This window comes from Paenibacillus sp. V4I9 (assembly GCF_030817295.1).
Taxonomy (GTDB): Bacteria; Bacillota; Bacilli; order Paenibacillales; family NBRC-103111; genus Paenibacillus_E.
This window is the reverse complement of record NZ_JAUSZE010000001.1, coordinates 4,323,164-4,438,506: the sequence shown is the minus strand read 5'-3', so window position 1 is coordinate 4,438,506 and position 115,343 is coordinate 4,323,164. Positions and strand designations below refer to the sequence as shown.

103 protein-coding genes (3 of these 103 only partly in view) are annotated in these 115,343 nt (G+C 45.1%); 80 read left to right on the top strand and 23 right to left on the bottom strand.

Annotated features, from left to right (window positions below; genetic code table 11):
• Positions 1-8 carry the final stretch of an anthranilate phosphoribosyltransferase gene (trpD, locus tag QFZ81_RS20840; RefSeq protein ID WP_307441785.1) on the top strand. It extends 1,033 nt beyond the left edge of the window, so 8 of the gene's 1,041 nt are visible here — the last part of the coding sequence; the start codon falls outside the window, past its left edge; it ends in the stop codon at positions 6-8.
• A protein-coding gene (trpC, locus tag QFZ81_RS20835; protein WP_307441786.1) for an indole-3-glycerol phosphate synthase TrpC crosses the window boundary here: on the top strand, positions 1-795 show its 3' portion. It extends 3 nt beyond the left edge of the window; 795 of the gene's 798 nt are visible here — the last part of the coding sequence; the start codon falls outside the window, past its left edge; its stop codon occupies positions 793-795. The genes trpD and trpC overlap by 11 nt, the downstream gene beginning before the upstream one ends.
• Positions 796-819: 24 nt before the next feature.
• On the top strand, positions 820-1,518 hold the full coding sequence (locus tag QFZ81_RS20830) for a phosphoribosylanthranilate isomerase (protein ID WP_307441787.1): 699 nt from the start codon (positions 820-822) through the stop codon (positions 1,516-1,518).
• Complete coding sequence (trpB, locus tag QFZ81_RS20825; RefSeq protein WP_307441788.1) at positions 1,515-2,711, top strand: tryptophan synthase subunit beta; 1,197 nt, start codon at positions 1,515-1,517, stop codon at positions 2,709-2,711. Before QFZ81_RS20830 ends, trpB begins: the two co-directional genes overlap by 4 nt.
• Before the next feature lie 3 nt (positions 2,712-2,714).
• Positions 2,715-3,530 carry a tryptophan synthase subunit alpha gene (gene trpA / locus QFZ81_RS20820; RefSeq protein WP_307604562.1) on the top strand — a complete coding sequence of 272 codons (816 nt, stop codon included), beginning with the start codon at positions 2,715-2,717 and terminating at the stop codon, positions 3,528-3,530.
• 17 nt (positions 3,531-3,547) lie between these two features.
• Positions 3,548-4,648, top strand: coding sequence for a histidinol-phosphate transaminase (gene hisC, locus QFZ81_RS20815; protein WP_307604560.1), 1,101 nt, complete (start codon positions 3,548-3,550; stop codon positions 4,646-4,648).
• Positions 4,649-4,671: 23 nt separating this feature from the next.
• Positions 4,672-5,760: a prephenate dehydrogenase gene (locus QFZ81_RS20810; protein ID WP_307441793.1), complete on the top strand. Its 1,089-nt coding sequence runs from the start codon at positions 4,672-4,674 to the stop codon at positions 5,758-5,760.
• 174 nt (positions 5,761-5,934) lie between these two features.
• Positions 5,935-6,804 (top strand): polysaccharide deacetylase family protein, encoded by an 870-nt coding sequence (locus tag QFZ81_RS20805; protein WP_307441795.1) that lies wholly within the window; start codon positions 5,935-5,937, stop codon positions 6,802-6,804.
• Positions 6,805-7,223: 419 nt separating this feature from the next.
• On the top strand, positions 7,224-7,805 hold the full coding sequence (locus QFZ81_RS20800; RefSeq protein ID WP_047674226.1) for an RNA polymerase sigma factor: 582 nt from the start codon (positions 7,224-7,226) through the stop codon (positions 7,803-7,805).
• 6 nt (positions 7,806-7,811) lie between these two features.
• A complete protein-coding gene (locus QFZ81_RS20795; RefSeq protein ID WP_307604558.1) occupies positions 7,812-8,441 on the top strand; it encodes an anti-sigma factor family protein in 630 nt (209 codons plus the stop codon).
• Positions 8,442-8,493: 52 nt separating this feature from the next.
• Positions 8,494-9,075 carry a histidine phosphatase family protein gene (locus QFZ81_RS20790; RefSeq protein WP_307441801.1) on the top strand — a complete coding sequence of 194 codons (582 nt, stop codon included), beginning with the start codon at positions 8,494-8,496 and terminating at the stop codon, positions 9,073-9,075.
• Positions 9,076-9,216: 141 nt separating this feature from the next.
• Positions 9,217-10,371: a hypothetical protein gene (locus QFZ81_RS20785; RefSeq protein WP_307606977.1), complete on the top strand. Its 1,155-nt coding sequence runs from the start codon at positions 9,217-9,219 to the stop codon at positions 10,369-10,371.
• A 178-nt stretch (positions 10,372-10,549) separates the two neighbouring features.
• Positions 10,550-10,738, top strand: coding sequence for an IDEAL domain-containing protein (locus QFZ81_RS20780; protein ID WP_047674234.1), 189 nt, complete (start codon positions 10,550-10,552; stop codon positions 10,736-10,738).
• 143 nt (positions 10,739-10,881) lie between these two features.
• Positions 10,882-11,913, top strand: coding sequence for an LCP family protein (locus QFZ81_RS20775; protein WP_307604556.1), 1,032 nt, complete (start codon positions 10,882-10,884; stop codon positions 11,911-11,913).
• 70 nt (positions 11,914-11,983) lie between these two features.
• Positions 11,984-12,415 (top strand): DUF2487 family protein, encoded by a 432-nt coding sequence (locus QFZ81_RS20770; protein ID WP_307604553.1) that lies wholly within the window; start codon positions 11,984-11,986, stop codon positions 12,413-12,415.
• Between the two features lie 283 nt (positions 12,416-12,698).
• Positions 12,699-13,244, top strand: coding sequence for a QcrA and Rieske domain-containing protein (locus QFZ81_RS20765; protein WP_307441805.1), 546 nt, complete (start codon positions 12,699-12,701; stop codon positions 13,242-13,244).
• 17 nt (positions 13,245-13,261) lie between these two features.
• Complete coding sequence (qcrB, locus tag QFZ81_RS20760; RefSeq protein ID WP_029193037.1) at positions 13,262-13,933, top strand: menaquinol-cytochrome c reductase cytochrome b subunit; 672 nt, start codon at positions 13,262-13,264, stop codon at positions 13,931-13,933.
• A 20-nt stretch (positions 13,934-13,953) separates the two neighbouring features.
• On the top strand, positions 13,954-14,841 hold the full coding sequence (locus QFZ81_RS20755) for a menaquinol-cytochrome c reductase cytochrome b/c subunit (RefSeq protein WP_307441807.1): 888 nt from the start codon (positions 13,954-13,956) through the stop codon (positions 14,839-14,841).
• Positions 14,842-14,909: 68 nt separating this feature from the next.
• The gene (locus QFZ81_RS20750) at positions 14,910-15,569 is read left to right on the top strand and encodes a DUF1405 domain-containing protein (protein WP_307441809.1); all 660 of its coding nucleotides are present in this window, start codon (positions 14,910-14,912) and stop codon (positions 15,567-15,569) included.
• A gap of 66 nt (positions 15,570-15,635) precedes the next feature.
• Positions 15,636-16,514 (top strand): sporulation protein YpjB, encoded by an 879-nt coding sequence (locus tag QFZ81_RS20745; RefSeq protein WP_307604551.1) that lies wholly within the window; start codon positions 15,636-15,638, stop codon positions 16,512-16,514.
• Positions 16,515-16,567: 53 nt separating this feature from the next.
• On the opposite strand, the gene QFZ81_RS20740 is transcribed toward QFZ81_RS20745, so the two are convergent.
• Complete coding sequence (locus tag QFZ81_RS20740; RefSeq protein WP_307441812.1) at positions 16,568-17,440, bottom strand: YitT family protein; 873 nt, start codon at positions 17,438-17,440, stop codon at positions 16,568-16,570.
• A gap of 111 nt (positions 17,441-17,551) precedes the next feature.
• Between QFZ81_RS20740 and QFZ81_RS20735 the strand changes: the two genes are divergently transcribed.
• The 14 genes from QFZ81_RS20735 (at position 17,552) to QFZ81_RS20670 (ending at position 30,788) form a co-directional block, all read left to right on the top strand.
• A complete protein-coding gene (locus tag QFZ81_RS20735; RefSeq protein ID WP_079420731.1) occupies positions 17,552-17,890 on the top strand; it encodes a nucleotide pyrophosphohydrolase in 339 nt (112 codons plus the stop codon).
• Positions 17,891-17,954: 64 nt separating this feature from the next.
• On the top strand, positions 17,955-18,458 hold the full coding sequence (locus QFZ81_RS20730) for a tetratricopeptide repeat protein (RefSeq protein ID WP_307441815.1): 504 nt from the start codon (positions 17,955-17,957) through the stop codon (positions 18,456-18,458).
• Positions 18,459-18,491: 33 nt separating this feature from the next.
• Positions 18,492-19,295 (top strand): 4-hydroxy-tetrahydrodipicolinate reductase, encoded by an 804-nt coding sequence (gene dapB, locus QFZ81_RS20725; protein WP_307604549.1) that lies wholly within the window; start codon positions 18,492-18,494, stop codon positions 19,293-19,295.
• Positions 19,296-19,321: 26 nt separating this feature from the next.
• Complete coding sequence (locus QFZ81_RS20720; protein ID WP_057301781.1) at positions 19,322-19,741, top strand: methylglyoxal synthase; 420 nt, start codon at positions 19,322-19,324, stop codon at positions 19,739-19,741.
• 1 nt (position 19,742) lies between these two features.
• Complete coding sequence (gene bshB1, locus QFZ81_RS20715) at positions 19,743-20,435, top strand: bacillithiol biosynthesis deacetylase BshB1 (RefSeq protein ID WP_307604547.1); 693 nt, start codon at positions 19,743-19,745, stop codon at positions 20,433-20,435.
• Between the two features lie 18 nt (positions 20,436-20,453).
• Positions 20,454-21,626: an N-acetyl-alpha-D-glucosaminyl L-malate synthase BshA gene (bshA, locus tag QFZ81_RS20710; protein WP_307449643.1), complete on the top strand. Its 1,173-nt coding sequence runs from the start codon at positions 20,454-20,456 to the stop codon at positions 21,624-21,626.
• 26 nt (positions 21,627-21,652) lie between these two features.
• Positions 21,653-22,972: a CCA tRNA nucleotidyltransferase gene (locus tag QFZ81_RS20705; RefSeq protein WP_307604545.1), complete on the top strand. Its 1,320-nt coding sequence runs from the start codon at positions 21,653-21,655 to the stop codon at positions 22,970-22,972.
• A gap of 227 nt (positions 22,973-23,199) precedes the next feature.
• Positions 23,200-24,168 carry a biotin--[acetyl-CoA-carboxylase] ligase gene (locus tag QFZ81_RS20700; protein WP_307441822.1) on the top strand — a complete coding sequence of 323 codons (969 nt, stop codon included), beginning with the start codon at positions 23,200-23,202 and terminating at the stop codon, positions 24,166-24,168.
• Between the two features lie 243 nt (positions 24,169-24,411).
• Positions 24,412-25,269 carry a 3-methyl-2-oxobutanoate hydroxymethyltransferase gene (panB, locus tag QFZ81_RS20695; RefSeq protein WP_307604543.1) on the top strand — a complete coding sequence of 286 codons (858 nt, stop codon included), beginning with the start codon at positions 24,412-24,414 and terminating at the stop codon, positions 25,267-25,269.
• 23 nt (positions 25,270-25,292) lie between these two features.
• Positions 25,293-26,156 (top strand): pantoate--beta-alanine ligase, encoded by an 864-nt coding sequence (gene panC, locus QFZ81_RS20690; RefSeq protein ID WP_307606975.1) that lies wholly within the window; start codon positions 25,293-25,295, stop codon positions 26,154-26,156.
• Between the two features lie 5 nt (positions 26,157-26,161).
• On the top strand, positions 26,162-26,545 hold the full coding sequence (gene panD, locus QFZ81_RS20685) for an aspartate 1-decarboxylase (protein ID WP_307604541.1): 384 nt from the start codon (positions 26,162-26,164) through the stop codon (positions 26,543-26,545).
• An 80-nt stretch (positions 26,546-26,625) separates the two neighbouring features.
• On the top strand, positions 26,626-27,219 hold the full coding sequence (locus tag QFZ81_RS20680; protein ID WP_307441827.1) for a tetratricopeptide repeat protein: 594 nt from the start codon (positions 26,626-26,628) through the stop codon (positions 27,217-27,219).
• Positions 27,220-27,309: 90 nt separating this feature from the next.
• Positions 27,310-30,165 carry an ATP-dependent DNA helicase DinG gene (dinG, locus tag QFZ81_RS20675; RefSeq protein ID WP_307604539.1) on the top strand — a complete coding sequence of 952 codons (2,856 nt, stop codon included), beginning with the start codon at positions 27,310-27,312 and terminating at the stop codon, positions 30,163-30,165.
• Between the two features lie 2 nt (positions 30,166-30,167).
• The gene (locus QFZ81_RS20670) at positions 30,168-30,788 is read left to right on the top strand and encodes a redox-sensing transcriptional repressor Rex (RefSeq protein WP_307604537.1); all 621 of its coding nucleotides are present in this window, start codon (positions 30,168-30,170) and stop codon (positions 30,786-30,788) included.
• Between the two features lie 41 nt (positions 30,789-30,829).
• Here QFZ81_RS20670 and QFZ81_RS20665 read toward each other — a convergent pair whose 3' ends face one another.
• Both QFZ81_RS20665 and QFZ81_RS20660 read right to left on the bottom strand, forming a co-directional pair.
• Positions 30,830-31,831 carry an inorganic phosphate transporter gene (locus QFZ81_RS20665; protein ID WP_307441831.1) on the bottom strand — a complete coding sequence of 334 codons (1,002 nt, stop codon included), beginning with the start codon at positions 31,829-31,831 and terminating at the stop codon, positions 30,830-30,832.
• Positions 31,832-31,895: 64 nt separating this feature from the next.
• Positions 31,896-32,522, bottom strand: a complete 627-nt coding sequence (locus QFZ81_RS20660) for a DUF47 domain-containing protein (protein WP_307441834.1) — start codon at positions 32,520-32,522, stop codon at positions 31,896-31,898.
• Positions 32,523-32,767: 245 nt separating this feature from the next.
• On the opposite strand from QFZ81_RS20660, the gene QFZ81_RS20655 reads away from it, so the two are divergent.
• From QFZ81_RS20655 to QFZ81_RS20620, 8 genes are all read left to right on the top strand, one after another.
• Entirely contained in the window at positions 32,768-34,063 is a 1,296-nt protein-coding gene (locus QFZ81_RS20655) for an amidohydrolase (protein ID WP_307604535.1), read from the top strand.
• A 42-nt stretch (positions 34,064-34,105) separates the two neighbouring features.
• Positions 34,106-34,600 carry a cell wall elongation regulator TseB-like domain-containing protein gene (locus tag QFZ81_RS20650; protein WP_307441838.1) on the top strand — a complete coding sequence of 165 codons (495 nt, stop codon included), beginning with the start codon at positions 34,106-34,108 and terminating at the stop codon, positions 34,598-34,600.
• A gap of 114 nt (positions 34,601-34,714) precedes the next feature.
• Entirely contained in the window at positions 34,715-35,245 is a 531-nt protein-coding gene (locus QFZ81_RS20645; protein WP_307441840.1) for a hypothetical protein, read from the top strand.
• The gene (locus tag QFZ81_RS20640; protein ID WP_307604533.1) at positions 35,238-36,740 is read left to right on the top strand and encodes an AAA family ATPase; all 1,503 of its coding nucleotides are present in this window, start codon (positions 35,238-35,240) and stop codon (positions 36,738-36,740) included. The genes QFZ81_RS20645 and QFZ81_RS20640 overlap by 8 nt, the downstream gene beginning before the upstream one ends.
• A gap of 343 nt (positions 36,741-37,083) precedes the next feature.
• Positions 37,084-37,956, top strand: coding sequence for a 3-hydroxyacyl-CoA dehydrogenase family protein (locus tag QFZ81_RS20635; RefSeq protein WP_307441843.1), 873 nt, complete (start codon positions 37,084-37,086; stop codon positions 37,954-37,956).
• A complete protein-coding gene (locus QFZ81_RS20630; RefSeq protein WP_307604531.1) occupies positions 37,953-39,161 on the top strand; it encodes an acetate/propionate family kinase in 1,209 nt (402 codons plus the stop codon). The genes QFZ81_RS20635 and QFZ81_RS20630 overlap by 4 nt, the downstream gene beginning before the upstream one ends.
• 118 nt (positions 39,162-39,279) lie before the next feature.
• A complete protein-coding gene (gene asnS, locus QFZ81_RS20625; protein ID WP_307604529.1) occupies positions 39,280-40,569 on the top strand; it encodes an asparagine--tRNA ligase in 1,290 nt (429 codons plus the stop codon).
• A gap of 42 nt (positions 40,570-40,611) precedes the next feature.
• Positions 40,612-41,286 (top strand): DnaD domain protein, encoded by a 675-nt coding sequence (locus QFZ81_RS20620; protein ID WP_307441847.1) that lies wholly within the window; start codon positions 40,612-40,614, stop codon positions 41,284-41,286.
• A gap of 57 nt (positions 41,287-41,343) precedes the next feature.
• Here the strand turns inward: QFZ81_RS20620 and QFZ81_RS20615 are convergent, their stop codons facing one another.
• The 9 genes from QFZ81_RS20615 to QFZ81_RS20575 all read right to left on the bottom strand — a co-directional run bounded on the left by QFZ81_RS20615 (position 41,344) and on the right by QFZ81_RS20575 (position 51,710).
• Positions 41,344-41,853: a hypothetical protein gene (locus tag QFZ81_RS20615; protein ID WP_307441849.1), complete on the bottom strand. Its 510-nt coding sequence runs from the start codon at positions 41,851-41,853 to the stop codon at positions 41,344-41,346.
• 614 nt (positions 41,854-42,467) lie between these two features.
• Entirely contained in the window at positions 42,468-43,112 is a 645-nt protein-coding gene (gene mtnB, locus QFZ81_RS20610; protein WP_307441851.1) for a methylthioribulose 1-phosphate dehydratase, read from the bottom strand.
• On the bottom strand, positions 43,109-43,771 hold the full coding sequence (locus QFZ81_RS20605) for a 2-hydroxy-3-keto-5-methylthiopentenyl-1-phosphate phosphatase (RefSeq protein WP_307441853.1): 663 nt from the start codon (positions 43,769-43,771) through the stop codon (positions 43,109-43,111). Before QFZ81_RS20605 ends, mtnB begins: the two co-directional genes overlap by 4 nt.
• Positions 43,768-45,036: a 2,3-diketo-5-methylthiopentyl-1-phosphate enolase gene (locus tag QFZ81_RS20600; RefSeq protein WP_307604527.1), complete on the bottom strand. Its 1,269-nt coding sequence runs from the start codon at positions 45,034-45,036 to the stop codon at positions 43,768-43,770. Before QFZ81_RS20600 ends, QFZ81_RS20605 begins: the two co-directional genes overlap by 4 nt.
• Positions 45,037-45,079: 43 nt before the next feature.
• On the bottom strand, positions 45,080-45,949 hold the full coding sequence (proC, locus tag QFZ81_RS20595; protein ID WP_307441855.1) for a pyrroline-5-carboxylate reductase: 870 nt from the start codon (positions 45,947-45,949) through the stop codon (positions 45,080-45,082).
• 28 nt (positions 45,950-45,977) lie between these two features.
• Positions 45,978-47,225: a glutamate-5-semialdehyde dehydrogenase gene (locus QFZ81_RS20590; protein ID WP_307604525.1), complete on the bottom strand. Its 1,248-nt coding sequence runs from the start codon at positions 47,223-47,225 to the stop codon at positions 45,978-45,980.
• Positions 47,218-48,954 (bottom strand): proline--tRNA ligase, encoded by a 1,737-nt coding sequence (locus QFZ81_RS20585; protein WP_307604523.1) that lies wholly within the window; start codon positions 48,952-48,954, stop codon positions 47,218-47,220. The genes QFZ81_RS20590 and QFZ81_RS20585 overlap by 8 nt, the downstream gene beginning before the upstream one ends.
• Positions 48,955-48,979: 25 nt before the next feature.
• Entirely contained in the window at positions 48,980-50,080 is a 1,101-nt protein-coding gene (gene proB, locus QFZ81_RS20580; protein WP_307604521.1) for a glutamate 5-kinase, read from the bottom strand.
• A 427-nt stretch (positions 50,081-50,507) separates the two neighbouring features.
• Positions 50,508-51,710 carry a pyridoxal phosphate-dependent aminotransferase gene (locus tag QFZ81_RS20575; protein ID WP_307604519.1) on the bottom strand — a complete coding sequence of 401 codons (1,203 nt, stop codon included), beginning with the start codon at positions 51,708-51,710 and terminating at the stop codon, positions 50,508-50,510.
• Positions 51,711-51,864: 154 nt separating this feature from the next.
• Between QFZ81_RS20575 and QFZ81_RS20570 the strand changes: the two genes are divergently transcribed.
• From QFZ81_RS20570 to QFZ81_RS20560, 3 genes are all read left to right on the top strand, one after another.
• Positions 51,865-52,392, top strand: a complete 528-nt coding sequence (locus QFZ81_RS20570; RefSeq protein WP_307441863.1) for a DUF1572 family protein — start codon at positions 51,865-51,867, stop codon at positions 52,390-52,392.
• Positions 52,393-52,471: 79 nt separating this feature from the next.
• A complete protein-coding gene (locus QFZ81_RS20565) occupies positions 52,472-53,272 on the top strand; it encodes a carbon-nitrogen family hydrolase (protein WP_307441865.1) in 801 nt (266 codons plus the stop codon).
• Between the two features lie 368 nt (positions 53,273-53,640).
• Positions 53,641-55,023: a glycine--tRNA ligase gene (locus QFZ81_RS20560; RefSeq protein WP_307441867.1), complete on the top strand. Its 1,383-nt coding sequence runs from the start codon at positions 53,641-53,643 to the stop codon at positions 55,021-55,023.
• 51 nt (positions 55,024-55,074) lie between these two features.
• Here the strand turns inward: QFZ81_RS20560 and QFZ81_RS20555 are convergent, their stop codons facing one another.
• Entirely contained in the window at positions 55,075-55,566 is a 492-nt protein-coding gene (locus QFZ81_RS20555; protein ID WP_307441869.1) for a cysteine dioxygenase, read from the bottom strand.
• A gap of 479 nt (positions 55,567-56,045) precedes the next feature.
• Here QFZ81_RS20555 and QFZ81_RS20550 point away from each other — a divergent pair, with 479 nt between their 5' ends.
• Entirely contained in the window at positions 56,046-56,483 is a 438-nt protein-coding gene (locus tag QFZ81_RS20550) for an SgcJ/EcaC family oxidoreductase (protein WP_307441871.1), read from the top strand.
• 15 nt (positions 56,484-56,498) lie between these two features.
• Here the strand turns inward: QFZ81_RS20550 and QFZ81_RS20545 are convergent, their stop codons facing one another.
• The 4 genes from QFZ81_RS20545 to QFZ81_RS20530 all read right to left on the bottom strand — a co-directional run bounded on the left by QFZ81_RS20545 (position 56,499) and on the right by QFZ81_RS20530 (position 60,095).
• Positions 56,499-57,371 (bottom strand): SDR family NAD(P)-dependent oxidoreductase, encoded by an 873-nt coding sequence (locus tag QFZ81_RS20545; protein ID WP_307604517.1) that lies wholly within the window; start codon positions 57,369-57,371, stop codon positions 56,499-56,501.
• A 459-nt stretch (positions 57,372-57,830) separates the two neighbouring features.
• Positions 57,831-58,799 carry a helix-turn-helix transcriptional regulator gene (locus QFZ81_RS20540; protein ID WP_307604516.1) on the bottom strand — a complete coding sequence of 323 codons (969 nt, stop codon included), beginning with the start codon at positions 58,797-58,799 and terminating at the stop codon, positions 57,831-57,833.
• Between the two features lie 21 nt (positions 58,800-58,820).
• Entirely contained in the window at positions 58,821-59,714 is an 894-nt protein-coding gene (locus QFZ81_RS20535; RefSeq protein WP_047674339.1) for a LysR family transcriptional regulator, read from the bottom strand.
• A gap of 234 nt (positions 59,715-59,948) precedes the next feature.
• Positions 59,949-60,095, bottom strand: coding sequence for a lmo0937 family membrane protein (locus tag QFZ81_RS20530; RefSeq protein ID WP_156397095.1), 147 nt, complete (start codon positions 60,093-60,095; stop codon positions 59,949-59,951).
• Positions 60,096-60,296: 201 nt separating this feature from the next.
• Here QFZ81_RS20530 and leuC point away from each other — a divergent pair, with 201 nt between their 5' ends.
• The 10 genes from leuC to QFZ81_RS20480 all read left to right on the top strand — a co-directional run bounded on the left by leuC (position 60,297) and on the right by QFZ81_RS20480 (position 76,407).
• Entirely contained in the window at positions 60,297-61,718 is a 1,422-nt protein-coding gene (gene leuC, locus QFZ81_RS20525; protein ID WP_307604514.1) for a 3-isopropylmalate dehydratase large subunit, read from the top strand.
• Positions 61,719-61,787: 69 nt separating this feature from the next.
• Positions 61,788-62,393, top strand: a complete 606-nt coding sequence (leuD, locus tag QFZ81_RS20520; protein WP_307604512.1) for a 3-isopropylmalate dehydratase small subunit — start codon at positions 61,788-61,790, stop codon at positions 62,391-62,393.
• Positions 62,394-62,684: 291 nt separating this feature from the next.
• Positions 62,685-64,124, top strand: coding sequence for an N-acetylmuramoyl-L-alanine amidase family protein (locus tag QFZ81_RS20515; RefSeq protein ID WP_307604510.1), 1,440 nt, complete (start codon positions 62,685-62,687; stop codon positions 64,122-64,124).
• A 69-nt stretch (positions 64,125-64,193) separates the two neighbouring features.
• Entirely contained in the window at positions 64,194-64,778 is a 585-nt protein-coding gene (locus tag QFZ81_RS20510) for a GerMN domain-containing protein (RefSeq protein ID WP_307604508.1), read from the top strand.
• 29 nt (positions 64,779-64,807) lie between these two features.
• Positions 64,808-67,522 (top strand): S-layer homology domain-containing protein, encoded by a 2,715-nt coding sequence (locus QFZ81_RS20505; RefSeq protein WP_307604506.1) that lies wholly within the window; start codon positions 64,808-64,810, stop codon positions 67,520-67,522.
• A gap of 193 nt (positions 67,523-67,715) precedes the next feature.
• Entirely contained in the window at positions 67,716-68,387 is a 672-nt protein-coding gene (gene nth, locus QFZ81_RS20500) for an endonuclease III (RefSeq protein WP_307604504.1), read from the top strand.
• A 26-nt stretch (positions 68,388-68,413) separates the two neighbouring features.
• Positions 68,414-68,689 carry an NAD/NADP transhydrogenase alpha subunit gene (locus QFZ81_RS20495; RefSeq protein WP_307441886.1) on the top strand — a complete coding sequence of 92 codons (276 nt, stop codon included), beginning with the start codon at positions 68,414-68,416 and terminating at the stop codon, positions 68,687-68,689.
• 78 nt (positions 68,690-68,767) lie between these two features.
• Entirely contained in the window at positions 68,768-72,463 is a 3,696-nt protein-coding gene (locus tag QFZ81_RS20490) for a dynamin family protein (RefSeq protein WP_307604502.1), read from the top strand.
• A 270-nt stretch (positions 72,464-72,733) separates the two neighbouring features.
• Positions 72,734-74,563 carry an ABC transporter ATP-binding protein gene (locus QFZ81_RS20485; protein WP_307441889.1) on the top strand — a complete coding sequence of 610 codons (1,830 nt, stop codon included), beginning with the start codon at positions 72,734-72,736 and terminating at the stop codon, positions 74,561-74,563.
• A complete protein-coding gene (locus QFZ81_RS20480) occupies positions 74,560-76,407 on the top strand; it encodes an ABC transporter ATP-binding protein (RefSeq protein WP_307441892.1) in 1,848 nt (615 codons plus the stop codon). The genes QFZ81_RS20485 and QFZ81_RS20480 overlap by 4 nt, the downstream gene beginning before the upstream one ends.
• 294 nt (positions 76,408-76,701) lie before the next feature.
• Here QFZ81_RS20480 and QFZ81_RS20475 read toward each other — a convergent pair whose 3' ends face one another.
• Positions 76,702-76,923, bottom strand: a complete 222-nt coding sequence (locus QFZ81_RS20475; protein ID WP_307441894.1) for a hypothetical protein — start codon at positions 76,921-76,923, stop codon at positions 76,702-76,704.
• Positions 76,924-76,976: 53 nt separating this feature from the next.
• Here QFZ81_RS20475 and QFZ81_RS20470 point away from each other — a divergent pair, with 53 nt between their 5' ends.
• The 5 genes from QFZ81_RS20470 to gyrA are packed head-to-tail and all read left to right on the top strand — an operon-like array spanning position 76,977 to position 84,239.
• Positions 76,977-77,792 (top strand): GDSL-type esterase/lipase family protein, encoded by an 816-nt coding sequence (locus QFZ81_RS20470; RefSeq protein ID WP_307441896.1) that lies wholly within the window; start codon positions 76,977-76,979, stop codon positions 77,790-77,792.
• Positions 77,793-77,806: 14 nt separating this feature from the next.
• Complete coding sequence (locus QFZ81_RS20465; protein ID WP_307604500.1) at positions 77,807-78,769, top strand: ABC transporter ATP-binding protein; 963 nt, start codon at positions 77,807-77,809, stop codon at positions 78,767-78,769.
• A 15-nt stretch (positions 78,770-78,784) separates the two neighbouring features.
• Positions 78,785-79,777 carry an ABC transporter permease gene (locus QFZ81_RS20460; RefSeq protein ID WP_307441899.1) on the top strand — a complete coding sequence of 331 codons (993 nt, stop codon included), beginning with the start codon at positions 78,785-78,787 and terminating at the stop codon, positions 79,775-79,777.
• 28 nt (positions 79,778-79,805) lie between these two features.
• Positions 79,806-81,773: a DNA topoisomerase IV subunit B gene (parE, locus tag QFZ81_RS20455; RefSeq protein ID WP_307441901.1), complete on the top strand. Its 1,968-nt coding sequence runs from the start codon at positions 79,806-79,808 to the stop codon at positions 81,771-81,773.
• Positions 81,774-81,797: 24 nt separating this feature from the next.
• Complete coding sequence (gyrA, locus tag QFZ81_RS20450) at positions 81,798-84,239, top strand: DNA gyrase subunit A (RefSeq protein WP_307441903.1); 2,442 nt, start codon at positions 81,798-81,800, stop codon at positions 84,237-84,239.
• On the opposite strand, the gene QFZ81_RS20445 is transcribed toward gyrA, so the two are convergent.
• Entirely contained in the window at positions 84,230-84,397 is a 168-nt protein-coding gene (locus QFZ81_RS20445; RefSeq protein WP_200957347.1) for a hypothetical protein, read from the bottom strand. The two genes, gyrA and QFZ81_RS20445, sit on opposite strands and share 10 nt — an antisense overlap.
• Before the next feature lie 333 nt (positions 84,398-84,730).
• On the opposite strand from QFZ81_RS20445, the gene QFZ81_RS20440 reads away from it, so the two are divergent.
• Positions 84,731-85,135, top strand: a complete 405-nt coding sequence (locus QFZ81_RS20440) for a MarR family winged helix-turn-helix transcriptional regulator (RefSeq protein WP_307449649.1) — start codon at positions 84,731-84,733, stop codon at positions 85,133-85,135.
• 26 nt (positions 85,136-85,161) lie between these two features.
• Here the strand turns inward: QFZ81_RS20440 and QFZ81_RS20435 are convergent, their stop codons facing one another.
• The 3 genes from QFZ81_RS20435 to QFZ81_RS20425 are packed head-to-tail and all read right to left on the bottom strand — an operon-like array spanning position 85,162 to position 87,929.
• Positions 85,162-85,875 (bottom strand): RluA family pseudouridine synthase, encoded by a 714-nt coding sequence (locus QFZ81_RS20435; protein ID WP_307604497.1) that lies wholly within the window; start codon positions 85,873-85,875, stop codon positions 85,162-85,164.
• 2 nt (positions 85,876-85,877) lie between these two features.
• The gene (locus tag QFZ81_RS20430) at positions 85,878-86,744 is read right to left on the bottom strand and encodes a class I SAM-dependent methyltransferase (RefSeq protein WP_307441906.1); all 867 of its coding nucleotides are present in this window, start codon (positions 86,742-86,744) and stop codon (positions 85,878-85,880) included.
• Positions 86,745-86,798: 54 nt separating this feature from the next.
• Entirely contained in the window at positions 86,799-87,929 is a 1,131-nt protein-coding gene (locus QFZ81_RS20425; RefSeq protein ID WP_307441908.1) for a peptidylprolyl isomerase, read from the bottom strand.
• A 181-nt stretch (positions 87,930-88,110) separates the two neighbouring features.
• On the opposite strand from QFZ81_RS20425, the gene glgB reads away from it, so the two are divergent.
• The 6 genes from glgB to cls all read left to right on the top strand — a co-directional run bounded on the left by glgB (position 88,111) and on the right by cls (position 95,806).
• Complete coding sequence (gene glgB / locus QFZ81_RS20420) at positions 88,111-90,117, top strand: 1,4-alpha-glucan branching protein GlgB (protein ID WP_307604495.1); 2,007 nt, start codon at positions 88,111-88,113, stop codon at positions 90,115-90,117.
• Positions 90,060-91,208 (top strand): glucose-1-phosphate adenylyltransferase, encoded by a 1,149-nt coding sequence (locus QFZ81_RS20415; RefSeq protein WP_307604493.1) that lies wholly within the window; start codon positions 90,060-90,062, stop codon positions 91,206-91,208. Before glgB ends, QFZ81_RS20415 begins: the two co-directional genes overlap by 58 nt.
• A 6-nt stretch (positions 91,209-91,214) precedes the next feature.
• The gene (gene glgD, locus QFZ81_RS20410) at positions 91,215-92,324 is read left to right on the top strand and encodes a glucose-1-phosphate adenylyltransferase subunit GlgD (protein ID WP_029193102.1); all 1,110 of its coding nucleotides are present in this window, start codon (positions 91,215-91,217) and stop codon (positions 92,322-92,324) included.
• Between the two features lie 158 nt (positions 92,325-92,482).
• The gene (gene glgA, locus QFZ81_RS20405; RefSeq protein WP_307604490.1) at positions 92,483-93,922 is read left to right on the top strand and encodes a glycogen synthase GlgA; all 1,440 of its coding nucleotides are present in this window, start codon (positions 92,483-92,485) and stop codon (positions 93,920-93,922) included.
• 120 nt (positions 93,923-94,042) lie between these two features.
• The gene (locus QFZ81_RS20400) at positions 94,043-94,237 is read left to right on the top strand and encodes a hypothetical protein (RefSeq protein WP_171692658.1); all 195 of its coding nucleotides are present in this window, start codon (positions 94,043-94,045) and stop codon (positions 94,235-94,237) included.
• A 114-nt stretch (positions 94,238-94,351) separates the two neighbouring features.
• On the top strand, positions 94,352-95,806 hold the full coding sequence (gene cls / locus QFZ81_RS20395; protein WP_307441915.1) for a cardiolipin synthase: 1,455 nt from the start codon (positions 94,352-94,354) through the stop codon (positions 95,804-95,806).
• 91 nt (positions 95,807-95,897) lie between these two features.
• Here cls and QFZ81_RS20390 read toward each other — a convergent pair whose 3' ends face one another.
• A complete protein-coding gene (locus QFZ81_RS20390; RefSeq protein WP_307441916.1) occupies positions 95,898-96,326 on the bottom strand; it encodes a VOC family protein in 429 nt (142 codons plus the stop codon).
• Between the two features lie 188 nt (positions 96,327-96,514).
• On the opposite strand from QFZ81_RS20390, the gene QFZ81_RS20385 reads away from it, so the two are divergent.
• The 12 genes from QFZ81_RS20385 to QFZ81_RS20330 form a co-directional block, all read left to right on the top strand.
• Positions 96,515-96,814 (top strand): hypothetical protein, encoded by a 300-nt coding sequence (locus QFZ81_RS20385; protein ID WP_307604488.1) that lies wholly within the window; start codon positions 96,515-96,517, stop codon positions 96,812-96,814.
• Positions 96,815-97,301: 487 nt separating this feature from the next.
• The gene (locus QFZ81_RS20380) at positions 97,302-101,768 is read left to right on the top strand and encodes a carboxypeptidase regulatory-like domain-containing protein (RefSeq protein ID WP_307604485.1); all 4,467 of its coding nucleotides are present in this window, start codon (positions 97,302-97,304) and stop codon (positions 101,766-101,768) included.
• Positions 101,769-101,996: 228 nt separating this feature from the next.
• The gene (locus QFZ81_RS20375) at positions 101,997-102,962 is read left to right on the top strand and encodes an ABC transporter permease (RefSeq protein WP_307606973.1); all 966 of its coding nucleotides are present in this window, start codon (positions 101,997-101,999) and stop codon (positions 102,960-102,962) included.
• A 13-nt stretch (positions 102,963-102,975) separates the two neighbouring features.
• Positions 102,976-103,851 (top strand): carbohydrate ABC transporter permease, encoded by an 876-nt coding sequence (locus QFZ81_RS20370; RefSeq protein WP_307441918.1) that lies wholly within the window; start codon positions 102,976-102,978, stop codon positions 103,849-103,851.
• A gap of 58 nt (positions 103,852-103,909) precedes the next feature.
• Positions 103,910-105,514, top strand: coding sequence for an extracellular solute-binding protein (locus QFZ81_RS20365; protein ID WP_307604483.1), 1,605 nt, complete (start codon positions 103,910-103,912; stop codon positions 105,512-105,514).
• A 70-nt stretch (positions 105,515-105,584) separates the two neighbouring features.
• Complete coding sequence (locus QFZ81_RS20360) at positions 105,585-107,795, top strand: helix-turn-helix domain-containing protein (protein WP_307604481.1); 2,211 nt, start codon at positions 105,585-105,587, stop codon at positions 107,793-107,795.
• A 41-nt stretch (positions 107,796-107,836) separates the two neighbouring features.
• Positions 107,837-109,930, top strand: coding sequence for a glycosyl hydrolase 115 family protein (locus tag QFZ81_RS20355; RefSeq protein ID WP_307604479.1), 2,094 nt, complete (start codon positions 107,837-107,839; stop codon positions 109,928-109,930).
• 237 nt (positions 109,931-110,167) lie between these two features.
• A complete protein-coding gene (locus QFZ81_RS20350; protein WP_307604476.1) occupies positions 110,168-112,003 on the top strand; it encodes a cache domain-containing sensor histidine kinase in 1,836 nt (611 codons plus the stop codon).
• Positions 112,004-112,117: 114 nt separating this feature from the next.
• The gene (locus QFZ81_RS20345; protein WP_307441926.1) at positions 112,118-113,479 is read left to right on the top strand and encodes an ABC transporter substrate-binding protein; all 1,362 of its coding nucleotides are present in this window, start codon (positions 112,118-112,120) and stop codon (positions 113,477-113,479) included.
• 25 nt (positions 113,480-113,504) lie between these two features.
• Positions 113,505-114,374, top strand: coding sequence for a carbohydrate ABC transporter permease (locus tag QFZ81_RS20340; protein ID WP_307604474.1), 870 nt, complete (start codon positions 113,505-113,507; stop codon positions 114,372-114,374).
• Positions 114,371-115,192, top strand: a complete 822-nt coding sequence (locus QFZ81_RS20335; RefSeq protein ID WP_307604472.1) for a carbohydrate ABC transporter permease — start codon at positions 114,371-114,373, stop codon at positions 115,190-115,192. Before QFZ81_RS20340 ends, QFZ81_RS20335 begins: the two co-directional genes overlap by 4 nt.
• 36 nt (positions 115,193-115,228) lie before the next feature.
• Positions 115,229-115,343 carry the start of a response regulator gene (locus tag QFZ81_RS20330; RefSeq protein ID WP_307604470.1) on the top strand. It continues 1,475 nt past the right edge of the window, so 115 of the gene's 1,590 nt are visible here — the first part of the coding sequence; its start codon is at positions 115,229-115,231; its stop codon lies beyond the right edge, outside the window.

Below are 115,343 nucleotides of genomic sequence, written 5' to 3'. Positions count from 1 at the left end.
TTTCTTGATAAAATTGTTGCCACCAAGCGGGCAGAGGTTGAAGCGATGAGCAGCTTTTCAATCAAGGATGCGGAGAAGTTAATCTCGGACCTGCCTCCTTGCTTAGGGTTTGAACAAGCGTTAACTACACGGAAAAACCGCGCGATGGGTCTTATTGCCGAGGTGAAGAAGGCTTCCCCGTCCAAAGGGTTGATTCGCGATGATTTTGAACCGGTTCTTTTAGCTGAAGCGTATGAAAGAGCAGGTGCAGATTGTATCTCCGTTCTGACGGATGTGGACTATTTCCAAGGTAGTAACGAGTACTTGAAAGCTGTTCGTAAGGCGGTGAATGTGCCATTGCTTCGTAAGGATTTCACAATTGATCCGAAGCAAATTTATGAAGCGCGCTTGATTGGCGCCGATGCTATTTTGCTGATTGCTGCCATTTTAACGACAGATCAAATGAAGCAGTATCTCAAGTTAGCAAGTGATCTTGGACTTGATGCACTCGTTGAGGTTCATGATCGTGAGGAGCTGGAACGTGCGCTGGAATTGGATACTCAATTGATTGGCATCAACAATCGGAATTTGAAAACATTTGTTACCGACTTAGGCACGACAGAGGAACTGATTCAATTCATTCCCGCAGGGAAAACTGTCGTCAGTGAAAGTGGCATTGCTACTGTCAAAGATATGGCTTATTTACAGCAAGTTGGTGCTCAAGCTGTTTTAATCGGCGAGCATTTCATGCGACAACCTATTGTTGAGCAGGCTGTTCATGATCTGATGGGGACGAGGGTTCAGACAACGAAGTAGTTGAAGGAGAAAGAGGCGAATTTGATGGCTGTGGGGACGGTTCCAACGGTAAAAATTTGTGGACTTCAAAGCGTTGAAGTGTTAAAATCAATCGTGCATTTGCCGATAGCACATATCGGTTTTGTATTTGCACCGAGCAAGCGGCAAGTTACGGCAGAGAAGGCCGGAGAACTGATTTCCTTTTTGAAAGCAGAAGAGGCTAAAGGGGTATCTGTCCCATTAACTGTAGGGGTATTCGTTAATCCGAGCAAGGAACAGTTAACCGATATTCTAGCGGTGGCTCCACTTGATGTCATACAGTTACATAGTCAGGAAACACCTGATTTTTGCCGATGGGTTCGTGAACATTTTCAGGTAAAAGTGTTCAAATCCGTTTCGATTTCCAAAACAGAAAATAAAATCCCCAATTTGGAGGATGTAGCCGCGCAGCTTGACCCTTATATAGGGACGGTCGATGCCGTTTTGCTGGATACCTTCGACCCTGTATACGGGGGAGGATCAGGCAAAACCTTTGCTTGGGACTGCATTCCTGTTTACCAGGAGTGGGCGCGTTCAGCAGGAGTGGCGCTGCTTGTAGCAGGCGGGCTTCAACCTGATAATGTTGATCAACTAGTAACAGCCTATTACCCCGATGGCGTAGATGTTTCCAGCGGCGTTGAGACCGATGGCGTAAAAGATATAACCAAAATTACAGCATTTGTGGAAAGGGTGACTCGAAAGTGACGCAAGTACCTGACCAGCATGGCAGATTCGGCAAGTTCGGCGGCCGTTATGTTCCTGAGACGTTGATGAATGCTTTGATTGAGCTTGAAGAAGCTTATGAAAAATATAAAGATGATCCTGAATTTATTGCCGAGGTGCGCTACTTACAAAAGCAATATTCCGGCAGGCCAACACCGCTTTATTATGCAGAGCGACTTTCTGAGCTTTTGGGCGGAGCTAAAATTTATTTGAAACGTGAGGATTTGAACCATACGGGTGCTCACAAAATTAATAACACCATTGGACAAGCGGTTCTCGCGAAACGAATGGGGAAGAAGAAGATTATTGCGGAAACTGGAGCTGGACAGCATGGTGTTGCATCAGCAACGGTAGCTGCGTTAATGGGATTTGAGTGTAAAGTATTCATGGGCGAGGAAGACACAAAGCGTCAGCAGTTAAATGTTTTCCGCATGAAATTGCTTGGATCTGATGTCATTCCTGTTACGTCTGGTACACGCACATTGAAAGATGCTTGTAATGAAACGCTTCGTTACTGGGTTAGCAACGTTCAGGATACTTATTATATCCTAGGTTCCGTTACAGGACCGCATCCTTACCCCATGATGGTGCGTGATTTCCAACGTGTCATTGGCGATGAGTCACGTGAGCAAATCCTTGAAACCGAAGGCCGATTACCTGATGCTGTAATTGCTTGCGTAGGCGGAGGCAGTAACGCCATGGGTATTTTCTACCCGTTCGTCCAAGATGAATCCGTGAAGCTCATTGGCGTGGAAGCGGCTGGCCGCGGTATTCATACCGAGGAACATGCAGCTACAATGACCAAGGGAACTCCAGGTGTTTTCCAAGGTTCACTTAGCTATTTGCTGCAGGATGAGTATGGTCAAGTACTGCCGGCCCATTCCATTTCAGCAGGCTTGGATTACCCTGGTATAGGTCCGGAGCATTCCTACCTCAAAGATATTGAACGAGCAACATATTATCCGATCACGGATCAGGAAGCACTAGATGCACTTCAGCTGCTTAGCCGCACGGAAGGAATAATTCCAGCCTTAGAGAGTGCACATGCCATTGCTCAAACGGTTAAAGTAGCTCCTACCATGTCCAAGGATGAAATTATTATCGTAAGTCTTTCTGGACGTGGCGATAAAGATGTTGAATCCATTATGAGCTATCTCGGCTTGGGGAGGGAATAAGCAATGAACCGTATTGATAGTCGATTTGCCGAGCTCAAAGAGCGCGGAGAAACAGCGATGATTCCTTTCTTGACCATAGGAGATCCTTCCCTTGAAGCATCCCTTGAGCTTATCCTGGAAATGGAACGCGCAGGTGCCGACTTGATTGAACTAGGTGTTCCTTATTCCGATCCTTTAGCTGATGGTCCTGTTATTCAACGTTCCTCTGAACGTGCATTACAGCGCAAAATTTCAATCTTTGATGTGATGGATGTAGCTCGTCAGGCTAGAAGCAGAGGTTCTAAGCTGCCATTCATTCTTTTTACGTATTATAATCCAGTTTTACAAATTGGACTGGAGCGCATTTTCAAAGCGATGCAGGAGAATGAAATCAGCGGCATTATTATTCCTGATCTTCCGTTGGAAGAAGATAGTGAGACAAGAGCGGTTGCTGAAGCCAATGGGATTCATCTTATTCCGTTGGTTGCGCCAACATCCAATGAACGCGTAAAGCGAATTGCAGCTGGAGCTCGCGGATTCGTCTACTGTGTATCATCATTAGGTGTAACAGGCGAGCGCGCCGAATTCTTCGGAGGCATTGAGGATTTCCTTGCAACCGTACGGGAAGCTGCAAGTGTTCCGATTGTCGTCGGCTTCGGTATTTCGAATCGCGAGCAAGTTAAGCGCTTTGAGAAGCTTTGTGACGGAGTCGTTGTAGGAAGTGCCATAGTACGAACGATTGAGAACGTACTGCCTCAACTTGAGGCCAATGCTGCACACCCGGAAGGACTCTTGCAAATTCGTAACTTTGTGGGACAATTAAAACGTTCGGACATATAATTGACGAGGTGACTATCATGAAACCGAAACAAACGATTGTACATTTACCTGTCTATCAACCAGGTAAACCTATTGAAGAAGTGAAACGTGAGCTAGGTTTGACAGAAGTTATTAAACTGGCATCTAACGAGAACCCTTTCGGCTCCTCGCCCAAAGTAAAAGCAGCAATTGAAGCGGAATTATCCAACATCAGCTTGTATCCTGATGGGGGAGCTGTGCAATTGACAGAAGCTGTTGCTGAATCCCTTGGTGTGGCAATGAATCAGCTTATTTTTGGCGCAGGATCTGATGAAGTTATTCTGATGCTCGCGCGGGCTTTCCTTGTTCCAGGCGACGAATCCGTCATGGCTTCACACACGTTCCCTCAGTACAAGCATAACTGTGAAATCGAAGGCGCTGTGTCCATTGAAGTTCCTTTGAAAGATGGAACACATGATCTGGATGGCATGCTTGCTGCGATTACGGAACGTACGAAAATCGTTTGGATTTGTAACCCGAACAATCCGACAGGAACGATGAATACCGACGCGGAGATTAAGGCGTTCTTGGCCAAAGTTCCAGATCATGTGTTAGTCGTTCTTGATGAAGCTTACTGCGAGTACAATACAACGGGGGAATTCCCGGATAGCATAGAACTAATTGGTCAATACCGCAATGTCATAGCGTTGCGTACTTTCTCAAAAATTTATGGATTGGCTTCCCTGCGAATTGGTTACGGGATCGGACATCCTGATGTTATTCGATCGATTAATCAAGTGCGGGAACCTTTTAACACAACCAGATTTGCTCAAGCCGCTGCGCTTGCCGCAATTAAAGATCAAGATTTTATCCAAAGCTGCCGAGAAGCGAACACGGCTGGCTTACAATACTTAACAGATGAGTTTGACAAGATGGATCTGCAGGCATTTCCAGCACACGGTAACTTCATCATGGTGAATGTTGGCCGGCCAGCAGCAGATGTATTTAATGGTTTGCTTCGCAGAGGCATCATCATTCGTGGAGGTCATATGTTGGGCTTTCCAACGTCGCTTCGGGTTACAATTGGCTCGCGCGAACAGAATGAGAAATTCATTGCCGCTCTAACACAAGTGCTTGCTGAGGTTGCTGTTAAGGCCTAATTTAAATCATAAAGGTTGATTTCATGACGAAAATTGCGATATTCGGTGTAGGGCTGATCGGTGGATCACTCGCCTTATGCTATAAAGGAAAACCTGGATTTACAGTCGTTGGTCACTCACCGAATCCGAAGTCAGTTGAAAAGCTTCTAAAACGGAATGTTGTCGATGGGGCTACAACTAGCATGGCTGAAGCGGTAGAAGGAGCGGACTACATTTTTCTATGCGTGCCAGTTGGTATGTTAGAGGAGTATGTCCAGCAGCTAGTGCAGCTCCCTCTAAAAGACGGTTGCATCATCACAGATGTCGGTAGTACCAAAGCTTCAATCACGGAAAGTGCAGCATCTTTTGTCAAGGAAAACGTCTATTTTATCGGCGGACATCCAATGGCTGGCTCCGAACGTCATGGGGTGGAGGCAGCTTCCTCGCACCTTTTTGAAAATGCGTTCTATGTCCTGACACCGGCAGAGGGTACACCGCAAGCTGAGGTTGATCGTCTAACGGAGCTGCTCAAGAAAACGAAGGCTCAAATTGTTCAAGTAGGCGCCCGTGAACATGATGACATCGTAGGAGCGATCAGCCATTTACCGCATATTATCGCGGTTGCATTGGTTAATCAAGTAAGAGGCTATAACGAAACGAATCCGCTGTATCAAAATCTGGCGGCTGGCGGCTTCAGGGATATCACACGTATCGCATCCAGTGAACCGATGATTTGGCGCGATATTCTTGTTAACAATAAAGACGTGCTGCTTAAACTGCTCAAGGATTGGAATCTAGAAATGTCGCGCTTTATTAAGTTGCTGGAACAAAGTGACGGCGAAGGGATCGCTGAACAATTCCGTGTTGCTGGTGAGTTCCGCAGTCAATTGCCTGAACGTAGAAAAGGGATGATTACGTCCTTATTCGATATTTATGTTGATATTCCCGATCATCCTGGTATCATTGGCCAAATTACAACCTTACTTGGTAACGCTAGAATAAATTTAAGCAACATTCAAATTATTGAAAGCCGTGAAGATGTTCCCGGTGTACTCCGTCTTTCTTTTCGAAATCAGGAAGACGCCGATCGGGCATCTGAGCTGCTGAGTGGGCCATACGCAGTGCATGTTTAACGCTCAAAATTGTATGTTAAATAAGCTGTTTTCTTTCCTTTTTTGGACAATTCAAAAAGAGGGAAGGGATCAGCTTATTTTATTTTTGTTAACAGATTCTCAAAGAAAAAGCTTCGTGATATAATGACATCTATTCATATATATATTACATATTTTTATTGTGGGGCGAACGTGATGAAGATCCAATTGATAGGGAAAAGTCTGCTTATTGTGTTAATCGCTTTCATGAATTTTTTACCTTCCTTAGTGCGAGCAAATGAGGTTGTATATTCAAATGAAGTTGTTGTACTGGTGTATCACCATATTGATGATCAAGTACAGGGCTCCGTGACGATATCAACGAAACTGTTCGAAAAGCAGTTGGAGGCTATGCAGCGGAAAGGCTATCATTTCATTAGCATGGATGAGTTTAAAAGCTTCAAGTCAGAGGGGACAGCAATACCTGACAATGCTGTTCTTGTAACCTTTGATGATGGCTACGAAAGCTTCTATACGAATGCTTTTCCGATTCTTAAAAAAATGCGAATACCTGCTGTGAATTTCGTTATTACCAAAGATCTGGACAACCCTGTAGGAACACTTCTGCCTTCCTTGACAAGAGAAGAGATTAAGAAAATGAGAAAAGAGTTCGCTGGAGTAGATTTTCAATGTCATTCGGATGGGCTGCATGCGATGAGCAATGGCAAACCGCTGTTGACTAACAAAATAACACAAAATGGCATAACAGAAACAGACGATGAACTCAAACAAAGAGTTCTGACCGATACGCGTACGGGCCTTACTAAACTTAATGAATTGAATGGCTCAAAATCCGTCGATTCTTATGCGTACCCTTTTGGCAGCTATGATGATCATACGATTTCGTATCTTCTGGAAGCTGGAGTTAAGTATGCCTTCACGACTAAATCAGGAATAACTACGAAGGAAACGGATCCCATGCAAATCCCACGGATTAATGCAGGCAGTCCATTCATCCGAGTACATTCTATAAACAATTTGATTAAACAAGCCAAAAGGCATCAAATACAACCTATGCAATCTTAAAAAAACGAGTTAGTAAACGTTTTCAAAATATGTATTGACAGAATGAAACCGTATACATATAATAAAAGTACAGTATGGTTTCTCTCCACTCCTATCCGATAATCGCACCATAAGTGCAACCGCCGATTCGGCGGTTTTTTTTTGTGCTTATGTACCATATTTTTCTGAATTTATTATATAATGGGAAGGGACAGTCTGTTGTTTGCATCAGACACGCTGAGAATTGAACTTTATCGAACAATTTGTCGAATCTAGCAGGAATTTCGTGATGAATCAAGAAGGTTTTATAGGCTCGTATTTTATTCGTACATAAATTCATAATTCTTTTACAAATAACCGCAACTTTTCACTCCTGCCGCAGTACAACATGTATGAGCAGTTGGAGTGGTACCCGGGATCGTTAGGAGGGCCGCCACGTAATGACCGATTCCCAATTGATCAGAGAAATCAAGGATGGAAATGTTCAACTTTATAATGAACTTATGCGTCGTTACGAGCGTAAAATCCTTGCATTTATTTTTCATATGTTAAAGAATACGCAGATGGAAGCCATTGCTGAAGATCTGTGTAACGAAACTTTTTATAAAGCGTATCGCAGTTTGCACTCTTTCCGTGAAATCGAGGCATCCTTTTCAACCTGGTTGTACACCATTGCCCGTAATACGGTTCTGAGTGAGCTGCGCAAAAATAAAAGTGTTCAAGTCTCGCTGGAACAAAGTGGACTGACGCCACATGCATCCTTTGATGCCATGCCAGAGCAAGCTATGCTGCGTAATGAGAAAGTGTCTATGGTTCGTGAAGCAATTAATAGTTTACCAGAGAAACAACGATCGGCCTTGATACTTAGAGAGTACGATCAGATGGATTATCAGGAAATCGCGAACATTTTAGGCCAAACGGTAAGCTCGGTGAAGTCTCTCTTGTTTAGAGCAAGGGCATCCGTTAAATTACAACTGGATCCTTATTTCAGTGAACCGATATTCGAAGAATCGAAGGGATGAAAGAGCATGAAGTGTAGTGAGATCCAGGAATTATTTGGAGTATATTGGGATTTGCCGAATGATGACCTGCGTCGTGCCGCGGTAGATGAGCATATAACAACTTGTGCCGAATGTGTAGAAGAATTTCAAATATGGGAAGAAAGTACGATACTCATTCGTACTGCAGCGATCGAGAGTGAGCTGCCTGATTATGAGCCAATGGTTTCGGGCAAGGTTATGAATCGAATTTACGAAAATGAGTCATGGCGAATTCCAGTTTCTGAACGTATGTATGCAATCTCTTACACGCTTAGACGGAATCTTACCGCTGTTATTGCTTTTTGTTTGGCCTTATTCGTATTCAGCTTCTTATTTGCAATCGTTTACGATGGTACGCCACAATCTTCAATAGCAACTGCGGATAATTCCTTGTTTGATCTACAAGCACCACAAGCCTTGAAGACCAGCGATGCTGAATCGATGAATGGCCATAAGATGGGAGACGCGGTAGCGAGTCTGAATCCTAGTTTCATGGAACCTTTACGCTTCCACGTAGGACCTATTCACTCATACCCACATTACTTACTGGTTGTTTCGATACTAGGACTAATTGCCACAATCATTATTATGAATTGGTTGTCACGAACAAAAGCATAATGCTCCTGTTGGAGCATTTTTTATTTTATAGAGATGGTGGAGGGGCAAGAAAATGACAACAATCGGATTCATACGTCATGGTAGTACAGAATGGAATCGTCTTGGTAAGCTCCAGGGGCAGCTTGATACGGAATTAACGGAGGAAGGCAGAGAGCAAGCTCGATTACTTGGACTAAGATTAGCAAAAGAAACCTGGGACGGCATTATAAGCAGTGATCTGACGAGAGCAAGAGAAACTGCACAAATCGTTGCGGATCTATCTGGAATACCCTTTGTACGTACGGACAAGAGGCTAAGGGAGCGTAAATATGGGCAGGTAGAAGGAACTACCGTTGCAGAAAGAGAAGAGCGCTGGGGGCCCAATTGGAAGCTTCAAGAACTAGGTCAGGAGTCGGATGATGATCTATGGAAACGATGGACAGAGCTAGAAGCAGAATTGATTCAGGCTTATCCGAATGGGAAAATATTATTGATCTCACATGGTGGTTTTATCGTACAGATTCTTAGGGTTCTTCGCATGGATAGTGAAGATTTTCTACAGAATACATCTCTGACCATTCTACTTCGTCAAGAAGAGGGCTGGGAGCTTCAATTATATAATTGTTTAACTCACTTACAATCTATAACTGAATAATGGCTATAAAGTAAAACATGACTTTTTTGAAAGTGTCATGTTTTTTTATTTGGATTGGAATATTTTCGGTGAAAAATCCCATAATGGTTACTAGAAACCTCGGAGCTGAAAGCTTCGCTAAATGGGGGATGTAGGATGGAAATGAACCTAGCGGATATGCTCAGTTATGCCGATATCCATGAATTAGGCCGAATTGCTCATACCTACGAGTGTGAGTGTAATGGTCATTCGAAGAATGAATTGATTCAATCGATTTTGAGCACAGCGCTGCGCAAAGAGATTTTCGAGAAGCATATTCAAGGTTTAGCCTTAGAGGATATTCGGTTTTTGAATTCGCTGCTTTTCGATCCTCGCAATGCTTTCAGTATTGAAGAACTTATCGCTAGAGTTCAACAATCAAGATTTCAGAAGGAGGATTCGGAGGAATGGAATCCCCGGGATATGATCATTAAATTCAAGAAGCTTGGATGGTTGTTTAACGGCTATTCACAGCAAACGAAGTTTTTGTTTCATGTCCCGCAAGATCTGAAACGTAGATTTAGTGATGTTTTAACCGGTCAGTTCAAACAAAGCCTGAAAACAACAAATGAACCCAATGTATACCGTGATGAGCAATTACTTATCGTCGATGACATCTTTCATTTCTTGACGTTCATCTCTCAAGAACAGGAAATAGCACTCACAGCGGAAGGTTCTATTTACAAAAGACAGCTTCAACAGATTCTCAATCGATTATCGGTTCAAGAAGAGATGGTACCTAAAGGGACATGGAGATTCGGCTATGGCCGCATGTTTAAAGAGTATCCGAACCGATTTTCTTTCATCTATGATTATTGCTATTACAGGCAGCTGATTAGTGAGCATTCTCAAACACTTCGATTAACAGAAGATGGAAAAGCACGGCTGGTAGAAGGCAAGAAAGAAAACCTAGCAGAAGTGTATAAGTTCTGGCTGCGGCTTTATAAAAATCCGATTCCGAATGTCCAAAGCATTGTGGCCTGGATTGATCGTCTAGGTGGGCAATGGGTGACCATGGCTTCACTAGGAGGAGTGCTTTGTAAGCTTGTTAAACCTTTCTATTATGATAGTTCAGAATCGATCGTGGAGCAACGTATTCTACAAATGATGATGCATTTGGGTCTGATTCGGATCGGGGAAGATCAGGAGTATGGAGCTGTCATTCAAGTCACCAAGCTCGGAACGAAAGTGATTCAAGGAACATTTGTAGCTGAAGAAGATAAGGTTGTCCTCTTTATGGATAAAGAAAGTATACGGTTCAAAGAAGACGTAAAGTAGATAGGTAAAGACACATTCCTATTGAATCGGGCGATTGAATGAAGCGCTAATGTACCGAGTGAATATGATGGAGTAGGGGCATAAACAAGGGGTTGGCATACACCAAGAAACAGACTTACATGTTTTTGCGAAAAAGAAGCTCCTGACAAACCGCGGACAACATTTGGAGGTAGGTCTCATGGGAAAAATGAATGTATCTAACGATGCGCTGCTGGCACTTTTCGCGGAAATGGTTTGGGATAATGCCATACGCAAATATAAAGAAGAAAATCTCTATAAAGAGATTGACCGCGCTTTAGCCAAGGGAGATCAAACTACGTTCCTAGCTCTTACATCTGAGCTTAAAACCTTACAATCTTTGGGTTAACTAATTATTTGGTGGCGGCCAAAAGGGCATGTGAATCTTATTCACGTGTCTTTTTTGCTGTATATCGGATGAAAAAAGAACTAATTTGACGACCCACGCGTCCATTTAAAAGAGCATTATATCAAAACATAAGGAGACAACGAATGAAAAAAATGATAAAAAACTCCCGTATTCGAAAAGTGTTGACGTCCGTTCTTATAATCACAGGTCTAATTGTAGGAGCTGCGTCAGTGTATGCAGCTTTTCTATATAACAAATTGAATCAGACGCTCGATCATATTGCCGCGCCTGAAGTCACTACAGCAACAAATCTAAATGGCGAAAGCATTGCGCCTGTTACGCAAGCAACCAATCCCATAGAAAAGCCGCTAACGTTCCTCCTAACGGCTATAGATGAACGAGAAGGTAATGAGGGATCGCTGAATACAGATGTCATGATGCTCTTCAGTATTAATCCAAAATCGCATCAAGGAACGGTGGTATCCATTCCAAGGGATTTGGAGATTGAAGCTGATAAGTCGGGATTAGACGGATCACACAAGGCAAATTTTTTCTATGCTTATTATTACAATAAAAATAAAGACACGGCCCTTTATGAAACCAAAAGACTGTTCAGTGATGTTTATCAAGTTCCAATAGATTATATGGCCGTTATTAATTTTGAAGGCTTTCGGAAGCTCATCGATCAATTAGGGGGAATGACCGTCGAAGTTGATATGAATATGCGCTATCAGGACGAAAGTGACGGAACGGATATTCATCTGAATAAAGGGAAACAGCAGTTGAATGGCAAGCAAGTGTTAGATTTTATCCGTTACCGCAAATCCAATTTAGGCACTGCAGAATCCTCTGATATGGAGCGGAATCAAAGAGAACAGTTAGTACTTAATCAGTTACTAGATCAATTAACCACATTGAATGGTTTGACCGCATGGGCGGGTGTGCTTGACATCATTGGAGGATCCATTAAAACGGATATTCCAGCCGATGAGCTTCGTACATTGACGAAATCCTACCGTGACTTGAAGCCGGCAACCGTTCGCTACATCCAATTAAAAGGAGAATGGGAGAGTCCCTATCTGGTTGTGAATCAGCGAGATCTGGAGGAAGCGCTTGGAGCGTTGCGTCGTCAACAATCGGGTGAGCCGATTGACAGTCAATTAAGGACGGATTAAAGTACAAGATGAGATTCATGACATTACATAGCTAGCATATATTTGGCAAACAATAGGGGAGGACGATTCGTTGAAGTTTAATGATATATCAAAACAAGATTGGCCAGAATTGAAACCGTACTTGGACACTTGTTTACTTCCATTGACGGGGTTGACTGGATTTGAAGATCCTGCACAAGTGACACTCGCGTTAGAACAGCTTCGAGATGCTCTGGAAACGGTTGAAATTCCTTACAAGGGCAGAGTAGTAACCTATCCAGCGCTTCACTACATAACGGGTACGGTTATGAGAGAACAATTGAATGCCATCTCACTTCATTTAAAAAGAACGGGGTTCCGTTATGTAATCGGTCTTACCATACATAAAGAGGCAGCACTTTGGAAAGCAGAGCAAACGGATTTGCTGATTATTGTCGATATGGAGCAGTGGACGAGCCAATCGGATCTAATCAAATCAAGTATTTCCAAACAAGTACAAGAACTATGGCAGCAGAACGATTAACATTAAACGGATAAGCGTATTAATGGAAAAAAAGTTGTGCAGGATAAGGGGAGAAATTAATTTCTATAGCTGCCAAAAAGTTGTGACAATTTCGTTAAAATTTGTCCAGTGGCTCGGATTTCAACCGCCAAAAAGGAGTTATGGATTCTTGACGACCTAGTAGACGTAGGCTATTATTAGTAATGTCCTAGTTATGTAGTGTAATGTCGAACGACACGTGATAGAGGTAACTGATGTCCGAGAGGGTTCGGACTTCGGCCAATGTAGGAGGGTAGACCTGAGAATGAGTGATCATAACAATCACAAAGAAGAACAGCATGGGAAGAAACCCGGGACCAAACGCGAAATGTCTCGTCGACAATTTCTTTCTTACACCCTTGGTGGCGCTGGTGGATTCATGGGAGCCGGTATTCTTATACCGATGATACGGTTTGCTGTTGATCCTGTCCTTCAAAAGAAGAGTGCTTCGGATTGGGTTAAAGTTGTCGAAGAAAGTAAAATTACAAATGTTCCACAAGCGTTTACGTTCCAAATCCATCAGGTTGACGGCTGGTACGAAAGCGATGCTGAACTGGTTGCATGGATTTCCAAAGACAGCGGCGGCAAGCTCTTTGCATTGAATCCAACTTGTAAGCATCTTGGATGTACAGTCAACTGGAACGATAATCCTGCTTACAAAGATCAGTATTTCTGTCCTTGTCACGGTGCTCACTATACGCAAGATGGTAAGAACCTTGCTGTAGCACCAAAGCCTTTGGATGAGTATACGACCAAAGTAGAGAATGGTTTCGTTTATGTGGGTCAACTACATGCTAACACAAGAGTATAAGGAGGCGTCAGCATCAGATGTTTAAAAACGTATACAACTGGATTGACGAACGTCTTGATATTACGCCAATGTGGAGGGATGTAGCAGACCACGAGGTTCCAGAGCACGTAAACCCTGCTCATCATTTTTCCGCTTTCGTATATTGCTTCGGCGGATTGACGTTTTTCATCACGGTTATTCAAATTTTGTCAGGGATGTTTTTAACCATGTACTACACTCCTGATATTATCAACGCGTATGCCAGCGTTGACTATTTACAACATAAAGTGGCTTTCGGTGTTATTGTCAGAGGTATGCACCACTGGGGAGCCAGCTTAGTAATCGTCATGATGTTCTTACATACCCTGCGCGTGTTCTTCACAGGCTCTTATAAAGCACCCCGTGAAATGAACTGGGTTGTAGGCATGTTGATTTTCTTCGTTATGTTAGGTCTTGGTTTTACCGGGTACCTGCTACCATGGGACAACAAAGCGTATTTCGCTACACAAGTAGGTATGAAGATCGCAGCAGCGGTACCGTTCGCGGGACCTTATATTGAAACATTGCTGCAAGGTGGAAGCATTGTTGGCGCTCAAACATTGACTCGTTTCTTTGCCATCCACGTATTCTTCCTGCCGGGCGTTCTGCTAGCTTTGCTTGCTGGACATTTCTTCATGATTCGCAAACAAGGTATTTCCGGACCGCTATAATTGAAGGAGGGGCAAATAGCGTGGCGCATGGTCATAAGTCTGACGAAAAAATCGTTTATGTGGGAGATTCCCGCGTAATAAAGAAATCACAAGAGCAACGTCTGATTCCTAAAGATTATTCTGCATATCCGGGGAAATCAGAAGCGTTCATACCAAACTTCTTGTTGAAAGAATGGATGGTTGGTGTAGTCGTATTGGTCGGTATGCTAGTACTGGTCATGTCGGATCCAGCTCCGCTAGGATATCCTGCGGATCCTAAGAACACAGCTTTCATTCCGATGCCGGATTGGTACTTCTTATTCATGTATCAATTGTTGAAATATCCATATACATCTGGTGATTATGTTGTTCTTGGAGCAGTTGTTGTACCTGGTTTACTGTTCGGTGGCTTGCTTCTTGCTCCGTTCTTGGATACAGGTAAAGAGCGTCGTTTCTACAGAAGACCAATCGCTTCAAGTTTGATGATTTTATCTCTTATTGCTTGTACGTATTTGACGTATACATCTTGGTCTCATTACCAAGTAGAATTGAAAGAGAAAAACATCGTTCCAGAGCACATTAAGCGTGAGGAAGAGATGCACGCGAACAAAGGTGCTGCTGGTGGCGGCGGTGCGAAGGAAACGAAGAAATCTGCAGCTATCGTTGCAGCGGATGATCCTGGTGCAGAGATCTACAAGAAAGCAACTTGCTTATCTTGTCACGGTGCTGGACTTAAAGGAATGCCGGCTTCTGGTGTACCTCCCTTACTTGGTGTTGGTGATAAGCATCCTCAAGAAGAGATTCTTGGCATTATCAAAAACGGTAAAGGCAATATGGGTAAACAATATCAAGCTAACATTGATAAAGGCTTAAGCGATGCTGATATTAATAAACTTGCTGAATGGTTATCCAAACAAAAAGTTCAATAAACAAGGAAACCTGATCGCGAGAGCGGTCAGGTTTTTTTAGATAAGTTCACACAAGAGGAGGAGCTTACTTGCAGCAAGGGTTGTCCGTTTCCTATTTTTGGAGCAAGGATTTTCTGCTCAGTAAAAAGATGTTGTGGGCGTTTTTCATTTCAAACCTTTTAGGAACTGTTTATGGCTATGAGTGGTACTGGGCACAAATGGTCGATACGATTGCTAATTACCCTGTTTGGTACGTATATTTTGTCCCAGACAGCCCAACAGCCAGCTTGTTTTTCACTCTATCAATCGGCTTCCTGCTTATGGACCGTTCTTTGGATCAGCAACCTAATAAGCTCTATCGTGCCATTCGCGGGTTTGTTGAAGCATTCGCATTGATTACTTCATTTAAATATGGAATCTGGGCAGTTGCCATGATTTGGACAGGTGCTTGGCAAGGAGTTCCCGTCGGCTGGGATGGTTGGATGCTGACAGGTTCCCATTTGGCTATGGCTGTGGAAGCGCTGCTATTTGTTCGATGGTATAGATACAGGCTAACGGCTATTATTATTGTCGCTATGTGGACATTTTGGAACGATTTCATGGATTATGAAAGAGGGATTTTTCCGCGATTACCTCGGGAACTTGATGACAATCTACTTGCGATTGAATGGTTCACAGTAGCCTTAAGTATATCTGGTATTTTGATAGCAGTTGTATGCCTGCTTATCCGTAAGAAAAGAAGTACATAACCGCATAGCAGCTGGTCTAAATTGGGACAAACCTCCATATGATGATGGTGAAGGAGGGGATGTCCCATGTTTAATTATTCCGGTATGAAATGGTTAACGACCACACTTCTGCTGGTAGCCGTTATAAGTATAAGCTCAGCTTGCGGAGTTAGCACGAGTACAAACGGACAAGCCGCTAAGCCAATAGATCCTGAACAAGTAGAGCGGATAGCCTTTTTGAACCAAATTGCCGATGATATGTACAAACAAACCATGGATGGTCAAGTAACAGAAGCGAGAAATAAACTGATGCAAATGTCTGATCAGATTCCTAAGATTCATTTCGAGGGGATTACATCTGTTGAGGGGTTAAATGCTTTAACGGAGACGATTACACAAGCGAAAAGAGTTTATAATGCCGCTGCCTATTCACCGGAAGAAGGGCAGGTCGCTGTCGCCAAAATTCGTCTAGCCACGGATGCGCTAACACATAAGAACCAGCCTATGTGGCTGCAATATTATAAAGTACTGCAAAATGATACAAATAACCTGAACGAGGACGTTAAAGCGAATAAACAAAAGGAGGCGTTGGCGAATTTCGGTAAGCTCTCGCAGCATATTGCCATTATTCATCCTTCCTTGCTGATTAGCCGAGATGCTGCTTCCGTCGAAAAGCTTGATTCGCTGCTCGCTTTTATCCGAACGAATTTGAATAGTCAGCCTATGTCGACTCAACAATTGGAATCAGGGCTTGACCATCTAAATCACGTTTTGGATGATTTGTTTCTGAGGAACAAGGATGCGATCGCTTTCGTGCCAATTACAGACCCTAGACAGCCAATCATCTGGTCGTTAGGCATTGGTCTCATTATTGTCAGTGTGCTATCCTTCGTGGGATGGAGAATGTACCAATCAGGACGGCATATTGTTCCGATTAAGCATACGAGAGAAAGTGAAAATAGGTGAAACATAAAAGTGGGTCGAGCAAGCTTATACAGCTGCTGGGCCCACTTTTTTTGTTACTTTTGTTTAAATCCTTCACCAATAACATCATGCACATCACCAATAATGATGAATGCGCTAGGATCCATTGAATGAATGAGTTCACGAAGCCTTCTGGTTTCGTGACGATAGACCACACAATAAACAACTTCCTTATTGTTGCCGGAGTAGGCACCTCTAGCTGGGAATAAAGTCACTCCTCTATCTAGTTCCGACGTAATGGCTTGTGCTAACTGACTTGCTTGATCGCTAATAATTGTAAATGCTTTGGCCGCGTAAGCACCTTCGGAAATATAATCAATGAGACGAGAGCTTACGAAGACGGCAACAAGTGAATATAAGACCTTCTCTTTTGGTAAATAAATTAACGAAGAGCCAATGACGATGACGTCAATAATGAGGATGACTTGGCCAACACTCCAACCTCTCTTCTTATTGCCGATATGAGCCAAGATATCAGAGCCACCTGTAGTACCTCCGAAACGGAAGACAAGTCCCAGTCCAGCCCCGAGAGTAATACCTGCATATAGAGTCGCTAGAAAGTAATCCTGAGTGGTGTGAAAAGGGATAAGCCATTCTTTTCGAATGAGCAGCTCCATGATCCATAGAAAGAAAGACAACGAGACGACGCCGAAGATGGTGTATAGCATCTGTCCTCTTCCAAAATTTTTCCATCCGATATAAAACAAAGGAATATTAATTAATAGCGTAGATAGGGAAGGCGGCACGTTTAGTACATATTTGAGCAGCAATGAAACACCTGTAACCCCGCCTTCCATTAACTCATTGGAAATAACAAAATAGTGCAAACCAAACGCATAAATAGCCGTGCCGATCATAATTGCAACAACATTCGTAAATCGATCAGCAAATCGTTCCTTAAATCTCATTCCTGTTCCTCCAAATACTTGATGATATCGCCAAAAAAATTTGTCAACTTTTCTTCTATAGTTTAACATAGTAATGATAGCTCGGTGAAGATGATGGAAAGAAGGGTGAACATGTCCGAACGTACTCTTAAAGATATACAACAAGAGGTTGACACTTATATTTCCCAGTTTAAGGAAGGATATTTCAGTCCTTTAGCTATGCTGGCCAGAATGTCAGAGGAAGTTGGTGAATTAGCCCGAGAGGTGAATCACACATACGGTGAAAAGCCCAAAAAAAGCACGGAAGCAGATAATTCGATTGAGCTCGAACTCGGTGATATTCTTTTCATAACCATCTGTTTCGCGAACTCTTTGGGCATTGATTTGACGGAAGCACACGATAAAATCATGCATAAATTCAACACGCGGGACGCGGGTCGATGGACCAAAATTAACACCGAAACTACATAAGCTTCATAAACTATACCATCCCCAATAACGGGAGACTCGATTTCGGGTGGAGGAGGATGGGCAGATGAATGGAGAAACTCAAATACAGAAAGCGTACGAATCCATACTTGGTCATGATTTTGAAAAAGCCATTGAATGGTTTGAAAAAGCGATAGCTGAAGAACCAAACAATGCTGCCTATCACTACAAGCTATCGATTACTTTCGCAAGAAGTAACAAATTGTTTAAAGCCATTGAGCATGCTTCTAGGGCACTAGAGTTGGTTAAAGATAATGAAGTTTATCGTTATCATCTGCAAGTGCTGCATGCAAGAGAATTAGTTGAAAAAGCACAAAAACAGCTAAGTGCCCAGTCTGAGCATGAGGAACGTGCGATTTTCTTACTAAAAGAAGCGATTACTCTTGATCCTCTGGCTATTGAAGCGTATCTTATTCTAGGAGAAGCTTTTGCTTTTCGAAAAGATTATGGGAGAGCCTATCAAACCGTTATGGAAGCGGTTCGTTTGGAGCCTCATCATGAAATTGCGAAACAGCATGCGGCGCTCTATCAACAAAAGATGAAATTATAGGCTTGAAACATACAAAAAGGAGATATTCTTGACATGGATCGTAAAATTCGAGTAGCCGTTATTGGTGCAAGTGGAAGAATGGGGCGAGAGGTCGTGAAGACCGTACTCACAGAGTCCGATATGGAATTGGTGGCGGGGGTTAACCGCTCCTCTGGCCCAATTGATTTGGGAAGGATGGTAGGATTTGAAGAATGTGGAGTTACAATGAGCAATGATTTGGAACAGGCTCTAACAGAATCCAGGCCAGACGTTTTAGTAGATTTTACTGGACCGCAAACAGCGGTTTCACATACAAACTTGGCTATACGCCTAGGAATTCGCCCTGTCATGGGAACAACAGGATTTACGCAGCAAGCTATTGCTGAATTGGACAAGCAGTGCCAAGAAAGCGGAATAGGCGGAATAATCGCTCCGAATTTCTCAATAGGGGCTATACTGATGATGAAATTTGCTGCTCAAGCGTCTAAATACTTCCCTAATCTAGAAATCATTGAGTACCATGGTGATCAAAAGTTGGACGCGCCTTCAGGAACCGCAGTGAAAACCGCGGAACTTATCTCCGAAGTTAGAGGAGAGCTGCGTCAAGGCAATCCGAAAGAAGAAGAAACAATTGAAGGTTCACGCGGTGGGTATTACAATGGATTTAGAATACATAGCGTTCGACTGCCTGGCGTCTTTGCTCAGCAGGAAGTTATTATGGCGGAACAAGGCCAAGCGCTCAAAATTAGACATGACTCTTATGATCGTGCAGCCTATATGCCGGGCGTTGCCATCGCTGTGCGTAAAGTGATGACATATAGCGGAATGATTTATGGATTCGAGCATTTTATAGATTAAAGAGCCCTAGGGGAGTGGAAGACAAGATGTTAAAGATAGCGTTAATTGCCCATGATCGTAAGAAAGATGAAATGGTGAACTTCGTTACAGCGTATGAACATGTATTCGAGGGTCATAAGTTATATGGAACAGGTACGACAGCACAGCGGATTATGGATGGCACGAAATTAGACGTACATCGATTTATGTCAGGTCCTCTTGGGGGAGACCAGCAAATTGGCGCATTGGTAGCAGAAAATGAGATGGATTTTATTATTTTCCTTCGAGATCCATTAATGGCTCAACCACATGAACCGGACATTATTGCTCTTCTGCGACTATGTGATGTTCAGGGGATTCCTTGCGCTACGAATGTAGCAACAGCAGAACTACTCGTCAGAGCGCTTGATCGCGGTGATTTCGGTTGGAGAGAGTTAGTACATAAATACAAGCCAGGTATTGAATAAGATGAGCGAATCTCTCGATATTCTTATATTTGGCGCACATGCAGATGATGCTGAAATTGGAATGGGGGCCACCATTGCCAAACATACCAAGTGTGGGCTTAAGGTTGGTCTTTGTGATTTGACCTATGCCGAAATGTCCTCTAATGGCACAGTAGAAACAAGGATCGAGGAGGCTGAACTGGCTGCGAGTATTCTAGGCGTGACGGTTCGTACGAATCTGGGATTACCGGATCGAGGATTATTTGTCACACAGGCAAATATTGAGCGTATTACGCAAGAAATTCGTAAATTTAAGCCGAGAATCGTCTTTGCACCCTACTGGCAGGATCGGCATCCAGACCATGTTGCCTGTTCGGGGTTGGTCCAGGAAGCTGTTTTTAACGCTAAGCTTCGCAAGTATTTGCCGGATTCTGATCCTGTGAACGTGGAACAGATGTACTTTTATTTTATAAATGACGTTTACGAAGCTGATCTTATGGTGGATGTAACCGATTGTTACGATGAAAAAATTGCAGCACTGAGCGCTTATCGCTCTCAATTTATAACGGGTCAAGGTACCGTAGCCACTCCCTTAAATCAAGGCTATATCGAACGAGTTGAAGCTCGAGATCGCGTATTAGGTCAAAAGCGCTTGTTAACTTATGCAGAAGGTTTCGTTTCTAAGCTGCCCTTGGTGGTAGATCAATTCGTTTGATCGGAAAAGAGGTGCATGATGAAAGATAAACTTAAGATTGGAATTACCTGTTATCCGACTTTAGGCGGTTCAGGTGTTGTTGCTACTGAACTTGGCAAGCTGCTTGCCGAAAAAGGACACGAGGTTCATTTTATTACACACAGTATGCCTTTTCGTTTGGGTAAATTTCATAAAAATATTTTTTATCATGAAGTGGAAGTCAGTCAATATTATGTCTTTCGGTATCCGCCTTATGACCTTTCTCTCGCCAGTAAATTAGCACAGGTCGCCAAGATGGAAGAGTTAGATTTATTACATGTTCATTATGCCATTCCTCATGCTGTATGTGCACTTCTGGCGAAACAGATGGTTGGTAGTAAGCTCAAGGTTGTTACGACACTCCATGGAACGGATATAACCGTTCTGGGACAGGATCAATCGATTTCCGACTTAATTCGCTATGCGATTAATGAAAGCGATGCGGTTACAGCGGTTTCGAAAGATTTAATTAAAGAAACAAGAGAATTATTGGACATCGACCGTGACATAGATTTGACTTATAATTTCGTCGATAAACGGGTGTATTACCCGCGTGATATTACGAAGCTTAGAGGCGAGTTTGCCCGGCCGGAAGAGAAAATTCTTATTCATATTTCTAATTTCAGACCTGTTAAACGTGTGCAGGATGTTATTGATATTTTTGCAAAAGTCAGCAAGCAGATTCCGTCGCGGCTTTTGTTCGTGGGAGAAGGTCCTGATTTATCCAAAATGATTTCTAAGGTAAAGGAACTTGGCCTTACAGATAAGGTGACGTTCTGTGGTAAACAGGATGATGTCGCACAGGTGATTTCCCTTGCCGACGTAATGCTGCTTCCTTCGGAAAAAGAAAGTTTCGGTCTAGTTGCCCTAGAAGCGATGGCATGCGGAGTGCCAACGATTGGCTCCAATGCCGGCGGGATTCCCGAACTTATTACGCACGGTGAAACCGGCTATTTAGCAGATGTTGGAGATACTGATAAAATGGCCGAATATGTCGTAAACTTGCTTAGTAATCAAGTATTGTACGAACAAGTGGCGCAGAATTGCTTGACTCGTGCTCGGCATACATTTTGTAATGATATAACTACGGTTCAATATGAGGAAATTTATTATCGCGTGCTGGGAAGAGAGCTTCCAGAATCTCATCGCATTACAGCTTCGTCCTGTCAATAAAAGGATGTTAGCAGGTTAGGAGTAACATGTCGGATGTTGTTAAAATAAAAGTGATAGATCGTGGAGCTTCCATAGTTCTCTCTAAGCTTACAGAAGCAGGATATGAGGCGTTTCTTGTAGGTGGTTGTGTTCGTGATGCTGTGCTTGGCAGACCGATCAAGGACATCGACATTGCGACGTCAGCATTGCCGGGGCAGGTGATATCCTGCTTCCCGCGGACGGCGCCGACAGGGCTGCAGCACGGCACCGTAACCGTCATCCTGTCACAAGGGACCTATGAGGTAACGACGTTCCGGAAGGAAACGGAGTATGAGGGATTCCGCCGCCCAACATCTGTCGAATACATTTCGGATTTGACGGAGGATTTGAAGCGGCGCGATTTTACGATGAACGCTATGGCTATGGACGCGGCGGGTATTGTGTTGGATCCTTTTGCCGGGCAGAAGGATCTTGCAGATGGGGTGCTCCGCTGCGTAGGGGCTGCGGAGGAGCGTTTCGGCGAAGATGCGCTGCGCATGCTTCGCTGTGTCCGTTTTGCCTCGACCTATGGACTGGAGGTCGAATCGAGTACGTGGCAAGCGCTGCTTGCGCAAGCTCCGCTGCTGCGCCACATCGCTATGGAGCGCGTGCGCAGCGAGCTGCAGCGCATGGTCGAAGGGCCAGCCCCCGCACGGGCTGTGCGGTTACTGCTGGCGAGCCGCCTCACGGCGCACCTCAAAAAGCAGCTGCCGCTGCCTTTTGAGCGCTGGCTCGCGTGGGATGATGCGCTGGATGCTATCAGCGCGCTGGAAGGGCAGCATGACCGCTGGGCTATGCTGCTGATGCTTCTGGAGATGCCGGCGGACACGGTCCGCACGGCGCTCCAGGAGCTGACCTTCTCCCGCGCTGATTGCGAAGCGGTCGTGGCGGTGCTGGCCCTGCGCGAGGCTGTGGCCGCGCAGCTTACGAGCGGCGCTTCGCAGAACGCCGCGTTAGTGCAGGACCCGGCTCCGCTGGAGCGGGTCTGGAAGCTTGGCGCGGTGCGCCGCGGCGAAGCCGCAGCCCGCGCTCTGCTGCGGCTGCTGCAGGTGCTGCCGCAATGCCCTGAGCAGCGCGGCGAGCTCGCGCGCTTCTTGCAAACCGCCGCGCCGGAGCTGCTGCGCCGCGGGGACGCTTGGCTGAAGGAGGTTCCCTGCTTCAGCCTGAAGGAACTCGCCATATCCGGCACGGATTTGGCGGAGGAACTTGGACGGCAGCCGGGCCCATGGATGGGCATACTGCTGCAGCAGCTGCTTGAACGAACCGCGCTCGGTGAAATTCGGAACGAGCGAGAATCACTTTTACAAGCCGCGCGTGCTGCGAAGTAGCAGCGCAGCGCGGTTTTTTTTATAATGAATCCATATTCACGGTTGAATGATGTTGTAGAAACTACAACATTCCTGAAACACTATAGCCCATCTACCTTCACGAGCTGCTGAACGACTCTAAAATTGCTTTTTGGAGTTAGCACGAACTAATACAACTACAACAATTGCAGCAAAACAATATGAATCGGTCTCAAAATAAATTCCCGATAGATCGTGAGTGAAATCGTATGAACAAACGAATATTAGAGCTGTTCCAAGAGTCCCCGGAAGCATACGTTTCCGGGGAGGAAATCAGCCGAAGACTTAACGTTAGCCGCACCGCGATCTGGAAGCATATCGAAGAGCTTCGAGCGGCAGGCTATGAATTTGAAGCAGCGCCTCGCAAAGGGTATCGATTGCTGAGCAAACCTAATTCATGGCAAGTGAACGAACTATTGAGCGGATTGAAAACCAAAGTGCTTGGTCAAAAGATTCATGTTTACGGGGAAGTTGAATCAACGCAGACAATTGCACACGCTCTCGTTGCCTCGGGAGCTCCTGAGGGCACGATTGTGCTGGCAGAGGCACAGACAGCAGGGAGAGGCAGAATGGGGCGTACGTGGCATTCTCCGGCTGGTAAAGGGATCTGGATGAGTCTCGTGTTAACGCCGCGTATTCCTGTTTTTTTCATGCCCCAATTAACGCTACTTAGTGCGGTAGCGCTATGTCGCTCTATCCAGAAAGTTTGCCAGGTAGACATCGGCATCAAGTGGCCTAATGATCTTCTAATTAAAGGCAAGAAGGTAAGCGGCATTTTGTTAGAAAGCAGTGGCGAAGATGAACGGCTCAAGTATGTGATTGCAGGGATTGGTATCAGTGTGAATTTGAAGACGGAGGATTACCCCGAGGAACTGCGGAATATTGCGACTTCACTAGCGATTGAATCGGGCGCTGACATCCCAAGAGAAAGTTTGGTACAAGCTTTTCTTTTAGAATTTGAAGATCTCTATGCACTTTATATGGAGAAAGGCTTCGCCCCAATCCGTTTGCTATGGGAAGCTCTCAGTGTAACTTTGAAGCGTCCAATCCGCACGCATACACCTGCAGGAGTCATTGAAGGAGTCGCTGACTCGTTGGATGATTCAGGTGCATTAACAGTAATAACGCAAGCCGGAGAGAAAATAAAGATCTATTCCGGAGATATTGAACTGAAGTAAAGGTATCAAATGGAAGCAACATTTGGTATAATAGCAAGACAAGGCGGTATCCTTAAAGGAACTGCACTTGCAGATTGACGATGGTAGTTTGTTACAATGGAATAGGACTTGAAACAAGATGTTGGATTCTGCTCTGAGCCTTATGGGACCGAGACAGAGGGATCATTGGATTCTTTCTGCATGCGATCCTTTTAGCTCTTAGCTAAAAGGTTTTTTATTTTATATGAGGAAGCTGGGATATCAATGGAACAACGTAAGCCGCTTACGACAGCTAAGATGAGAAAAATGAAGCAAGATGGAGTTCCCATTACCATGGTAACTGCTTATGATTATCCCTCAGCCCGCTTGGCGGAAGAGGCTGGCATTGATGTCATCCTTGTAGGTGATTCTCTGGGGAATGTAGTACTGGGCTACGATTCAACCCTGCCTGTCACACTGGATGATATGGTTTACCAGACGCGAGCGGCGGTGCGTGGAGCATCAAATACGTTTATTGTAGCGGATATGCCTTTCTTGACTTACCATGGAAGCTTGGACACGACATTTCGAGGTGTTGCTCGATTAATGCAAGAGGGTGGAGCAAAAGCGGTTAAGCTGGAAGGCGGAGCTGAGATTGCGGCAACCGTCAAAGCGATCACGGAGGCTGGTGTGCCGGTCGTCGGACATCTGGGTTTAACTCCGCAATCTGTTCATCAACTTGGTGGATTCCGCGTACAAGGACGAAGTTCCGAACAAGCAGAGAAATTGCTCAGTGATGCTAAAGCACTTGAGGAAGCGGGAGCTTTCGCGGTGGTCTTAGAACTGGTAACTGATGAGCTGGCCGAATGGATAACGAAGCAGCTATCGATTCCTACGATTGGAATTGGTTCTGGGGTTCATTGCGATGGCCAGGTGCTTGTTTATCACGATCTTCTCCAGTATGGTTCTGACAGTGCTGCCAGAAAGTTCGTAAAAGCGTACGCGAATATAGGGGAAACTATTCGTGCAGGTATTGGGGAGTATGTGAAAGAAGTGAAAGCAAGGGCATTCCCTGCGCCAGAGCATACGTTTCATATGGACAACGATGTTGTTGAATACTTATATGGCGTTAAGGAGAAGTGAGAGGCATGGAAGCGATCCAGACAATGGAAGTGATTCATTCAATTGCTGATTTGCGTTCTCGCATAAGAGACTATCGACGCAAGAACGACCAATCTGTTGGGTTTGTACCCACAATGGGCTATTTACACGAAGGTCATGCTAGTTTGCTACGCAAAGCACGTGCTCAAAGTGGACTTGTCGTGCTAAGTATATTTGTTAATCCGCTCCAGTTCGGTCCAGGTGAGGATTTCGAGCGATACCCGCGCAATACGGAGCGGGACTTGCAATTAGCCGAAACCGCGGGCGTTGATCTGGTGTTCATGCCATCTGTAAGCGAAATGTATCCGTCACCGACGCGCACTACGGTCAGTGTGACAGGTCTTACCTCCCGACTTTGCGGAGCGTCGCGCCCTGGACACTTTGATGGGGTCGCAACTGTTGTTAGCAAGTTGTTTCATATTGTGCAGCCCGATCAAGCCTTTTTTGGTTTAAAGGATGCCCAGCAGGTTGCTGTCATTGAGCAAATGGTGCAAGATCTCAATCTCGGCATCGAGATTGTTCCTTGTCCTATATTGCGTGAAGCAGACGGGCTGGCAATGAGCTCGCGTAACGTATATCTTTCTGAGGAAGAGCGTAAGAAAGCTTTAGTTTTGTCACAATCCTTAAAGAAAGCTAAGGCATTTGTGGAATCACATGCAACTTTCACCCCGCAGGAGCTTGAAAGCTTGGTCAGCCAACATATTGCGAATACACCTTTAGCCATCATTGACTATGTAGAGGTACTAGCTTATCCGACATTAGAACCTTTTGAAAATAGCCATTTTACCCCTTCTATTATCATTGCTTTAGCCGTGAAATTCGGCAAAACGCGTTTGATCGATAATTTAATTTTACAAGTAAGGAAGTGACCTTCATGTTTCGAACGATGATGAAAGCTAAAATCCACCGGGCAACCGTAACAGAAGCGAATTTGAATTATATCGGAAGTATTACGATTGATGAAGATTTGATCGATTTAGTTGGTATGCTGCCGAATGAGAAAGTGCAAATTGTGAACAACAACAATGGTGCACGTCTCGAAACTTATATTATTCCGGGGCCGCGCGGCACAGGTGTGATTTGTTTAAATGGGGCTGCAGCTAGGCTAGTTCAGACGGGTGATACGGTTATTATTATTTCTTATGCGATGATGACCGATGAAGAAGCGAAGAAGCATCAACCAACGATTGCCATTATGGGTGAAAATAATAAAGTTGCGCAGCTTCTCAAAGAAGAAGAGCATTCCACCATCCTTTAAGAGGGATCACTTCCATGCATGAAATCGGCTCTGTTTACAAAGAATGAGGATAAGCTTTCGAAGCAAAGGTGGGATGCCAAATGTTTAAGCATTTATTTTCCACAATGAACGAGGTTTTGGAAGAAATCCAAAAAGAATATCCGAATAGTGACGTGGAAAAAAAAGCTGAGCTCGACGAACAATTGCAGGTGTTGAAGACGATGAGCGATGAGTTCATCGAGGCGTGGCTGCTTTTTGAGGAGAAGTTGGGAAAGTTTTATGGGGCCGTACCAATGAGCACCCAAACCCTACATGATGAGCTGATGGAACTAGATGTGTCCGGGAAGCAGACGGATGAATTCATGCGGGGCCAGGGATTTTACAAACTTTATATGTACGATCAAGCGATCAAAGAATTCGAAATGCTGATTCAAAGGCAGCCGGATTTCTTGCTAGCTCGAGTGTATTTAGCGATGGGTCATTTGCGCAAAGGGGAGTTTGGAGAAGCGTATCAACACTTCAAGTTCCTTCTGCCCTTGACCGACAATACCAAGATGAAGGCCATTTCCTACAACGCAATGGGCTGCATACAAGTGCAAAATCAGAATATGGAAAAAGCCTTTGAATATTTTCAAAAAGCGTATCACACTGATCCTTCTTGCATGGAGCCGCTGATCAATTTGGACGAATCCTAAAACGGAAGCGGCTAACTGGGTATTCCCTTTTCCTAATAAGATTTGGTATGCTAGGAGAAGTGCAGGACGAAAGGATTGAAGATACACGTCATGAAATTTGCAGTTTTGGATTTTGAAACGACAGGAAGTCAGCCTGCGGATGAAATTATTCAGGTTGGACTCGTCATTATAGATCAATTTCAAATTACTCACAGGTATACTTCTCTGGTCAAACCAGGGATAAGTATACCTTCTTCGATTACAACACTTACAGGGATTACGGAAGATATGGTTGCGGATGCTCCCCCGCTTGACCAAGTCATGGCGGATATGTTTCCGCTCTTGTTTGATTGTGTTCTTGTGGCGCACCATGCGGCTTTTGATTTATCCTTTCTACAAAAAGGACTAACGAATACAGGATACCCGCCTTTCACAGGACGTGTGCTGGATACGATGGATTTGCTGCGCATCCTATTTCCATCTATTTCGAGTCTTCAGCTCAGCATGGTGGCCGGATTGTTCGGTATCGATCATGAAAGGCCACACCAAGCGGATAGTGATGCGGAAGTAACGGCAGCCATATGGATTATTTGTATGGAACGATTGCTGGGTCTGCCGCTTCTTACGATTCAACGCTTGCAGCATATTTTCGAAAACGGCAACAGTGATTTAGGTTGGTTCCTCGATGAAATATGCATCTACAAAGAGTCTATCACCAGTGTGGATATGGATACGAATCGATATTTCCGTCAATTTACGATCAATGTCACCGATTGGGGCGATGAGGATGATACGCGCAAAGACTCCGATGCGGATGGTTTAGGTTCTTCTTTTACAGAGTTCCATCAAGGTTTAAAAACAGCCTTACGGGATAAATTCGAGATCTTTGAAGACCGTGAATCCCAAGAGCAGATGATTCGTGAAGTTGAAAAGTCACTCGAGCATGATCAGCATCTGATGATTGAAGCAGGGACAGGAACAGGGAAGTCGCTAGGGTATTTGATACCATCCATTTATTATGGCATCAAGTATGAGAAGAAAGTGATCGTCTCTACGCACACGATTAATCTACAAGAACAGCTCCGTGAGCGGGACATTCCACTCTTAAAGGAGATTTTCCCTATCCCTTTCAAAGCTGCTGTGCTCAAAGGCAGAAGTCATTACTTATGCTTGCGTAAATTCGAGACAAAGCTAACATCACGTGATTACGAGAATGGCAAGGAAGATCCGATAACGGCAGCGCAGATGGTTGTATGGCTTAGTGAAACGGAGCATGGTGATGAAGAGGAGCTGCATTTTGGAAATAAGGGTGCGCAGTTCTGGTATTCAGTTGCAAGCGACACAGATTCTTGTTTGAATCGCATGTGCCCTTGGTATAAGAAATGCTTCTATCACCGCGCTCGGAATGATGCCAATACGGCCGATGTGATCATCACGAACCATTCCCTCCTCTTCACGGATATGAAGGCTGAAAACCGCCTTCTACCGTCTTACAAGCACCTTGTCATTGATGAGGCTCATCACTTCGAAGAAGTGGCAAGTAAGCATCTTGGTATTGAGCTGCATTCTTCAGCATTTTATCATTCGTTGATTTGGCTATATAAAGATAATCGCAGTGGCCAATTACCAATGCTGCGGTTTCGATTGCAGAAATCGGATGAGCAGCAGGAACGCACGGCCTCTTGGAGTCAAACCATTGACGGGCTCTATCCCAAAATCGTGCAAATCAAAGAGGATTGGGATCGGCTCAGCGAAGCGCTCTATGAACTGTTATCCTCAAGGAGCGATCCTTCGCAATCGGAAAACTCACAGTTCGTGCTGCGGATGAAGCCCGAAACACTTCCGCCCGAATGGCGAGAGCTTCTGATTATGGAAGACAATATTTATTTGAATGCGAATGATTTACTCCGCACACTTGATAAATTGTTAAATGAAGTGAAGGATATGCAGGAAGTTTTCGGGGTCCAAGGATTAGTCACCGATTTGAATGGCACGGTAAAGGAACTGTACAATCATCGGGATGCCCTGCACTTTTTTATGAAAATGGCCGATGAGGGTTATGTATATTGGATGGAAGCGGGCACCTATGCCAAATCGAAATCGCTGCAGCTTGTATCAGTACCTACCGATGTAAGTGGGCTGTTGCAGCAGCATTTCTTTGAGACCAAAGACAGTATTATCCTGACCTCCGCGACTTTATCTGTTAATAAATCTTTTCAATATTCAGCGGATCAATTAGGGTTAGTTATCCCTGAGGACGAAGAATCGGGCAAGCTGAAAACCGTTCAATTGCCATCTCCATTTAATTACAGAGAGCAAGCTCTCGTCGTAATTCCTCGGGACTTCCCGACGATCAAAGGTGCCGGTGATCCTGTTTTTATCAACGCACTTATTGGGTCACTTAGTGATGTTGCGAGAATTACCAAAGGACGTATGTTGATTTTGTGTACTTCGAATCGCATGCTTAAGCAAATTTATGCCGGCATGAAGGATCTCTTGAAGCCACATGGGATTACCGTGCTCGGGCAGGGGGTTGACAGCGGTAATCGGAGTAAACTGACCCGGATGTTCCAAGATAACAAAATGTGCGTCCTACTGGGCACCAGCTCGTTCTGGGAGGGTGTCGATATTCCAGGAGATGCCCTTAGCTGTCTAGCTATTATCAGATTGCCGTTTCAACCGCCCAATCATCCACTTGTTGAAGCTAAGTGTGAAAATATTAAGAAACGCAACGAGAATCCATTTATGAAATTTTCTGTGCCGCAGGCTGTCATTCGATTTAAGCAGGGCTTTGGCCGACTTGTCAGACGTGCATCCGATAAAGGCATCGTAATCATCTATGATACTCGTGTCATTGATACGTATTATGGCAAGCACTTCCTTTATTCATTGCCTGGTCCGAAGATTGAGCATATGACGACCGAGCAAATGTTACCTAGGATTGAAGAGTGGATGGGGGAGGCGTAGAGTTGAAAACACAAAAAATATCGGAAGCTGTCGTCCGGAGGCTGCCCATTTATTTACGCTTTCTGAATGAACTTGCAATGAAAAATGTTTCGACGGTATCTTCGCAGGATTTGGGTCAAAAGCTCGATCTGAATCCGGCACAGATTCGCAAGGATTTGGCTTATTTCGGGGAATTCGGTAAAAAGGGAATCGGCTACGACATTGCTTACTTAATTGAGAAGATCAGACAGATCCTGAAGTTGGATCGCCATATTCAAGTTGCTCTTGTTGGAGCAGGTAACTTAGGTCGCGCTTTATGCAATTATAATACTTATTTACGGAATGATATGAAAATTGTCGCAGTATTTGATGCATTGCCAAGTAAGGCAGGGGAATCGATCAACAATCTAATCGTTCAACCGATGCATGAGATGAAGAATGTTTTATCTGAATTAGGCGTTCGCATCGGCATCATTACGGTTCCTGCGAACGAAGCTCAAAATGTAGCCAATCAATTCATTGAATGCGGAATCGAAGCGATATTGAATTTTGCTCCAGTCATTATTAGGGTTCCTCCCGAAGTGCGCGTGCATCATGCAGATTTTACAACAGAATTGCAAAGTTTAGCTTATTATTTGGATTAGAAAAAGGCACGACCCAAAGCTTGGGTCGTGCCTTTTTATTTTTAGAAAATGAATCTGAATAGAACAAAATAGATCGAGAATGCAAGCACGATGCTGATTGGGATTGTAATAATCCAAGTGATCAACATGCGGCCAACCGTGCCCCATTGAACCTCATGGAAGCGCATGACACTGCCTGTTCCGATAATCGCGGAGGAAATAACATGGGTCGTTGACAATGGTTTACCCAAATGAGTAGAGAATTGAATAACGAGTGATGACGTTAAGTCCGAGGCAAAGCCATTGATCGGCTCGATTTTAACAATCTTACCGGAAACGGTTTTAATAATTCGCCATCCACCGATGGATGTTCCAAGTCCCATGGCCAGAGCGGCAGCAATTTTCACCCATACGGGTACTTCCAGGTCTGTTTGAACACCGGCTGCGACTAAACCAAATACGATAATTCCCATTGCTTTTTGTGCATCGTTTCCACCATGGGAGTATGAAAGTAATCCCGCGGATAAAATTTGCAAGGTACGGAATATGCGATTTAGTTTCGATCTTGAAGTGTTCCCAGACCATATAACGATGTACTTGATCAAGATCATAATTAGGTAACCTAGGGCGAAAGCAATAATGGGCGATAAAACCAAAATGATAATAATTTGAGTAAAACCATTCCAATTCACCGCAGAGACCCCAGCTCCAGCAATAACAGCTCCAGCAAGAGAACCAAGGAGTGTATGCGAAGAAGATGAAGGAATCGCCAGATACCAGGTCAACAAGTTCCAAATGATGGCCGCAAGTAAGGCAGCGATGACGATTTCAACGCCGTTTTCAATTTTGGCTGGGTTAGCAATGCTGCCTCCAACGGTTTTGGCAACCTTAGAGGAAACCATGGCTCCGACAAAGTTGAGAGTGGCGGCCATGGCGATGGCTACACGTGGACTTAATGCACGTGTGGAAATGGAAGTTGCAATCGCATTAGCCGTGTCGTGAAATCCATTAATGAAATCAAAAAGTAAAGCAAGCACAACGATAACGATTAAATAAGTTAACATGATTTCCTCCTAAGAGTTTTCCATTTGGAAAACTTTCTTCGTAGACATAGGACACGAATGTGCCTTATGAATAGCGAAGTACAACGCTATCAAGGATATTGGCTACATCTTCACAAGCATCCGTTGTTTCTTCCAAACGCTCATAAATTTCTTTTAGTTTAAAATCTTCGTACACATCTTTACGTGTGATGAAAATTTGGCGAATCCCTTCGCGCATCAAACGGTCTCCGTCATTCTCAAGGGAATTAATAGCAACCGTATGCTCGGGGATTTGCATGTATTTTTTCTTCGCCAGAAGCTTGAATGCATCCAGCATATGTTGGCAAGAGTCTACAATGACAGCCGAAAACTCTTTCATATAAGAATCTGTATGGGATACAGCAAGATAGTCGAAACGAGCAATTGTAGCTTCAATACCGTCTGTTACATCATCCACTTTGGAGGCTAGAACCATAATGTCTTCACGATCAATCGGTGTAATAAATACTTTGTTTAAACCTTTAAAAATTTCGTGAGTAATGGAATCGCCTGCATGCTCTAAATCGTTAATCGCTTTTACATACTCAATAGGCGGTTTATCACCCATCATGGCTGTGCGAAATAGTTGAGCAGTTTGCAATGCGTTTTCTGCAGCACGGATGAGAAGTTGCAAGAAATCGACTTCGTTCTTTTTCGTGAATAACGTTGTCATATAATCCTCCTATATTTTACTATATGTACTAGTTTTTGATCGAATATATAAGATAAACAGACCAAATGGTAGAAAAAACTCACAAAGTTAAAAGTATCATAACAATTGCATCGAAAGCAACGAAAATTCCGTGACATTTAACAATTTCTTAACATCACTTGGCTTCCTTGATTTTACAAGCCCGAAGATGTAAAGTTTAAAAAGCAATGTCTTTAATAGAATGAGCATAGAGAGGGATTTTTAGTATGAAAAAAACATTAATTACGAACGGTATTTTTATTTCAAATAATGAAGCAAAATCGTCTATAAAGGGCTGTATGGTTATTGAGGGCAGCCAGATTACATACATCGGTGAGGAAATACCTGAACCCCGAGAAAATTATGACGAAGTGATTGACGGCACGAACAAGCTTTATATGCCGGGTCTTGTGAATACGCATGGTCACGCAGCGATGTCGCTTTTACGTGGATACGGTGACGATCTTGCACTCCAAATATGGTTAGAAGAGAAAATGTGGCCGATGGAAGCCAAATTCAGCGCCCAAGATGTGAAGTGGGGGACACAGTTAACGATTCTAGAGATGGTTAAAGGTGGTACGACAACTTTTGTGGATATGTATGACCATATGAACGAAGTTGCTAAAGCCGTTGAAGAGTCAGGTATGCGCGGTGTTTTGACCCGAGGAATTATAGGTCTTTGTCCACCGGAAGTACAAGATGCTAAATTGAAAGAAGCCACCGAGTTTGCTAAAAACTGGCATGGCGGTGCGAATGGAAGAATCACGACCATGATGTCTCCACATGCACCCTATACATGTCCACCGGAGTATATAGAACGGATTGTTCAAGTGGCCCATGATTTAAACTTACCTATCCATACCCACATGTCAGAAACCAGTCGTGAAGTTCAAGGAAATGTTGATCAATACGGTTTAAGACCCGTTGCTCATCTAGAAAAGCATGGCGTGTTCAGCAGACCGACGCTTATTGCGCATGGTGTACATCTCACAGATGAAGAAATCAGTATCCTTAAGCAATATGATGTTCGTATTTCCCACAACCCAGGAAGCAATCTGAAGCTTGCTAGTGGTGTTGCCCGAGTTCCTGAACTTCTTCGTTCTGGCGTGAAGGTTTCGCTTGGAACGGATGGAGCGGCATCCAATAATAACTTGGATATGTTCGAAGAAATGAGACTCGCCGCGTTGATTCACAAAGGTGTTTCTGGCGATCCTCTAGCTGTGCCTGCTGCAGAGGCGCTTCTTATGGGAACGAAAATGGGTGCAGAATCCATCTGGTTAGACAATGTAGGCTTACTGCAGGCTGGTATGAAGGCAGACTTCATCGCACTGGATATCGACCAACCTCATTTCCTCCCGAAAACGGACTTCGTGTCCCATATTGTTTACTCTGCATGTGCAAAAGATGTAGTGGATGTGTGTGTAGACGGAAATTGGATTGTCCGCAAGGGTGAATGTTTAACACTTGATGAAGAAAAAATTAAGCGTGAGTTTGAACAATGCTTTGATAAGCTCATCGGCTAAGTGAATGCCTTTTAAGTTGGTCTGGGGAGGTGAGCGGCGTTCATGAATGCAAAGCGAACAAGGATCATAACATTCGGTGTATTTATTATTTTGACACTTGGTGTAGTGCTTAGCCGCTTTTATTTAAACGTTCAGAATGAGCACTGGGACGATAAGCGCAAAGCGGTAGAAACAGCGTATGAGAAAAGTATTATGACGAAAGCAACCAAGGTGGATTTCTTCTATGGAGATGAGCCGCTTCAAATCGTTTATGGGGAAGACAAGCTGGGTCAAGGCGTTATCGTTTGGGTTTCAGACAAAGATATACATGCTGAGATGACTTCTGAATCGTTCACTGAAACGCAAGTACGAGACACGGTGCTTAAAAAAGCTCCAGAGATTGAAATAGAACGTGTGCTGCCTGGCAAGCTTGGTAACGAATATGTCTGGGAAGTCTTCTATAAAAAGAAAGAAAACAGCGGTACACGCTATTTCTATGATTATTACAATTTCAAGGATGGACACTATATAGATACGTACCGACTCAGCCTGCATTAGGCTGAGTTTTGTTGTTTCCACTCATTTCATAAAGCTAATGTATGTATCAAGTGATATACTCATCGTATAGCAATTGAAGCAATAAAATACGTATAGAAAGGGGGACGTTGACTGATGAAGCTGCGTCTCTTACCTGTCGTCATGAGTGTTATTATCTCTGCTGGAGTTTTATTCGGTGGTTGGTTCGCTTATACAAGTTTAGCTATGGAGAATCCATTATCTGATATCATTGGCAAGGTTCCCGGTGTGGCAAGCTCAACGATGAAACTGGACAATAACCAAGTTGATATAGAAGTTAAACTAAACCCAGACGCCAATTTAAGAAATGTTGTCGAACGTATTCATAAGGATGGTGCATCCATTATCGGTAAGCGTTCTGTGAATATCGATGTGAAGAGCAACCCGTCTGAGAAACTGGATCAGTGGTGGTCTAAAGCATTATTTGAGGTAGCACAAGCGATGGAAACGAAGCATTATGCAGATATTCCAACAACTCTTCAGAAATATGCTGAGGGTGTTCCAAATATGAAAGTAGACAGTGAAATGGACCAAACTTATGTATATATTCGTTTGACAGATGGTGATGCCACTAAATTCATCATGCTACCTAGAACATCCCAGATAGGAGTGTGGCCGAATGAGTAAAATATATAAAGAAATTGGGATTGGATTTATACCGGTTCTTCTGATCTTTTTAGCTTTTCTAGGTGTGAATGTGATACCTATCTTGTTTGTTAGTGTATTGGGTGTTTCCTTGTTTTACATGATTAAAGGCCGCGGCGGTGCTGGGATATCTGCTGGTGGTGATCGTAAAAGCAAGAATCGTACACCTTCATATTTGACGTTTGATGAGATTGGTGGACAAGATCGCGCTAAGAAAGAATTGATGGAAGCTCTTGATTTTCTAATCAAGCATGAAGAAATTAAGAAATTAGGAATTCGTCCGCTCAAAGGGATTCTGCTTACTGGCCCTCCTGGAACAGGTAAAACGTTAATGGCTAAAGCTGCCGCACACTATACGAATTCTGTTTATATGGCAGCGTCAGGTAGTGAATTTGTTGAAATGTATGTCGGTGTCGGTGCAAGTCGTGTACGTGATCTTTTTAAGGAAGCTCGAACACGCGCTGTTAAAGAAGGCAAAGACAATGCGATTATTTTTATTGATGAGATTGATGTTATTGGCGGTAAACGGGATGGCGGTCAACATCGTGAGTACGATCAGACGCTGAACCAGCTATTAACTGAAATGGATGGCATTCATACGAATGATGCTCCCCGTATTTTGATCATTGCAGCAACGAACCGTAAAGAAATTCTTGACAGTGCATTATTGCGTCCAGGACGATTCGACCGTCACATTGAAGTGGACTTACCGGATAAGAAAGGTCGTTTGTCCATTCTCGATATTCATGTAAAAAATAAACCGCTGGCTCAAGGCGTTTCTTTGGATATGATCGCTGATCAAACCTTTGGTTTCTCTGGCGCACAGCTAGAGGGCGTTCTAAATGAAGCCGCCATTTATGCCATGCGAGAAGATAAATTGGCTATCGAACAGCACCATCTAGCTTCCGCCATTGATAAAGTGATGATGGGGGAAAGAACGGATAAAGAAACGGCGCAAGAGGAAAAAGAGCGCGTCGCTTATCACGAATTGGGTCACGCTATTGTTGCTGAAATTGTACGTCCTGGCTCTGTTTCTCAGGTTACTGTTAGTCCGCGGGGGAAAGCGCTCGGATATGTGCGTCATAATCCACCGAAAGATCATTATTTATACACCAAGGATTATATTGAGCAGCAAATCATGATTGCTCTCGGTGGCGCCGCGGCTGAAGAAATCTTCTATGGTGGACGCAGTACAGGTTCGCGTAACGATTTTGAGCAGTCACTTTCCATGGTTCGTAATATGATGGATTCCGGACTTACTTCCCTCGGGATCATTGACCGTGATATGGTGACGAAGGATCAGCTCATGAAAGAGAATACGATCATCCTTGATGCGCTCATGATTCGCACGAAGGAGCTGTTAGAGCAGCAGCATAGTGTATTCGAACATTCCTTTGCGATTTTGATGAAAGAAGAAGTTCTTTCTGGTGACACGTTCCGCAAGCTGTTTGATGCTTCTGTTTCGAAAAGTGCATAAGTTGACCGTTGGCCCCTGAGCCAGCGGTTTTTTCGTGTTGCTGATGGAATTTGCGTTATCCATCTTTGGTGAGTCAGAACTGATCGGAAAAAGAGGGAGCGGGTATGATTTTTTATGCCCATTAACTAACTGTGGATAAGTTGAGCTACTCCCCCATACGAACAGGAATTGTGTCAAAGCTGAGATAATCTCGCGAATGTTTTGTGTATACTAATGAAATTGGAGAACAAAAATTGTATGATATGATTGAGTTTTCAAGACGAGGTTGGATAGAGAATTCATTGAGAATGTGAATAATAAGAAGTAGGTAAAGGACGCAGCGTGAGAGAAGGAGAAACATGGTATGGTATTCAAAACAATTGGTGTAATCGGCGGAGGAACGATGGGACAGGGGATTGCTGAAATGCTCGCTGCCCGCGGTTTGGACGTATTACTCGTTGAAAAAACAACAGATAAGCTGGAACGCGCAATTGAACAGATTACGGTCAGCTTAGATAAGCAAATAGAACGGTGGTCATTGACAGAAGCGGAGAAAAAGCTGATTTTAGCCAAAATCAGAAAAGCCGATTCACTGCAAGATATGGCTGCTTGCGATATGGTTATAGAGACAATTTCAGAAGACTTGAATGCTAAAAAGCATGTATTTTTCCAACTGAATCAAATTTGTTCACCAGCCATTATTTTAGCAACGAATACATCCACTCTTAGCGTGACGGAGATTGCGGCAGTTACCACGAATCCCGAACGCGTGATTGGACTTCATTTTTTGCATCCCGTGGCGAAAATTGATCTCGTCGAAATTATCCGAGCGATGAAAACCTCGGACGAAACCTTCAAACAAACCCGCCATTTCGTGGACGAGCTTATTTTAAAGAAAAGTATTAAAGTCACGGAGTCGCCTGGCTTCATTACAACAAGGCTTATTTGTACATTGATCAATGAAGCGCTGCACACACTGTCCGAAGGAGTAGCTTCCGCTGAGGATATCGATAACGCCATGCGGATCGGCTATGATTTCAAATATGGTCCACTGGAAATGTGTGACCGATTCGGGTTAGATTCCGTACATGCGGCGCTTGAAGGCATGTTTCGCGATTATGGAGACATGAAATACCGTCCGTCCTTCCTATTGAAACAAATGGTACGAGCGGGTCATCTAGGAGTCAAAACCGGAGAAGGCTTTTTCCGTTATGATAAGGATGGTGACCGTTTGTGAATATTCTCGTTATAAATGCAGGGAGCTCTTCGCTTAAATATCAACTCTTCCAAATGGAAAATGAAGCTGTTCTCGCCAAGGGTAAGGTAGAGCGAATCGGGATGGAAACGGCGATATTGACGCATGAACCGACGGGGAAAGCCGAAGTTCATGAGGTTAGAGAAATTCTCGAACATACGACAGCCATTCGCAAGGTGCTGGAGTTGCTTGTGCACTCTGAACACGGCGTGCTGGTGTCCACGTCGGATATCGACGCCGTCGGCCATCGAGTCGTTCACGGCGGCGAATCCTTCAAGAACTCCGTCCTCGTTAATGACGAGGTGAAGAAGGAGATCAAGCGGCTCTTCGATTTGGCGCCGCTCCACAATCCGGCGCATATGCTCGGCATATCAGCGGTGGAGGCGAACATGCCCGGCGTGCCGCAGGCCGTCGTCTTCGACACCGCCTTCCATCAGTCGATGCCGGCGCATGCCTACCTATACCCGGTACCGATGGCCTTGTACCGGAAGCACAAGGTGCGCCGCTATGGCTTCCACGGCACCTCGCACAACTACGTAAGTGAACGTGCCGCAGCCTTCCTAGGCCGCCCGCTGGAGCAGCTGAAGCTCGTTACCTGTCACATCGGTAACGGAGCTTCCTGCGCCGCCGTGATGGGCGGCAAGTCCGTGGATACGAGCATGGGGATGACCCCGCTCGAAGGGCTGATGATGGGCACGCGCAGCGGCGATCTCGATCCGGCTATCGTACCCTATGCGATGGGCAAGGAGGATTTGACGCTTGGCGAGATCAGCTCCATGCTGAATAAGCACAGCGGGCTGCAGGCGATCTCGGGGATCTCCAGCGATATGCGGGAGATCGTGGAAGCACTGGAGGCGGGCGATAAGAATGCCGCGCTTGCTTTTGAGATGTATGAGTATCGGCTGCGCAAATACATAGGCGCTTACGCCGCGTCGATGAGTGGCGTCGATGCGATTGTTTTTACAGCTGGCGTCGGAGAAAATTCCGAGCTGCTTCGCAAAACGGTCTGCGAACGCCTGACATTCCTCGGTGTGGAATTCGATGAAGAAGCGAACCGCCAAGGGAGAGGCCTGGAGCGACGGATTACGAAGCAAGGCTCCAAAGTGGAAGTGCTTGTGATCCCAACGAATGAGGAGTGGGTGATTGCTCGAGATACTTATGGACTTATCCAATCACAAACCGTCTGATTTTGAACAGCCTTGATAGAGGTTTTCTCATGGAAATAGTGTACAATAAAGAAGTGTTTGGTAGGCCGAGGTTTGGAATTTTATTGAATATAATGACTTTAAGGAGGTTAAAAAGGGAATGAAATGTACGATAAACGAAGTTAAACATCATGTCGGCGAGTCGGTCACCATTGGCTGTTGGCTAAACAAGAAACGTTCAAGTGGTAAAATTCAGTTTTTACAACTAAGAGACGGTTCCGGATATATACAAGGTGTCGTAGTCAAAAGTGATGTAGGAGAAGAAGTTTGGGAAGCCGCTTCTAAGCTTACGCAGGAAAGCTCACTTTACATAACAGGAAAAGTGAAAGAGGATACAAGGAGTAAAGGCGGCTATGAGCTTGATGTCCTAGGTATTGAAATCATTCAAGTGACGGAAGAATATCCGATAACACCGAAAGAACATGGCGTTGATTTCTTGATGGATAACCGCCACTTGTGGATTCGGAGTCCGCGCCAACGTGCGGTTCTCGTAATTCGCGCTCAAATTATTCAAGCCGTACAGCAATTTTTCAATGAGCGTGGCTTCCATTTAGTCGATCCACCGATTCTAACCCCTTCCTCGTGCGAAGGAACAACGAATTTATTTCACACCAAATACTTTGATGAGGATGCCTTCCTTACACAAAGCGGACAGCTCTATATGGAAGCAGCCGCGATGGCACTTGGACGTGTGTACTCTTTCGGCCCTACATTCCGTGCAGAGAAGTCCAAAACACGCAGACATCTTATCGAGTTCTGGATGATTGAGCCGGAAATGGCTTTTGTCGATCATGTCGAGAACCTGGAAGTACAGGAGCAATTTGTTTCTTATATCGTTCAAACCGTGCTCAAAAATTGTGCAACAGAGCTGGAAACCTTAGAGAGAGACACAACGAAGTTGGAGAAAATTCAAGGCAGCTTCCCGCGAATTACGTATGATGAGGCTGTAGACTATTTACAAAAGAACGGTCATGAATTCGAATGGGGCGAGGATTTCGGTGCTCCGCATGAAACAGCGATTGCTGCTCAATATGAAACACCGGTTTTCATTACGCATTGGCCGACAGAAATTAAAGCGTTCTATATGAAGCCTGATCCTAGCCGTCCGGAAGTCGTGCTTTGTGCCGATATGATTGCGCCTGAGGGGTATGGAGAAATCATTGGAGGCAGCCAAAGGATTGATGATCCCGAGCTAATGGAGCAGCGCTTCCAGGAGCATGAGCTGTCAAAAGAAGCTTATCAATGGTACCTTGATCTTCGGAAATATGGCACCGTGCCGCACTCCGGTTTCGGGCTTGGACTTGAACGTACGGTTGCTTGGATTTGTGGTTTGGATCACGTGCGCGAAACGATTCCATTTCCTCGTCTCTTATATCGTCTGTACCCGTAAAAGGGTTTATCGACCATCGGTAGAAAGGGGATCGGATAAGTAATGCAATCTAGTACACAGCAGCAGATAGAAGCTGTCCTTGTAGCCGGCTTTCTGGAAGGGAATGTCGGAGTCCCAAGCCTTCTTCTAAAAAATTACCGCGCCCTTCAGTTGAGCGAAATTGAAGTCATGACACTGATTCATTTGATATCATTTCTGGAAAAAGAAAACAACGATTTTCCAACCACGGATGAGATTCAATTCCGTATGTCGGCTTCACCAGATTTGGTCATTGCCAGCTTGCAGAAATTGATTCATGAGCAGTTCATCGCGATCGATGAGGATACAGCAGAAATAACGGGGATACGCAGTGAGCGATACAATCTTACGCCGTTATACCAAAAATTAGCCAAACGGGTGGCCGAGCAGCAGATGGCAGAGTTAAGCACGATCCGTGCATCCATTCCGTCTGATGAGAGTGCCAAAAATATTTATTCAACATTTGAAAAAGAATTTGCACGTCCGTTAACTCCGATGGAGCTGGAAACAATCAGCGGTTGGTTGGATAAGGATATGTACAAAGAAGAGCTCATTATGACGGCTCTCAAAGAAGCTGTATTTGCAGGTAAAGTACACTTCCGATACATTGACCGGATATTACTGGAATGGAGCCGCAATCGAGTTGCGACTGTGGACCAAGCAAAGGAATATTCGCAACGATTCAGGCAATCCAGATAATTAGAAAAACGTCCTCATCTTCTCACAGTTCTCAACTGGAGAAAATGGGACGTTTTTTCATTGGGGCTGCCAGTTTTTGTAATGCTTTTTAGCCAGACTAAATAAAAGTGTGTTCAGACCAAAGGTTAAGAGATAGACAGGAAACGAGTAGATAAGCTCCCAACCATAATATTGAAACACCGAAAAGGTGACAGCAAGAGCTTCAAAGCCAACAGAGGCAATCGACCAAACCAGGATATGTATAAACTGAAAAGGAGCACGAATTGGATACTTGTCATAGAAATACACATAGAAATAGCCAACTAGAGGAAAAGGAATCGTGTAAAGCATAAAATCGAACAAATCATAGTTTGAGGTATCCATAATATCATACACATTATAAGGGTATGAGGAAGATAAGATATTATCGACGGCTCGTCCCAAATAGGAGTTGAATATCATAATGAGCAATGCGATGGGAAGTGGAATTCGCTTAGGAAGCATGCAATATATCAGGATCAAAGCGATCATAATAATCGTAGCAAAGCCTTCGTTTGCGTCAAAATGAATCGGTGGAATTAAGATCATACAGGTTGTTTGTCCCTACCTTTCAACCAACGAAGTACGTACATGAGTCCCACAGTAGAAACGATAAAAGTTAGCCACACTATTAAAGACCACCAAAATTTCCAGTGCACGACATATACATACCCGGCAAGCTCCATAATTATATGCATGCTAGCTAATATTAGGGTATAAACACTAGTGAGAATCACGCGCTGCCCCTTACGGCTCATTTTTAAATAAAAGTGCAGAAACCAAATCATGGACATAGGGAATAATAATAAATAATAGAACATGGTATCCCAGAATATTTGGTAAGTGCGATAAGGTACAATCAGCTGTAAATTCCTTACTACAATTTCAGAAAAATCTTCCCCGAATAGTGAGACCCAAAACCAATAAACAAAGACCTCAAAAAGATTCATGTTTTTTTTAATATACACATAAGAGATGAATAGAAGTAAAAATAAACTAGTATTAATGACTGAGAACATAGGCGTATTTGTATTCCTTTGCAAACGGATTTAACAAGTAAAAGTAGTTTTACCCATCCTGAGTGATTCTATGAGACAAAAAAAGTCAGAACATCGCCCATTTGGGCAAGGACCTGACTTTTTGACTTTTTTATTCAAATAAAGCTATTCATTGCCTTTATGCAGCAAGTGCGAGCGGTATACATATTCGAAAAGGAACTCGAATGCTTCGAGATGGCGCTTAGCTTCAAAAGCATTTGCTCCCCAAGCATAAATGCCATGCTTACGAAGCACGATACCTGGAATTCTCGGAACAATCGCACCTTCCACCAGCTCGGCGATACGAGGGATTTCAGCATAATTGGGTAAAATGGGAATATCGATTTGAGCTTCTTCATCCCAAATATTGAAAGCCTTAATAAGTTCAACACCGTCTACGGGTATGCTTTTACGTTCCCAATACAGTTCAGAGATCAAATTATTGAATATCGTATGTACATGAAAAATGGCGCCTGCGCCTGTTAAGCGGTAGATTTCACTATGAATCAAGGTTTCTGCCGATGGCTTCAGGCTTGTAGCTTCCGTCGGTTGGCCTTTCTCATTAACGAGTAGAAAATCCTCAGGTGTTTGCACGGATTTATCTCTACCGCTTGATGTAATAGCGAAAGTGAATGCGTCAGGCTCGAAGCCGCCCACACGAACAGACAAATTGCCGCTTGTTGCAGGAAACCATCCTCTGGCCGCTAAATTAGCTTTAATATCACGCAAATCAGCGAATGCACGCTGCTTCTCTTCCAGTAAAATACTCATACTACAGGTTCAGCCTCCAATTGCTTCATAATATCAAAGAAAGTATCGAATGGGTGATACGGATAGTCTAGCTGCTTACACATATCGATGAGATGAGAGCGAGCAAAGATCGTATCAACCAGCTTAGCGCCTTCGAAATCCGTAATACTATCACCGATAATAATTCGCTCATATCGATTAGCGTCATAAGAGCGGATAATGCTTGTTTTGCACATCCCACAGTCTGTTGCACAATGCTCGTCACATCGGTTTGGCCACAAAATCTCAATGGTGTTTCCTTTAAAAGTACTGGCATTGCAGTAGATATGTTCACTTGGGATTGCAAAGGGCTTCAGCAGTGGATAGATAAAAAAATCAATGCCGCCGCTCGTAATCAAAAGCTTAATATTCTGTTCTTTGCAATAATCTACGAATTCTTTGAATCCATCACGAATCACTGCGTTGTTGATCGCATATTCGACAATCTCATCCTTACGGGAAGTAGGGAGGAGGGCGAACATCTCACCAACACCTTGACGTATGGATATACTTTTGTCCAAAATTCGGTCTACGATAGCTTCCCAACCAGCTGGGTTGAAATGCTTCATGATGGCAACGATGTTATCGTTCACGGTAATGGTACCGTCAAAGTCGCAAAAAATAATGCGTTCCTTACTCATTCGGGAGTCCCCCATGTGTCAATAGCTGATTGTAACTCTGGATGTGTTTGGGTGTAGTCTTGAAGTGTAATTCCTTGCATAGTTGCGTCAATTGCCTGACGGAAGGCTTGCCCGCCCGCGATCGTACCGAGTGGATGTCCATGAATGCCTCCACCTGCATTGACGATGACATCCTTGCCGAAATCACGCAGAATAAGCGGTACAAGTCCAGGGTGAATGCCTGCGGAAGGGACCGGAAAGCTTGAAGCTAGTTTCAATTGTACATCGGCAGGAGCGTTATAGGTGTAATCTTTTCGTAAATCATCAGTTAGAAGCGCATGCTTAATGGCCATGTTCTCTTCTCTAGGCATAACGACAGAGCCATAAGGAGAAGGGAAGAGCACTAAATCTGCTCCGGCCAAACGCATGAGCTTGCCAAGCAGCACAGAAGCAGATATCCCATAGTGCGGTGACGGATAAGTCGCACCAGCCATGGCTGGATGAGCCATGATGGGAATCGTGATTTCCGGATCGGAGCTTAATTCATGCAGCGTATCGAAACCGTAAGCTAATACATTAAATAGTAAAGCGTTAGCTCCAGCACCGATTGCTTTCTTGGCTTGAGCTGCAAGCTTGGATGTAGGACCGGTTAAATTGACAGCATAGAGCAGCTTTTGCCCTGTTTCCTTCGTGGCTTGTGCGGCTGCTTCCAGGCAAATCCCGATCCGTTTCTCCAATGGTGTTAATGGATTTTCAAACAGGATCTCATCGTCTTTAATAAGATCCACACCGCCGGCTGCTTGCAAATAAAATTGTTCACGCAGAGCTGGAAGCTCATACCCGACAACGGATTTAAAGATACTCATTAATAAAGGGCGATCATGCACACCGAGGAGCTCTCGCACACCTTGCATACCGAATTTGGGACCGGAGAAGCCAGATAAGAAGTCAGATGAGAAGGATAAGTCAATTAGCTTTATTTTGCCGTCCATCGACAGCTTTCCGAATACAGTGACCAACAAGGCAGGGATGTCCCTGCTGAAGTTAATATCAGGATATGCGATTGTGATATCGGCATAACGGTGTGAAATTGGTTCTCCATGAGCGGGCTCATGCACTTCAACCGAAATGACTTTCCCTAAATGCTTCTCCATTTGCGCTTTTTGCGCTTCCGGCAGTTCGGTCCAGCTGCCAACCGTAAGGCCGACAGCGATGCTTGTTGCTTTTTTATGAAAATCGGCTTTCTCATCGAAACTCCGATAGGTGGCTAGACAATATGCGTTCATCGTAAACATTCACCTGCTTTAAATAGAATTAGACCTCATGATATTAAGAGGATTTCGCTACGGGACTTGGCGCAGCAATTTGTTCGCCCATTTCTTTGGCTCGCTCTGCAGAACGAAATACCGCTTGTGAGATAGCTTCGCTAAACTGAAAGCGATCCAACGCTTCAATAGAAGCTTGCGTTGCCCCATTTGGCGATGTAACTTTGCGACGAAGCTCAGCAGGATTTTCTTGCGTAAGCTGAACCATATGCGCGGCTCCGAGCACTGTTTGAAGTGTTAATTGGTGTGCATCTTCTGCGGAAAGGCCACCATCAATGCCAGCTTTGATCATGGCTTCCATGAAATAGTAGACATAAGCAGGACCGCTGCCGGATACGCCTGTCAGAATTTCTAATTTCTCTTCCTCCACAATCGTTACAATACCAACAGCTTCAAACATTTGCGTAGCCACTTGCTTGAATGTAGCATTGACCTTGGAGGAGAAGCTCATCCCTGTAGCTCCTAGACCAATTGTGCTGGACGTGTTCGGCATTGTGCGAACAATCGGCATATTGGTTTGAAGCAGAGCTTCTGTTTTCGCGATAGAGAGCCCAGCAATGACCGAAACGAGAAGCTGTTGTTCGTTCAATAGCGGCTGCAGCTCGGCGAAGGCATTCTCTACATCTTTAGGCTTCATGCAGAGTACGACGACATTAGCTTCACGTAGAAAGGTTTCCTTCGTTAACGGGTCAGATGTTGCCTGCAGACCGTATTCCGAACGTAGGAAAGCTAACCTGTCTTGATCCGAACGATTCATTACATATATATTTTGGGGATCAGCGACTTTGGTTTCAATGAGTCCGCGAATGATCGCTTCCGCCATCGAACCAGCGCCGACAAAAGCAATTTTGGTTTGGGATAAAGTAGTGGACATCGTACATTCCTCCTTGAATTTTAAATGGTTATTCGCGTATTTGTCCGCTTCCATAAACGCGGTATTTGGTTGAAGTTAGCGATGGCAGACCCATCGGTCCGCGAGCGTGAAGCTTTTGGGTGGAGATGCCGATTTCCGCTCCGAAGCCGAATTCAAAACCATCGGTGAAGCGAGTCGAAGCATTGTGATAAACAGCCGCTGCATCTACTTCCTGTAAGAATCTTTCGGCATTGGCTGCATTTTCCGTCACGATACATTCAGAGTGCATGGTGCCGTATTCACGAATGTGAGCAAGGGCTTCATCGAGATCCTTCACAACTTTGATGTTAAGAATGTAGTCCCCATACTCGGTTTTCCAATCTTCGATTTCGGCAACTTGCATACTAGGTACTAACTCACGAGCTCGTTCGTTACCTTTGAGCGCAACATGAGCACCTTTGAAGGCCTCTGCTATGGCACTTAAATGCTTTTCTGCAATAGACTCATGCACAAGTAGTGTTTCCATGCTATTGCAAACAGAAGGACGCTGAGCTTTAGCGTTGATCCCGATGCGAACGGCCATATCGAGCTGTGCACTTTCATCTATAAAAGTATGACATACACCCGCACCTGTTTCAATGACAGGAACAGAGGCGTTATTGACAACATTTTGAATAAGTGAATGCCCGCCTCTTGGAATAAGCACATCGATGAGTCCATTTAATTTCAGCATTTCATCCACAGAACTGCGGTCTGCGCTTAGAATCAGTTGAAGTGCATCAGCGGGGATGGCAGAACGGCCTAATGCACCGTGCAGAACTTCAACGATTTTCTCATTGGAAAATAAAGCGGAAGAACCGCCACGCAGAACGACTGCGTTGCCTGTCTTTAGACACAAACCTGCAGCATCAACGGTCACATTAGGTCTTGCTTCATAAATAATGCCGACTACACCAAGGGGCACACGGATTTTACGAATGCGCAGCCCGTTTGGACGTTCAAAGGCTTCCAATGTATCCCCAACAGGATCTGGGAGCTCGGCTATTTGGCGCAGACCTTCAGCGATCGCTGCGATGCGGGATTCATTTAGAGCTAAACGGTCGAGCAGGGAAGCGCTTGTGCCTAATTCTTTGCCTCGCTGCAAATCTTTGGCGTTCGCTTCGATAATCGCTTGCTGCTCCGTTACAAGGCTATCTGCCATAAGAAGTAGTGCCGCATTCTTTTGTTCAGTTGTGAGATTACCCATGGTCTGGGCAGCTTGTTTGGCTAATTTAGATTTTTGAACGACTTCACTCATGGGAAGATCGACCTCCTGTTTGGAATAAAGAATGGCAATGCGTAAGTATATGCTCGACAGATCGTTCATATTGACTGCCGGTTCTGCGCTCCTTACATTCTACTACTCGCTCACTTGCTTTCTTGCCGACTGTTATTCGCAAAGGGAAGCCGAGTAGATCCGAATCATTGAACTTAACGCCAGGACGTTCATCCCGATCGTCCCATAGGACGGAGTAGCCTGCCCTAACTAACGTTGTATAAATCTCTTCGGATAATTTTATTTGAGCTTCATCCTGAACATGAACGGTCAGAAGATGAATGGAAAATGGTGTAATGGATTCAGGCCATATAATGCCTCGTTCATCATAGTTTTGCTCGATAATGGCAGCTAGCACACGTGAGACACCAATGCCATAGCAGCCCATAATGATGGGCTCGGAGACCCCATTCTCGTCGCTGAACGTTGCGCCAAGGGAACTGCTGTATTTGGTGCCGAGCTTAAATACGTGGCCAAGTTCAATCCCTTTCGCAAAAGAGAGCTCGTGCCCACAATGGGAACATAACTCACCTTGGGCGACATTGCGTACGTCATGATAAGATATCGTTCCTAAATCGCGTTCGACCTCCACATGAACCAAATGATAATCGGACTCATTGGCTCCTACGACAGCATCCTTCAAGCCCCTGATAGAGGAATCAGCGATGATTCTCACATTCTGGAGTCCAATGGGACCGATAAAACCGGCAATGGATCCTAGCTTCTCTATGTCTACTTCGGAAAGCATGGAGACCTCAACAGCCCCAATAGCTTGCTTCAGCTTGATCTCATTTAATTCATAATCGCCTCGCAGGAGGACAATAAGGGGTGCTCCATCTGCTTGTAAGGCAACAGATTTAATGATTTGATTGGCATCTATTTGTAGAAATTGACTAAGCTGTTTGATGCTTGTCACTTGCGGCGTGTGAACTTTCACTGGTTGCGAAGTTGGTAAAATGTTATCCACTCGCTTGGATTTCTGTTGTTCTGGTAGCGTTCCGATTGCTTTTTCAATATTCGCTGCATACTGGCAGGAGGTGCAGTGGACGATTATATCCTCACCTACATCAGCCAGGGCCATGAATTCATGGGTATCTGTCCCGCCGATAGCGCCGGAATCGGCTTCAACCGCTCGGAACTGCAATCCGCATCGTGTGAAAATGTTATCATAAGCGTTATACATACTCTGATAACTTGCATCTAGTCCGCTTTCCGTACGGTCGAAGGAATAGGCATCCTTCATGAGGAACTCTCGTCCGCGGAGCAGACCGAACCGAGGTCTACGTTCATCGCGATATTTCGTTTGAATCTGATATAGCGTGACAGGCAGCTTCTTATAGGAATGAATCTCGTCCTTCACGATCGTCGTGATGACTTCCTCATGGGTAGCTCCTAGTGCAAACTCTCGGCCGTTCCGATCTTCCAGACGCATCAACTCTGGGCCATAGACATCCCATCTGCCAGAGGCTTTCCATAATTCGGAAGGGTGAAGAGCTGGCATTAGCATTTCCTGTGCACCGGCTGCATCCATTTCCTCTCGGACAATTTGTTGTATGTTTTGCAGGGCTTTAAGACCTAAGGGTAAATAGGAGTAGATACCACTGGAGAGCTGTCGTATTAATCCCGCACGCAGCATCAGTCTATGGCTAGCGGCTTCTGCATCTCCCGGAACGTCACGTAGAGTTGGGTTAAGCAATCGTTGTTGTCTCATAGTTGGGAGAGCCTCGCTTTCTTCATTAGGTTAAAGGAACCCATTCATCTCGGTGAATGACTTCAATTCGGGCAACTTCCACACGTTTCTGGACCTCATCGGTCGATAGCCCTGCGGCGGCTTGCACTTGCCAAGCCGCGTAGTTGACGACGCCGCGTCCTAGCAGTGCGCCTTCGGTACTGAGCACCTCGACGACGTCACCGGGGTGGAAGTCACCTGCCGCGCCTGTGATGCCTGCAGGAAGCAAGCTCTTGCCACCGCTGAGCAGGGCCGCTTTGGCGCCTTGATCAACGATGATTTGCCCTTGGGGCAGCGAGTGGAAGCCGACCCATTGTTTCTTCACCGGCAGGTTGTTCAGCGCCGTGTCGAAGTACGTGCCCTTGCCGCAGCCATCCACGGCATGCGGCAAATCACCGGGCTCGAGTACGCGCCCGATGAACACCGGCACGCCCCCGCGCATCGCGATGCGGGCGGCCTCGACCTTCGAGCGCATGCCGCCGGTGCCGACCGCGCTGCCAGAGCCTCCAGCGAAGCTGAACAGCTCATCGCTGATAGCGTCCACGCGATCGATACGCTGCGCGTTCGCATTTTTGCGGGGATCGTCCGTGTACAGGCCGTCCATGTCCGTAATAATGATCAATTTGTTCGCTTTGACCAAATTGCCTACCAAGGCCGACAACGTATCATTGTCGCCGAATTTCAGTTCATCCACCGCGACGGTATCATTCTCGTTAATGATCGGTACGACGCCCCGCTGCAGCAGCTCGTCGACCGTCATCAGAGCGTTCTGCACGCGCTTGCGGTTAGAGAAGTCGTACCTTGTGAGCAAAATTTGCGCCACGCTGATGCCGTGGTACGCAAATGCTTCGTGGTACGCCTGCATGAGAAGCGCTTGGCCGACAGCGGCTGCGGCCTGCTTCTCGTGCAGCACCTTGGGCCGTGTGCGGTAACCAAGGGAGGTGAAGCCTGCGGCAACTGCGCCGGAGGTAACCAGCAGGACTTGATGACCATCCTGCTTCAATTGCGCCAGCTCCGACGCGAAAAAACGTATTTTATCCGGATTGAGGCCCCCGGTATCTGAAGTTAAAGAGCTGCTGCCGATTTTGACGACGATTCGCTGAGTCATATCGATCCCATCCTTTGATTTACATGTATGTAGATACAAAAAAGACTCCCGTCCTCATAACATAAGGACGAAAGTCTGTAGCTTCCGCGGTACCACCTTAGATTGGCGCACACCGATGGCGGCTGCACCCAACTCTAGATTCCCTAAATAACAGCAGGGCACTGTTCAACTCATCGTTGACTGTTCAGGGGCGGGTTCGGAGTCGGTTCACGGCAAGCTCTCTCAGTCTATGGAGCTTACTCTCTGTTTACGTGCTTAACGGTTCCTACTATTCCCATCATTACGTTGCGATATAGAAGTTTTTGAGGACTTCCTTTTTTGGTTCTATCTAGAATAGCACGCTGTACAAGCGTTTGTAAAGAAGCAGAAGCCTAGACTGCATAGGCGAGCAAGTGTTGAGCCCATGACGAGCTTCTTTTTTATCCGTTTAAACAAATAGATTCAGTTTGCCGATTCGCTGTACAGCTTCTTCTAATCTTTCCTCTGTGGATAAGAGTCCAAGCCTTACATAGCCTTCCCCGTGCGTTCCGAAGCCAACGCCTGGTGCGACGACAACTTTTGCTTCTTGCAGAAGCAAATCGGCAAGACTCTGTGAGGAGTGTCCTTTTGGAACGGGCAGCCAAGAGAAGAAAGACCCCTGCGAAGGGCGTGCATGCCAGCCGATACTGGCAAGAGCAGTATAAAGGGCATTGCGGCGGCTCTCGTAAACATCACGCAGCTCCGTAACACAATCTTGCGAGGCTGTGAGAGCAGTTGCGGCTGCCACTTGGATACCGCCGAACAGCGAGCAGTAGTAATGATCCTGCATCAAGTTAATAAGGCGGATAACTTCTCTGTTCCCTAAGGCAAAGCCTACGCGCCAGCCAGCCATGTTGTATGTTTTGGAGAGCGTATAGAACTCGATACCCACTTCTTTGGCACCCGGTGTCTGTAGGAAGCTGACCGGTTTCTGGCCGTCGAAGCCTATCGCACCATAAGCGAAATCACTTGCGACGACAACACCATGCTTGTGCGCGAATTCGACCGTTTCTTCATAAAAGGAAGCGGAAGCCGTAGCACCTGTTGGGTTGTTCGGATAATTAATGAACATCAGTTTCGCGCGGTTCAAATCGGATTCTTTGAGCTGTGAGTAGTCAGGAAGAAAGTTGTTTTCTTCCCGCAGGGGCATGAAAGCCATTTCGGCTCCGGCGAGAGCAACCCCTGACCAATAATCCGGGTAGCCAGGATCAGGAACGAGACATACATCGCCTGGATTAAGCAAACATTGCGCTATTTCGATCAGTCCTGTTTTACCGCCAAAAAGAATCGCTACTTCCGTTTCAGGATCAAGATCTACGTTGTGATCTTCCTTATACCGCTGAGTAATAGCTTGTTTCAGAAATGGAAATCCGCTGAAGGGCGGATATTTATGATACAACGGGTTAGCAGCTGCTTCCTGTATGGATGATACGATATGCGGAGGCGTAGGGCGGTCAGGATTCCCTTGGCCGAGATTAATGACGTCATGACCCGCAGCAATTTGCTCATTGGCTTTGCGTACGAGTGATGCAAAAAATTGAGTTGGAAGTCCATTCATACGTTCAGCAGGCTGAATCGTAAATGGGCTTGTTGTTGGGGATGTTTTTGTCACGATTTAATTCACACTCCGGAGGTCGGGATTTTAATTAATAACCTTAATGTAACATGATTAAACTTTTTTTCATAGTGATGAAAATAATCGATTTTACATCGAGCGGTCAATATCATAAAGTTAGTTCATTAGTTAAGGAAAGGTGATGAAGACCATGTCGGACAACAAGTTAGTGGCGCAAGTTTTTTTGCAGGAATCCATACTTGCATTTGAAAATATGAAGAAGCTGGCGGATAAAGCTTTCGATCAAACGGAAGATGCTCATTTTTATCTAACGTTAGATGAGGAGTCGAATTCGTTAGAATTGTTGATTAAGCACATGCACGGGAACATGCTGTCACGGTGGACTGATTTCTTAACAACGGATGGGGAAAAGGAAACACGGCAGCGTGACGGTGAATTTGAAAGCAGCCAATACACGCGTGAACAGCTAATCTCCTTTTGGGAGGAAGGCTGGAAGGTACTGTTTGATACACTGCACGCACTCACTCCGAATGATGTTCTTAGGACTATCCAAATTAGAGGCGAAGGGCATTCTGTGCTTCAAGCCATTCAGCGGCAAGTTTCTCATTATGGCTACCATGTAGGGCAAATCGTTCTGCTCAGTAAACATTGGGCGAATCATCATTGGGAGACTTTAAGTATAGCAAGAGGACAGTCCAAAGCATTTAAACCTTCATGAGTTCCATTGAGTTCAAATATATATTAGACTACTATAGAGAGATATTGGTAATCTGCTGCCCGAAAGGAGTCATCCTAGTATGTCCGAATCACAATTACTACACATTGCACTAATTCAAATGGATATTCAGATCGGTGAACCCGATACGAACTTTGCTCAATTGGAGAAGCTTCTGCATCAAGCGGTTAGTGGAGATCAAAAGCCTGATGTGATCGTATTTCCCGAGATGTGGAATACAGGTTACGCCTTAACCGAGATTCAGCAGTTGGCTGATCCTAACGGTATTAGGACGAAAGCCTTTCTAAGTGATTTTGCCCGGACCCATCGTGTCAATATCATCGGCGGATCAATTGCTGATAAAAGAGACGATCGTGTTCTGAACACGATTTACGCCTTTGATCGCGAAGGCGCGGAAACAGCCGAGTATTCCAAAATCCACTTGTTCCGTCTTATGGACGAGGAAAAGTTTCTGCATAGCGGCGATCAGCTTGGCCGATTTGAGCTTGAAGGCGTTCCGGCTGGCGCGATGATCTGCTATGACATTCGTTTCCCTGAGCTTGCGCGCAAATTAGCGCTGGATGGGGCACGGATTTTATTCGTACCTGCGGAATGGCCGCACCCACGTTTGCACCACTGGCGTACACTGCTCATGGCCAGAGCCATTGAAAATCAGATGTATGTCGTTTCCTGTAATCGCGTTGGGACTAGTGGAACAACGAATTTCTTTGGGCACTCGATGGTTATTGATCCTTGGGGCGAAGTACTGGTGGAAGGCGATGAGAGTGAAGCGATTTTGCATGCTACCATCGACTTGACGGAAGTTGTGCGTGTTCGCGCTAAAATTCCGGTCTTTGAAGACCGTCGTCCACATTTGTATTAGATTAAATAAAAATGTACCTGCACCTATTTGATTTTTTGTCGGTTTTTCTGTAAACTAAAGCCAATTGAATGATCAATTGTGGCTGTGAAGGATGAATAGTACTTGAACAACTTCAAGTTCAGCGAGCTGGGGACGGTGAAAGCCCAGATTGAAGCTCAAGGAAAAGGCTATCCGGAGCCAATACGATAAAGGGGATATACTGCTCTATGGGTGTATCAACTAGGGTGGAACCGCGGGTGCGTAAGGCTCTCGTCCCTAGGCATTATTTGATGCCTTTGGATGTTGAGCTTTTTTTGCGTCTGCTCATATCCAAATGGTCGTCAAAGGTCATTGACCTATAAACGAGAAGCTGAAGGAGCGAACGAACAATGAGCGTTACTATGGATCAAGTTGTAGCATTAGCGAAGCACAGAGGTTTTGTATTCCCAGGTTCAGAAGTGTATGGCGGTTTGGCTAACACATGGGATTACGGCCCGCTTGGCGTCGAGCTGAAAAACAATATCAAGCGTGCTTGGTGGAAAAAATTTATTCAAGAATCCCCGTATAACGTGGGTCTTGACGCGGCTATTTTGATGAACCCGCAAGCATGGGTAGCATCCGGTCACGTTGGAAATTTCAACGATCCGATGATCGATTGCAAAAGCTGTAAAGCTCGTCACCGTGCTGATAAATTGATTGAAAATAAACTGGCTGAGAAAGATATCGAAATCATCGTTGATGGCATGACTTTTGACGATATGATGAAGCTTATCGTAGAGCACAACATTGTGTGTCCAGATTGCGGCAGCAAGGAATTTACGGATATCCGTCAGTTCAACCTGATGTTCAAAACATTCCAAGGTGTAACGGAAGCTAGCTCTAACGTGGTTTACTTACGTCCGGAAACAGCACAAGGTATTTTCGTTAACTTCAAAAACGTTCAACGCACGATGCGCAAAAAGCTGCCATTCGGTATCGGCCAAATCGGCAAAAGCTTCCGTAACGAAATCACGCCAGGTAACTTTACATTCCGTACACGTGAATTCGAACAAATGGAGCTTGAGTTTTTCTGTAAGCCCGGCGAGGACATGAAGTGGTTCGAGTACTGGAGAAGCTTCTGCCATAACTGGCTGTTGTCTCTAGGTGCCAAAGCGGATAACCTTCGCCTTCGTGATCACAACGACGATGAGTTGTCCCATTACAGCAATGCGACGACGGATATCGAGTACAAATTTCCGTTTGGCTGGGGCGAGCTATGGGGTATCGCGGATCGTACGGATTTTGACTTGAAGCAGCATATGGAGCACTCTGGTGCGGACTTCAACTACATTGATCCAGAAACAAATGAACGATACATTCCTTACTGCATCGAGCCTTCTCTTGGCGCAGACCGCGTTACGTTAGCGCTTTTAATCGATGCTTTCGAAGAGCAAAAGCTGGAAGGTGACGACAGTCGTACGGTTCTGCACTTCCATCCTGCACTGGCGCCGATTAAAGCCGCTATATTCCCACTTTCCAAAAAGTTGAATGAAGGCGCGCAGGCTGTATTTGCTGATCTAGCGAAGCATTTTATGGTGGATTATGATGATACAGGTTCTATTGGTAAAAGATACCGCCGTCACGATGAAATTGGTACACCGTTCTGTATCACATACGACTTTGAGTCCGAAACAGATGGTCAAGTAACGGTGCGTGACCGTGATACAATGGAACAAAAACGGATCCCAATTTCCGAATTAAAAGCATTCATTGAGAATTCACTTCAATTTTAATACCATGCCCCCTGTGAGAACGTCGATGGACGTGATTACAGGGGGCTTTTTTTAGATGACATAATCCAAGATTTCGCTGTAAGGTACGTAGCGTGTTACGCCCTTGAGAGGCGGGCTATATACATGGATGGAAACAGCAGGCTCGTGGAAAGGGTTGCTTAACTGATGAATTTGCTCGCAAGGAGCTTCAAAATATTCACCTGACCCAATATAGTCATCTGTGTGGGCGACGGGATAACCTTCGGAGTCCAGACGGTACTTGGTATTGACTAACGTTCCCTCAATTAAACAAGCGGAGCCGATGGACGAGCCATGGTTATGAATCGCCGTTGCCTCCGAAGCAGGTATGTGAATCACAATAACTTCGAGATCTTTCGTGCTATAAACGACATTCCGACCATAGGGTAGTTGTTTAGGCTCTGTTTTATAAACAGGCACCTCATGAAGTGAGTTGTCTAAGGATTGTAGGGCTTCTTTAAGTTGTTCTAGTGAGGGTTCTTGCAATTTACAGAATGTCTGCTCAATTGCTCTTAATAATGTCATGGTTTCCGCCTCCTGGGTTAATGCTATCTTTTTATCATTTATTATTGGGGAATGGATAAGTTTTATTTATATATCGTATGCGTTCAGTGGTCAAAGGGTTAGTGGGATCTGTGAAATTAATCAATTTGGTATGTAACCGGTCTGTGGACTGGGATTATTTCCTACTCCAGTGCGATTTATTGAAAAGGTAATTATGTCAAAATTGAAATTGTGGAGTGATGAGTGGTTAAAATACTTCGGTTTTTAAGGAGTAGCGGAATGAGTTCCGCAATGGTGCCGCAATCGGGCAAAACGAAACAAATAGCGAATCGACGTTCCGCGAAAGCGCCATAATCCGGTAAAACGAAAGAAATAATGGATTGATGTCCCGCGAAAGTGCTTAATCGGGTAAAACGAAAAAAATAACGGAATGACGTTCCCTCCGTATGCAAAAGTTTCAGTAACCGCGAAAATAACGCTTAAGAGAGGATGAGGCTGATATGGTGGATGTTAAAGAACAAGACACGAAAGCGATACTCGCTATTTTCGAGGTGCTTGGCAAAGCTTGGAATGAGCATAACGGGCAAGCGTTCGGCCAATGTTTTACAGTAGATGCTGACTATGTGACCTTCAACGGACAGCATATAAAGGGGCGACAAGACATAGCGGAAATTCATCAGAAGCTGTTTGATGGTGTGTTAAGAGGTTCATCAATGGTGGATGGCGGTTCAATCCAGATCCGATTTCTATCTCCCGATATGGCTGTTGCTCATTGTGTTGGTGCTATTAAACTCAGTTGGCAGAAAAAAGCGCCAAAGAACAGAGATTCCATCAATACAAATGTGATTGTCAAAGAAAAAGGCGATTGGAAAATTGCAGCTTTTCACAACTGCCGCATCCAACCGCCGAATTTTATTCAAAAATGGTTTATGAAGTAATCGAATTTGAATGACCTAAACCCGGAACGGCGGCAACTGTCTGCCATCGATATCCGTGAAGCCATACTGATCCGCTAGGGCACCTACCTCGAGAAGTTGACCTGCCTTTTGACTTACTTGAGGATCGGATGCCAACGCGACAACTGCACGGCCGATATATTCCACAGATTCCGTCGTATGAAGTGCTTCGACTTTCATGAAATCCGGATCACCTGGTTCTAAGCCATAATGCTTATAAACGGCTTCCGTACGCATCCAGCCAGGTGCTAAAGTAAGAGCGGTTACATCGATATGGTTTGCTTTTAGATTTTGAGACATAGCGCGTGTCATATTCGCAACCGCTCTTTTCACTGTGTCATAGAAAACATTGATAGGGTAGTCGCCGCCAATATCAGAGTTGACGCCTGTATTAATCAGAAGACCACGATTTTGTTCGAGAAAAAAGGTAGACATCGCATACCGGCTTGAAACTATCTGAGCACGCAGTCCTGCCTCGAACATTTTGTCCCAACGCGACATCGGCTGCTCCCAAAAGGGAACGGAGAAATCGACATCATCATAGTCTTCGTAACCGCCCCAGGCATTATTAACCAAAATATCGAGCGTTCCTTGTTCTTGTTTAATACGTTCGTACAAAGCTTTGACATCAGCGTCGATGGTATGGTCACAACGAACGGCGATTCCTAATCCACCGCGCTGCGTAACGGCTTCAGCGGTATCTTCAATCGTACCCGTGAGATCTGTTCTCGTGGACTTCGCTCTCGTACTGCGTCCTGTCACATAGACAGTGGCCCCAGCCTCCCCAAGTGCTAGGGCAATGCCGCGGCCGCCGCCTCGACTGGAACCGGTAACCAAGGCAACCCGTCCTTGCAGGTTTTGTAAAGTCATTGTTTTGCCTCCTAAGAGTTTTTTGCCAGAAAAACTGGCATCGTAAGCATGAACATAGCTTTTTTCGCCATAAACAACTAGCAGCATCATTAACTTTGTATGCTCAGTTTTAATGTTACATCGAATCCATGACAATTCTTGTCATAGTATTTATAGTAATGAAGAGATGTATCGCTCGACTCAAGGAGAGGATGATTAAGTAAGTAGGTTGAGTAGAGTATCAAGATAATTGATGTAAAAAGTACACAAATCATTCTTAATTAATCTATTTGAGCAGAACTGATGTATTTTGTGCATCTAATATGTCCGTTTTCGAGGAAACTTCCATATATCCGTTCATTTAGATGTACTTTTTTACATGTATTCTCTTGAATACGCCGAAATCGTGGGAAATATATGCACTTTTTGCATCAAAATTCAAGGTGCCTACCATTGCAACGGTTAAATTGAATCCGCTCTTCAAGTCAACTCATTGCCGTATGCATGCTGCATAGCACGAATTTGCTCCCGAATCCAATTCGCCATTTCTAAGGGCTCTTCAACTAGGGCGTCGGCACCCAAACTGAGAAAATACTTCGAAAAGTACGATAAATTACTTCGATGCATGTCTGTCACTAATAGGCCACTGCCATCTTCATAAAGTTCCACGCTACCGTCCAGTCCATTGTTACGTTCATAGGTTCTAACACCAACTGGAGTCAGCTTCACCCGGAGCTTCATTGTCATTTGGCCTGCCTCACGCTCTTGCCCTGCTAACAGCCAATCACCAATTGTGTAGTGTTTGAAGCTTTTGCTTGGAAGTGCGGATTCGGCTCGTTCTAAGCTGCGTATGCGATCTACGCGAAATAAAAGGAATCCTTCTTTTCGAAAGCAATAGGAGGGAAAATACCAAAAACCATTGGACGCGTAAATGCCAATTGGCTGCACGACTCTCTCTGTGGTCTCATCTTTGGACGCGTAGGTTATGCGTAAAGGCGTTTCATCAATAGAAGCGTCCAAAAGCTGCTCCAAGAAAGGGGAACCTTGCGTTCGCGTAGGCGTCCAGAAGGATACTCGATCCTTAAGTGCATCGATTCTCACCTTCGTATCTGTGGGGAGATAGTGATAGAACTTATTCAGAGCCGAAGTCGATTCCGCAGCAAAAGGGAGCGCTCCATAATACTGGAGCGACTGAAAGGCGAAGAACATCGCAACAGCCTCTTGTTCGGAGAATAGAATCGGAGGGAGCATCCGCTTCTTTAATAAGCGATATCCCCCATGTGGTCCAAATTCGGTATATAGCGGCATCCCCAGCTCGCTCAACTCTTGTAAATCGCGGTGCATCGTACGTTCCGAGACGCCGAATTCATCGGCCATCTCTTTCGTGGTGAATTGCATACGTTCGTTTACTGCCATCATCAACTGAATTAACCGTTGAGTTTTGTTCATTGCAGGTTAAACCTCCTTGTGCTAACCGATTGTTCGCATAACCTCTTTCATTGTGGAAACGAAAGCTTCGGCAGCTTTAGAAATGTATCTGCCTTTACGATAGGCAATAACGAGTGTGCGAGTAGGTCTGCCTTCAAGGGTGAGGTGAATGGGTGATAATTCACTGAAGCTTCTTTTTGAAATTAAATAAGGGACGAAACCGATTCCCATGCCTGCAGCGACGAGGGACTGAACCGTTTCCATATTGCTGGATTCGAAGACAATATTAGGGGTAATGCCAGCTTTTTGGCATAGTTCAAGTGTTAGCTTGCGAAATCCCTGCCCTTTTTTCAAAGCGATGAAAGCTTCCTTCTCTAATTGTTCGATTCGAATAGGTTCTTTACTTGCTGCTAATCGATGCAGTGGAGGTACCGCGAGGACGATTTCTTCCTCCAGTAAAGTCTCATAAACGAGAGAATCCTCTCGTAATGGTAATGAGAGCAGCGAGATGTCGGTTTGTCCATTCATCGTAAGTGTTTCTAAGTTAGAGGATGTCTCTTCAACGAGTGTAATTTCAATATCCGGATATGCCGCTTGAAAGACAGGAACAACGAAAGGCAGGATCGTTGAACCCGTAATTGGCATACTGCCTACGACAAGGCGACCCTTTTTCATTTGTGAAATGTCTTCCATTTCTTTCTTCAGCTGCTCGACCATGTCGAGGATTTTTTGGGATTTTTCAACAAAAAGGGACCCAGCATGAGTAAGCTCAACTGAATTGGTGCTGCGCTGGAAAAGAAGGACGCCGATTTCTTTCTCTAGCTTGGATAGCTGCTGGCTTAGGGAAGGCTGTGCAATATGAAGTTTCTCCGCGGCGCGAGAGAAATTGCGTTCGATCGCGATTTGAATCGCATATTGAAGTTGACGTAGTTCCATCGTAGATTTCATCTCCTGATATGTAATAATCTTAGCTTGTATTATTGATACAGCCTATAAAGCATACAGATAATATACCAGATTTTAAGGTTTGATATGAGAAAACCTCGATCGAGGACTCTCACATCGATGAGCAATCATCTGAGGTACAAGCAAAAGCAGTCTGCGGACAAATTCGACAAATTCCACAAACTGCTTTTTGAATTAATATATAGGTTCATCTGTAAAGTAATGTTAATTACCTCTTCTACCTGTAACCAAATTGAATACCAAAGATATGACGGCTAAAACGAGCAGAAGATGGATTAAATTCCCTCCGATATCAAACCCTATTCCTAAAGCCCACAAGACGAGAATAACAACAAAAATGGTCCAAAGCATAGTAGCACATCCTTTTCAAAATGTGATAATTGCTTATGCAAGATACTAACCACCTTTTTTCAAATTCGAATCATCCTATAGGAATAATCTATGAAGCTTATAGTTATTATATCTTGGAGCTATGACGTTATCCGTGTTAAACTACGTTATGAGGGTAAGACATTAACAATTAGAGCGGATAATGACAAGAGGTGACTGGATATGAGTAAAAAGACAATGTTTCAGAAGATTTGGGATAATCACGTTATTAACCAGGAAGAAGGCAAGCCCAGCGTAATCTATATTGATTTGCAGCTTGTTCATGAAGTAACTTCACCGCAAGCTTTCGAAGGCCTTCGTTTATCGGGTCGCAAAGTTCGCAGACCAGACCTAACGTTTGCGACGATGGATCATAACGTACCTACTAAGGATCGTTTCAATATCACTGATCCTATTTCCAAACAACAAATTGATACACTTTCGCAAAACTGCCGTGATTTCGGCGTTACGTTGTTCGACCTAGACAGCCTTGACCAAGGTGTTGTACACGTTATGGGACCTGAGCTAGGACTTACACATCCAGGTAAAACAATCGTTTGCGGAGATAGCCACACTTCGACACATGGCGCATTCGGCGCACTTGCTTTCGGTATTGGAACAAGTGAAGTGGAGCACGTTCTTGCTACACAAACACTGCAACAATCCAGAGCAAAATCATTGGAAGTACGCATTACAGGCAATCTGAAACCAGGCGTAACTGCGAAAGATTTGATTCTTGGCGTTATTGCTAAATACGGTACAGATTTTGCAACGGGTTATGTAATTGAATATACCGGCGAAGCGATTCGTGGTCTTTCCATGGAAGAGCGTATGACGGTTTGTAACATGTCCATTGAAGGTGGAGCTAGAGCAGGTCTTATTGCACCTGACGAAACAACATTTAACTACCTGCGTGGTCGTGAATACGTTCCACAAGGTGCTGACTTTGACGCTGCAGTCGCAGAATGGTCTAACCTTGTTACAGACGAAGGCGCTACGTATGATTGGGTGCTGGAGTTTGATGCTGATTCCTTGATTCCGCAAGTGACCTGGGGAACTAGCCCGGGAATGGGGACGAGTATTACAGCACTAGTTCCGGATCCGCAAAGCTTCGAAACAGAAAATGAACGTAAAGCTGCTGAAAAAGCGCTTGAATATATGGATTTAACACCAGGAACACCAATGACAGAACTGAAAGTTGATTATGTCTTCATCGGTTCTTGTACAAATGGACGTATCGAGGATCTTCGTGCAGCTGCTAAAATTGCACAAGGTTATACGGTAGATCCAAGCGTTACAGCTATCGTAGTTCCAGGTTCCGGACGCGTTAAAATTCAAGCTGAGAAAGAAGGCTTGGACAAAATTTTTGAGGGTGCTGGCTTCGAATGGCGCGATGCGGGCTGCAGTATGTGTTTGGCCATGAACCCAGACGTTCTGCAACCAGGTCAACGCTGTGCTTCGACATCCAACCGTAACTTCGAAGGTCGTCAAGGCCGCGGTGGACGTACGCATCTCGTGTCTCCAGCAATGGCTGTTGCTGCAGCAATCAAAGGTCATTTCTACGACGTTCGTGATTGGGAAATCAAAGAATACCAAAAAGCTTAATTTGGGCTGATTAAGGCAATGCTTACGATGCTAGTTTTGCTAAAGCAAAACTTTAAGGAGAATGAAAACATGGAAGCTTTTAAACAACATACAGGCCTAGTCGGTCCTGTAGATCGCGTGAATGTAGATACAGATGCCATTATTCCTAAGCAATTTCTTAAAAGAATTGAGCGTTCCGGTTTCGGTCAATTCCTCTTCTTTGAATGGAGATGGGATGAAGCGGGTAACGTTATCGAGAACTTCGCACTAAACCAAGATCGTTATCAAGGAGCTTCCGTTCTGCTCTCCAGAGCGAACTTCGGCTGCGGATCTTCCCGTGAGCATGCACCTTGGGCTATTCAAGATTTCGGCTTCCGCGTCATTATTGCTCCGTCTTATGCGGATATCTTCTACAACAACTGCTTCAAAAACAGCATTCTGCCAATCAAGCTATCGGAAGAGCAAGTTGATGATTTGTTCGCCCGTACAGCGAAGCATGAAGGCTACAAGCTGAATGTCGATCTTGAGAACAAAACTCTCACTGATGAATACGGCTTAAAAATTCAGTTTGATTTGGATGAGCACCGTCGTCAGTTCTTGCTGCAAGGCTTGGATGACATCGGCTTAACACTTCAACATGAAGAGAAAATCACAGCTTATGAACAAGCTCACCAAAAACGTTTGGCTTATAAATAAAATGTGATCATAGAAGACGCAATCCAATGAGCTCTTGCATTGGTTGCGTCTTTTTTGTTCAAGTTGCAAGAATTCAGACCTAGCTTTTGGCTAGGTTTTTTTCTTCTTCTTTTTTTGCAACTTTTGGCAGTTTTCCGCGTCTAATAGATTACTAGATTGTCGATTGGACGGAGGTTTTGCTGTCGGGCATATGATTATTTTGGTAAAATGGACACGTTGCTGCTAGTTTATAAAAGATAGATTTTAAGAGTATGAATTTAAGACCCCAATTCCGACATTACATAGAGGTGAATGATGAAATTTCCTGCATTTTGTTTAATGCTGCTAGTTTGCATGCTGCTTCTCCCTACTTATGCGATGGGAGCTGAATCCACCAGCGGAATTAAGCTTTATATGAATGAAAAAAAGCTTGTGTCTAACGAAGTCCAGCCACGTATCGTAAGTGGCAATACGATTGTACCTGTAAGAATTATCGTTGAAGAAATAGGTGCAAAGGTGAGTTGGGATGAATCCACACGCATGGTAACCATCGTCAAAGACGATATGAACATTCAATTGGTTATCGACAGTAAAACGGCCCTGATTAAAGGTAAGAAGGAAAGCTTAGAAGTAGCGCCAATCATCGAAAAAGGCAATACGATGCTTCCACTTCGTTTCATTGGTCAACTTATGGGTATTGAATTTAAGTGGGACTCTTTAACCTCTTCTGTTCATATGTTCAAAAAGGATGATTCCGATTCCAAACCAGTCACAGGACCCATCGATGTTGTAGATGATCACAATCATGGCGAAGTAACGCCCCCAAAACCGCCAGTACCGGGCACTGGCACAAATCCAGGAACGAATATACCCGATCCAAATGTGCACTTGTTGACTTCGATTGTGCTTTCTGAGAAGGAGTTAGCCGTAGCTGCGAAAGACGGTTCTTTAGTTCCGACTATGATGAAATTATCGAACCCGAATCGCATCGTTTTTGACTTCCCTAACACTTCTTTAGATCCATCTCTCCAAAAATTGCTTGTAAATAATGCAGGGGAGCTGCCTTCTATACATCCTCTGGTTGAGAAAGTGCGCTTTTCTAACTTTTCTGATAACCCGGCTACGGTGAGAATTATTTTGGATCTGAAAGGTTCAGCTGACTACCGCGTACAGCCGTCTAAGCTTCCGAATCAATGGACAGCCGCGATAGTAGAGCATAAGTTAACCGTGGTGATTGATGCAGGGCACGGGGATAATGATCCTGGTGCATTATCCATAACTGGCAAGCATGAGAAGGATTTTACACTCGTTACAGCGAAGAAGGTAGAGAAGCTTCTTGTTCAGGACAAGCGGGTTAATGTCCTTATGACTCGTTCTGATGATACGTTCATTCCACTGGATGACCGGGTTTCTTTTGGGAACGACAATCAGTCTGATCTTTTCTTATCGATCCACGGAAATAGCGCAAAAGCTTCGGTATCAGGAACGGAAACGTATTATAACAGACCGGAAAGCATAGCTTTTGCTAATGTCATCCACAAAAATGTGGTTGCTGCTGCTGGATTTCCTGATCGCAAGGTACGCCAAGCTGATTTCAGGGTCATCACGAAAACGACAATGCCGGCTGTTCTAGTCGAAGTGGGGTATTTGTCCAATAAGAACGATGAATCTGCCATGTACAAGGAAGCTTTTCAAGACAAAGTAGCGGCTTCTATCGTTGCTGCCATCAAAGAATACCTGAACCTCAAATAAGAGACGAAAGCCTTAAGCGTATGCTTTCGAAGTTCGTTTTGCTATGCAAAACGCTAAGGAGTGAATGAGATGACCAAAACAAGTCGCCTAATCCATGGGGTGCTTCTTGTAAGTGCCATCACGTTGTCTGTAACCGCCTGCGGTCAGAAAGGTCAGCTCGTCGGTGGTGCAACACCGCAAGCTACAATTGCGCCGACCCCTACAACTGTGGTTCAAAGTCCTGCACCAACGCCAACACCAACACCAGAACCTTTATTGCAAAAAAAGATCAAAGCCTTTTACAGTGATCAGGACGAAATGAAACTTATAGAAAAAGAAGTCACAATCAGCTATAAACAGGATGCTGACGTGTATGAAGCCGCACTTAACGCACTCAAAAAGAGTGATGATCCAAAAGCGATTCCTTTATTTGATGATCTTACTTTCACAAGTGCTTCGTTTGATAAAGCTAAGGGAGAATTAAAGATAGATCTTAAATTTGGCCCCAAAACGCAATTAGGCGCTCCGGGTGAGGAGTTGTTTTTGCAAGCTTTGAAGAAAACCGTGTTTCAATTTCCAGAAGTGAAGTCATTATATGTGCTGAAAAACGGCAAACAAGTGGATAGCTTAATGGGGCATCTAGAGCTTCCGTACCCAATTAAACGACCTAATTAAACGTAGTAGCAGAGGAGTCTAAATCAACGATGAGAAACAAGAAATTAGCAAGTGCAATTGTTAGCTCTTTAATTATTACAAGCCTGGCGGGGATACCCGTTTTGGCAGCAGAGTCAGTTAATACGACATCAACAAGTAATGTTAAGCTTTCTTTCCCTGACGTAAAATCGGACTATTGGGGCATTCGACATATATCCAAGCTTGCTTTGGAAGGCATTATTGAAGGCTACGAGGATGGGGCTTATCGAGCAGAGAACTCGGTTTCACAGCAAGATGTCCTTATTATGGCTACTCGTATGATGGGCTTGCAAGGCGATGTAGATGCTATGACGACTGCAACGGTGTTTCCTGATTTCATGCTGGTTGATAACTATGCGCGTAATTATGTAGCAATTGCTCTGCAGAAAGGCTTAATCTCCAACGAGGAAGAGAAAGTAAGAAGCCAAAGCGATAAGTCCAAAGATAAATGGGGCCAGCGGAAGGCAACGAGAGAATGGGTAGCTGAAGTGGTAATTCGTGCTATAGGGAAGGCAACCACCGCACAAAGCTTATCGACAACACCAACGGCTTTCAAAGATAATAATGACATTAGCAACTCAACATTGGGCTTTGTTAATGCAGCAGTTGCTTTGAAAGTTGTTGATGGCTTTGAAGATGGCACGTTCCAACCTAAAGGGGCGGTCACGCGTGCTCAAATGGCAGCCTTTTTAAGTCGCTCCCAAAAGGAGTTAGCTACATTGCCTTCACGTGCTGTGAAAGGGTACATGACAAGCTTAACAAGCGGCACTATTGGCCTTATGGATAGAGACGGCAATACGAGTACATATAAACTTTCACCGAACACAGTGTTCTACGGTAATAAAAATGATACGGCAATAGCTGCGAAAACGCTGCAAGAAACGTTTGAGGTTTCGCTCGTACAAGTGAATGGAACAGCCTACTATGTTGAAATTATTAGCGATGAGCTTCAGCTGGATATTCATGAGGGTAAATTATTGAAATTGAATATGGGCAGTCTCAAGGCCACATTGGATGACTTTGAGAGCTATGATTTAGCACCGGATGTCGCTGTAACTGATACGGAAGGACGTGGCCTGAGCCTAGGTTCTATCGTAAATGGCAGTACGATTCAATTGCGTAAAAGCAAGATTGTCAAAACCGATAAATACACGTCCATCATAGTTAAACAGGTACCTGTTAATAAAACAGCAGAAGGCGCGATTCAAACGCTTAATAAAGATGCCATGCAAATTACGCTTCTTGACACCGTATCTGGGCAGCCTGAAACATATGGTTTCTCAAGTAATTTGATTGCGACTTTACCAGATAACAGCCTCGTAGATATCAATTCTCTTCACGTTGGAGATTCGGTAGAGTATACGGTCAAGAATAGTGAAATAGTGAAGATCGTAATTAAAAAGCAAGCGGATGTCGGTGTAAGTGTTGAGGGGACACTCAAAGATTTGAGTGATGACAAAACATATTTAACGATAACTAAGTCAGCTGGCGGGGCATTAGCATCCTATGTTCTTAGCGATAACGTGCAAGTCAGAATTAATGGTTTAGCCACGGCTAGTATTTATGATATTGCTCCAGGTGATGAGCTCAAGCTAGATGTTTTGAATAACAAAGTGACTTTAATTACAGTAACCAACCGTTCAATTGAGAACTTATACTTTGCAAAAATTATTTCATACGATCAAGCTTCGAAATTATTAACCGTTATAGATAATACAGGTAAACCGCATGCTTATATTTTAAAAGATACAGTTTCCATTTCATATGCAGGAATGAAGCTTCCTTTTGCAAACTTTAGCAGCACATTTACGGCCGGTAAATATGTAGATTTGCTTGTGTCAAAAGATAACGTTACTCAAATTCAAATGTCCTCCCAACTGGATGGCGCATTAACGCAATTAAATTTACAAACAAATGATATAACATTGAAAACGGACAGCGGTCAAAGCTTGACGTTCAAGCTTAATTACGCTCCACAGGTTGAGCTTGCAAATAAGCCTAACAGTACACTGTCGGATCTAAAAGTTGGGGACAATATAAGTCTATTACTAAGCTTTGATCAGGGGATTGTCACAAAAATCGTGACGAGTAAAACGGCACTTTATAAAACAATTTTATCTAACGTGAACAGCAAGCAAATTACCGTGACGGATGAGGCGAACACTTCGTATGTCATTTCCCTGGACGGCGTTCCAATCATTAAAGCGGATCAAAGTGTAGGTTCTATTACAGATTTTGCTCTTGATGATTATGTCAAGCTGACGTTCAAAGGTTTAGCTGTTGTAAAAGCAGAGCTGATCAGTCCTGTACGCGGTAAGGTTACAGCTGTGAATGCAGCTAGCACAAGTTTAACCGTTCAAGATTTTTCAGGCAAAAGTCAAGTGATTAACGCAGGCAGCAATTATGACATTAAGCTTAATGGCGGCGTAGCATGGAGTTTCACTTCCATCAAAGTGGGCGATCGTGTTCAAGTGATGAAAGACGCCAATGACAAAATGCTTATTCAAGTAGCTGTGGGATCTAAGCGGGAAGTGGATAATTATAATAATGTCGTTAACCAATTTTACTTCAAAGCTATAAGCTCCGGAGAAAAAACCGCTTATAGTATTTTCCCAAGAGCCTATTTCCATAAGGGAACAGACGTTGTGTCGGTATCATCCTTTGCAGCTGGAGATCAAGTAACTCTTTATGTGTTAGACGATAAAATTGTTGAGATTGAGAAATAATTTTGAACGAAAAATAAGTTCATCCGTCTGTATATTAGGAGCTTGACTTCTAAGACAGGCGGTTTTTTTCTAATTTATAAAATAAATATGGCAATTATTTAGAAAATGTTCGCATTTTGACGCTTTCAAGCATTGATTCTAACGCCACAATTCGCTACACTGGAGATTATTACGACCCTAAGGAAGTAAAGACATGACACAGAAGTTAGTAAGGCATATTTTGGATACAATCGGTGAGCTCTTTCCGGATGCACATTGCGAGTTGCGCCACAGTAATCCGTTTGAGTTAACGATTGCAGTATTATTATCGGCTCAATGCACCGATGAAATCGTGAATAAGGTGACATTGGATTTATTTCAGAAATATAAGCGTCCTGAAGACTACTTGGCCGTTCCACTTACGGAACTGGAGCAAGACATTCGACGGATAGGATTATTTCGAAATAAGGCAAGCAATATTCAAAAGTTGTGTCAATTGCTGCTGGACAAGTTTGAAGGCGAAATTCCAGAGAAGCACGAACACTTGGTCGAACTGCCCGGTGTAGGCCGTAAAACGGCAAATGTCGTCGTATCGAACGCTTTCGGGGTACCTGCTATTGCGGTAGACACCCATGTAGAGCGAGTCTCCAAAAGATTAGGATTAGTTGGCTGGGACGATTCGGTACTTGAAGTTGAAAAGAAGCTGATGAAGAAGGTTCCGCGCAAAGAGTGGACACAAACACATCATCGTCTTATATTCTTCGGTCGGTATCACTGCAAAGCTCAGAACCCGCAATGCACGATATGTCCATTGTTGGACAGTTGCCGTGAGGGTAAGAAACGTATGAAACCAAGTGCAACTAGGAAAACTATTACAAACAAATGATATGCAGACAAAGGATGGGATTTGAAATGAAATGCATCGCCGTATACACCAATAGCTTTGAACTGTTCTCTGATATTTATGAGCAAGTAATTAACACGCCCCTAGCCGATAATGAGGAAAAAGTCATTGAAGGTGTAACAGTCAGTGAATCCGGTGAAGTTCCTCAGAATTACATAGACAAGATGAAAACGAAATCCGAAGTCGTAGTTATGAAAGTTAAAGACACCGACATTACGATTTTGCAGCATCGCGATGTCTTTGAGATTTTCTTGCCGGAAAAAGAAAAAGCAGTTATGTCCTAAAACCTAAATCTCCCTTTGGGAGATTTTTTTCTGTTATGTTTGAATAGAAGAACGGATCATAAGGAGCGGAATGGACGAATGACGCAAATGGTGGATATAAGCATCTCGGTCATGCCGGATGCGATCAGGAACATGCAGGTTAATCTGCAAACAAAAGGGGATTACGACAATGCAAGCAAGCTAGGTCAGCTGCTTGATAAATTAGACGCTGGACAGATGAATATAGCGTTCTGCGGTCATTTCTCAGCGGGGAAATCGACGCTGATTAATCAGCTTTGTGGGCACGCCTTGCTGCCATCCAGCCCGATTCCAACAAGTGCAAATATCGTGAGTATTCGTAATGGATCACCAGGTGCTCATGTTACGCATCGCGTGAAGGATAGCACAGCAAATAATCTGGGAAAACCGAAAACGATTGCGCTTGAAGAATTAGAAGCGTATTGCGTCAATGGTACCGACATTGAAACGGTAGAGATTTCCTATCCGATTCCATTTCTGGGCAGTCAAACGGCGCTGCTTGATACTCCTGGAATTGATTCTACGGATGATGCTCATCATCAATCTACGGAATCGGCTTTACATCTAGCAGATGTAGTTTTCTATGTTATGGATTACAACCATGTCCAATCCGAAGTCAATCTCGCGTTTACGAAGAAGATGAAGGAGTGGGGAAAGCCGCTCTATTTGGTTGTAAATATGATTGATAAGCACAAAGAATGGGAGCTTCCTTTTACACAGTATAAGGAGGGGACGAAGCAAGCTTTTCTAAGCTGGGGCATCGAGCCGGATGATTTGCTGTTCGTGACCATGAAGGAGCCGAACCATCCGCATAATGAGTATGCGAAGCTGCAATGGCTCCTAAGTCGTTTAATTGAGCGAGGTGATGATCTGCGAAGCTTCAGCATCGATGCATCCGCGCGTTATCTTGCAGCAGAGCACGGCAAGTGGTTGGCTGATCAGCATGAGCCGCAGAAAGCGGAGCTTATGGAGCAAATCAGCCAGGAAGGTGACGTGCAGGAGATTCAGGCGCAAGCTGCAGCGAAGCAGGAAGAGCTTGCTGCGGTGAAGGGACGGCCGGAAGCTTTAACGGCGGCCCTCCGTAAGGAAGTTGGCATGATTATCGAGAATGCCAATATAACACCAGCCTTGACTAGGGATCAGGCTCATGCGTATTTGGAGAGCCGTAAGCCCGGGTTCAAGGTAGGCTTTTTCTCTAGAGCTGCGCAAACAGTTTTGGAGACGGAGAAACGCCTGGGAACGTTTCAGGCGGATTTGGCTGAGCAGGTAGAAGCGCAGCTGGATTGGCATCTGAGGGATGCTTTGAAAAAGGCTGCTCAGGAGCAAGGGCAGCATGATCCTGCTCTTACAGCGCAAATCGAAGCGCTGAAGGTTGACGTGACGATACAGTGGCTTGCTGCTCAAGTGAATGCTGGCGCAACCTTCGGCGGCGAATATACGCTCAACTACATGAAGCAGGTGTCTTCCGATATTAAACAGCAGTACCGCAAACAGGCGTTTGCGGTGATTGATCTGCTCGCGGCTGCAGTCCGCGAAGGGGGTGCGCAAGCGGCTGACGCGCTTGCGGCAGAGCTCGAAGCGCTGGGCGTCCGCCTCAGCGCTTGCCGGGAACTGCAGCGCCTCGAGGAAGCCGAGGCGGAGGCAGAGGCCCAGCTGCTGCGCATGGCCAGCTGGCCTAGACCGCCTGCGCCGGCGCTGCCGGCTGCGCAGCAGTACACGGCCATGGAGGAGACGGCAGCCGCCCCGCTTAGCGGGGGACTGCACGTGACCTCCATGGGCACGATCCTGCAGGCCGCTGCCACGGCATCGGCAGCCGCAGGCACTACAGCTGCCCCAGGGGAGGCAGCTGCCATGCCTACCGCGTTCACCTCGGGTGAACACGGTAGGCGCATGGAGCGCAAGGCCGCCGATTTGCAGGCGGCCTCAAGCCTCATCGAGGGCCTGCCGTCGATGAGGTCGATCGCGCGCTCCATGCGCGAGAAATCGGAACGTCTGCGGCAGCGGACGTTCACGATCGCGCTGTTCGGCGCCTTCAGCGCCGGCAAATCCTCTTTCGCCAATGCGTTGATTGGCGAAAGAGTGCTGCCGGTCTCGCCGAACCCAACGACGGCGGCCATCAATAAGATCATGCCGCCGCAGGAAGGTTGGCCGCATGGCACAGCCAAGGTCAAGATGAAGAAGACGGACGCGATTCTGCAGGACGTACTCTATTCTTTGGACATACTCGGCGTGCAGGCGACAGACATGGCATCGGCCCTCAAACGCATAAGCGCACTTTCTCCATCGGACGTTACGGCCAAAGGGAAGCCGCACTATTCCTTCCTGAAGGCAGTGGAGAAAGGTTGGGCCCTTGCCCAAGATCATTTAGGCACCGAACTAAAAATCACCAAAGACGAGTTTCCAAGCTATGTTGCAGACGAATCTAAGTCCTGTTTTGTTGAATTTATCGAATTATATTATTCCAATCCATTGACGGAACAAGGCATTATATTCGTTGATACACCAGGGGCTGACTCCATTAATGCCCGCCATACTGGAGTAGCTTTTAACTATATTAAAAATGCGGATGCTATTCTTTTCGTTACTTATTACAATCATGCTTTCTCTCAAGCAGACCGTGAATTTCTTTTGCAGCTCGGTCGTGTGAAGGATAGCTTTGAGATGGATAAAATGTTCTTTATCGTCAATGCAGCTGATCTTGCCGCTAGTTCGGAAGAATTAAATGGTGTAATTAAACATGTGGAAACGAATTTGCTGCAGCACGGCATCCGAAATCCGCGTATTTATCCAATTTCCAGTTATTTGGCTGCAGAGGGCAAAATAACAGGGAATGAAGATCTGGTTACCCAATCTGGCATTCAGCCATTTGAGCAAGAATTCGTGAAGTTTACGTTCAATGAGCTTAGCGATGTCGCAATCCATTCAGCTAATTTGGAGTTGAATCGAGCGATTGCTACCATGCAGCAATGGCTGGAGCGTGCGCAGTCTGGGGAGGAAGAACGGAAGATTCAGTTGACCAAGCTCGGACAAGCGGAGCATGCTGGAACAGAGCTTCTGGAAAATACCCTTTATGACGCGGAGCTCAAAGAATTAAAGAAAGAAATTCAGGAGCTTTTATACTACGTCAAGCAGCGCACGATGTACCGCTTCGGTGAATTATACAATTATGCCTTTAATCCTTCGACCTTCAGGGATGATGCCAGAGATCCGAAGCAAGCAATGCAATCTGCGTGGGGTGAGCTGCTGCGAATGATCGGTTACGATTTATCCCAAGAGGTGTTGGCCACAACGCTCCGGGTCGAAAATCGCATGAATGTGATTAGCAGCAGCCGTGTAAAGAGGTGGGAAGAGCAGCTTGGTGAGTTGATGGAAGGATTCGAAAGTGGAACGTATGAATCAAGTAAGTTCGTAACACCTGAAATTACGTCTAAACTAGAAGTTCCAGATGTAAGTTTGAAGCTGCTCCATAGTCATTTCAAAAATGCGAAGCAATTTTTCGAAGGTGATGGCAAAAGCAAGCTTAGAGCAGATCTGGAAAATCGGATGAACACGCCAGTGGCAGAATTTATCGATCAGCAAACAATGGAGCTTGAACAAGCTTATGCGAATCAGTTGGAAAACTGGCTTGCAACTCAGAAAAATCTGATGCTGCAACAGCTGAATGAACATGCTGAAGGGCTTCGCGATGCTCTCGAAATGAAGATTGATTTGAACGAACTTATATCCAAACAGCATCAATTAAAGGCTTTTGTTTAATGGTTAAACAAAAGGGTTGGTCGGGTTCTATTGAACTTGGCCAACCCTTTATTGCGTATTGCCATGTAAGGGCTTACATCGATGGTTATCGGGATGATTTTAAAGAATAGGGTGGATTCCTGCAAGTTTTTGTGAAGTTATGGGCATTTAAGCGTTTAAATCCTCGTATCCTCTGATTGCTCGCTAATAGGGATGGTGTTAAGATTCATTAGGTAATAAAACGCTTTCTAAGCTTTTCCAATTTATCCTTCTTGAGGAGGGGGCCCCAAAGTGGAAGTGTTCAGGCAACTGAAGCCGTATTTTTGGCCAGAGAAAAAATTATTTTTTGGAGCAATTGCATGTTTAGCGGTGGCAACCGCGCTCGGTCTCGTTTATCCCAATTTATTACGGTATTTAATCGACGACGTAATCACGCAGAAACAATTTGAACTCGTTCCCAGATTAGCACTTGTAGTCGTAGTGGTCGTTTCGATGAAGGGGATGTTTCAATTTCTTCATGGCTTATGCGGAGGTCGTCTAGGTAACCGCGTCGCGTATCATTTGCGTAATGCGCTGTACAACAAGCTTCAGTACTTATCCTTTCAATACTATGATCAGGCAAGAACAGGGGACTTAATGTCTAGATTGACTGCTGATTTGGAGGCCATTCGACAGTTTATCGGCTTCGGCTTTGCTCAGCTCCTAAATGTGATGTTGATGCTGGTTTTCGGCATGGGGATGATGTTCTCGATTAACTGGAAGCTGGCTTTACTTACGATGATAACGATGCCTTTTCTGGCATTTACCGCAATTCGTTTTGAAGGTAAAATTCATCCGGCTTTTCGGATGGTACGTCAATCTCTCAGTACGATGACTACTGCGGTACAAGAAAATATCACTGGGGTTCGAACGGTGAAGTCGTTTGCACGAGAACCTCATGAAGTAACGAAGTTTTCAGCACGCAATGAGGATTATAAGGCCATGAATATCGAAACCTCAGGGATCTGGGCGAAGTATTTTCCGATCATGGAGATTTTGGCGAATTTAAGTGTCGTTACTTTGCTCGGAGTTGGCGGATACATGGTGATCGAGAATACCATAACACTAGGTGAACTCGTTGCTTGCTTCAGTCTCATCTGGTACATTATTGGACCGATGTGGGGTCTGGGCTTTCATATCAATAACTTTACACAAACCAAAGCTTCTGGCGAGAAAATTTTGGAAGTTTTGAATCATTACATGCATGTGAAAGATCAACAAGATGCGATTGCTTTGAAGAGTGAACATGTACAAGGTCATGTGCGTTTTGATCATGTCACTTTTTCTTATCCGGAAAAACAGCCTGCACTTTATGATTTCTCAGTTGATGCTCCTCCTGGTTCTGTTATAGGTCTCCTAGGCAGCACAGGCTCGGGTAAAACAACAGTCATTTCCTTGCTAATGAGGGCCTATAACGTTAAAGAAGGCAAGGTTATGTTAGATGGTCAAGATATTCGCTCATTACAAGTAGAGAGCTATCGCAATCAGATTGCTACTGTTTTCCAAGAAACATTCTTGTTTTCATCTACCATCCGCAACAATATCTCTTATGGACGTAAAGATGTGACGATGGATGACATTATTCGAGCAGCTAAGTTGTCCAAAGCGCATGATTTCATTATGGAGCTTCCGGAAGGGTATGACACGGTTGTTGGCGAGCGCGGACTAGGCTTGTCTGGCGGTCAAAAGCAGCGGATTGCCATCGCTCGGGCGCTTATCAAGGATCCTAAAATTCTCGTTCTAGACGACGCGACAAGCGCGGTTGATATGGAAACGGAACATGAGATTCAAGCAGGCTTCGGCGAGGTTATGAAAGGGCGTACAACATTCATCATTGCTCACCGGATTTCTTCCTTGAAGCATGCCGATGAAATTATTGTTCTGGATAAAGGTCGGATTGTGCAAAGAGGCACACATCAGGACCTGCTGCAGCAGGAAGGTCTTTACCGTCAAACCTATCATATTCAGTATGCGGATGGGCCTCAGAAATCGGCTGCAAGCAGCCAGGCTGCGGCAACAAAGGATCCGGATTTGGATACGATAAACCATTCTCCATCGCAAGAAAGAAGGTTAGCACATTGAGTACTAATTCGGCGCAAACCGAGGCATCTGCCAAAAGAGAAGATTCCCAAGCGGGGCAACGATTCGTATATCAAGATGATGAACTGATTGAAAAGCCTTTTGATTGGGGTCAGTTAAAACGTTTATTTAGTTATATGAAGCCTTATAAGAAACAGATGCTGCCTATTATCATCATTATGATGTTGGTAGGAGCAATCACCAAGCTGACCATTCCGCTGCTCATTCGTGAAGCCATTGATAATTCCATCATTCCGAAGGATAAGAATCTACTTTTCCTAATTGTTGGGATCATGTTTGCCGTATATGTCATTCAATGGCTAGCCAATACATTCCGTATTAAATATACGAATATGATTGGTCAGCGCGTCATCTACGATCTCCGTCATGATTTATTCAGTCATATTCAGAAGCTGTCGTTTCGTTTCTTCGATACACGCCCGGCAGGCTCGGTGCTCGTTCGAGTAACGAACTACGTGAATTCTTTGCAAGATTTGTTCACGAACGGTGTTGTTAACTTATTAATTGATGTTGTACAGCTCTGCGGCATTATTATTATTTTGTTGACGTTTAATTTCAAATTAGGCGCAGCGATCATCGTGACGGTTCCAATTATGTTCCTCATATCGACTCAGCTTCGGAAAAAGATTCGTCGTGCTTGGCAGGACGTGACGATGAAGCAATCCCGTCTGAATGCGCATTTAAATGAATGTATACAAGGCATCAAGGTTACACAGGCCTATACACAAGAAAAAGAAAATATTCAATTCTTCACGAAAATGAATATGGTCAATCGTTTGTCTTGGAACCGTGCTTCGATGCTCAATCAATCGTTTGGTCCTCTCATTGAAATTACGGGAGCTGTTGGCTATTGCATTCTGTTCTGGCTAGGCGCTCATTTAATTCAAACGGAAGAAATATCGGTCGGTTTGTTGGTTGCTTTCGCTACTTACATAGGCTATTTCTGGGAACCAATTACGCGGTTAGGACAAATGTATTCGCAACTGCTCATTGCTATGGCTTCAGCGGAGCGGATCTTCGAGTTTATTGATGAGGAACCTACTGTGGCTGAAATCGAGGGTGCTAAAGATCTATCAAGTATCCAAGGGAATGTGAAGTTTGAGAATCTTGTGTTTGAATATGAGCCTGGGAGACCAGCACTCAACGGCATTAATCTGGATGTACAGGCTGGTCAATCCATCGCGCTGGTTGGTCATACAGGATCGGGTAAAAGTACGATTATGAATTTATTATGCCGTTTCTATGACCCAAATGAAGGCAAAATACTTATCGATGGCCAAGATATTCGTCATGTAACTATCCAAAGCTTACGGTCTCAGATCGGCGTCGTGCTTCAAGATACGTTTATTTTCTCTGGCACGATTCGGGAGAATATCCGCTTCGGTCGACTAGATGCTACGAATGAAGAGATTGAGCTTGTAGCTAAGGCTGTTCATGCACACGATTTTATCATGAGTTTGCCAGGTGGCTATGATACAGAGGTTCAAGAGCGCGGTAACGTACTCTCGATGGGTCAGCGTCAGTTGATTTCCTTCGCTCGCGCACTGCTTGCGAATCCTCGTGTTCTCATCCTGGATGAAGCAACAGCTAGTATTGATACGGATACTGAGCTCAAAATTCAGGAAGCTCTCAAAACGCTGCTTGCTGGTCGAACCTCTTTTATCGTCGCGCACAGACTTTCTACGATTCGGAATGCTGATAAAATCGTAGTGCTCGATCATGGGCGTATGATGGAGATCGGTAATCATGAGGAACTCATGAAAGAACAAAAGATTTACTTTGGACTTATTCAAGCCCAATACAAATTTTTGCAGGATGCGGTTTAACGTTCCGAGAAAAAGCTGTTTAACTGCTGCGGCGGTTAAACGGCTTTTTTCGGTGAATACAGCAAGTTTGTGCACGGAAGTGAATGTCTGGTGTTGATGAAAAAGGCTACTCAGCTTACGCATACCAGCCTCATCATGGTTTTGGTATACAATAGGCTCGGTTTTCGAGCTTATCTCGGTAAACAGCGGGTGAAAGCTCAGTTTCCGAGCCTATGCGCCAATGCATCATTCCTGACTCAACTGAAAGCTCGGATAACATCTTCTCAGCCTACCTTTACCAGTCTAGCCATGGTTTTAGCATACTTTTAGCAGTTTCAGCACCCAATACGGTATCGAACTGCCAAGAGCATCCCAAATGGACGTCTCAGACAGCACTGGCTCTGCCTGATCCGCATTTTTGTTATAATACAGCCAGCTTTTTTGAAACCAGTATACATTTTCAAAATAAATGAAAGTGCTAACCCAAAGATCTCTTTTGGGTCCGTTCCGTATTGTAATGTTTGCAAATTTATTCAAGAAGCTATACTCTTAGAGTGAATTATGCCATTTATTCGCAGGAGGGGACTTCCTTGAGATCATCACGCTTTATGTGGGGCGCAATTGGCCTTACAGCCTCGATATCTACGATTGTTTTCGCAGTAGGCTTTGCTTACGCGGCGAATCAAATATGGTTTCCCAAAGCATCCGGAGACCTCAATCTTGTAGCGACTACACCAAAGAAAGAAACAATGATTGAGAGTAAAAGTAAGCTTCAGATTGTTGCTCTTGGTGATTCATTGACTGCAGGAACAGGCGACAATACTGGCAAGGGTTACGTAGGACGTGTCCGCGAAAAGCTGGAGAAGGAAAGCGGTAAGCCGGTATTCGTACTTAATAATCTGGCGATTCCAGGCTATAAGAGTGACCAGCTTCTCTCTGATTTAGCGCTTAAAAAGACGCAGGACGCACTGGCTCAGGCGGATATCATTTTACTCACGATTGGTGGAAATGATATTTTTGCCGGCGGGGACGGGCTTTTTAAAGGAGAAAATCAGACGGAGTTTAACCCCGAGGGTGCGCTGAAACGCGTAGAACCTGCGCTGGCCAAAATGGATAAGGTTATTCAAGCAATTAATAAGGCCAATCCGAATGCAACTGTGTTGTATGTTGGCTTATATCATCCTTTTCTTGATTTAGATCCCAAAAAAGAAGGTTCGCTTATTGTACAGCGATGGAATAACAGTGTCTTTGAGATGATGAATCGTTATCCTCGAATGGCTATTGTCCCAACCTATGATTTGTTTGAACAAAATTTGATCAAATATTTGTCTTCAGCCGATCATTTTCATCCTAACGGGGACGGCTATGAGCGCATTGCCGATCGGATTGTACAAATTCTGAAGTAGGGGAGGCCAAGCAGATGGCTGTAGCAGCGGTTCCAACAACGGTTTTATCTGTGAAAAATTTAAAAAAACGAATTAAAAATAAAGAGATTATTAAAGGGATATCATTTGATGTATACGCGGGTGAGATTTTTGGTTTCTTAGGACCCAATGGATCAGGTAAAACAACGACGATTCGCATGCTCGTTGATTTAATACGTCCGACTGAAGGGTCTATTCAGATTTGTGGGCACGATGTTCGCAAGGAGCATAATCAAGCGATGCGCCATGTCGGTTGTATCGTCGAGAATCCCGAGCTGTATTCCTATTTGACAGGTTGGGAAAATCTCGAGCATTTTGCAAGAATGCTGCCTAATGTCGATGAGAAACGGATCCAAGAGGTCGCCCAGATCGTCTCCATGGATCAACGTATTCATGATAAGGTACGTACTTATTCCCTAGGTATGCGTCAACGACTTGGTATTGCACAGGCACTGCTTGGACGGCCTAGTTTATTGATATTGGACGAGCCGACGAATGGTCTTGATCCACAAGGGATTAAGGAAATGAGGGAGTTCATTCAGCGTTTGGCTGCGGGTGGACTTAGCTTGTTCGTGTCCAGTCACTTGCTTAGTGAGATTCAGCAAATGTGCCATCGCGTAGCCATTATTAGTCATGGTGAAGTTATACAAGTGGGAGCCGTCGATGATTTGGTCGCTCAAGGCGGCAAAGTCGTGTGGACCGTGTCTCCGGCCGACAAGGCCGAGGGGCTTTTAGAGGCGTCGCCACTCGTGCATGCCATTGAGGAAATTTCTCAAGAAAGTCCAATAGGCTTACCCGTGGCGGTAAAACAAATCGTTACACTGATGGATAAGGAAAACGTCCCGCAGCTAAGTCAGCATTTGATGGAAGCAGGAATTAGCCTCTTTGCTGTAGAAATCAAAAATCCAACACTGGAAGATTTGTTCTTGAGCCTAACCAAAGGTGAAAGAATTGAATAGGGGAAGGTGAAAGAATTGCTTACTTTATATGCCCTTGTTAAGAATGAATGTATTAAAATGATTAAGAAAAAACGCTTTTATGTTATCCTACTTATACTTCTTGCATTAATCCCTATGTTCACTTATGCTCAAATGCGAGTTGCCAAAAATACACAAAAGCAGTTTGGTACGACGGACTGGAAGGCGGATCAACGGCAGAAAATTGCCGACTGGGAAAAGCGTTTAAGCTCAGCACGAACGCCGGATGAGTGGAAACAACAGCTTAGAGTGCAAATTCAAATCGCTAACTATTATCTTGAAAAGGATGTAGATCCGAGTACACCGAATGCGGTTACTTTTACACGCGAGTTTGTGAAAAATGCGGTTGGTTTATTCATTCCGCTCATTATCATGGTCATTTCCGCTGACATCGTATCATCTGAGCATTCTACGGGGACTATTAAATTATTGTTGACAAGACCGGTCCGGCGATGGAAAATCCTATTGAGTAAATTAATTACGGTTGTCTTCTTTACTTCGCTAACGGTATTGTCCACTGGCGTCTTATGTTATTTGATTTCTGGGGTTGTTTTCGGCTATAACGGTTGGACGATGCCGGTATTTACAGGTATTAAGCTGACAGGTACGGAAGTGGATTTCAGTCTTGTACGTGCAGTTGATCAATGGTTCTTTCTTATCATGGAGTTTGGATTGGTTTGGTTCTCAGCATTAGTCGTAGCACTCATGTCACTAATGCTATCCGTTCTCATTCGTTCCACAGCAGCAGGTATGGGGGTCATGCTTGCCGTATTAATATCAGGAACCATTCTTTCGAACATGGTGTCGTCTTGGGAAACTGCGAAATATTTGTTTATGGTCAATTTGGACTTAACTAAATATTTAACAGGAGGCCTTCCGCCAATTAAAGGGATGGACTTGACCTTCTCACTTAGCGTTTTAAGTGTGTGGGCGATCGCTTCACTTATTGTTTCATTTACGGTATTTTCACGAAAAGATGTTTTGAATTAACGGTTATATTAGATAAAGGAGGGCTTCAATGTCCGAGCAGCTAGAATTTGCGAAAGGAATAGCCCCAACGTCGAATTATGAGGCTGATGATATACAAGTCCTGGAAGGGCTTGTAGCGGTTCGTAAAAGACCAGGGATGTATATTGGTAGTACAAGTGCATCGGGTCTACATCATCTGATCTGGGAGATCGTGGACAATGCGGTTGACGAGCATCTTGCCAAACATTGTTCCAAGATTAATGTGACGATACATAAAGATCAGTCCATTACGGTTCAGGATAATGGTAGGGGGATTCCAACCGGAATGCATAAGACCGGCGTGCCAACTCCACAAGTTGTATTTACTATTTTACATGCCGGCGGCAAATTTGGTGGAACAGGCTATAAGAAGTCTGGCGGACTACATGGTGTTGGCGCATCGGTAACAAATGCTCTATCCGAATGGCTGGAAGTAGAAATTTACCGAGATAGCAAGGTGCATAAAATGCGCTTTGAATACTGGGTCGACGATTCAGGGATCGAGCACGTGGGTGAACCGGTTACCGGACTTGAGGTCGTAGGAAATACCAATCGCACAGGAACGAAAGTAACTTTCAAGCCTGACAAACGCGTATTTCAAGGCGGAACAACCATAAACTACGATACTTTAGCTGAACGTCTGCAAGAAATTGCTTTCCTCAACTCAGGACTTCTCGTAAACTTGAAAGACGAACGGTCTGATAAGCTAGACACTTTCCAATATGAGGGTGGCGCGAGTCAATTTGTTGAATTCCTGAATGAGGAGAAAACAGTTCTTCATCCTGTGATTCACTTTGCTTCAGAAAAGGATGAAATCGAAGTAGAGGTGGCCCTGCAATACAATGATGGCTACACGGAAACGATTGCTTCCTTCGTAAACTCAATCCCTACTCGCGGCGGCGGTACGCATGAGACCGGCTTTAAGACAGCCTATACACGTGTCATGAATGAATATGCCCGTAAAGGGGGCATTATCAAAGAAAAAGAAAAAAATCTGGATGGTACCGACCTTCGTGAAGGTATGATGGTTGTTATCAATATCAAGATGGGTGATGTCGAATTCGTTGGTCAAACGAAAGATCAGCTTGGAAGCGCTAATGCAAGAAGTGCAGTGGATGCGGTTGTTTCTGATAAAATGACTGTTTTCTTGGAGGAAAATCCGCAAATTGCGCAAATGATGCTGAAGAAGGCTGTACAAGCTTCCAAAGCACGGGAAGCTGCTCGTAAGGCGCGGGAAGAAATTCGCAGCGGTAAAAAAGGAAAGAGTGAGAGCTCGAACCTGAATGGTAAGCTAACCCCTGCACAATCGAAGGATTTGCAACGCAATGAGTTGTTCATTGTCGAAGGAGATTCCGCCGGCGGTTCAGCGAAGCAAGGACGTGATTCCAAGCACCAGGCAATACTGCCGCTCAAAGGAAAACCGATGAATCCCGAGAAATCCAAGCTTCTCGATATTATGAAAAATGATGAATACAAAGCGATCATCGCCGCCATTGGGGCTGGAGTTGGCTCTGAATTCGAATCCGAAGAGATGAATTACGGCAAAATTATTATTATGACAGATGCAGACACAGACGGTGCGCACATTCAGGTCCTGCTTTTGACCTTCTTTTACCGCTATATGAAGCCATTGATCGATCAGGGTAAAGTGTTTATCGCACAACCACCACTTTATAAAGTGACTAGAAAAGGCAAGAATGGTGGATACAAGTACGCTTGGACCGACGATCAACTACAGGTTGTTGTCAAAGAACTTGGTAAGAATACCGAGCTGCAGCGTTATAAAGGTCTTGGTGAGATGAATCCGGAGCAGTTGTGGGAAACGACGATGAATCCGGAAAGCCGTACCTTGCTGCAAGTACAGATTGAAGATCCCGCTAAAGCGGAACGACGAGTAACAACATTGATGGGTGATAAGGTAGATCCACGCAAGCGGTGGATTATCGAGAACGTCGATTTTACCGAATATGTAGAGTAGACCAAAAAGAGTGGTGAATGAAAGATGAACATATTAGAAGAGTTTTTACCTGCCTTTCTGGAGGAGATCGTTGGCGATCGTTTCGGGCGTTATTCTAAATATATTATTCAGGATCGCGCGATTCCAGATGTAAGGGATGGTTTGAAGCCTGTACAACGACGTGTATTGTACGCGATGTACGATTCAGGCAATACCCCTGATAAGCCTTATCGCAAATCGGCCAAAACCGTCGGTGATGTCATGGGGAATTACCATCCGCATGGAGATGCCTCCATTTATGATGGTATGGTTCGTATGGCGCAGCCTTGGAAGATGGGCCATACACTTGTGGATGGCCATGGAAACTGGGGATCACTAGATGATGATCCGCCCGCAGCTATGCGTTACACAGAGGCTAGACTTTCTGAGATCGCAATGGAACTTCTGCGCGATATTGAGAAACGTACGGTCATGTTCAAGGATAATTTCGATAATTCTACGAAGGAGCCTGTCGTGCTCCCTGCGCGGTATCCGAACTTACTCGTGAATGGTGTTAGCGGGATTTCGGCTGGGTTCGCAACGGAAATTCCACCTCATAATTTACGTGAAATCATTGATGCCTGCACAGCCATGATCGACAAGCCTGAGATTACAGTCGAAGAATTAATGACGATCGTCAAAGGCCCCGATTTTCCGACTTCCGGCATTATCATGGGTGAAGATGGCATTCGCGAAGCTTATCGCACGGGGAAAGGCCGTATTTACATACGTTCCAAAACAGCGATAGAAGATATGCGCGGCGGCAGACAACAGATTGTAATCACGGAAATTCCTTATCAAGTTGTCAAATCTCGACTGGTTACTGCCATGGAGAACATTCGGCTTGAGAAGAAAATCGAAGGTATTGCCGAAGTACGTGATGAAAGCGGTCGTAATGGGTTACGTATTGTCGTGGAGCTTAAGAAGGAAGCCGATGCCCAGGGTATTTTGGCTTACTTACTGAAGAAGACAGACTTGCAAGTGACCTACAATTTCAATATGGTTGCAATTGTGAATAAAGCGCCTCGTCAATTAGGTATTCGTGAAATTCTTGAAGCTTACATTGGTCATCAAAAGGAAGTTGTTACGTTCCGTTCTCAATACGAGCTCGAGAAAGCCGAAGACCGCGCACATGTGTTAGAGGGACTTGTCAAAGCTCTTAACATTCTGGACGAAGTTATCGCAACGATTAAAGCTTCCAAGAATCGGCAAGATGCGCAAAATAACCTTGTTGAGAAGTTTGGATTTTCAGAGCGACAAGCAGATGCTATTCTTGTTTTGCAATTATACCGATTAACGAATTTAGAAATTACAACGCTTGAAAAAGAGTTGAAAGATGTAGAGAAAACGATTGCCTATTTACGTGGTATTCTTGGCAGCTTGAAGAAGTTGTTAGGTGTTATCAAAGATGAAATGGGTGAAATTCGTAAGAAATATGGCATCGACCGCCGCTCGGATATCCAGGGTGAAGTGGAAGAGTTGAAGGTTAATCTCGAGGTACTTGTGAACGCGGAAGATGTCCTCGTTACGTTATCCAATGAAGGTTACCTGAAACGGACGAGCAAGCTTTCGTTCACACGATCAGGCGGAGAACTCGAAAATACAGGACTGAAGGAAGGCGATTACTTGCGCTTCCTGCTCGACGTGAATACGATCGAAAGCTTGCTGATCTTCACGAAGAAGGGGCAATATTACTTGCTGCCTGTCCACCAAGTGCCTGAGTATAAGTGGAAAGAGAACGGCACCGCGATTGTGAATGTCATTCCTATTGCCAAGGAAGATCGCATCGTTAACGTTATTCCGGTCAAGGGCTTTGAGGATCCGACCAAGTCGCTTGTATTCGTCACACGCAAAGGACAAGTGAAGCGTACAGAGCTGAAAGAATATATGACGAACCGCTCAAACGGAATCGTGGCTTGTAAAATCGGTGAGAATGACGAAGTCCTTCAAGTACATCTAAGTGACAATACGAAGGAAATCTTGCTTGTCACAAAGCAGGGCATGAGTATCCGTTTCCGTGAGGAGGAAGTGAACCCGATGGGCCGTGCGGCCGCGGGTGTGCGCGGCATCCAACTCAAGGATGACGATGAAGTCGTCTCAGCCGAGTGGATTTATGGGGATGAGGGAGAAGTGTTGGTCATCTCGGACCTCGGGTATGCGAAGCGTTCCCTAGTCGTGGACTATCCGATCCAAGGACGCGGCGGGAAGGGCATACTTACCTTCGAATTTAAAGAAGGCAAGCGTGTGAGACCTAATGGTTCAGCGTTAATTCGCACATTTATCGTGAAAATGGATTATCTCATTACTGCCGTCATGAGTAATGGGGAGAAGCTGCGTTTCTCAACAGAGACAGCACCTCTGGAGGATCGAAAAGCACAAGGTAAACAACTTATACCTGTTTCCAAAACAGATGCGATCGTAGAGATCCTGAGATTCCCTCAATCATAGCTGACTGTAGGTGGATCCAGCTTCTCAATGAGCATAAAAGCTAACTCCAATAGGACCCACAGGGGCATTGGTTCGTCTAATCGATCCAGCCACTGTGGGTCTTTCATTATGCCAGCCTCCAGTGCCTTTTTGCCAAGCTCTATTTTCCAAGCTTCCACCTTAAACCACTCCTTTGAGTTTTCTAAGAAAACTAGCCTCGTAAGATAGACTTTTTGTGATAATTACGAAGCCATAGAAACTGTTTTCGTTAGTAAAAAATGTACATACCTGCATCACAGTATATGTAAGAAGTGGGCGAGGTGTTAAAAGAAGTCGAGAAGCTTGGGCGATTTCTTGTTAATCGGACAAAGTAATGGAGGGATCGACAGCAAGCCACAGCATGTCTCAAACGGTGCAGATTTTGTCTGAAAATATTAATGGCATTAACCTTTAAACCAAAGAAAAGGCATGCTATACTTGCCTTAGGAGATGTTGGAAGCGAGTTGATGAGGTTGTATTCCGATGAATTTGGGAAGCTATGGTTGAAATTGTCTAAGGAATTGAAAAACCAGATGGAGGTAGGTTTAGCACCTACCATTACGGAAGGACAGCTTAACGTGTTAGAGCTGCTTATGACGAATGAACGGATGAAGCCTTCTGATTTAATCGAATATTTATCCACAACGCCTGCAGCTGTGACAACACTATTAGATCGGATGGAGAAAAGTGAATTGATCGTAAGAGAGCGGGATGAGAAGGACCGCCGTATCGTTTGGGTCAACGTCACGGACAAAGGAAAGGCGGAATGCGAGAGAGGTATGAGAATCCGGGAACATCTTTTGGATTCATACCTGAGCCGCGTTTCCGCCCATAATCAGAAATTGCTTATTTATTTGCTTGGGAAGGTCGCCAATTAATAGCGACCCAAGGGTTTGAGACGAATTTACAACTCGGGGAGTGTAAATGCGCTCCATGGCCGCTGCATCGGCGGCAGCGACCGAAAGCGCAGCGTCTCTTTGAGCGTTGGATGCTCAAAGGCAAGAGCCGTGGCCCACAGCGCTAGCTGCTGGCCGGGTTTGTTGACCGCGCTGCCGTAGCGCTGGTCGCCGTAGAGCGTGCAGCCGATGGCTGCCAGCTGCACGCGGATCTGATGCGGCCGCCCGGTATGCAGCTTGATCTGGATCAAGCTGAGCCCTTCTTGGCTGCCGAGCAGCTTATAGTCCAGCACAGCCTCCTTGGCGTCCTGCTGGCCTTCTCTGACCACGCTGACGGTATTCGTCCGCGTGTCCTTCCAAAGAAAGTGGCGCAGCGTAGCGGACGGCTGTGGCGGCTTGCCGTGCACGACGGCGACGTACGTCTTGTCGAGCTGCCTCGATCTTACCGCGTCAGATAGTCGGGACGCGGCTTTTGACGTTTTGGCGAATACCATCACGCCGCCAACGGGACGATCAAGCCGGTGTACAAGCCCGAGGTATACATTGCCGGGCTTGTTATGACGGTGCTTCAGATCTGCCTTCAGCACATTCAGCAGATCAGGATCGCGTGAATCGTCTTCCTGCGTAGGCATGTTGACGGGCTTCTCAACCACAAGAATATGGTTGTCTTCGAACAGTATCGGAATTTGTAATGCTCCCGAGCCATCTCTAGATGCTGCCACCGTTACGCCTCCCAGCGTCCCAGAATACCGCAAGGGAGCATCAAGCCGGAGTGGGTGATCGGCAGGCCGATTTCGCCACTGGAGATCGTGCCGCCATGCTTGGCTTTCATCGCCATGCTTAAAATGTTCTGGAGCACAGTGGCCGAGATACCCGTTGTATAAGAGTTGATCAACAGGAACAACGGATTGTCCGTCAGAATCGATTGGCAAGTCTCAATGAAAGGGAAGAGGTCATCTTCTAATTTCCAAGTCTCACCATTGGGTCCGCGTCCGTAGGAGGGAGGATCCATGATAATCGCATCGTATTTGCTTCCGCGGCGCTGTTCTCTTTGTACGAATTTGAATACGTCATCCGTGATAAAACGAACAGGACGGCTGCCTAGGCCGCTCAGATGCAGATTTTCCTTAGCCCATTGAACGACTCCTTTGGAGGCATCCACATGGCAAACTTCGGCACCTGCGTAAGCGCAGGCCAGTGAAGCTCCACCTGTATAAGCAAACAGGTTTAGTACCTTGATGGGACGTCCGGCTCCTTGGATTTTGTCCATCATCCATTTCCAGTTGACTGCTTGCTCAGGGAATAAGCCCGTATGCTTGAAACTGGTTGGCTTAATATAGAAGGACAACTTCTGGTCATAGTTAATCGTCCAGCGCTCAGGAAGCTCTGCGTGCTGCTCCCATTGTCCGCCGCCACTGGAGCTGCGATGATAATGGGCGTCAGCTTGACGCCATGCCGGCGTTTCTTTTTGTAACGGCCAAATGATTTGTGGGTCTGGTCTTCTCAGGACGATCGTGCCCCATCGCTCGAGCTTTTCGCCGCCGCCTGTATCGAGGAGCTCATAATCAACCCAGTCTTTTGCATAAAACATGCTGCATTCCATCCTTCAACTTGTATACTTTAACAAACATTCATTGTACACCATTTATTGACCTAAATCGATCTTTTCAATCAAATCATTCAGTTCTTTTTCTGCAAATTGTTGAAATTGCTGTTGTTCAAGCGCAGCTTTCAGCTGTTCTTTCACAGAATCAAAAGATTTAACGGATCTGGCTTCTACTTTAATAACGTGATAGCCGAAATCTGTCGCGATGGGGTCACCAATTGTTCCGATCGTTTGCTCGATAGCTGCTTTCTTAAACTCGGGTACCCACTGACTTACATCGGCATCCGCATAAAGACCACCAGCATCTTTAGAACCTGGGTCATCTGAGAATTCTTTGGCCAGTTTGGCGAAATCTTCACCGTTCTTTAATTTCTGTTGAACTTCTTTAGCACGTTTAAGTGCTTCCTCTTTCGTACGAAGAACTTTGTTATCTGAGCTTGATGGGTCATTCAATCCAATCAAAATGTGACGCACGGAGGCAATGGTATAAGCATCTTTATCTACTTTGAGTGTTTCATCATATTTAGTTTTTAACTGGGCATCGGAAATACTGGACTTGATGTAATTTTGTGCACCGATGCTGCCCACTAAAAAGTACTGAAGATCCGATTCCTTTACATTCACCTTTTTCAAATCATCCTGAAACTTCGCTTCGCCAAATTGGTTTTTCCAAGCAGCGATTTGCTTAACAGCACCGTCTTTGGCAGCGTTCTGGTCTGCCTCAGATGCTTTACCGAAAAGAATTCGGTTTTGAATGAGTTGTCTTATCACACTTTTTTGGTACTCTGGGTCATCTTTAGAGGCAGCATGGCCTCCATTGAAGAGCGCTTGCAAAGCAAAGAAAGTATCAAATTCACCCTTGGTCACGATTCCACCCTTGTAGTTTGCAACCACATGCCTAGGATTGTTGCCGATCCAAATGGTTTCATTTTCTTCGTCCCACTCAACCTTTTTCCCAAGAGCTTCACTTACAAATCTAAGGGGTACATAGGTAGAACCTTCATAAATAAATCCTTTAGCTTCGGAAGGCGCTTTCTCAACACCGTCAAACATATACTTAAGACTTCGGAATGCTACTTCAATTTGACTGTTTGCTGCGAATGCTACGGTTCCGCTTAATACGGAACCGATCGTTAGACCAACGATAAGTCCCTTTACTTTATCTTTCATTATTAGTGTTCCACCTCTCGATATAATGTCCCTCAAATAATTCACCAACGGTTGAGTAATTTCCTTTTTTTTTTAATGTAAAAATGAAGGATTCTTTGCTTGCTTGTTGTATTTGTTACGTAAGGTGATTATAAGTAAAATCCAGTTTTGACGAAATCAGGTCGATTTAAGGAGGGATAACGTGGGGGCAAATGTTGGTATACCTAGCTCAGAAGATTTGTTTCTGCTTCATGAAGGATCCCTTTACCACAGTTATCGCATCTTAGGGGCGCATGTAAGCAAAACAAAAGGGCAAGAGGGAGTTCGTTTTGCCGTATGGGCACCTCATACCAAACAGGTTTACTTGCTTGGTGATTTCAACAGTTGGCAATCTGGGACACATCGTTTGGAGAAGTTTAGTACACTTGGCGTATGGATATTGTTCGTTCCAGAAGCAAGTGAAGGCGATTATTACAAGTTTGAAATTCATAGCGAGACAGGCCAGATTTTGTTGAAAGCAGACCCATATGCCTTTTATTCGGAGTTACGTCCGGGTACCGCATCGCGTGTTGTTGATCTAGAAGGTTACGAATGGAAGGATCAGGCATGGCAGCAGCAGAAAAAGGAAAGTCCCGCTTACAATAAGCCACTATCCATTTATGAGGTTCATCTGGGTACGTGGCGCAAAAAGGACCGACATAGTGAAGATTTATATACCTATGATCAGCTTTCTGAAGAGCTAGTGGATTACGCAGTTGAAATGGGGTATACGCACATTGAATTAATGCCGTTGGCGGAGCATCCGTTTGACCGCTCTTGGGGCTATCAAGCAACAGGCTATTTCTCCGTAACCAGCCGCCACGGTACTCCGAAGGAATTCATGCATTTCGTTGATCGGTGTCATCAGAAGGGTATCGGGGTCATAATGGATTGGGTCCCTGGCCATTTCTGTAAGGACAGTCATGGACTCAGGCAGTTTGATGGGAAGCCGCTGTATGAATATGAAGACCCTCGCAAAGCTGAGAAGTTGGAATGGGGTACACTTACTTTCGATTTTGGTCGACCCGAGGTTCAAAGTTTCTTAATCTCAAATGCTGTATTTTGGATGGACATGTATCATATTGATGGGATTAGAGTAGATGCTGTGGCTTCTATGCTGCATTTGAATTTTGGCAGATGGAGCGAGGAACCGATCAAGAATCAATGGGGTGGGGATGACAATCCCGAAGCGATCGCATTCCTGCGCAAGCTGAATCAGGCCGTCTTCTCCTTCTACCCTGATGCGCTGATGATGGCTGAGGATTCTACCGATTGGCCGCTCGTTACTGCGCCTGTCCACGATGGGGGACTCGGATTTAATTATAAGTGGAATATGGGCTGGATGAACGATATGCTGCGTTATATGAAATTAGATCCGATTAACCGCAAGTATCATCACAAGCTGATCACGTTCTCATTCATGTATGCCTTTAGTGAAAATTATGTACTGCCGCTTTCGCACGACGAAGTGGTGCATGGTAAACGTTCACTCCTTCATAAGATGCCAGGCGATTATTGGCAGAAATTTGCTAACCTGCGCGTTCTATATGGGTATATGACAGGTCACCCTGGTAAAAAGCTGCTGTTTATGGGCAGTGAATTCGGGCAATTCGACGAATGGAAGGATCTAGAGGAGCTTGATTGGTTTTTACTTGAAGGATACGAAAAACATAGTCAAATGCATCATTATGTAAAGACACTTAATCAATTTTATTTGGACCAACCGGCGTTGTGGCAGTTGGATCATCATCAGGATGGGTTCGAGTGGATCAACCCTCATGATGAGAGCCAGAGCGTTGTGACCTTTATGCGCAAAGGGAAATTGCCTGAGGATGACTTGATTCTCGTCTGTAATTTCACCCCTGTGGTACACCCGGATTACCGAATTGGTGTTCCGCGGCATGGTGTGTACGAAGTCGTATTTAACAGCGATGCACACGAGTTTGGCGGTTCTGGACAAGGTAACTCAGAGCCTATATCCAGTGAAAAGCGTTCATGGCACGGGCAGCCGAATAGTTTAGCGTTGTGTATTCCGCCGCTTGCGGCTGTTTATATAAAATGTGTGAGTGAATTCCAAACTGTGATTGACGAAGTTGAAGGGGGAAATCAGATATGCGCAGTAAAGAATGTGTTGCCATGCTCCTTGCTGGAGGAGAAGGACGAAGATTAGGCGTTCTGACGAACAATTTAGCCAAGCCAGCCGTTCATTTTGGCGGGAAGTATCGTATCATTGATTTTACCCTCAGCAATTGTACGAATTCAGGGATCGACACCGTTGGTGTTCTAACGCAGTATCAACCTCTCGTACTCAATACGTATATTGGGATTGGAAGCTCGTGGGACCTTGACCGCAAATATGGCGGTGTGACGGTGTTGCCTCCGTTCATGGAACAAAAAGGCGGGGATTGGTATAAAGGAACCGCGAATGCCATTTATCGCAATATCGGCTTTATTGAGCAATATGATCCCGAATATGTTTTGGTCATCTCGGGTGATCACATTTATAAAATGGACTATGATCTGATGCTGTCTTACCACAAAGAGAAGAAAGCCGACGCAACGATTGCTGTCATTGAAGTTAAATGGGAGGAAACGAACCGATTCGGTATCATGAGCGTCAATGACAAACAAGAAATAACTGAATTTGCAGAAAAACCGAAAGAAGCGAACAGTAACTTGGCTTCGATGGGCATTTATATTTTTAATTGGAGCGTATTGAAGTCTTATCTGCTCGAGGATGAAGAAAATCCTAACTCCAGCAAAGATTTTGGTAAAGATATTATTCCAATGATGCTGAAAGATGAGGCGAGAATGTTCGCTTATCCATTTGAAGGCTACTGGAAAGATGTAGGTACGATCGATAGTCTGTGGGAAGCGAACATGGACCTGTTGGACGACAATAATGAGCTTAATTTAAATGATAAGGACTGGCGGGTATATTCCCAAAATCCTTACCAGCCGGCTCAGTATGTGGCGCCAACTGCGAATATAAAGCGTTCCCTCGTGAATGAAGGCTGCGCGATATTCGGGGATGTCGATCATTCCGTTTTGTTCTTCGGTGTACAGGTTGGCGAAGGAAGCCAGATTCGCGATTCCGTCATTATGCCTAATGCCAAAATTGGTAATAACGTAACAATTAATAAAGCGATTATTGGCGAAAACACGGTCGTTGAAGACGGTGCTGTGGTAGATGGCAAAGGGGAAATTGTACTTATTGGTGGCAATGAGCGGATATCAGGGAATGCCAATCAGAAGGGATGATGTCGAGTGAAACATGTGATGGGTGTCATTAATTTAGTGAATGAACCGGATGATTTGGAGGAACTGACCTACTTTCGTTGCCCAGCATCCGTGCCGTTCGGCGGCCGTTATCGATTAATTGATTTTACATTGTCAAATATGGTGAATTCAGGTATTGATAATGTCGCTGTATTCACTCAACATAAATATCGTTCACTCATGGATCATCTGGGTTCTGGGAAAGAATGGGATTTGGACCGGAAGCGTGGCGGCTTGTTCGTGCTCCCGTCTGTGCTCAATGAACCAACTGGCATTTCACGTGGCGATTTATACCAGTTCTATAGCCATAGAGATTATTTTTATCGTGGTAAAGAAGAGCTTGTCATTATTTCACGAAGCCACATGGTATGCAACCTCGATCTGCGTGACGCTGTGCGTTATCATGAGGATACACAAGCAGACATTACGGTTATCTATAAGCAAACAGATGAGGATATTCAAGGGAAATTCCGTCGTCTAGCTGTCAAGGATAGCGGGCAAGTGACTCTTATGGAGGATCACACAGGAAGATTGCGTACAAACAACATTTCAATGGAAATGTACATCATGAGCAAAGCGCTGCTGCTGGATATGGTTGAATCTTGCTTAGCGCAAGGTTACGATCATTTGGTTCGCGATGGCATTATGAAAAACATTGATAAGCTAAGCGTGTATGGTTACAAATTCGAAGGCCATGTAGGAATTGTAAATTCGATTCAAGGCTACTACAAGCACAGTATGCAGCTGCTTAATCCGGCGATCTGGAGAGAGCTCTTCTTCCAGAAAAACCTGATTTACACGAAGGTTAAAGATGAACCGCCTGCAAAGTACTTGGATACCGCAGCAGCTAAAAACGCGCTCATCGCAAACGGCTGTATCATCGAAGGTAAAGTGGAAAATAGTATCCTATTCCGTGGTGTGAAAATCCGGAAAGGGGCGTACGTGAAGAACAGTATCATTCTCCAAAACTGTGAGATTGAGGAGAATGTGATCATTGAGAATGCAATCCTGGATAAGGATGTCTTCATTAGTCGTGGACGTGTCTTGACGGGAGATAACAAAGCACCATTCATTGCTGCGAAAACAAAAGTGATCTAGATCAAATAAATTTGAAAAGTCAGCTTTCAGAAGCCTAGAAGTTTGAACGATTACCTGAGTTCCTGGCATTTGTTCGAGCTTCGACACCGACCAATCATTCTGAAAAGCTTCGTTTTGCATAAGGTGGCTTTTCAAACATCCATTGGAGGAGTAGGAAGATGAAAGTACTATTTGCCGCATCTGAGGCTGTTCCTTTTATTAAAACAGGCGGTCTAGCTGACGTAATTGGCTCGTTGCCTAAGGAGCTTACTCGTCAAGGACTGGATGTACGGGTTATTTTACCTAAGTATGGCGATATCCCTGCTGTTTATCGGGAAGCAATGACGAAGGTAGTCGCATTTGATGTCTACATCGGTTGGAGAAAGCAATACATCGGAATAGAGATGCTTCAACTTGATGGAGTCACCTTTTACTTCGTGGATAATGAGTTTTATTTCAAGCGTCCAGGCATTTATGGTTACGGTGACGAGGCGGAGCGTTTTGGGTTCTTCTGCAGAGGGATTATTGAGGCGCTCCCGTTACTTGATTTCCAGCCGGATGTGATTCATTGCCATGATTGGCAAACAGGTATGATTCCTGTGCTGCTGAAGGCACATTATCAACATTTCCCTTTCTATAGCGAGATGAAGACGATGTCTACCGTTCATAACTTGAAATACCAAGGTGTGTTTGATCAATCCTTATTAAAAGATTTGTTCGGTTTATCAGACGATCATTTCTCAGGAACTGCGCTTGAATTGCATGGTGGCGCAAGCTTTCTCAAAGGCGGGCTCCTCTATTCAGATCAAATAACAACGGTAAGTCAGACCTATGCGGAGGAAATTCAAACACCTTTTTATGGTGAATTTCTGGACAGCCTGCTGCGTCATCGCAAAGATCAGTTAACGGGCATCGTGAATGGCATTGATTATGATGTGTTCGATCCAATGACTGATTCACATCTAGTTGTGAATTATCGAGATTCCTTACCGAAGAAGCAGCAGAATAAGTTAGCTCTGCAGGAGCGCTTGGGTCTGCCTGTCAATGCAGATGTACCGATGATTGCGTTGGTCACTCGCTTGGTGCAGCAAAAAGGGCTTGATCTCATCCAGCATGTCATTTCAGAGATTCTCGCTTTGGATATTCAACTCGTCGTTCTCGGTACTGGTGACTATGGGTATGAGCAAATGTTCCGTTATGCGGCTCAGACACATCCAGATAAGGTGTCTGCTCAAATCTACTTCGATGAATCATTAGCACATCAAATCTATGCCGCATCTGACTTATTCTTGATGCCGTCACAATTCGAGCCTTGTGGGATTGGGCAGTTGATAGCACTTCGTTATCGATCTGTACCTATTGTCAGAGAAACAGGCGGACTGAAGGATACCGTGCAGCCTTACAATGAGTTCACGGGTGAGGGAACCGGATTCACATTCAGCAACTATAACGCGCATGACATGCTGCATATCATTCGCCGTGCTGTATTTTTCTACAAGAATGATAGAGATGCATGGCTGAAAATTCAGCAAAATATGAAAAAATGCGATTTCAGCTGGAAAAAGTCAGCCCAGCAGTATATCGCACTTTATAAAGAAATGGTTAGTAGCAACGATTAAAAGGAGACTGGAGGCATGATGCTTCCAGTCTCTTCTATCTAGTTCCTCTTCATTTTATCTCTAAACGTGTCGATAAAGACATTACCGGGTGAAATTTTTTAGGAGAGGCAGTTGTTCATAATGAGCCGGACTGAGGTATGTTTAACGGATGCAGATATGTACCACTGCATGTTGTTTCAAACACCTGTAGAGGTGTGGTTTGATGGTGAATTGGAAGATGCAGGTTCATTGATTGAAGCTTATTCGGATGATGTCATTAAAGTGGGCGGCGTTTATTATTTGCGAAAACTGTGCCTAATTAAGAAAATAGCATAAAGGATAGCTTGTAAATGACCTCTTATTCACCTTGTGAATAGGGGGTCTTTTCCTAATTTGTCGAAATTCAGGTATAATAGTGAAGAGCTGATATAAATGGTTTGGAGTGGTGTTATGGACTGGCTATCGCATGTACTAACTGTCGTTTTTGTGATCAATATTTTACTCGCCATAACGGTTGTGTTCTTAGAACGCCGAAATGTGGCGGCAACTTGGTCATGGCTCATGGTGCTCTTATTCATTCCGATTCTCGGATTCCTGCTCTACGTGATGCTCGGACAAAATTTGAGCCGCAGAAAGCTTTATAAATGGAACCGCCGTATGCTGGAAAGAGTACAAACCGTCATTTCAGAGCAGCGGGAACAGCTGATCGACGGGACGCTGCCCTATATTGATCCAATGGTAAGTCAATATCGAGATTTGATTTATCTGAATGTCGCAACGAATGATGCGTTCCTCACGCAAGATAATGGCGTACATATTTTCACAGACGGTGTGGCTAAATTCAGTGATTTACTGATGAAAATAGAAGCTGCTGAGTCCCATATACATATGCAGTATTATATCGTTAAGAATGATTCGTTGGGTCAGAAGATCATGGAAGCTCTCACGAGGAAAGCGGAGCAGGGTGTCCATGTTAAATTCTTATATGACGATATTGGCTCAAGGTCCTTGAAGGATTCCTTTTTTCGTGATTTCCTAAAGGCTGGCGGGCAAAAAGCCGCATTTTTCCCATCGCGAATTCCATTTCTTAACTATCGGGTAAATTATCGCAATCATCGTAAATTGGTCATCATTGATGGACAGATTGGCTACATGGGTGGATTCAATGTTGGTAATGAATATCTGGGTTTAGACCCGAGATTTGGGTACTGGCGAGATACACACCTTCGTTTAACTGGAAGCGTTGTTCGCGCTTTGCAGTCTAGATTTATTCTGGATTGGAACTTAGCATCCGTGCAGCAAATGGAAGTTGAACCGGAGTATTTTCCCGATAATACGGAAGCCAATAGCCTGGAACAGGTGCCCATGCAAATTGTGGCAAGTGGACCCAATGAAGCATGGCCGCATTTCGTGTATACATTCCTAAAAATGATTCACATGGCGAAGTGCAGAATCCTCTTGCAGACTCCTTATTTTATCCCTGAAGAAAGTATGTTGAATGCGCTGCGCATTGCTGCTCTATCAGGCATTGACGTTAGAATCATGATCCCTGAGAAAGCAGATCATTTGTTTGTTCATTGGGCTTCTTTGTATTATGTAGGAGAATTGCTGCGAGCTGGAGTGAAATGCTACTTATATGATCAAGGCTTTCTTCATGCGAAAACGATCATCGTCGATGGGCAGGTTGCCTCTGTTGGGACGGCCAACTTCGATATTCGCAGCCTCCGGCTTAATTTCGAGACTAACGCCTTGATGTATCATGCGGAGACGGCGAAGAAGCTGGAAAATACGTTCTGGAAGGATATGGAGGGCTGTATGGAGTTGACGTTAGAGGAATATGATAAGCGTTCCTTACGGATTCGGTTTCTGGAGTCCATATCGAAATTGGTTTCTCCCATATTGTAAGTGAAGGCGTAGCCTATGAAAAAAAAGGATATCCAATCATTTCTTGAGAAAGAAAGATTGAATATCCTTTTTGTATTGTTAAAAAGGTTAATTAATAAACCGATTCACCATTGTCATAGTTAAACTGCCATTGAATGCCGAATTTATCCTCTAGGCTGCCGTAGCATTTGCTCCAGAATGTTTCTTGAAGTTCCATGCCTACTTTGCCGCCTTCTTTCAACTTATGGAAGGCTGACTTCACTTCATCGATATCCTTACTCACTAAGGAAAGGCTAATGTTGTTACCAGCAACGAAAGGCATTCCCGGGAAAACATCGGAGAACATAACTGTACTTCCAGAAATGCTAAGGCGTGCATGCATAACTAAATTTTTGGCTTCCTCAGGAAGAGGAAAGGATGGGTCGGGTGGAGTATCTCCAAAGGTCATGATTTGTGGCTTGTCTAGTCCAAATACTTCTGCGTAATACTCAATGACTTCACGAGTGTTTCCATTAAAATTAAGATATACATCAATAGCCATTAAATTCACTCCTTAGATTAAGTGGTCTATCATTTCCATATTGTAACATTTAGCTGTTCTAAAACCAATATACCTGCGGATGAACAAATATAAAAATTATATGAATGAAATGGTTTGATGTATTCGAAGTTCTAATAGGTTATGGAACAAAGTAGGAAGTAAAAAAAAATTAAAGGAGATGAGATTATTTGACAACTATTTTGATAATGATTATCATAATCAATAGCATTATGCAAAACCGCCATCGTATTACCTTGGCAGGGGACGACAGTCAGGAATCCCAATACTTATGGTTCGGAGAGAAAGCGGAAAATCCGCTTATTTGCCGTTTTCGTCAGGTCAAAATTCCGATGCATGACGACCGGCATATTTTGCTGCGTGAAAAATGCTGTCTGAATTACTGCTTACCCGGCGGTGATCGATACTGCTACACCTGTCCGCTAATTACAGACGAGCGCCGTATCGAGAAATATTTAGCAGCGCATTAGGCAGAGAAAAGCTTACGTATGCTCGCTCAGGAAAACTTAACTGAAAGCAGATTGAGGAGAGAAACTGACGCAAATCGTTCTCTTTTTTTGTGCGTGCTGATACTTAGTTTTAATTAATAATAACTTTATAGTGCCACGGCCTTATCTGCTATGCACACTGTTCAAGAATACCGTTTATTTGCAAAATCACGATATGAAACAGGGGATTACACACACATCGGATTATATGATAAGAATTAAGAAGGGAAACCACATCGCAAGAAGATGTGGTTTTTTCGCAGCATATATCTTTTCTCATGCAAATTATTGTGAAAGATTGTCGATCATTACCGTTCCGAGCGAAAAACGGAATCCGGCTAAGCTGCGGAAATGAGTTTATTGCGGGAGTTTCTCCGCCTCATTATAGTGTATATGTTGAAGGAGTGATGTTAGTCAGCAGTGAAATGACAGCGCATTTAATGAAACAAATACGGAGGAGGAAGATTGAATGAAGTATATGCGCAGCAAGGGAAGAAAGAGTTGGGTCTCGGCCATCGTGACAGCCGTTATGTTACTCGGCATATGGCTCCCCCTGCTTCCGGCTCCTGTCGCTAAGGCGGCTGTGGGTTTAGGAACGACTTATTACGTCGATGCGACCTTAGGTGACGACAGTCATTCCGGAACGAGTGAAGGCGCAGCCTGGAAGACGCTGGAGAAGGTAAATGTCACCGTATTTCAGCCGGGAGATAACGTCCTGCTGAAGGCTGGTGAAAGTTGGGACGGCCAGTTGTGGCCCAAAGGCTCGGGGAGTGCAGGACAGCCGATTGTTATTGACAAATACGGGGCCGGAAGCAAGCCGAAAATTAATGGTAAAGGCTTGATAAATGATGCGGTTCGTCTGTTCAATCAGTCCTACTGGGAAGTTCACAATTTGGATATCTCCAACGCGAAGCCGTCTACCGCCACACCAGGCGAAAATTTGGGCGATTATCGCGGAATTCATGTATCTGGGGATCTGGGCGGAGAGCTTCACTATTTTCGCATCATCGGTGTTGATGTTCATGATGTGACCGGCGAAATCAACTGGATCAGCGGAACACAGCCGAACCTGCCGGAGCCGGGCATCCGCTTTAAAACGGGCTGGGACGGGTCAAAAAAAACAGGCGGAATCGTATTTGATACAACGGTACCGGATCTGTTGAATCCGCCAGGTCAAGCGACGGTGATCAATGACGTCATCATTGAAAACTCAACGATCAAAAATACGTCGTTTGCAGGCATCATTTTTAAACAATATACCGGTGACGATAAAGATGAGAATGGAAACAGTATGGCGACGGCCACCGGTTGGGGGACGAGGGTGAACGCCTCTGATCCTAAATTTACGCCACATACGAATATTGTGATCCGGAATAATTTCATTACCCAGGAGGGTACCGCTTTTGGCTGCAATGGTATGTACTTGACCAATATTCGTGGCGGCGTCGTGGAGAAAAATGTCGTATACCGAACAGGAACCTCAGGGATTGAGGCCTATTATGCGGACGATATTGTCATTCAATACAATGAAGTATATGAAACGCAGCAGAAGGCTGGCGGCGCCGACTCGAACGGAATCGATCCGGACAAAGGCACGACCAACATCCTCATCCAATATAACTATGTCCACGATAACGGCGACGGCATTCTCATCTGCCAATTTGTTTTCGGAAATACGGTAATCCGTTATAACGTTATTAAAAGCAATACCCGTTATCCGATCTATTTGCATTCGGATACGGCCGCCGTTGCGGAGGTGTATAACAATACGATTTACAACGATAAAAGCAATTACTTGATTTATGGCTACGGCAGTTCGCTAAATGCGAAATATCATATACGGAATAACAACATATTTTCAACGCGGTCCAGTGCCACGCTGACGACAAGCAGCACCATTAATTACGAAAATAACAACTACTATGGAGCGTCATTGCAAATTCCAGCGAGCGATACATTGGCGCTTCAGGTGGACCCGAAGTTCGTCAGTACGACTGTAGGCCCTTCCGGAACGGTTGAATCAGGGCCAAGGCTAGACTCGGCGCTAGGATTCCGTTCACAATCGGGCGCCATGACGATCAACTCAGGCCTACCGATGGCTAATCACGGGGGGAAGGATTACACGGGAAATGAGCTATATAACGGACAGTCGGATATTGGAGCTTTCGAGTACTATACATCGGAAGGCTCTCTGACAGAATCCGTGAACGGAAAGGTAAAGGACGGAGCCGGCAAGCCCGTGGCGGGGGCCACCATAACCTTGATGAGCAGCGGAATGACTTATACGGCCTTGAGTGATGCCAAAGGGTACTACTTTATATCCAATCTTCCGTTTGGGAACAATTTAACGCTTACTGCGGAAAAGCATGGTTACAGCGCCGGATCGGCGATTATCTCCATACAACCGCCAAATACGACGACACAAGACTTAATCATAACCTCGGCAAGTCCGTTTGGCGGGCTAATGGGACAAATACTTGATGAACGGGCGAACCCGTTAGTGGCAGCGGCGGTTATCGTCAAGTATGGAACGGAAACGATCGCATCCGGCATATCCGGCAGCGACGGAGTCTTCCAAATCGACCAAGTTCCAATTGGAGAAAATTATACCGTCATCATCTCCAGGACAGACTACCGAAATACGGAACGAAAGAATGTTAGCGTTTCGCCAGCCAGCGTGACTGACCTGAAAAAGCTGCTTGTGGCAAGCAACACGATCGATGTTCTGCACGATCATACGTTTAATCTCCTGGCGACAGGAGCGATGATTCCGGGAGACAGCCTAACCGTAAGCACTAGCGGTGGCAAGGTCGAAGTAGTCGAGCTTCCCAGCGCAGAAGATAAGAGTGTGAAGCTGACACGAACGACAAACAGCGGCAGCACTAGTCTGGCGCAAACCTTTGCCGCTCCGCTGAAAGGGTTCGTGACCATCGAGGCGGATGTCATGCGAAACGATCCTTACGTCTCCGGCAACAACTGGTTTGGCGTGCCGTATGTATACGGCAGCACCAGCAGCACTAGTCCAGGTATCAGTGCTGCTCTCAGTAAAAACAAAATCAGGGCATACAAAGGAACATCCGACACCGAGCTCATGGATTATGCCCTTGGCCGATGGTATAACATCCGGATGGTCGTCAATACCGTCAATCAGACCTTTGATTTGTATATCGACGGGATTCTCAAGTTCGACGATGCTAATTTCCGCCGAGATATGCCGGACATTACCAGAGTTGATTTCTATGCGAACAGCTCCAACTATGGCAGCGTTCATATCGATAACGTACGTATTACTCAAGGTATCGGTTATGCCAAAAATGATGCGTCCTTGGTTACGCTGACGAGCAGCGGAAGCGTATTAAACCGTTTGAACGAAACGGAATTTGCTGTCGAAGTCCCAAGCGCTGTGGAAAGCGTGACGCTCACGCCAACGGCGAGCAGTCCTTTCGCAAGGTCAATCCTGGTCAATGGAATCCCTACGGCCAGCGGAACATCATCGGCTGAGATTCACTTAACTGGTGATCAGACCATCATCCCAGTAGTCGTCACGGCGGAAGACGGAGCGACGAAGCTATCCTATAAAGTCACAGTCAACCGATTTTCGCCTGCAATGGATTCTTCGTTAAAGCAGCTGACTGTCAGTTCCGGCACGTTAACGCCTTCATTTGATAAAGACGTAACCAGTTACTCGGTAAGTGCTGCTTATGAAACGGAATATGTAACCGTCACGCCAACAGCTAGCTACGAGTTTGCGGACATTACCATAAAGGGCCGTTCCGTTAGCAGCGGTCAACCAGCGGCACCGATTGCCATTGCCGAGGGGGATAATGCCATTGAGGTCGTCGTTTTTTCGGCGGACGGGACAGCCATCACCACGTATACCGTGATCGTGAAGCGGGCGTTAAATCCTTACGGCCAGCTGACCGGCATCGTAAAAGATTCGGAGGGTCGCATTCTTTCCGGGGCTGAGGTCGTGCTAAACTCCGGAGACGGCAGTTTGCGCAGTACGACGTCCGATCAGAATGGAATCTATTTGTTTGGCGACGTAATACCGGCGACAAATTATTCGGTTACCGCATCTAAACCGGGTTACGACAGCGCTGCGGTTAGCGGGATAGAGGTAGCCCGCGCTCAATCGACGACAGTAAGCGTCTTGACGCTGGCCAGCCCTCCGCCCGTGCTCACGGTGGATCAAAGCGGCGGTACCATCCGTTCAGCATCGATTGACATTTCCGGTAAGCTGGATCGCCCGGCTGCCGTTACGATCAATGGCATCATCGTTCCTGTAGCGGCAGACCTGAGCTTCACATCTGCGCTTGAGCTGCAGCAGGGAGCTAATCCGATTGTGATCGAGGCGATCGCCGCTTCCGGAAAGAAGGCCGTTCCGATTGTACTGAATTACTTCGTCGATTCGATCGTCCCGGTTGTCAAACTGAATCAAACAAGCGGTACGGTTAGGGAAGCAGTATATGTTCTCTCAGGTGCTGTCAGCGAGCTATCCACCATAAAGCTTAATGGTGTAGAGTTGGTCGTTACGGGTGAATTGAGCTTTGAAACCAACGTCACACTTCATCCCGGAGATAACACATTCGTGATTCAAGCGGTAGACCTTGTCGGAAATACCTCCGAAGTAGTGATCCTTCATCTCGTTCTGGATACAGCCCCACCTGTCATTGTACTAAATATGCCTGGCCCCAAAACGGGCAACCATTATAACATAGATAAGAGCCTACTAACGGTCACTGGCCGGATTAACGAACCGGGAGCCGTCTATGTGAACGGTATGCGCGCTGTGGTTCAGGCAGATCTTACATTTACCGCCAGCGTTCCGCTGAAACCGGGTATGAATCAAATTCAAGTAACAGTTTACGATTTGGCAGGGAATGCAGCAGATCCCGTTGGCTATAACGTAGTTCCCTCGAACGGAAAGCCTGAATAACTATGCTCTTTATGAAGAATGCCCGGATACTTTTTCCGGGCGTTCTTTTTTGCTTGATGCCTCAAAAAAGCCCGTCAGTTCAAGGAAACGGAATGAGGTTAAGCAGCTGAAATGAGTTTATTGCAGGTCTCTACATGCCTCGGTATAGTGTTGTTGACCGACCCGAAAGACAAGGGCAATGGGGACGGAAGCTGCAGCGACCGCCCGAGAAAGACACAGAAGGAAGTGATGCATATGGAGAGGAACCCAGCTCAAACGACAGCCTCGCAGCCAAGTCGGGCGCTGGTTAAACGACGGCGGATATCCGGATTGTTGCAGGATTACCAGCTGTATTTACTGATGCTACTGCCGATTTTGTATTTTATTATCTTTAAATACGTTCCGATGTACGGAGTGGCAATCGCATTCAAAGACTTTAACATTTTTCAAGGCATCCTTGGGAGTGAATGGGTGGGGCTCGATAACTTTCGCCAGCTGTTTGCGATGAGCCAGTTTTATCAGGTCGTCCGCAATACGCTGCTGCTCAATTTACTAGACCTCGCGTTTTCGTTTCCGGCACCGATCATCCTCGCGATTTTACTTAACGAGCTTCGGGTTGCCTGGTTTAAAAAAGCGGCACAAACGATTTTGTACTTGCCGCACTTTATTTCCTGGGTCATTATCGGCGGACTTGTTTATCAGATGTTTTCCAACACGGGCGGACTCGTCAACAACCTGGTCAATTCCCTCGGGTTCGAGTCGATCCCGTTCTTGACAGATAAAAACAACTGGGTGCTCGTCTACCTAGGTACAGGAATTTGGCAAAGTGCTGGCTGGGGTACGATCATTTACCTCGCTGCACTAACCGGAATTAACAAAGAGCTTTATGAAGCGTCAGACGTGGATGGAGCAGGGCGGCTCAAAAAAATATGGCACATTACGCTGCCGGGAATTCGTTCGACCATCGTGGTCATGCTGATCATGCAGCTCGGACATATTATGACCATCGGCTTCGAACGGCCTTTCGTGATGGGCAACCCGCTAGTAATGGATTATGCAGAAGTCATCAGTACGTTTGTTTATAAGGCCGGTCTCCAATCGGCGCAATTCTCGATTGCGACTGCGATGGGCTTGTTCCAAGCGTTAGTTGGACTGGTCTTCGTCATTGGGGCGAACACGATCGCGAAGCGCTTCGGTGAGCAAGGCATATGGTAAGGAGGAAGCCGGCATGACAAAAGGAATATTGCAGCAGAGGGTCACGGATGTCGTCATCATGTTGATCGTAGGAATCGTATTAATCGTATGTCTCGTACCTTTCCTGCATATCGTATCGATCTCATTAAGCTCAAAACAAGCCGTATTATCGAATATAGTCACGATTTTCCCGCGTGGATTCGATCTGGAGGCGTACCGTATCGTTTTTCTGGATGCCGGAATGCTTAGATCGATGGGACTGACGATCATACTCACAGTCACGTTTACTTTAATTAGTATGCTAATGAGCATCTGCGCGGCTTATCCGCTGACGAAAGAGCGGCTAAAGGGAAGAACCTTATTTATGCTGCTGATCGTCTTCACGATGTTTTTCAGCGGGGGATTAATCCCCGAGTATTTCTTGGTGAAAGAGCTTGGACTCCTGAATAGCTTATTGGCTCTCATTGTTCCGGGCATGATTAGCGCGTTCAACCTGATTATTCTGAAAACGTTCTTTTCCACGATTCCGTCTAGCTTGGAGGAATCTGCCTATCTCGACGGTTGCTCGCATATCGGCATTCTGACGCGGATCGTGCTCCCGCTCTCACTTCCGGTACTGGCAACCTTGAGCCTCTTCTATGCAGTTTCCCGCTGGAACGGTTTCATGGATGCACTGTTTTACATCACCGATTCGCAGCTGTATCCGATTCAACTCAAGCTTTACCAAATCGTCATGAACAGCATGGTGACGGATTTGACCGCTCAGGAAGGGTCTTCGCAGACGGAGGTCGTTCCCGAAGGGCTTAAAGCGGCTAGCATCATGTTTGCAACCACGCCGATTTTGATTGTATATCCGTGGCTTCAGAGGTATTTTGTTTCCGGTGTCATGATCGGAGCAGTTAAAGGATGATAGCTGATCTCTTAATTGAGCTATATAATGATAATGATAATGATAAGGGGTGCTTTAAATGAAACAAACAAAAATGAAATGGATCGGTTTATCGGTAGCAGCATGCTTGCTGACCGGATCGTTAGCCGCTTGCTCAAGCCCTGCGAAGGAGAGTGCATCGGGAGGCGCTTCCAGCAGTACCGTGCCTAAGGAAGCAGTGACACTGAAGGTCGAAATGTTCGACCGAGGTAATACGCCTTCCGGCGCCGGGCCTGTGGACAATAACTATTGGACGCAGTGGATTCAGAAAGAATTCGGCGATAAAAACAACATCAAGCTGCAATTCATTCCGGTGCCACGCAATCAGGAGGTCGATAAGCTGAACGTGCTCATGACGACCGGTGATGCTCCTGACATCGTGTTTACGTATGATATGAATACCATTTTCAACTATGTGAAAAGCGGCGGTTTGACTGACCTTGGCAAGCTGGTTGACGAGCATGGACCAAACCTGAAAAAGTTCCTCGGCCAAGAAACGCTCGCCTATGGCGTGTTCAGCAGCAAGCAGTACACCATTCCCGCGAAGCGGACGCTGCAGTTCGCCCATGCCTCGATGATCCGCAAGGATTGGTTGGATAAGTTAGGGCTGCCAGTACCGAAAACGAAGGAAGAATTTTACGCTGCGATGAAAATGTTTAAGGAAAAGGATCCGGGAAAAACCGGAGGCAAGGTCGTGCCTTACGGTTTCGCTGCGATGAACGGAAGCAACTACGTGAGCTCATCTCAATTCTTGGGCTCTTTCATTAAAAAGACGTCGGAGGAGGATTTCTTTGCTTTCAAACCCTCCTGGTCTGATATACTTATGCCAGGTTACAAAGACGGCGTTCAGTTTTTGAACAAAATGAATCAAGAAGGTCTCATTAGTCCTGACTTTGCGCTCGATAAGGATATGAAAAAGTTTGAGGCTGATGTAGCTAATGGATATGTTGGAGCATTTACATCGATTGCCGCGCATCAGAACCTGATGCTGCCCGGCAACGTCTTCGATACAATGAAGAAAAATGTTCCGGGAGCTGAGTATGTCTCAATGGATGCGTTCACGAACGAAGAAGGCAAACGTCCGAAGCAAATTTATGAACCGACCGGACTCCATATGATGATTCCAAAATCAAGCAAGCATGCCGTCGAAGCCATTAAATATTTAGACTGGATGTCCCAAAATGATGTGCTGTTCAAGTTGTCGAACGGGGTTGAAGGCCAGCACTACACGATGGAAAACAGCTTTCCGAAACCAATTACGACGGATGAAGCTAAGAAGACGTTCTACAATAACGCGGATATCGCGATCGTCGTGAACGGTAAGGATTTCAACAGCAAAGAGAAAAATATCGAGGGCGCAGCGCTGACTTATCCGAACTACAAGGAGCTTGCTAAGCAAAATATTATCAATGCACTGATAGATGGTTATACGCTGCCGAGATTCGACCGTCCGATCGACGCGGACATCAAGTACGGCAAAACACTTGAAGCGAAGGCGCAGGAGACAGTCGTTAAAAGTATCTTGGCTAAGCCAGCGGATTTCAATAAAATATTTGACGATGGTGTGGCTGAGTATTTGAAAATTGGCGGACAGCAGGTCGTTGATGAGCGGAAAGCGGCTTACAAGGAAATGAAGAAAAAGTAACAGATGGCAAGTCAAACCCCTAACTAATTCAAGGGGTTTGTCTACATTTTCAAGGGCAGGAGGCGAGACAATGAAAACGAACAATTACAACACGAGGATGCTGCTTTCGTATCTCCCCATCCTGTTCTTGACGATCAGTGCCCTGATTTTCATTTTTTTCGCGATGATGAATGAATTGAACGTCCGCAATGCGATAAAGGCGAACAAGATAACCACTGAATATATGGCTAACATGTTGGATAGCACACTAAAAAGCATTGACGTCGATTCGCGTAAACTGATCCAGACAAGCGTGGAACTGCAGCAATTTCTGGATGGGCCACCGGATCGGATGCTGGATTTCGCCGCTTCCAATGCACTTAGCGGTTTGATGGTCCAGTACAGTTTTATCGATTCGATCTATTTGTATCGGGCAAAGGACCGGAGAGTACTCGATCAAAGCACTCTCCGTCTGATCGAAGAGTTTCCCGACCGCTCGTATGTTCAAAAAGCTTTGGAGCAGCCTATCAACGGCAGCTGGACTTCCCCACGAAGCAAGGAGGGAGAACGCAGCACGGGAGCCGGAGAGAAGGTCGTTTCCTTGGGAAGGAACATTCCATTGGATACAGGAAGCCTCGGATACTTGGTCATTAATGTTCGGGTCAACTCCATTGAAAAATTTATGGATCAGATGGTTGACCGGAAGGTGACGGAAGCACAGTTGTTCGACGCGGGGGGGAAACCGTTTTTTCAAGAGAGTAAAGAATCTTCGGAGGAGCAAGGGCTGCATGCCGGTATCGTTTCGGATTATACGGGCTGGACGTACCGGACGGTCATCAAAGGCGGTAGGCTGTTCAGCATTCTTTTTCAGGGGGGTGTCATGTGGATCATGCTGGGTCTCGGAGCCATCGTGTTCGCCATTGGCTCCATGTTCTATGTGACCCGCCGCAGCTACAAGCCAATTGAAGCGATCATCCATCGGATTAACCGGTTTTCATCGACCGTAAAAGAAAACGAGCTCAGGGAAGATAAGAACGAATTCGCTTTCATCGATCAGGCGATTGAGAAGCTCATCACCAACAATATGGAGTTTCAGGAAAAACAGCAGGAACATCTATTTATTCGTCGACAGCAATTTCTGCAGAGCCTCTTGAGCGGAGATTATGTAGCGGATGGGAAAACGTGGGAGCAGGAAAGGCATCACTTTGGACTCTCGGATGGTCGTTTTATCGTGGCTCTGCTGGAGATCGATCACTATGTTCAATTTGGATTGACATATAATCAGAAGGATCAGTCCTTATTCAAGTTTGTTGTCAGCAGCGTAGCGGTTGAAATCGCTCAGCAAATCAGCCAGCAGGTCATTGTCGAGTGGATCACCAAAAATCAACTCGTGCTTCTGCTCAATTCTGGCAGTGGAAACGATCTCGAGCATCACTTGCTTCAGCTGTCCGAGCAGATCCGCGCTTGGATTGAGTCTCATCTGGACTTTACGGTTACTATCGGCATCGGAACGGCTGTTGAAGAGGTAGCTGGCATCAGCCGTTCTTTTGAGGAGGCGGCGGAGGCGGTAAGTCATAAGGTTACGCTCGGCGTCAATCAGATCATTGATGCGGTAGAAGTCAAGGGAAATACGTCGGGCGAGTGGTTCTTATATTTGCAGTTGATGCAGACCGCCGTTCGTCATCTTCGTATGGGCGAATTGGAGTGGAAAAACGACTTTGAGCAGTTGTTTAGCAACATGGTTGTGCATAGGCTGCAAAAGGACGATGTCGACCGATTGCTCCATTATTTCATTTTTCATTTGGAACGGGAGCTCGAAAGTTGGTTACCTGAAGCAGCGAAGTTTTGGAAGCAAACTGTAAAGCCTGAATTGCTTGAAACGCTCGATAAAAACGACACGTTGGCAGAGTTGGAGGATTGTTTTTGCCTTACGTTTGAGCAATTGACGGACCATCTTCTAGTGGCTGGACAAAATCGCAGGCACAACGTTCTGATGAAGGAGATTCGGGATTACGTAGCTGAGCATTTTACGGATCCTAACCTTTCGCTCACGCTGCTTAGCGACCTGTTTCAAGTCAATCCGAAATATTTAAGCCAATTGTTTAAAGAGGAAATCGGCGAAAATTTCAGTGATTTCGTGATCACGCTGCGAATCAACTACGCCAAAAAGCTGCTGAAGGAAACAAACGAGACCGTGCAGGATATATCTGAGAAAACAGGCTATGCCAATGCCATTTCGTTTAGCCGTATCTTTAAAAAGATGGTTGGGATCTCGCCGGGGCAATACCGGGAGCCATCCTGATGCCGCAAAGCGGAACGACGAAGGAAAGGATGTTATGAAAAGTGGAGGAAAGCAAAGAAAGTCAATTGCGGCTCAGCAGGGAAATCCGCATTCGTGTTTCTGAGTCGCTAAGTTTATCGGTGGAGCACGCGCTGCGTATCCTACTGAGAGATTGGTCCAATGTTATGCAGGCGTTTCCATCTTTGACAACGCAGGCGGAGGAGGCTGTGGACCTCGTCATCCGTTATGCTAGAGCGGAAGATGGCTGGGAGAACCGACCCGAAGCTTATGGCTTTCGGTTCCGTGGCGCCGATTGTCAGCAGACACATATGGAGATCATTGGAGTCGACGATCTGGGACTTATTTACGGCATTCTGGAGTTTAGCAGGCGATATTTAGGCATCGACCCGTTTTGGTTTTGGGCGGATCAGCCGATCAACAAGCTGCCCGAGCTTATTATCCCCATTGAGGATTACAATTCGCCTTTGCCTGTGATCAGATTCCGGGGCTGGTTCGTCAATGATGAGGTAAACCTCATCGGATGGAAGGAGCCGTATCCGCCTTCCCGTGAGGTGTGGGAGCCTGTTTTCGAGGCGCTGCTTCGCTGCGGGGGCAACATGGTCATTCCAGGAACGGATTTACCGAAGAGCGGCGTTCATGCCGAAGTTGCCGCTGAGATGGGCTTGTGGGTGACGCATCACCATGCCGAGCCGCTAGGGGCGGAGATGTTCCTGCGCGCGTATCCCGGACGGATCGCCAGTTACCAGCAGGAGCCAGAGCTGTTCGAAGCATTATGGCAGCAGGCGATCGATAAGCAAAAGGATAAAAACATCGTCTGGGTACTTTCATTCCGTGGGCAGGGCGACAGGCCGTTCTGGGAAAACGATCCTTCGTTTGATACGTCGGAAAAGCGCGGAGCGATGATCAGCAGGGTTGTCCAAAGGCAATACGATATGATCGGCGCTTCGGTAGAACGGCCGGTCTGTTGCGTGGCACTGTATGGGGAAATAGCGGAGCTATATAAAGGCGGCTATATTGACCTGCCGGAAGATGTGATCAAAATATGGGCGGATAACGGCTATGGCAAAATGGTTTCACGAAGACATGGCAGTATCAATCTCAGGGTGCCAGCGCTGCCTGAGCCGAGGGATACTGGAAAGCACGGCATCTATTATCACGTCACGTTTCATGACCTGCAGGCATCGAATCACCTGACGATGTTCCCAGGTTCGGCATCATTTATGAAGGAAGAAGTGGAGCAAGCGATCAAGGCTGGAGCAAACGAATATGTTCTGCTTAACTGTGGCAACATCCGTCCACATGTCTATATGTTGGATTTGATTCGAGAGCTGTGGTCAAAGGGGATGGTAGATACCCGTAAGCATTTGAATGAATTTGTCTGCAGGTATTTTCCCTCCCATCATGAGGAAATCGCTGAGCTGTACCGCTCGTATACGGAAGCAGCCATTCCATACGGCCCTCACGGGGATGATTTGGCGGGGGACGAGTTCTACCATCATCCTGCTAGGAAAATCGTCGGGCACTGGCTTCAGGGGAAGGGGCAGCAATCCCATCGAGGCTTAGTTTGGGCTACAGGAGAGGTACCATTTATCCAGCAGGTCTCTTTCTTTAAGAAGTGCTGCGAAGAGGGACTGGAAGGCTGGAATCAATGGCTGCACCGATGCGACGAGCTCTTGTCCAAGCTGAACAATGCGGAGGACCGACAGCGTGTCATCGATCAGCTTCGCTTTCACGGAATTCTGAACCGCACAGGCTGCGAGGGCTTCCTCTGGTTGTGCCGTGCGTACGAGGCGTACGTTGAGGGGCAGTATCCGCAGGCGTTTGTATATGCGTCACAGTCCATGTGGTGCTATCAAGAGGGAATTCAGGCGCTGCGGGAATCGGAGCAGGGCAAATGGGAAAACTTTTACAAGGCCGATTGGCTGACCAACATCGAGAGTACGGTCCAAAATGTGGACACGTTAAGACGGTTTCTTCGGATGCATGGAGATAGTCCGGACTTTTTCTTATGGTATAAGGAATTCCTCATGCCTGAAACGGAAAAACATATTTATTTGGAAAATACGCACCGTAATCCGCTCTCAGACGACGAACTGGCCGCCAAATTAAAGCGAAAATTTAGCGAATCATTTTAGGTGATTTTTCTTAGTTAATGGCAGCCCTATAATGGGCTGCCAATTATTTTTAGGTCGGTTGAAGCAAGTGTACGGGCAGGGACTCCAAACTCGAAGTCATCCAGCTTTTTTTTGTTTATGGGAAAAGTTAAGAATTAATATAAAAAGAACTGAAATAAACCTACTCCAATCAAAGAGGTGTATGGTAGAATATTCCCAATCCTGGTTGATACGTTTAGTGGAGGGTAGGTCAGTCTCATGCGTGGAAGTAATCTATGGGTGGTTTTCGGGAAAATCCGATCCTTATTTTCCAAAATCCGAATCATGCTTCTCTTCAGTTATTTCATTATTATTCTTATATGCATAGCATCGGTAGGAGCTATTTCCTTCTATATTTCTTATCGCTCCGTGTTGGAGCAGGTAGAGTCGTCAAGTTTTCAAATCGTTCGACAAATAGAAAAAAACATGGATAATGATTTTCAAAACAAACGGAACCTTCTGCTGGCCCCTTATTACAGTACGGAATATATAGATGGGATTAATGCTTATGCGACAATGGATGAACAGGATCAATTCCTGTTTAGGCAAAAGCTTGAAAACTTATTTCTGAAAAGCTTCAACATCACACCAATCAGGGATTTTATCCGATTTCAAATTTATTACAGTAACGGAGAAATGTTGAATGCATCGGATAATCAGAAGTCTTGGAATGCCGAAGAAGTGCAGCAATCCGACTGGTTCCGCAAGACGGTAGACAATGATGGCCGTGTGCATTTTAACGGTCCGACTAAGGAAGCGATTTCTGGAAGCGATAATACCGCTTATTCATCGTCCATATTAATTCGAGATTTTGCTAATCCCGACTATTTTATTGTTGTACGCGCGGAATACAATGCTGAATTGTTTCATCTAATTGGTCAGAATGATAGTCTTTCCACGAACAGCAAATTGCTTGTTTTAGATCAAAATAATCAACCCATATACGCCTCTTTTGAGCAGTCTGAGCCTGTTCTCCCTAAAGAGATACTATCACGTATCACAAACGGCAGTGGAAAGTTCTGGTATGGTGGCGAGCAGGACAACTTGCTTGTTACGTATACACAGTCGGATTATTCCAATTGGAAAGTCGTACTTGTTATGCCTAAGAAGGAAATATTCGGTTCTCTGGATCGAATCAAAACGGCAACACTACTTACAGCGCTGATAGCCTTTTTAGTCACTATTTTTATTTCCTTTTTGTTCGGACAACGAATTACTAATCCAATACTGGACTTATATAAAACGATCAATCGAGTGAAAAGAGGCGACTTCTCGGTTCGTGTCCAAGTTACGAGAAGCGATGAAATCGGAAGAATCGCGATGAACTTTAATGACATGCAGGTAGAACTTCAAAAGCTAATAGAATCCAAATATATATACCAAATTAAGCTTCAGCAAGTCGAGCTTGCTATGCTCTATTCACAAATTAATCCGCATTTTCTATACAATACGTTAGATAGCATTAAGGCAATGGCCGATTATTATGAGGTCGAGAAAATCGGAGACATGGCTCAGTCACTAGCAGATATGTTCCGCTACAATATCAAAAATAAGGATGAAATGGTTACCCTACGTGAAGAGTTGGAACAAATTGATTCTTATATGAAGATTCAGGGAATCCGTTTCGAGGACAAAATTACCTATATCCAGGAAATTGAGGACGAGTTGCTCGATTACCCGCTGTTGAAAATGACGCTGCAGCCTATTGTGGAGAATGCCGTGTTCCATGGCGTGGAGCCGAAGATTGGGAAAAGCACGATTCGATTGATTGCTCTCAAAGAAGGTGAATCTTTACTCATTACAGTAAGTGATGATGGGGTCGGTATTTCGGCAGAGAGACTGAAGGCGTTGAGAAACGAGCTGAAAAAGCAGCGATTGTCAGAAGATATGCCTGTTTCTGCTGCGGGCGGAGGCATTGGTATTCGCAATGTGTACGCCAGGTATGCAATCCGTTTAGGCGAGCAATTCGAATGTAAAATAGAGAGTGAAGCGGGAAAAGGGACCCGTGTAACCCTCATGATTTCATCATGGAACTTGTTGAGGACGAATAATTAAAACTCTTAGGGTAAGAAAATTAAACATTTTTAGTCGAAATCGTGAATAGTGTCATGGAAAGCGTTTTCATATAATTATCTTGTAAGCGATTCCTAAAGGAGGGTACTACAAAAAATGAGAAAAATGAAAACGGCTTTGTCCATGTTAACGGTTTGTCTGGCAGCTAGTTCATTTACAGGATGCAGTAGTAACAGTGGCACTATAGGAACACCAGAAGCAAGCAAATCAGCGGCAGCGACGAACACGCCAATTAGCACAGCAGCTCCGACGAAAGATCCTGTCACTCTTACGTTTGTAATTCCCAATACAGTGGATGCTGTTCCTTTTAACAAAATATTCGAAGCTTATCAAAAGCAAACTGGCAATAAGGTCGAATTACAAGCTTTACCTGGTGGGGACTTCGATAATATGATGAAAACGCGGTTTTCAACAGGCGATTTCCCTGATTTATTTTTGATGCAGCCAGGTACGAAGCAGAACGTCAAATTAAGGGCCGAGGAAACGCTTCATGAATGGAGTGCAGATACAACTGTATGGGATCGAATCATTCCATCGATGAAAGAATTCCAAACAACGCCGGACAAAAAGATATATGGGGTTCCATTCGGGGCTACGGGGATGATGGGGGTTTATTACAACAAAGATGTATTTGGTAAGGTTGGCGTTCAGCCGCCTAAAAACTATGCAGATTTAATTGAGACAGCCAAGAAGATAAAAGCTACAGGCGTGACACCTTTCTATGAAGGAGTGAAGGATGGATGGCCGGCGCAAATCTTTTATTTGACAGGTTGGGTATCGGGCGTAGATCCGGCTATTGGCGATGAAGGCGTTCAGAAACTGGAAAAAAATCAACTCGGTCTTGCGGATATTCCGCAGGTGAAAGATTTATTTGCAAAGCAGAAAGAATTGAAAGATCTCGGCTTATATCAAGATAATTTGATGGCGGGAACGTATGACGAAATGCAAAGCAAGATAGGTGATGGTAAAGTAGCCATGGTGTTTATGCTCGATGGTATTATTCCACAACTGGAGAAAAAATTCAGCAAAGATTTTGTGAAAGATCACATGGGGTTCTTTCCATTCCCTTCGGCGAATGATGCAGGTACAGCGTTGATCACGCCTCCGAACCAATTAATGGTGCCTGAGAAAGCGAAACATTCGAAAGAGGCTGTCGATTTGATCAAGTTCATGGTTACTCCGGATATGGTCAATTTGTACTACCAAATAGCGCCTGGTATTCCGATCTTTAAAGATGCTAAAAGTGAATTGTATCCTGTGCAACAAACGGTAAAAGGCTTAATTGATACTGGAAAAGCAAAAATCAACGTCCAAAACCGTCTAACGCCAACATTTGCTGATTTCCAAAAAACGCTGCAAAACTTCTTCATTAATGGCAATGTAGATGCGGCAGTAAAGGAATTCGATGCCAATTATAAAAAAGACGGTAAGTCCAAACGTTTAGCAGGATTCGAATAACGCCAATTTTAAGGAGGGGGAGGCATTGGGGAAAAGCAAGTATCCACTCTATTTTTCATTTCCTGCTCTGGCTGTTTTTCTGGTGTTTTTTATAACTCCAACCCTCATTGGGTTTTATTACAGCTTCACCGATTGGAACATCAATGCCAAGGATATTCGGTTTATAGGCTTTCAAAACTATGCGGCGATCTTTCAAGAGCCGAGACTTACAACCGCTTTGTTCAATACGTTAATCTTTGCGGCTGCTGTAACGGTACTGCAGAACGTATGTGGTCTTGGCTTAGCGCTCATTCTCAATGAAGCTCTTGTGCTGCGCAATGTGCTGCGGATGATATTTTTCCTTCCTTATGTGATAGCTCCGATCATCATTGGTTATATTTTTCGTGCTATTTATCATCCTGAGCATGGGATTGTGAATCAGATTCTTGAGCAGGTTGGGCTTGCCGCACTTGCGCATGATTGGCTGAACGATCCGAAGTATGCGCTGTTTTCCATTATTGTGACGGATATATGGCGTGTAGCTGGATTTTCTATGGTCGTCTATTTGGCGGGACTTCAGTTCATTCCGAAAGATTTAACGGAAAGCGCTTCGATGGATGGAGCGCAATACTGGAGTCGGTTCCGACATATTATTTTCCCGCTGCTGGCACCAGCTTTTACCGTTAATGTATTACTTTCCATGATTGGTTCTATGAAAGTGTTTGAAATGGTTATGGTACTTACAGAAGGTGGACCGGGATATACGACAGAAGTGTTTTACACCTATATTCGCAGTATGTTCAGTTCAGGAGAGTTCGGTTATGCGACAACGGTTAACGTCGTGTTGTTCATCTTAGTTACTTGTATCGGTGTGCCGGTACTGATGAGGATGAAGAAACGGGAGGTGGAGATGTGAGACAACGGCGCAACATGCTTATTGTGCTCGAATTGGTGGCTATCTGTTTGGCACTGATGATCCTCATCCCCTTTCTGATGATCCTCGTCAACTCGTTCAAAGATATCCGCGAATCAGCGCTGTTTGGTTTATCCCTCCCCCGAGAGTGGCACTTCAGCAATTATAAGGAAATCTTTGTTCAGGCGCATATTGTACGCGGGTTCATGAACAGCTTCCTGATTTCGGGCTGCGTGGTGCTTTCAGTTAATGTGTTTGCATCTATGGCTGCTTTCATTATTCAACGAAGAGACGACCGTTTTTTGCGTACGGCGTACTATTTATTCATCATGGGCCTAATCGTGCCTGTTTCCATCGTACCGACCATCAAGCTAATGGGTGATTTGCACATTCGAGGAACGTACTTCAGCCTAATCATGTACTACACGGCCGTATTGCTCCCCTTTGCAGTATTTCTGCTAGTAGGATTCATGAAGTCAATCCCACGAGAGCTGGACGAAGCGGCGCTTCTGGAGGGCTGCGGTTATTTCCGATTGTATGTTCAAATCATTCTTCCGCTCATTATTACTGTGCTTGTAACGGTCGCGATCGTTGTCATGGTATCGGTTTGGAACGATTTTTTCGGCCCTTTCTATTTGATGACAGACAGCACGAAGTGGACGATTGTGCTCCAAATTTTTAATTTTGTTACGATGTACAGCACGAATTGGGGCGTTGTGTTCGCTTTTATGGTCGTCGTCGTAGCTCCGATATTACTTATTTATTTGTTTCTGCAAAGGTACATTATTGATGGTTTGACTGCTGGTTCTCTGAAGGGATAACAATAGGTGTAATCAAGTATCGGGAGGGTTTGGTCCATGCGAAAGGTAGTCATTGTCGACGATGAAATATGGATCCGCAGAGGACTTATTCAATCTATACCCTGGGATCGTTTCGGTCTCAGGCTTGTTGGAGAGGCAGGAGACGGGGAAG

Excerpts from the sequence above, each read along its gene's own strand:
- QFZ81_RS20590 (WP_307604525.1), bottom strand. The coding sequence starts at position 47,225 with ATGAGTGAAGTCGTTCAAAAATCTAAATTAGCCAAACAAGCTGCCCAG.
- QFZ81_RS20790 (WP_307441801.1), top strand. The coding sequence starts at position 8,494 with ATGACAACAATCGGATTCATACGTCATGGTAGTACAGAATGGAATCGT.
- QFZ81_RS20565 (WP_307441865.1), top strand. The coding sequence starts at position 52,472 with ATGTCCGAATCACAATTACTACACATTGCACTAATTCAAATGGATATT.
- QFZ81_RS20665 (WP_307441831.1), bottom strand. The coding sequence starts at position 31,831 with ATGTTAACTTATTTAATCGTTATCGTTGTGCTTGCTTTACTTTTTGAT.
- panD (WP_307604541.1), top strand. The coding sequence starts at position 26,162 with ATGTTTCGAACGATGATGAAAGCTAAAATCCACCGGGCAACCGTAACA.
- QFZ81_RS20740 (WP_307441812.1), bottom strand. The coding sequence starts at position 17,440 with ATGAGATTTAAGGAACGATTTGCTGATCGATTTACGAATGTTGTTGCA.
- leuC (WP_307604514.1), top strand. The coding sequence starts at position 60,297 with ATGAGTAAAAAGACAATGTTTCAGAAGATTTGGGATAATCACGTTATT.
- QFZ81_RS20505 (WP_307604506.1), top strand. The coding sequence starts at position 64,808 with ATGAGAAACAAGAAATTAGCAAGTGCAATTGTTAGCTCTTTAATTATT.
- QFZ81_RS20830 (WP_307441787.1), top strand. The coding sequence starts at position 820 with ATGGCTGTGGGGACGGTTCCAACGGTAAAAATTTGTGGACTTCAAAGC.
- QFZ81_RS20430 (WP_307441906.1), bottom strand. The coding sequence starts at position 86,744 with ATGTTTTATGCAAAAGACTGGGTTGATTATGAGCTCCTCGATACAGGC.
- QFZ81_RS20400 (WP_171692658.1), top strand. The coding sequence starts at position 94,043 with ATGAGCCGGACTGAGGTATGTTTAACGGATGCAGATATGTACCACTGC.
- QFZ81_RS20360 (WP_307604481.1), top strand. The coding sequence starts at position 105,585 with ATGAAAACGAACAATTACAACACGAGGATGCTGCTTTCGTATCTCCCC.
- QFZ81_RS20365 (WP_307604483.1), top strand. The coding sequence starts at position 103,910 with ATGAAACAAACAAAAATGAAATGGATCGGTTTATCGGTAGCAGCATGC.
- QFZ81_RS20795 (WP_307604558.1), top strand. The coding sequence starts at position 7,812 with ATGAAGTGTAGTGAGATCCAGGAATTATTTGGAGTATATTGGGATTTG.
- QFZ81_RS20380 (WP_307604485.1), top strand. The coding sequence starts at position 97,302 with ATGAAGTATATGCGCAGCAAGGGAAGAAAGAGTTGGGTCTCGGCCATC.
- QFZ81_RS20615 (WP_307441849.1), bottom strand. The coding sequence starts at position 41,853 with ATGATCTTAATTCCACCGATTCATTTTGACGCAAACGAAGGCTTTGCT.
- panC (WP_307606975.1), top strand. The coding sequence starts at position 25,293 with ATGGAAGTGATTCATTCAATTGCTGATTTGCGTTCTCGCATAAGAGAC.
- mtnB (WP_307441851.1), bottom strand. The coding sequence starts at position 43,112 with ATGAGTATTTTACTGGAAGAGAAGCAGCGTGCATTCGCTGATTTGCGT.
- QFZ81_RS20645 (WP_307441840.1), top strand. The coding sequence starts at position 34,715 with ATGAAGCTGCGTCTCTTACCTGTCGTCATGAGTGTTATTATCTCTGCT.
- QFZ81_RS20780 (WP_047674234.1), top strand. The coding sequence starts at position 10,550 with ATGGGAAAAATGAATGTATCTAACGATGCGCTGCTGGCACTTTTCGCG.
- trpA (WP_307604562.1), top strand. The coding sequence starts at position 2,715 with ATGAACCGTATTGATAGTCGATTTGCCGAGCTCAAAGAGCGCGGAGAA.
- QFZ81_RS20585 (WP_307604523.1), bottom strand. The coding sequence starts at position 48,954 with ATGAGACAACAACGATTGCTTAACCCAACTCTACGTGACGTTCCGGGA.
- QFZ81_RS20545 (WP_307604517.1), bottom strand. The coding sequence starts at position 57,371 with ATGACTTTACAAAACCTGCAAGGACGGGTTGCCTTGGTTACCGGTTCC.
- QFZ81_RS20605 (WP_307441853.1), bottom strand. The coding sequence starts at position 43,771 with ATGAGTAAGGAACGCATTATTTTTTGCGACTTTGACGGTACCATTACC.
- qcrB (WP_029193037.1), top strand. The coding sequence starts at position 13,262 with ATGTTTAAAAACGTATACAACTGGATTGACGAACGTCTTGATATTACG.
- leuD (WP_307604512.1), top strand. The coding sequence starts at position 61,788 with ATGGAAGCTTTTAAACAACATACAGGCCTAGTCGGTCCTGTAGATCGC.
- QFZ81_RS20730 (WP_307441815.1), top strand. The coding sequence starts at position 17,955 with ATGAATGGAGAAACTCAAATACAGAAAGCGTACGAATCCATACTTGGT.
- QFZ81_RS20655 (WP_307604535.1), top strand. The coding sequence starts at position 32,768 with ATGAAAAAAACATTAATTACGAACGGTATTTTTATTTCAAATAATGAA.
- bshB1 (WP_307604547.1), top strand. The coding sequence starts at position 19,743 with ATGAGCGAATCTCTCGATATTCTTATATTTGGCGCACATGCAGATGAT.
- QFZ81_RS20660 (WP_307441834.1), bottom strand. The coding sequence starts at position 32,522 with ATGACAACGTTATTCACGAAAAAGAACGAAGTCGATTTCTTGCAACTT.
- QFZ81_RS20550 (WP_307441871.1), top strand. The coding sequence starts at position 56,046 with ATGGTGGATGTTAAAGAACAAGACACGAAAGCGATACTCGCTATTTTC.
- cls (WP_307441915.1), top strand. The coding sequence starts at position 94,352 with ATGGACTGGCTATCGCATGTACTAACTGTCGTTTTTGTGATCAATATT.
- proB (WP_307604521.1), bottom strand. The coding sequence starts at position 50,080 with ATGACTCAGCGAATCGTCGTCAAAATCGGCAGCAGCTCTTTAACTTCA.
- QFZ81_RS20570 (WP_307441863.1), top strand. The coding sequence starts at position 51,865 with ATGTCGGACAACAAGTTAGTGGCGCAAGTTTTTTTGCAGGAATCCATA.
- QFZ81_RS20535 (WP_047674339.1), bottom strand. The coding sequence starts at position 59,714 with ATGGAACTACGTCAACTTCAATATGCGATTCAAATCGCGATCGAACGC.
- QFZ81_RS20735 (WP_079420731.1), top strand. The coding sequence starts at position 17,552 with ATGTCCGAACGTACTCTTAAAGATATACAACAAGAGGTTGACACTTAT.
- QFZ81_RS20510 (WP_307604508.1), top strand. The coding sequence starts at position 64,194 with ATGACCAAAACAAGTCGCCTAATCCATGGGGTGCTTCTTGTAAGTGCC.
- nth (WP_307604504.1), top strand. The coding sequence starts at position 67,716 with ATGACACAGAAGTTAGTAAGGCATATTTTGGATACAATCGGTGAGCTC.
- QFZ81_RS20415 (WP_307604493.1), top strand. The coding sequence starts at position 90,060 with ATGCGCAGTAAAGAATGTGTTGCCATGCTCCTTGCTGGAGGAGAAGGA.
- QFZ81_RS20555 (WP_307441869.1), bottom strand. The coding sequence starts at position 55,566 with ATGACATTATTAAGAGCAATTGAGCAGACATTCTGTAAATTGCAAGAA.
- QFZ81_RS20540 (WP_307604516.1), bottom strand. The coding sequence starts at position 58,799 with ATGAACAAAACTCAACGGTTAATTCAGTTGATGATGGCAGTAAACGAA.
- QFZ81_RS20530 (WP_156397095.1), bottom strand. The coding sequence starts at position 60,095 with ATGCTTTGGACCATTTTTGTTGTTATTCTCGTCTTGTGGGCTTTAGGA.
- dapB (WP_307604549.1), top strand. The coding sequence starts at position 18,492 with ATGGATCGTAAAATTCGAGTAGCCGTTATTGGTGCAAGTGGAAGAATG.
- QFZ81_RS20650 (WP_307441838.1), top strand. The coding sequence starts at position 34,106 with ATGAATGCAAAGCGAACAAGGATCATAACATTCGGTGTATTTATTATT.
- QFZ81_RS20620 (WP_307441847.1), top strand. The coding sequence starts at position 40,612 with ATGCAATCTAGTACACAGCAGCAGATAGAAGCTGTCCTTGTAGCCGGC.
- QFZ81_RS20775 (WP_307604556.1), top strand. The coding sequence starts at position 10,882 with ATGAAAAAAATGATAAAAAACTCCCGTATTCGAAAAGTGTTGACGTCC.
- QFZ81_RS20390 (WP_307441916.1), bottom strand. The coding sequence starts at position 96,326 with ATGGCTATTGATGTATATCTTAATTTTAATGGAAACACTCGTGAAGTC.
- QFZ81_RS20745 (WP_307604551.1), top strand. The coding sequence starts at position 15,636 with ATGTTTAATTATTCCGGTATGAAATGGTTAACGACCACACTTCTGCTG.
- QFZ81_RS20800 (WP_047674226.1), top strand. The coding sequence starts at position 7,224 with ATGACCGATTCCCAATTGATCAGAGAAATCAAGGATGGAAATGTTCAA.
- QFZ81_RS20425 (WP_307441908.1), bottom strand. The coding sequence starts at position 87,929 with ATGAAAGATAAAGTAAAGGGACTTATCGTTGGTCTAACGATCGGTTCC.
- QFZ81_RS20490 (WP_307604502.1), top strand. The coding sequence starts at position 68,768 with ATGACGCAAATGGTGGATATAAGCATCTCGGTCATGCCGGATGCGATC.
- QFZ81_RS20345 (WP_307441926.1), top strand. The coding sequence starts at position 112,118 with ATGAGAAAAATGAAAACGGCTTTGTCCATGTTAACGGTTTGTCTGGCA.
- QFZ81_RS20785 (WP_307606977.1), top strand. The coding sequence starts at position 9,217 with ATGAACCTAGCGGATATGCTCAGTTATGCCGATATCCATGAATTAGGC.
- parE (WP_307441901.1), top strand. The coding sequence starts at position 79,806 with ATGTCCGAGCAGCTAGAATTTGCGAAAGGAATAGCCCCAACGTCGAAT.
- QFZ81_RS20560 (WP_307441867.1), top strand. The coding sequence starts at position 53,641 with ATGAGCGTTACTATGGATCAAGTTGTAGCATTAGCGAAGCACAGAGGT.
- panB (WP_307604543.1), top strand. The coding sequence starts at position 24,412 with ATGGAACAACGTAAGCCGCTTACGACAGCTAAGATGAGAAAAATGAAG.
- asnS (WP_307604529.1), top strand. The coding sequence starts at position 39,280 with ATGAAATGTACGATAAACGAAGTTAAACATCATGTCGGCGAGTCGGTC.
- QFZ81_RS20765 (WP_307441805.1), top strand. The coding sequence starts at position 12,699 with ATGAGTGATCATAACAATCACAAAGAAGAACAGCATGGGAAGAAACCC.
- QFZ81_RS20375 (WP_307606973.1), top strand. The coding sequence starts at position 101,997 with ATGCATATGGAGAGGAACCCAGCTCAAACGACAGCCTCGCAGCCAAGT.
- QFZ81_RS20515 (WP_307604510.1), top strand. The coding sequence starts at position 62,685 with ATGATGAAATTTCCTGCATTTTGTTTAATGCTGCTAGTTTGCATGCTG.
- QFZ81_RS20700 (WP_307441822.1), top strand. The coding sequence starts at position 23,200 with ATGAACAAACGAATATTAGAGCTGTTCCAAGAGTCCCCGGAAGCATAC.
- glgA (WP_307604490.1), top strand. The coding sequence starts at position 92,483 with ATGAAAGTACTATTTGCCGCATCTGAGGCTGTTCCTTTTATTAAAACA.
- QFZ81_RS20805 (WP_307441795.1), top strand. The coding sequence starts at position 5,935 with ATGAAGATCCAATTGATAGGGAAAAGTCTGCTTATTGTGTTAATCGCT.
- hisC (WP_307604560.1), top strand. The coding sequence starts at position 3,548 with ATGAAACCGAAACAAACGATTGTACATTTACCTGTCTATCAACCAGGT.
- QFZ81_RS20640 (WP_307604533.1), top strand. The coding sequence starts at position 35,238 with ATGAGTAAAATATATAAAGAAATTGGGATTGGATTTATACCGGTTCTT.
- QFZ81_RS20600 (WP_307604527.1), bottom strand. The coding sequence starts at position 45,036 with ATGAACGCATATTGTCTAGCCACCTATCGGAGTTTCGATGAGAAAGCC.
- QFZ81_RS20635 (WP_307441843.1), top strand. The coding sequence starts at position 37,084 with ATGGTATTCAAAACAATTGGTGTAATCGGCGGAGGAACGATGGGACAG.
- bshA (WP_307449643.1), top strand. The coding sequence starts at position 20,454 with ATGAAAGATAAACTTAAGATTGGAATTACCTGTTATCCGACTTTAGGC.
- QFZ81_RS20680 (WP_307441827.1), top strand. The coding sequence starts at position 26,626 with ATGTTTAAGCATTTATTTTCCACAATGAACGAGGTTTTGGAAGAAATC.
- QFZ81_RS20370 (WP_307441918.1), top strand. The coding sequence starts at position 102,976 with ATGACAAAAGGAATATTGCAGCAGAGGGTCACGGATGTCGTCATCATG.
- QFZ81_RS20720 (WP_057301781.1), top strand. The coding sequence starts at position 19,322 with ATGTTAAAGATAGCGTTAATTGCCCATGATCGTAAGAAAGATGAAATG.
- QFZ81_RS20465 (WP_307604500.1), top strand. The coding sequence starts at position 77,807 with ATGGCTGTAGCAGCGGTTCCAACAACGGTTTTATCTGTGAAAAATTTA.
- QFZ81_RS20350 (WP_307604476.1), top strand. The coding sequence starts at position 110,168 with ATGCGTGGAAGTAATCTATGGGTGGTTTTCGGGAAAATCCGATCCTTA.
- QFZ81_RS20810 (WP_307441793.1), top strand. The coding sequence starts at position 4,672 with ATGACGAAAATTGCGATATTCGGTGTAGGGCTGATCGGTGGATCACTC.
- QFZ81_RS20495 (WP_307441886.1), top strand. The coding sequence starts at position 68,414 with ATGAAATGCATCGCCGTATACACCAATAGCTTTGAACTGTTCTCTGAT.
- dinG (WP_307604539.1), top strand. The coding sequence starts at position 27,310 with ATGAAATTTGCAGTTTTGGATTTTGAAACGACAGGAAGTCAGCCTGCG.
- proC (WP_307441855.1), bottom strand. The coding sequence starts at position 45,949 with ATGTCCACTACTTTATCCCAAACCAAAATTGCTTTTGTCGGCGCTGGT.
- QFZ81_RS20705 (WP_307604545.1), top strand. The coding sequence starts at position 21,653 with ATGTCGGATGTTGTTAAAATAAAAGTGATAGATCGTGGAGCTTCCATA.
- gyrA (WP_307441903.1), top strand. The coding sequence starts at position 81,798 with ATGAACATATTAGAAGAGTTTTTACCTGCCTTTCTGGAGGAGATCGTT.